Source organism: Streptomyces hygroscopicus subsp. hygroscopicus (assembly GCF_030269125.1).
GTDB lineage: Bacteria > Actinomycetota > Actinomycetes > Streptomycetales > Streptomycetaceae > Streptomyces > Streptomyces hygroscopicus_C.
This window is the reverse complement of sequence record NZ_BSSM01000011.1, coordinates 56,316-171,658: the sequence shown is the minus strand read 5'-3', so window position 1 is coordinate 171,658 and position 115,343 is coordinate 56,316. Positions and strand designations below refer to the sequence as shown.

General features: G+C 72.2%; 95 protein-coding genes, 5 tRNA genes and 5 pseudogenes (2 of these 105 cut by a window edge). 33 read left to right on the top strand and 72 right to left on the bottom strand.

Translation table 11 applies throughout. From position 1 onward, the window contains the following. Positions 1-1,056, top strand: the 3' portion of a protein-coding gene (locus tag QSK45_RS24140) for a cytosine permease (protein ID WP_285560235.1). Its footprint begins 435 nt before the window's first position; only the last 1,056 of its 1,491 coding nucleotides appear in the window; its start codon lies off the left edge, out of view; it ends in the stop codon at positions 1,054-1,056. A gap of 638 nt (positions 1,057-1,694) precedes the next feature. On the opposite strand, the pseudogene QSK45_RS24135 reads toward QSK45_RS24140, so the two are convergent. After that, positions 1,695-2,327, bottom strand: a pseudogene (locus QSK45_RS24135) (TetR/AcrR family transcriptional regulator). Between QSK45_RS24135 and QSK45_RS24130 the strand changes: the two are divergent. Then, positions 2,311-2,747, top strand: a pseudogene (locus tag QSK45_RS24130) (alpha/beta hydrolase); the annotation flags it as partial. The pseudogenes QSK45_RS24135 and QSK45_RS24130 sit on opposite strands and share 17 nt — an antisense overlap. Before the next feature lie 166 nt (positions 2,748-2,913). Here QSK45_RS24130 and QSK45_RS24125 read toward each other — a convergent pair. The 4 genes from QSK45_RS24125 to QSK45_RS24110 form a co-directional block, all read right to left on the bottom strand. After that, positions 2,914-4,332 carry a sugar porter family MFS transporter gene (locus tag QSK45_RS24125; protein WP_285560234.1) on the bottom strand — a complete coding sequence of 473 codons (1,419 nt, stop codon included), beginning with the start codon at positions 4,330-4,332 and terminating at the stop codon, positions 2,914-2,916. A 249-nt stretch (positions 4,333-4,581) separates the two neighbouring features. Beyond that, positions 4,582-8,151 carry a chromosome segregation protein SMC gene (gene smc / locus QSK45_RS24120; protein WP_285560223.1) on the bottom strand — a complete coding sequence of 1,190 codons (3,570 nt, stop codon included), beginning with the start codon at positions 8,149-8,151 and terminating at the stop codon, positions 4,582-4,584. A 246-nt stretch (positions 8,152-8,397) separates the two neighbouring features. Beyond that, a complete protein-coding gene (locus QSK45_RS24115) occupies positions 8,398-8,601 on the bottom strand; it encodes a hypothetical protein (protein ID WP_023546484.1) in 204 nt (67 codons plus the stop codon). A gap of 371 nt (positions 8,602-8,972) precedes the next feature. Beyond that, complete coding sequence (locus QSK45_RS24110) at positions 8,973-9,254, bottom strand: acylphosphatase (protein WP_285560218.1); 282 nt, start codon at positions 9,252-9,254, stop codon at positions 8,973-8,975. A gap of 156 nt (positions 9,255-9,410) precedes the next feature. Between QSK45_RS24110 and QSK45_RS24105 the strand changes: the two genes are divergently transcribed. Further along, positions 9,411-10,613 carry a CAP domain-containing protein gene (locus QSK45_RS24105; RefSeq protein WP_285560216.1) on the top strand — a complete coding sequence of 401 codons (1,203 nt, stop codon included), beginning with the start codon at positions 9,411-9,413 and terminating at the stop codon, positions 10,611-10,613. 24 nt (positions 10,614-10,637) lie between these two features. On the opposite strand, the gene QSK45_RS24100 is transcribed toward QSK45_RS24105, so the two are convergent. Further along, entirely contained in the window at positions 10,638-11,222 is a 585-nt protein-coding gene (locus QSK45_RS24100; protein ID WP_285560214.1) for a flavodoxin family protein, read from the bottom strand. Positions 11,223-11,326: 104 nt separating this feature from the next. Between QSK45_RS24100 and QSK45_RS24095 the strand changes: the two genes are divergently transcribed. Next, on the top strand, positions 11,327-11,722 hold the full coding sequence (locus QSK45_RS24095; protein WP_285560212.1) for a winged helix-turn-helix transcriptional regulator: 396 nt from the start codon (positions 11,327-11,329) through the stop codon (positions 11,720-11,722). On the opposite strand, the gene mutM is transcribed toward QSK45_RS24095, so the two are convergent. The 8 genes from mutM to recG form a co-directional block, all read right to left on the bottom strand. Beyond that, positions 11,695-12,555 carry a bifunctional DNA-formamidopyrimidine glycosylase/DNA-(apurinic or apyrimidinic site) lyase gene (gene mutM, locus QSK45_RS24090; RefSeq protein ID WP_285560210.1) on the bottom strand — a complete coding sequence of 287 codons (861 nt, stop codon included), beginning with the start codon at positions 12,553-12,555 and terminating at the stop codon, positions 11,695-11,697. The genes QSK45_RS24095 and mutM overlap by 28 nt on opposite strands. Before the next feature lie 84 nt (positions 12,556-12,639). Next, positions 12,640-13,458, bottom strand: a complete 819-nt coding sequence (gene rnc, locus QSK45_RS24085; protein WP_285560208.1) for a ribonuclease III — start codon at positions 13,456-13,458, stop codon at positions 12,640-12,642. Positions 13,459-13,477: 19 nt separating this feature from the next. Continuing rightward, positions 13,478-13,651, bottom strand: coding sequence for a 50S ribosomal protein L32 (rpmF, locus tag QSK45_RS24080; RefSeq protein ID WP_003951102.1), 174 nt, complete (start codon positions 13,649-13,651; stop codon positions 13,478-13,480). A 2-nt stretch (positions 13,652-13,653) separates the two neighbouring features. Next, entirely contained in the window at positions 13,654-14,298 is a 645-nt protein-coding gene (locus QSK45_RS24075) for a YceD family protein (RefSeq protein ID WP_285560206.1), read from the bottom strand. A gap of 153 nt (positions 14,299-14,451) precedes the next feature. Next, positions 14,452-15,567 carry a F0F1 ATP synthase subunit B gene (locus QSK45_RS24070; protein ID WP_285560204.1) on the bottom strand — a complete coding sequence of 372 codons (1,116 nt, stop codon included), beginning with the start codon at positions 15,565-15,567 and terminating at the stop codon, positions 14,452-14,454. 64 nt (positions 15,568-15,631) lie between these two features. Further along, entirely contained in the window at positions 15,632-16,111 is a 480-nt protein-coding gene (coaD, locus tag QSK45_RS24065; RefSeq protein ID WP_285560495.1) for a pantetheine-phosphate adenylyltransferase, read from the bottom strand. Between the two features lie 26 nt (positions 16,112-16,137). Then, a complete protein-coding gene (gene rsmD / locus QSK45_RS24060; protein WP_285560202.1) occupies positions 16,138-16,725 on the bottom strand; it encodes a 16S rRNA (guanine(966)-N(2))-methyltransferase RsmD in 588 nt (195 codons plus the stop codon). Positions 16,726-16,845: 120 nt separating this feature from the next. Next, on the bottom strand, positions 16,846-19,074 hold the full coding sequence (gene recG, locus QSK45_RS24055) for an ATP-dependent DNA helicase RecG (protein WP_285560200.1): 2,229 nt from the start codon (positions 19,072-19,074) through the stop codon (positions 16,846-16,848). 201 nt (positions 19,075-19,275) lie between these two features. Between recG and QSK45_RS24050 the strand changes: the two genes are divergently transcribed. Further along, on the top strand, positions 19,276-21,111 hold the full coding sequence (locus tag QSK45_RS24050; protein ID WP_285560489.1) for an HSP90 family protein: 1,836 nt from the start codon (positions 19,276-19,278) through the stop codon (positions 21,109-21,111). Next, the gene (locus QSK45_RS24045; RefSeq protein ID WP_285560198.1) at positions 21,104-23,950 is read left to right on the top strand and encodes a tetratricopeptide repeat protein; all 2,847 of its coding nucleotides are present in this window, start codon (positions 21,104-21,106) and stop codon (positions 23,948-23,950) included. Before QSK45_RS24050 ends, QSK45_RS24045 begins: the two co-directional genes overlap by 8 nt. 236 nt (positions 23,951-24,186) lie before the next feature. Here the strand turns inward: QSK45_RS24045 and QSK45_RS24040 are convergent, their stop codons facing one another. Continuing rightward, positions 24,187-25,848, bottom strand: coding sequence for a DAK2 domain-containing protein (locus tag QSK45_RS24040; protein WP_285560197.1), 1,662 nt, complete (start codon positions 25,846-25,848; stop codon positions 24,187-24,189). Positions 25,849-26,104: 256 nt separating this feature from the next. Between QSK45_RS24040 and rpmB the strand changes: the two genes are divergently transcribed. Next, a complete protein-coding gene (gene rpmB / locus QSK45_RS24035; protein ID WP_003993230.1) occupies positions 26,105-26,290 on the top strand; it encodes a 50S ribosomal protein L28 in 186 nt (61 codons plus the stop codon). A 120-nt stretch (positions 26,291-26,410) separates the two neighbouring features. Here rpmB and QSK45_RS24030 read toward each other — a convergent pair whose 3' ends face one another. After that, positions 26,411-26,887: a MarR family winged helix-turn-helix transcriptional regulator gene (locus QSK45_RS24030; RefSeq protein WP_285560194.1), complete on the bottom strand. Its 477-nt coding sequence runs from the start codon at positions 26,885-26,887 to the stop codon at positions 26,411-26,413. 40 nt (positions 26,888-26,927) lie between these two features. Between QSK45_RS24030 and QSK45_RS24025 the strand changes: the two genes are divergently transcribed. Then, a complete protein-coding gene (locus tag QSK45_RS24025) occupies positions 26,928-27,833 on the top strand; it encodes an alpha/beta hydrolase (RefSeq protein ID WP_285560192.1) in 906 nt (301 codons plus the stop codon). A 213-nt stretch (positions 27,834-28,046) separates the two neighbouring features. Here the strand turns inward: QSK45_RS24025 and thiD are convergent, their stop codons facing one another. Both thiD and QSK45_RS24015 read right to left on the bottom strand, forming a co-directional pair. Beyond that, the gene (gene thiD, locus QSK45_RS24020) at positions 28,047-28,844 is read right to left on the bottom strand and encodes a bifunctional hydroxymethylpyrimidine kinase/phosphomethylpyrimidine kinase (RefSeq protein ID WP_285560190.1); all 798 of its coding nucleotides are present in this window, start codon (positions 28,842-28,844) and stop codon (positions 28,047-28,049) included. Next, positions 28,841-29,806, bottom strand: coding sequence for a thiamine-phosphate kinase (locus QSK45_RS24015; RefSeq protein WP_285560188.1), 966 nt, complete (start codon positions 29,804-29,806; stop codon positions 28,841-28,843). The genes thiD and QSK45_RS24015 overlap by 4 nt, the downstream gene beginning before the upstream one ends. Positions 29,807-30,060: 254 nt before the next feature. Between QSK45_RS24015 and QSK45_RS24010 the strand changes: the two genes are divergently transcribed. Continuing rightward, the gene (locus QSK45_RS24010; protein WP_037654619.1) at positions 30,061-30,294 is read left to right on the top strand and encodes an Lrp/AsnC family transcriptional regulator; all 234 of its coding nucleotides are present in this window, start codon (positions 30,061-30,063) and stop codon (positions 30,292-30,294) included. Between the two features lie 20 nt (positions 30,295-30,314). Further along, complete coding sequence (locus tag QSK45_RS24005; RefSeq protein WP_285560183.1) at positions 30,315-30,845, top strand: DUF3515 domain-containing protein; 531 nt, start codon at positions 30,315-30,317, stop codon at positions 30,843-30,845. A gap of 12 nt (positions 30,846-30,857) precedes the next feature. On the opposite strand, the gene QSK45_RS24000 is transcribed toward QSK45_RS24005, so the two are convergent. The 3 genes from QSK45_RS24000 to QSK45_RS23990 form a co-directional block, all read right to left on the bottom strand. After that, complete coding sequence (locus tag QSK45_RS24000; protein WP_285560182.1) at positions 30,858-32,015, bottom strand: D-alanine--D-alanine ligase family protein; 1,158 nt, start codon at positions 32,013-32,015, stop codon at positions 30,858-30,860. A 103-nt stretch (positions 32,016-32,118) separates the two neighbouring features. After that, positions 32,119-33,129, bottom strand: coding sequence for an NAD(P)H-dependent glycerol-3-phosphate dehydrogenase (locus QSK45_RS23995; RefSeq protein WP_285560181.1), 1,011 nt, complete (start codon positions 33,127-33,129; stop codon positions 32,119-32,121). Next, positions 33,126-33,896, bottom strand: coding sequence for a lysophospholipid acyltransferase family protein (locus QSK45_RS23990; protein ID WP_285560179.1), 771 nt, complete (start codon positions 33,894-33,896; stop codon positions 33,126-33,128). The genes QSK45_RS23995 and QSK45_RS23990 overlap by 4 nt, the downstream gene beginning before the upstream one ends. Positions 33,897-34,104: 208 nt before the next feature. Between QSK45_RS23990 and cofC the strand changes: the two genes are divergently transcribed. Beyond that, entirely contained in the window at positions 34,105-34,743 is a 639-nt protein-coding gene (gene cofC / locus QSK45_RS23985) for a 2-phospho-L-lactate guanylyltransferase (RefSeq protein ID WP_285560177.1), read from the top strand. 96 nt (positions 34,744-34,839) lie between these two features. Next, entirely contained in the window at positions 34,840-35,043 is a 204-nt protein-coding gene (locus QSK45_RS23980) for a hypothetical protein (RefSeq protein ID WP_285560175.1), read from the top strand. Positions 35,044-35,116: 73 nt separating this feature from the next. On the opposite strand, the gene QSK45_RS23975 is transcribed toward QSK45_RS23980, so the two are convergent. The 4 genes from QSK45_RS23975 to leuC all read right to left on the bottom strand — a co-directional run bounded on the left by QSK45_RS23975 (position 35,117) and on the right by leuC (position 38,420). Continuing rightward, positions 35,117-35,752: an HU family DNA-binding protein gene (locus QSK45_RS23975; protein WP_285560173.1), complete on the bottom strand. Its 636-nt coding sequence runs from the start codon at positions 35,750-35,752 to the stop codon at positions 35,117-35,119. Positions 35,753-35,888: 136 nt separating this feature from the next. Beyond that, positions 35,889-36,119 (bottom strand): SCO5555 family protein, encoded by a 231-nt coding sequence (locus tag QSK45_RS23970; RefSeq protein ID WP_111585543.1) that lies wholly within the window; start codon positions 36,117-36,119, stop codon positions 35,889-35,891. A 277-nt stretch (positions 36,120-36,396) separates the two neighbouring features. Continuing rightward, positions 36,397-36,990 (bottom strand): 3-isopropylmalate dehydratase small subunit, encoded by a 594-nt coding sequence (gene leuD / locus QSK45_RS23965; RefSeq protein WP_285560167.1) that lies wholly within the window; start codon positions 36,988-36,990, stop codon positions 36,397-36,399. A gap of 5 nt (positions 36,991-36,995) precedes the next feature. Then, entirely contained in the window at positions 36,996-38,420 is a 1,425-nt protein-coding gene (gene leuC / locus QSK45_RS23960) for a 3-isopropylmalate dehydratase large subunit (RefSeq protein ID WP_285560165.1), read from the bottom strand. Positions 38,421-38,607: 187 nt separating this feature from the next. Between leuC and ndgR the strand changes: the two genes are divergently transcribed. Then, positions 38,608-39,324: an IclR family transcriptional regulator NdgR gene (ndgR, locus tag QSK45_RS23955; RefSeq protein ID WP_046427375.1), complete on the top strand. Its 717-nt coding sequence runs from the start codon at positions 38,608-38,610 to the stop codon at positions 39,322-39,324. Between the two features lie 164 nt (positions 39,325-39,488). Here ndgR and QSK45_RS23950 read toward each other — a convergent pair whose 3' ends face one another. Further along, entirely contained in the window at positions 39,489-39,983 is a 495-nt protein-coding gene (locus QSK45_RS23950; RefSeq protein WP_285560159.1) for a DUF4188 domain-containing protein, read from the bottom strand. A gap of 59 nt (positions 39,984-40,042) precedes the next feature. Between QSK45_RS23950 and QSK45_RS23945 the strand changes: the two genes are divergently transcribed. Next, on the top strand, positions 40,043-40,687 hold the full coding sequence (locus tag QSK45_RS23945) for a MerR family transcriptional regulator (protein WP_285560157.1): 645 nt from the start codon (positions 40,043-40,045) through the stop codon (positions 40,685-40,687). Positions 40,688-40,740: 53 nt separating this feature from the next. Here the strand turns inward: QSK45_RS23945 and QSK45_RS23940 are convergent. The 9 genes from QSK45_RS23940 to QSK45_RS23900 all read right to left on the bottom strand — a co-directional run bounded on the left by QSK45_RS23940 (position 40,741) and on the right by QSK45_RS23900 (position 45,037). Beyond that, a tRNA-Glu gene (locus QSK45_RS23940) sits at positions 40,741-40,813 on the bottom strand. Positions 40,814-40,841: 28 nt separating this feature from the next. Next, a tRNA-Gln gene (locus QSK45_RS23935) sits at positions 40,842-40,913 on the bottom strand. A gap of 21 nt (positions 40,914-40,934) precedes the next feature. Further along, positions 40,935-41,007: transfer RNA gene (locus QSK45_RS23930), tRNA-Glu, on the bottom strand. Positions 41,008-41,036: 29 nt separating this feature from the next. After that, positions 41,037-41,109: transfer RNA gene (locus QSK45_RS23925), tRNA-Glu, on the bottom strand. A gap of 21 nt (positions 41,110-41,130) precedes the next feature. Continuing rightward, positions 41,131-41,202: transfer RNA gene (locus QSK45_RS23920), tRNA-Gln, on the bottom strand. Between the two features lie 90 nt (positions 41,203-41,292). Beyond that, positions 41,293-42,024, bottom strand: coding sequence for an HAD family hydrolase (locus QSK45_RS23915; protein WP_285560155.1), 732 nt, complete (start codon positions 42,022-42,024; stop codon positions 41,293-41,295). A gap of 147 nt (positions 42,025-42,171) precedes the next feature. Beyond that, the gene (gltX, locus tag QSK45_RS23910) at positions 42,172-43,656 is read right to left on the bottom strand and encodes a glutamate--tRNA ligase (protein WP_285560153.1); all 1,485 of its coding nucleotides are present in this window, start codon (positions 43,654-43,656) and stop codon (positions 42,172-42,174) included. Beyond that, positions 43,649-44,434, bottom strand: coding sequence for a fumarylacetoacetate hydrolase family protein (locus QSK45_RS23905; RefSeq protein ID WP_285560151.1), 786 nt, complete (start codon positions 44,432-44,434; stop codon positions 43,649-43,651). The genes gltX and QSK45_RS23905 overlap by 8 nt, the downstream gene beginning before the upstream one ends. A gap of 408 nt (positions 44,435-44,842) precedes the next feature. Then, positions 44,843-45,037 (bottom strand): hypothetical protein, encoded by a 195-nt coding sequence (locus tag QSK45_RS23900; RefSeq protein ID WP_285560149.1) that lies wholly within the window; start codon positions 45,035-45,037, stop codon positions 44,843-44,845. 584 nt (positions 45,038-45,621) lie between these two features. On the opposite strand from QSK45_RS23900, the gene QSK45_RS23895 reads away from it, so the two are divergent. The 8 genes from QSK45_RS23895 (at position 45,622) to QSK45_RS23860 (ending at position 56,281) form a co-directional block, all read left to right on the top strand. After that, a complete protein-coding gene (locus QSK45_RS23895; protein ID WP_285560148.1) occupies positions 45,622-49,524 on the top strand; it encodes a nitrate- and nitrite sensing domain-containing protein in 3,903 nt (1,300 codons plus the stop codon). A 9-nt stretch (positions 49,525-49,533) separates the two neighbouring features. After that, a complete protein-coding gene (locus QSK45_RS23890; RefSeq protein ID WP_058928156.1) occupies positions 49,534-49,947 on the top strand; it encodes a roadblock/LC7 domain-containing protein in 414 nt (137 codons plus the stop codon). A gap of 111 nt (positions 49,948-50,058) precedes the next feature. Beyond that, complete coding sequence (locus tag QSK45_RS23885; protein WP_037654659.1) at positions 50,059-50,457, top strand: DUF742 domain-containing protein; 399 nt, start codon at positions 50,059-50,061, stop codon at positions 50,455-50,457. Beyond that, on the top strand, positions 50,438-51,013 hold the full coding sequence (locus QSK45_RS23880; RefSeq protein WP_067046109.1) for a GTP-binding protein: 576 nt from the start codon (positions 50,438-50,440) through the stop codon (positions 51,011-51,013). The genes QSK45_RS23885 and QSK45_RS23880 overlap by 20 nt, the downstream gene beginning before the upstream one ends. Before the next feature lie 393 nt (positions 51,014-51,406). Continuing rightward, the gene (locus tag QSK45_RS23875) at positions 51,407-54,622 is read left to right on the top strand and encodes a sensor histidine kinase (protein WP_285560139.1); all 3,216 of its coding nucleotides are present in this window, start codon (positions 51,407-51,409) and stop codon (positions 54,620-54,622) included. A 10-nt stretch (positions 54,623-54,632) separates the two neighbouring features. Further along, positions 54,633-55,046, top strand: a complete 414-nt coding sequence (locus tag QSK45_RS23870) for a roadblock/LC7 domain-containing protein (protein WP_004983065.1) — start codon at positions 54,633-54,635, stop codon at positions 55,044-55,046. A gap of 94 nt (positions 55,047-55,140) precedes the next feature. Continuing rightward, complete coding sequence (locus QSK45_RS23865; protein ID WP_285560137.1) at positions 55,141-55,710, top strand: DUF742 domain-containing protein; 570 nt, start codon at positions 55,141-55,143, stop codon at positions 55,708-55,710. Next, a complete protein-coding gene (locus QSK45_RS23860) occupies positions 55,691-56,281 on the top strand; it encodes a GTP-binding protein (protein WP_070022337.1) in 591 nt (196 codons plus the stop codon). The genes QSK45_RS23865 and QSK45_RS23860 overlap by 20 nt, the downstream gene beginning before the upstream one ends. 169 nt (positions 56,282-56,450) lie before the next feature. Here QSK45_RS23860 and QSK45_RS23855 read toward each other — a convergent pair whose 3' ends face one another. Both QSK45_RS23855 and QSK45_RS23850 read right to left on the bottom strand, forming a co-directional pair. Then, positions 56,451-56,642 carry an acyl-CoA carboxylase subunit epsilon gene (locus tag QSK45_RS23855; RefSeq protein ID WP_285560134.1) on the bottom strand — a complete coding sequence of 64 codons (192 nt, stop codon included), beginning with the start codon at positions 56,640-56,642 and terminating at the stop codon, positions 56,451-56,453. A 35-nt stretch (positions 56,643-56,677) separates the two neighbouring features. Then, positions 56,678-58,273, bottom strand: coding sequence for an acyl-CoA carboxylase subunit beta (locus tag QSK45_RS23850; RefSeq protein ID WP_285560133.1), 1,596 nt, complete (start codon positions 58,271-58,273; stop codon positions 56,678-56,680). A 412-nt stretch (positions 58,274-58,685) separates the two neighbouring features. On the opposite strand from QSK45_RS23850, the gene QSK45_RS23845 reads away from it, so the two are divergent. The 4 genes from QSK45_RS23845 (at position 58,686) to QSK45_RS23830 (ending at position 62,235) form a co-directional block, all read left to right on the top strand. Continuing rightward, positions 58,686-59,288 (top strand): YceI family protein, encoded by a 603-nt coding sequence (locus QSK45_RS23845; protein ID WP_285560130.1) that lies wholly within the window; start codon positions 58,686-58,688, stop codon positions 59,286-59,288. 429 nt (positions 59,289-59,717) lie between these two features. Then, positions 59,718-60,158: a MarR family winged helix-turn-helix transcriptional regulator gene (locus QSK45_RS23840; RefSeq protein WP_285560128.1), complete on the top strand. Its 441-nt coding sequence runs from the start codon at positions 59,718-59,720 to the stop codon at positions 60,156-60,158. A gap of 182 nt (positions 60,159-60,340) precedes the next feature. Next, positions 60,341-61,294: an NAD-dependent epimerase/dehydratase family protein gene (locus QSK45_RS23835; RefSeq protein ID WP_285560126.1), complete on the top strand. Its 954-nt coding sequence runs from the start codon at positions 60,341-60,343 to the stop codon at positions 61,292-61,294. 20 nt (positions 61,295-61,314) lie between these two features. After that, positions 61,315-62,235: an RNA polymerase sigma-70 factor gene (locus QSK45_RS23830; RefSeq protein WP_285560487.1), complete on the top strand. Its 921-nt coding sequence runs from the start codon at positions 61,315-61,317 to the stop codon at positions 62,233-62,235. A 313-nt stretch (positions 62,236-62,548) separates the two neighbouring features. Here the strand turns inward: QSK45_RS23830 and QSK45_RS23825 are convergent, their stop codons facing one another. Further along, a complete protein-coding gene (locus tag QSK45_RS23825) occupies positions 62,549-63,904 on the bottom strand; it encodes a hypothetical protein (RefSeq protein WP_285560124.1) in 1,356 nt (451 codons plus the stop codon). A 51-nt stretch (positions 63,905-63,955) separates the two neighbouring features. Then, complete coding sequence (locus QSK45_RS23820) at positions 63,956-66,976, bottom strand: glycoside hydrolase family 3 protein (protein ID WP_285560122.1); 3,021 nt, start codon at positions 66,974-66,976, stop codon at positions 63,956-63,958. A 147-nt stretch (positions 66,977-67,123) separates the two neighbouring features. On the opposite strand from QSK45_RS23820, the gene QSK45_RS23815 reads away from it, so the two are divergent. The 3 genes from QSK45_RS23815 (at position 67,124) to QSK45_RS23805 (ending at position 70,018) form a co-directional block, all read left to right on the top strand. Further along, positions 67,124-68,989 (top strand): ricin-type beta-trefoil lectin domain protein, encoded by a 1,866-nt coding sequence (locus tag QSK45_RS23815; RefSeq protein WP_285560120.1) that lies wholly within the window; start codon positions 67,124-67,126, stop codon positions 68,987-68,989. 112 nt (positions 68,990-69,101) lie between these two features. Then, positions 69,102-69,392 carry a muconolactone Delta-isomerase family protein gene (locus QSK45_RS23810; RefSeq protein ID WP_285560118.1) on the top strand — a complete coding sequence of 97 codons (291 nt, stop codon included), beginning with the start codon at positions 69,102-69,104 and terminating at the stop codon, positions 69,390-69,392. Positions 69,393-69,415: 23 nt separating this feature from the next. After that, positions 69,416-70,018 carry a GOLPH3/VPS74 family protein gene (locus QSK45_RS23805; protein ID WP_285560117.1) on the top strand — a complete coding sequence of 201 codons (603 nt, stop codon included), beginning with the start codon at positions 69,416-69,418 and terminating at the stop codon, positions 70,016-70,018. A 45-nt stretch (positions 70,019-70,063) separates the two neighbouring features. Here the strand turns inward: QSK45_RS23805 and cimA are convergent, their stop codons facing one another. The 13 genes from cimA to QSK45_RS23740 all read right to left on the bottom strand — a co-directional run bounded on the left by cimA (position 70,064) and on the right by QSK45_RS23740 (position 84,603). Further along, positions 70,064-71,674: a citramalate synthase gene (gene cimA, locus QSK45_RS23800; protein ID WP_285560115.1), complete on the bottom strand. Its 1,611-nt coding sequence runs from the start codon at positions 71,672-71,674 to the stop codon at positions 70,064-70,066. A 284-nt stretch (positions 71,675-71,958) separates the two neighbouring features. Further along, positions 71,959-73,269 carry an MFS transporter gene (locus tag QSK45_RS23795; RefSeq protein WP_285560113.1) on the bottom strand — a complete coding sequence of 437 codons (1,311 nt, stop codon included), beginning with the start codon at positions 73,267-73,269 and terminating at the stop codon, positions 71,959-71,961. Positions 73,270-73,307: 38 nt separating this feature from the next. Next, the gene (locus QSK45_RS23790; protein WP_285560112.1) at positions 73,308-73,916 is read right to left on the bottom strand and encodes a TetR/AcrR family transcriptional regulator; all 609 of its coding nucleotides are present in this window, start codon (positions 73,914-73,916) and stop codon (positions 73,308-73,310) included. Then, complete coding sequence (locus QSK45_RS23785) at positions 73,913-74,407, bottom strand: hypothetical protein (RefSeq protein ID WP_285560111.1); 495 nt, start codon at positions 74,405-74,407, stop codon at positions 73,913-73,915. The genes QSK45_RS23790 and QSK45_RS23785 overlap by 4 nt, the downstream gene beginning before the upstream one ends. Before the next feature lie 9 nt (positions 74,408-74,416). Continuing rightward, entirely contained in the window at positions 74,417-74,872 is a 456-nt protein-coding gene (locus QSK45_RS23780) for a nuclear transport factor 2 family protein (protein WP_285560109.1), read from the bottom strand. A gap of 33 nt (positions 74,873-74,905) precedes the next feature. Further along, entirely contained in the window at positions 74,906-75,955 is a 1,050-nt protein-coding gene (locus QSK45_RS23775) for an agmatine deiminase family protein (protein ID WP_285560107.1), read from the bottom strand. 32 nt (positions 75,956-75,987) lie between these two features. Beyond that, positions 75,988-77,712 (bottom strand): urease subunit alpha, encoded by a 1,725-nt coding sequence (locus tag QSK45_RS23770; RefSeq protein WP_285560105.1) that lies wholly within the window; start codon positions 77,710-77,712, stop codon positions 75,988-75,990. Then, entirely contained in the window at positions 77,709-78,413 is a 705-nt protein-coding gene (ureA, locus tag QSK45_RS23765) for an urease subunit gamma (protein WP_285560103.1), read from the bottom strand. Before ureA ends, QSK45_RS23770 begins: the two co-directional genes overlap by 4 nt. 182 nt (positions 78,414-78,595) lie before the next feature. Then, complete coding sequence (locus QSK45_RS23760; protein ID WP_285560101.1) at positions 78,596-79,684, bottom strand: branched-chain amino acid aminotransferase; 1,089 nt, start codon at positions 79,682-79,684, stop codon at positions 78,596-78,598. A 265-nt stretch (positions 79,685-79,949) separates the two neighbouring features. Next, complete coding sequence (locus QSK45_RS23755) at positions 79,950-80,993, bottom strand: 3-isopropylmalate dehydrogenase (RefSeq protein WP_285560099.1); 1,044 nt, start codon at positions 80,991-80,993, stop codon at positions 79,950-79,952. An 88-nt stretch (positions 80,994-81,081) separates the two neighbouring features. Continuing rightward, a complete protein-coding gene (locus QSK45_RS23750) occupies positions 81,082-81,213 on the bottom strand; it encodes a hypothetical protein (RefSeq protein WP_285560097.1) in 132 nt (43 codons plus the stop codon). Between the two features lie 793 nt (positions 81,214-82,006). Continuing rightward, a complete protein-coding gene (gene pruA / locus QSK45_RS23745) occupies positions 82,007-83,638 on the bottom strand; it encodes an L-glutamate gamma-semialdehyde dehydrogenase (RefSeq protein ID WP_285560095.1) in 1,632 nt (543 codons plus the stop codon). A 38-nt stretch (positions 83,639-83,676) separates the two neighbouring features. Further along, positions 83,677-84,603 (bottom strand): proline dehydrogenase family protein, encoded by a 927-nt coding sequence (locus QSK45_RS23740; protein WP_285560093.1) that lies wholly within the window; start codon positions 84,601-84,603, stop codon positions 83,677-83,679. A gap of 163 nt (positions 84,604-84,766) precedes the next feature. On the opposite strand from QSK45_RS23740, the gene QSK45_RS23735 reads away from it, so the two are divergent. Next, positions 84,767-86,119, top strand: coding sequence for a PucR family transcriptional regulator (locus QSK45_RS23735; protein ID WP_285560091.1), 1,353 nt, complete (start codon positions 84,767-84,769; stop codon positions 86,117-86,119). A 385-nt stretch (positions 86,120-86,504) separates the two neighbouring features. On the opposite strand, the gene serA is transcribed toward QSK45_RS23735, so the two are convergent. The 6 genes from serA to QSK45_RS23705 form a co-directional block, all read right to left on the bottom strand. After that, the gene (gene serA, locus QSK45_RS23730; RefSeq protein ID WP_285560089.1) at positions 86,505-88,094 is read right to left on the bottom strand and encodes a phosphoglycerate dehydrogenase; all 1,590 of its coding nucleotides are present in this window, start codon (positions 88,092-88,094) and stop codon (positions 86,505-86,507) included. Between the two features lie 249 nt (positions 88,095-88,343). Beyond that, complete coding sequence (ilvC, locus tag QSK45_RS23725) at positions 88,344-89,342, bottom strand: ketol-acid reductoisomerase (RefSeq protein WP_285560087.1); 999 nt, start codon at positions 89,340-89,342, stop codon at positions 88,344-88,346. A gap of 130 nt (positions 89,343-89,472) precedes the next feature. Continuing rightward, positions 89,473-89,997, bottom strand: coding sequence for an acetolactate synthase small subunit (ilvN, locus tag QSK45_RS23720; RefSeq protein ID WP_285560083.1), 525 nt, complete (start codon positions 89,995-89,997; stop codon positions 89,473-89,475). A 22-nt stretch (positions 89,998-90,019) separates the two neighbouring features. Beyond that, positions 90,020-91,870, bottom strand: a complete 1,851-nt coding sequence (locus QSK45_RS23715; protein ID WP_285560081.1) for an acetolactate synthase large subunit — start codon at positions 91,868-91,870, stop codon at positions 90,020-90,022. A 265-nt stretch (positions 91,871-92,135) separates the two neighbouring features. Then, complete coding sequence (locus QSK45_RS23710; protein ID WP_285560079.1) at positions 92,136-95,399, bottom strand: putative bifunctional diguanylate cyclase/phosphodiesterase; 3,264 nt, start codon at positions 95,397-95,399, stop codon at positions 92,136-92,138. Between the two features lie 383 nt (positions 95,400-95,782). Then, entirely contained in the window at positions 95,783-96,823 is a 1,041-nt protein-coding gene (locus QSK45_RS23705) for a 2-hydroxyacid dehydrogenase (protein WP_285560078.1), read from the bottom strand. 75 nt (positions 96,824-96,898) lie between these two features. On the opposite strand from QSK45_RS23705, the gene QSK45_RS23700 reads away from it, so the two are divergent. Beyond that, complete coding sequence (locus QSK45_RS23700) at positions 96,899-97,897, top strand: aldo/keto reductase (protein ID WP_285560075.1); 999 nt, start codon at positions 96,899-96,901, stop codon at positions 97,895-97,897. Between the two features lie 79 nt (positions 97,898-97,976). Next, entirely contained in the window at positions 97,977-99,140 is a 1,164-nt protein-coding gene (locus QSK45_RS23695; protein ID WP_285560074.1) for a PQQ-dependent sugar dehydrogenase, read from the top strand. 9 nt (positions 99,141-99,149) lie between these two features. Here the strand turns inward: QSK45_RS23695 and QSK45_RS23690 are convergent, their stop codons facing one another. The 11 genes and pseudogenes from QSK45_RS23690 to QSK45_RS23640 all read right to left on the bottom strand — a co-directional run. Then, on the bottom strand, positions 99,150-99,413 hold the full coding sequence (locus tag QSK45_RS23690; RefSeq protein WP_285560073.1) for a DUF6191 domain-containing protein: 264 nt from the start codon (positions 99,411-99,413) through the stop codon (positions 99,150-99,152). Positions 99,414-99,446: 33 nt separating this feature from the next. Further along, positions 99,447-100,529 (bottom strand): annotated as a pseudogene (locus QSK45_RS23685) (helix-turn-helix transcriptional regulator); the annotation flags it as partial. A 745-nt stretch (positions 100,530-101,274) separates the two neighbouring features. After that, positions 101,275-101,910: a hypothetical protein gene (locus QSK45_RS23680; RefSeq protein WP_285560072.1), complete on the bottom strand. Its 636-nt coding sequence runs from the start codon at positions 101,908-101,910 to the stop codon at positions 101,275-101,277. Positions 101,911-101,955: 45 nt separating this feature from the next. Then, positions 101,956-102,531 (bottom strand): GNAT family N-acetyltransferase, encoded by a 576-nt coding sequence (locus tag QSK45_RS23675; RefSeq protein WP_285560071.1) that lies wholly within the window; start codon positions 102,529-102,531, stop codon positions 101,956-101,958. Beyond that, positions 102,509-104,764, bottom strand: a complete 2,256-nt coding sequence (locus QSK45_RS23670; protein ID WP_285560068.1) for an MMPL family transporter — start codon at positions 104,762-104,764, stop codon at positions 102,509-102,511. The genes QSK45_RS23675 and QSK45_RS23670 overlap by 23 nt, the downstream gene beginning before the upstream one ends. A 224-nt stretch (positions 104,765-104,988) precedes the next feature. Continuing rightward, positions 104,989-106,503: an Asp-tRNA(Asn)/Glu-tRNA(Gln) amidotransferase subunit GatB gene (gatB, locus tag QSK45_RS23665; protein WP_285560066.1), complete on the bottom strand. Its 1,515-nt coding sequence runs from the start codon at positions 106,501-106,503 to the stop codon at positions 104,989-104,991. A 16-nt stretch (positions 106,504-106,519) separates the two neighbouring features. Continuing rightward, complete coding sequence (locus QSK45_RS23660) at positions 106,520-106,759, bottom strand: hypothetical protein (RefSeq protein WP_053662973.1); 240 nt, start codon at positions 106,757-106,759, stop codon at positions 106,520-106,522. Continuing rightward, the gene (gene gatA / locus QSK45_RS23655) at positions 106,756-108,252 is read right to left on the bottom strand and encodes an Asp-tRNA(Asn)/Glu-tRNA(Gln) amidotransferase subunit GatA (protein ID WP_285560058.1); all 1,497 of its coding nucleotides are present in this window, start codon (positions 108,250-108,252) and stop codon (positions 106,756-106,758) included. The genes QSK45_RS23660 and gatA overlap by 4 nt, the downstream gene beginning before the upstream one ends. A gap of 5 nt (positions 108,253-108,257) precedes the next feature. Then, on the bottom strand, positions 108,258-108,554 hold the full coding sequence (gatC, locus tag QSK45_RS23650; RefSeq protein WP_006130840.1) for an Asp-tRNA(Asn)/Glu-tRNA(Gln) amidotransferase subunit GatC: 297 nt from the start codon (positions 108,552-108,554) through the stop codon (positions 108,258-108,260). 96 nt (positions 108,555-108,650) lie between these two features. Then, positions 108,651-109,145, bottom strand: coding sequence for a cupin domain-containing protein (locus tag QSK45_RS23645; RefSeq protein ID WP_285560056.1), 495 nt, complete (start codon positions 109,143-109,145; stop codon positions 108,651-108,653). Positions 109,146-109,171: 26 nt separating this feature from the next. Next, positions 109,172-109,492, bottom strand: a pseudogene (locus QSK45_RS23640) (DUF4267 domain-containing protein); the annotation flags it as partial. An 8-nt stretch (positions 109,493-109,500) separates the two neighbouring features. On the opposite strand from QSK45_RS23640, the pseudogene QSK45_RS23635 reads away from it, so the two are divergent. Then, positions 109,501-110,071: pseudogene (locus QSK45_RS23635) on the top strand (TetR/AcrR family transcriptional regulator). A gap of 17 nt (positions 110,072-110,088) precedes the next feature. Here the strand turns inward: QSK45_RS23635 and QSK45_RS23630 are convergent. The 3 genes from QSK45_RS23630 to QSK45_RS23620 form a co-directional block, all read right to left on the bottom strand. Beyond that, positions 110,089-112,176 (bottom strand): putative bifunctional diguanylate cyclase/phosphodiesterase, encoded by a 2,088-nt coding sequence (locus tag QSK45_RS23630; protein WP_490993612.1) that lies wholly within the window; start codon positions 112,174-112,176, stop codon positions 110,089-110,091. A 471-nt stretch (positions 112,177-112,647) separates the two neighbouring features. Further along, positions 112,648-114,846, bottom strand: coding sequence for an NAD-dependent DNA ligase LigA (gene ligA / locus QSK45_RS23625; RefSeq protein ID WP_285560052.1), 2,199 nt, complete (start codon positions 114,844-114,846; stop codon positions 112,648-112,650). A gap of 15 nt (positions 114,847-114,861) precedes the next feature. Further along, positions 114,862-115,343, bottom strand: the 3' end of a protein-coding gene (locus QSK45_RS23620; protein ID WP_285560050.1) for a methionine synthase. Its footprint extends 526 nt past the window's final position; only the last 482 of its 1,008 coding nucleotides appear in the window; the start codon falls outside the window, past its right edge — the gene reads right to left on this strand; its stop codon occupies positions 114,862-114,864.

Here is a 115,343-nt window from a genome sequence, read left to right as displayed (position 1 = left end):
CTGGACATGGCGACGCTGCTGGTGTTCGTCGTGGCGACGTTCGCGATCTCCGGACTCGGCATCAACGCCGTGCGGACGTGCAACAAGTACGCCACCTACTTCTTCGGCGTCTTCTCGGTCCTGGTCCTCGTGTATCTGGCGGTGAGGACGGACTGGGCGCGGGTGACGCACCACGGCGCCGGCTCCACGGCCGCGGTGATCACCGGCATCGGCATGATCGCGGCCGGCGGTGTCAGCTGGATCCCGACGGCGCCCGACTTCACGCGCTACCTGCCGCGCACGGCCTCCTCGAAGGCGATCGTGGGGACGGCGGTCGGCGGCGCCGGTGTGGTCGTGCTGCCGATGGTCCTGATGGGCGCGGTGATGGCGGTGTCCACACCGGACCTGGCCTCGGCGACCGATCCGGTGTCCTTCCTCGGCGAGATCCTGCCGACGTGGATCGCGGTGCCGTACCTGTTCATCGCGCTGGTCGGCATGCTGCTGATCAACTCGATGTCGATGTACTCGGCGGGCTTCACCGCGCAGACGCTCGGCTTCCGGGTGCCCCGGCACTGGGCGGTCTCGGTCAACGCCGTGATCTCGCTGGTCTTCGGCGGGGTGCTGATGCTGGTGGCGACGAGCTTCATGGGCTCCTTCATCGCCTTCCTGTCCCTGCTGGCGGTCGCGTTCTCCGCGTGGGTGGGCGTGTTCGGCGCGGACCTGCTGCGCCGCACCGAGTACGACGGCCGGGCCATGGCCGACACCACGCGCACCAGCGCCTACTGGTACAAGGGCGGCTTCTCCCCCGCCGCCGTGGCCGCATGGGCGATCGGCCTGTTCTCGGGCCTGCTGTTCACCACCTCCGACTGGTTCACCGGCCCGCTGGCCCGGAACAACCTCGTCGGCGAGTACGGCCTCGGGTGGGTGGCGACGATCGTGATCTCGGGCGTGCTGTACGGGGTCCTGCCGAAGCCGGGGACCGGGGCCCCGGCGGGTGAGGGCGAGGCCGCGGAGGCCACCGGGCCCGCCGGGTCCGCCTCCGGCCTTGCCGGCGAGCAGGCGACCGCCGCCGTCTGACCAGGGACTCGGCGGCCAACCCGGCGCGGGCGGCACCGCACCGGCACGGAAGCGGAGCGGGCCATGGCGGTCCCGGGTCCTCCCGTCCGGCGTCGTCCGGGCGGTGGCAGCGCCGGGCGGGCCCGCGCGCGTCCCCGGCCAGGGACTCGGCGGCCGGTCCGGCGCGGGCGGCACCGGCGCGCAAGCGGAGCGGGCCATGGCGGTCCCGGGTCCTCCCGTCCGGCGTCGTCCGGGCGGTGGCACCGCCGGGCGGGCCCGCGCGCGTCCCCGGCCAGGGATTCGGCGGCCGGTCCGGCGCGGGCGGCACCGGCGCGCAAGCGGAGCGGGCCATGGCGGTCCCTGGTCCTCCCGTCCGGCGTCGTCCGGGCGGTGGCACCGCCGGGCGGGCCCGCGCGCGTCCCCGGCCAGGGATTCGGCGGCCGGTCCGGCGCGGGCGACACCGGCGCGCAAGCGGAGCGGGCCATGGCGGTCCCTGGTCCTCCCGTCCGGCGTCGTCCGGGCGGTGGCACCGCCGGGCGGGCCCGCGCGCGTCCCCGGGGCCGGGCCGGGAGCCGACGCGCCCCGGTCGGCCCCGGCCACCGGGTCCGGTGTTCAGGCGGTCGTTCCCGGGCCCGGCTCCGCGCCGACCGGTGCCACGGTCACTCCCCGTCCCCCTCCCGCGCAGCGCGCCGAAGGGGGATTCGGCGTGTGCCGATCCGGTCGAGCTGGGCGGCGGGGATCTCCTCGAACGCGGCGCGGCGGTCGACGCCGAGGGGGCGGACGTCCCGGGCGAAGCGGGCGAGGGCGGGGAAGCGCTCGGGGTCGGCGCCGAGGACGGCGACCCGGAAGTGTTCCATGCCCTGCTCGTGCTCCTGCGGCGGGACGGCGTTCCTCCCGGCCCTCGGAGGAGATCTGCGCGGCGAGGTCGACGACGACGCGGTGACAGCGGGCCGGGATCTCCTCGTCGGGCGGGCCCGAGGCGGGGAGCGCCTGGAGGATCTCCTCCATGGCCAGCCGGGAGCCGGCGCCGCTGGACGCGTGACGCTCCCAAGTCGTGGCCGGTCGGGGCTGCCGGCCGAACGCCCCGCGCGGGCGCAGCGCCAGGGCGGTGATGCGCTGATGCGCTGCCTCCAGTCGCCCTCGGGTCGGTGGCCCTCCATGGCGGCCGGCAGGATGCGGTCGGCGACTTCGCGCAGCAGTTCCGTCTTGTCGCGGAAGTGCCGGTAGAGGCAGGAGGAGTCGGTGCCGAGCACCGCGGCGAGACCCCGCACGCCGTGCGACTGGGTCACCAGCCATCCCGCCGCCCGGCTGCCCGCCGTCGGCGTCTCGGTGGAGCACCGGCTGCTCGCCCCGGGCACCCCGCTGCCGGCCGCCGCCGACGGCGTCTGGGACATACTGCGGCACGTCGTGGGCCACGCCGCGCGATGGGGCGTCGACCCGGCCCGGACGGCGGTGTCCGGCGAGAGCTGCGGCGCGCTGGTCTGCGCCCTCGCGGCGCTCCGGGCCAGGGGGGCCGGCCTGGACCTCAGGACGCAGGTGCTGGTCAACCCGGCCACCGACGTGACCGGCTCCATGCTCGAAAACCCTCGGTCGGCGAGTACGGGCAGGGCCCGGCCCTCTCCGTCCCCCTGCTGCGCCTCTTCCGGCGCCTCGCCCTCCCCCCCCCCCCCCCCCCCCCGGGGACCGATGCCCGCGCCCTCTCCCCCCTCTACCCCTGGAGTTCCTGCGCGCCGCGTTCGCCGCGTGAGGCGGGCCGGGAAGGCCCTCGCCCCCGGTCCGGGCAGTGGCCGGGCCGGGGGCGAGGGGAGGTGCGAGGAGAGGGGCAGCGGGGTCTGAAGGCCCTTCTCCTCGGGTTCGGGGTGCCTCGGGGTACGAGGCTCAGCCCATCTCCTCCAGCGTCTTGCCCTTCGTCTCCTTGACGAACTTCAGGACGAACGGGATGGAGAGGGCGGCGAACACCGTGTAGATGACGTACGTGCCGGAGAGGTTCCAGTCGGCCAGCGACGGGAAGCTCGCGGTGATCGCCCAGTTGGCGATCCACTGCGCGGCGGCCGCCACACCCAGCGCGGCGGCGCGGATCTTGTTCGGGAACATCTCGCCGAGCATGACCCAGACGACCACGCCCCACGACAGGGCGAAGAAGAGGACGAAGATGTGCGCCGCGATCAGGGCGACCCAGCCCTGCGTGGCGGGCAGTTTGCCGTCGACCAGGTGGTACGAGAACGCCCAGGCCTCCAGCGCCAGGCCGACGGCCATACCGATCGAACCGATGAGCGCGAGCGGCTTGCGGCCGATGCGGTCCACGAAGATCATCGCGATCACGGTGCCGACGATGTTGATGATGGACGTGGTGAAGGAGTAGAAGAACGAGTCCGTCGGGTCGACACCGACCGACTGCCACAGCGTCGAGGAGTAGTAGAACGCGACGTTGATGCCGACGAACTGCTGGAAGACCGACAGGCCGATGCCCACCCACACGATCGGCTTGAAGAAGAAGCCGCCGCCCAGCAGGTCCTTGAAGCTGGAGCGGTGCTCGCTCCTCATCGCGTGCTCGATGTCGGCGACGCGCTTGTCCAGGTCGGTGCCCTTGCCCTCGACCTCGGCCAGGATCTCCTTGGCGCGCTCACGCTTGCCGACGGACAGCAGGAAGCGCGGGGACTCCGGGATGGCGAAGGACAGCATGCCGTAGAGGACGGCCGGGACCACCATGACGCCGAGCATGACCTGCCAGGCCTCCAGGCCCATCAGGTGACCGCGCTGGTTGCCGCCGGCGGCATTCAGCAGGCCCCAGTTGACCAGCTGGGAGATGGCGATGCCGACGACGATCGCGGCCTGCTGGAAGGAGCCGAGCCGGCCCCGGTAGGCGGGCGGGGCGACCTCGGCGATGTAGGCGGGGCCGATCACCGAGGCCATGCCGATGGCGAAGCCGCCGACGATGCGCCAGAAGGCGAGGTCCCACAGCGCGAAGGGCAGCGCGGAACCGACGGCGCTGATGGTGAACAGCACGGCCGCGATCTGCATACAACGGATACGGCCGATCCGGTCGGCTATCCGGCCCGCGGTGGCGGCACCGATGGCACAGCCGATCAGGGCGACGGCGATGACCTGCGCGAGCCCGGCGGAGCCGATGTCGTAGCGGTCGCGGATGGCCTCGACGGCGCCGTTGATGACGGAGCTGTCGTAACCGAAGAGGAAGCCGCCCATGGCGGCGGCAGCGGCGATGAAGATGACATGCCCGAGATGTTCGGGATGAGCCGTGCCGGCTCCTGACTGAGGTGCCTGCGCTGTGCTGGTCACGTGAAACTCCTCGGGCCACGGCAACGCTGCCGGGTGGGGGGACGAGCCCTTCCAGGTCTCCAGTGGCGCATAGGTTTGCACCGCTTACACCTGAAGGTAAAAGCAACGTTGCAGAGACTATGCCTTCAAGTTTCGAAGTCAATAGCTTGAATGATGTGAGTTAGAAGATACGGCTGTTCGCTCTGTGTTCAAGAAGTGAACAGCGAGTGAGGCACCTCGATCGACCGGCTCAATGGATCTTGGAACAGGTCACCGCAGGCGCTGCGAGATGACCTTCGACACGCCGTCACCCTGCATCGAGACGCCGTACAACGCGTCGGCGACCTCCATCGTGCGCTTCTGGTGCGTGATCACGATCAGCTGCGAGGACTCCTGGAGCTCCTGCATGATCCGGATCAGCCGCTGGAGGTTGGTGTCGTCCAGGGCCGCCTCGACCTCGTCCATGACGTAGAAGGGACTCGGCCGGGCCTTGAAGATCGACACCAGCAGCGCGACGGCCGTGAGCGACCGTTCGCCGCCCGAGAGCAGGGACAGCCGCTTGACCTTCTTGCCCGGCGGCCGCGCCTCGACGTCGACGCCCGTGGTGAGCATGTGGTCGGGGTCGGTGAGCACGAGCCGGCCCTCGCCGCCCGGGAACAGCCGGCCGAAGACACCCTCGAACTCGCGCGCCGTGTCCCGGTACGCCTCGGTGAAGACCTGCTCGACCCGCTCGTCGACCTCCTTCACCACCTGGAGCAGATCGGCGCGGGTCTTCTTCAGGTCCTCCAGCTGCTCGCCGAGGAACTTGTGCCGCTCCTCCAGCGCCGCGAACTCCTCCAGGGCCAGCGGGTTGACCTTGCCGAGCTGCTGGTACGCCCGCTCGGCCGCCTTGAGCCGCTTCTCCTGCTCGGCCCGCACGAAGGGCCGCGGCTGGTTACGGGGGTGATCCGGGTCCTCCGGCAGCGTCTCGCCGTCGGCGGGGGGCGAGGGCGGCACGGGCTGATGCGGCCCGTACTCCCTTTCGAGGCCCGCCGGTTCGACACCCAGCTCCTCCAGCGCCCTGGTCTCCAGCTGCTCGATCCGCAGCCGCTTCTCCGCGCCGAGTACCTCGCCGCGGTGCACCGAATCCGTCAACTTGTCGAGTTCCGACTTCAGTTCACGTCCGGTGGTACGGGCGGCGGCCAGCTCCTGTTCGCGCCGCGCCTTGGCGGCCTCGGCGGCGGCGCGCTCCTGGTCGGCACGGGTGAGGGAGACCTCCACGTGCGCGAGCAGCTGGCGGGCGCCGTCGGCCACGGCCCGCGCGACGGCCGCCTCGTGCCGCAGCCGGGCCCGGCGCTGCTCGGCGCGCGCCCGCGCCTCGCGCTCCGCGCGGGCGGCCCGGTCCAGGGAGTCGGCCCGCCCCGCGAGTCCCTTGACCCGCTCCTCGTGGGTACGGACCTGGAGGCGGGCCTCCATCTCGGTCTGGCGCGCGTTGGCGCCGTCGGCGGAGAGCCGGTCGCGCACCGAGGTGTCCGGCTCCTCCTCCACCGGCGTCTCCTCGGCGACCGCGAGCCGCTCCGCGAGTTCCTCGGCCTCCCGCACAGCCTTGTCCAGCGCGTCCTGCGCCCGCGCCGCCGCCGCGGCGGACCGCTCGGCCTCACCGGCCGCGCCGCGCGCCTGGCCGGCGAGGCGGCCGAGTTGCTGGGCGACGGAGGACTTCTCCCTGTCGCAGGCCCGGCGCCGCTCCCCGATCTCCTCCACGAGGGCGGCGGCCTCGGCACGGCGTTCGGCCGCGGCGTGCTGCCGCGCGGCCAGCTCCGTACAGCGGACCGAAAGCTCCTCCAGCTCCGCGGCGGCCTCGTCCACGGCGGCCCGCGCCTCCAGCAGGCTGGGGGCGCCGGCCGAGCCGCCGTGGGCGAAGTGGGCGCCCAGGAGGTCGCCTTCCGCGGTGACGGCGGTGAGGTCCGGGTGGGCGTGGACCAGGTCTTCGGCGGCTTCCAGGGTGTCCACCACGACGATGCCGTGCAGGAGCCTGCGGATGGCGGGCATCAGGTCGGCCGGGGCCCGCACCAGGGTCTCGGCGAGGAGATGGCGTTCGGCGGGTGCGGGTGCTTCCGGAGCGGCCGCGAGGATCGTCTCCGGGGCCCCGGTGAGGATCAGGGCCGCCCTGCCCCCGTCCTGCTTGCGCAGGAGGCGGAGGGCTTCCGCGGCCGAGGCGGGGGTCGTCACGGCGACGGCGTCGGCGGCGGCTCCGAAGGCGGCGGCCAGGGGGACCTCGTAGCCCGGGGTGATGGTGAGGAGCTCGGCCACCGGACCCAGCAGGCCGGTGAGGTGGGCCTTGGAGTCGAGCAGTATGCCGGTGCCGTCCTTGCGGCGCAGGCCCAGGGCCAGTGCCTCGTGGCGGGCCTGGGTGGCGGCGCGGCGGCGCTCGGCGGTGGTGGCGGCCTCGCGGGCCTCGCTCAGGTCGGCCTCGGCGTCGGCCAGCCGCCGTCTCGCGGCCTCGTGGCGCTCGGCCAGGTCGGCGTCGCCGGCGTCGAGTCCGTCGACCTCGGTCTTGAGTGCCTCGTACTCCTCCTGGGCGCGCACCGCGCGTTCCTGTGCCTCGTCGCGGGCCGCGGCCAGCCGGTCGATCTCGGCCTGGGCCGCGGCGGCGCGCGAACGAGCCGCGCCCACCTGGCCGTTCAGCCGGGCCAGGCCCTCGCGGCGGTCGGCGATGGCGCGGGCCACGTCCTTGAGTCGGCGCTCCTCGACGGCCAGTTCCCGCTCCAGTTCGGCGCGGTGGGCGACCGTGTCGTCCAAGGCGTGCCGGGCCGCTTCCAGGGCGGCCTCCAGCTCGGCCTCCTGCTCGCGGACGCGGGCGGCCTCGCGCTCCAGGTCCTCGGGGTCGCGTCCCCGGCGCTCCTCGGGCGGCGCGGAGGTGGCGCTCTTGACCCGGGCGTCGGCCAGCGAGACGGTGCCGCGCACCCGCTCGGCCAGCTGGGACAGCTCGTACCAGGTCTGCTGGGCGCGCTGGAGGCGGGGCGTGAGCTGCCGGACCTCGTCCTCCAGGAGGGACTCGCGGTGCAGGGCCTTCCTCAGCTCCTGCTCGGCGGTCTCCTTGCGTTCCTTGAGGGCGGCCTCGTCGGCGATCTCGGCGCTGAGCGCCCGGCGCAGCCGTACGAGGTCGTCGGCGAGCAGCCTGAGACGGGCGTCGCGCAGGTCGGCCTGGATGACGGCGGCCCGGCGCGCGACCGCGGCCTGGCGGCCCAGCGGTTTGAGCTGGCGGCGCAGTTCGTCGGTGAGGTCCTGGACGCGGGCGAGGTTGGCCTGCATCGCGTCCAGTTTGCGCAGCGCCTTCTCCTTGCGCCTGCGGTGCTTGAGGACGCCGGCCGCCTCCTCGATGAAGGCGCGGCGGCCCATGGGGTCGGCGTGCAGCACCGAGTCGAGCTGGCCCTGGCCGACGATGACGTGCATCTCGCGGCCGATGCCGGAGTCGGAGAGCAGTTCCTGGATGTCGAGGAGGCGGCAGGTGTCACCGTTGATCTGGTACTCGCTGCCGCCGTTGCGGAACATGATCCGCGTGATGGTGACCTCGGCGTACTCGATGGGCAGCGCGCCGTCGGAGTTGTCGATGGTCAGGGACACCTCGGCGCGGCCCAGCGGGGGGCGCCCGGTGGTGCCGGCGAAGATGACGTCCTCCATCTTGCCGCCGCGCAGCGACTTGGCTCCCTGCTCGCCCATGACCCAGCTCAGCGCGTCCACCACATTGGACTTGCCCGAGCCGTTCGGTCCGACGACGCACGTGATCCCGGGTTCGAACCGGAGCGTGGTCGCCGAGGCGAACGACTTGAAGCCGCGCAGGGTCAGGGCCTTGAGGTGCACGCCGCCGGACTTTACCGGCCGCCGCTATCTCACTCCATGAACCCTCGCAACCGCGCGGTTTCACCGGTCGACATCCAGGGCACACCAGATGTTGAAGAAGGTGAAAGGATGCGGGGGGAAGAAAGAAGGGACGCCGAAGCGTCCCTTGCCATTCTGGTGGACGACCTCGGATGCCGGTCGTCCGAACTGCTGAGCGGTTGATACGGGCTGCCCAACCACTGCTGCTGTCGTGGAGCGATGCAGCGATCAGGTGAGCGCAGGCTCCGCCTGGTGTGCGTCGATGCTCTCCATGATCCTGTCCTGAGACGCGGCAGCCGTCAGCGCGTCGTTCTCCGCCTGGATCCTGACCAGCTCGGACTCCAGGTCCTGGACGCGCTGCTGCAGCCGTCGCATCTCGGCGAGGAGTCGAGGGTCGGAGCCGCCGACGTAACCGAGAAGCGCCTTTGCCATGATGGATGGTCCTCCACACTGAGTGACCGACCGATGCGGTGTGGGTCGTGAGGGATTCGCACCCGCGGTGCTTGGCACATCCGAGTGTTGCTCTGCTGTTGCTCCATGCCAAACAGCTAAGGTGCGCGGGGCTTTCAGCGTCTCACCAAAAAGTTTGACGGTCAACACGATCACACCCCGTATTGGCGGGCGGACCGGGGCGCGCGGCCGGGAACGCGGCGGCGCAGCGAGTCGTCCGGGCCCTGGGGGCGCAGCGATCAGCTGTACTTGCGGAGCCTGCCATGCCGCGCCCTCCTTGGCAACCACCAGGCGATTTCCGCTCCGGACCCCCGTGACGCGGGGTGCGGGGACCCCGGCGCGGCGGCTCCGGCTCAGCGGACCGCGAAGCCGTCGTAGCCGCCGCGAGGTGTGTCCCAGATCTCGGTGACGCCGTCCACGCGGCCGGGCGTGTCGCCGCCCGTGAGCCAGTCCAGCAGCCCCTCGCAGCCCTCCCGCGCGCCCTCGGCGACGACCTGGACCCGGCCGTCCGCCAAATTGAGAGCAAAACCACTCAGGCCGCCGATCTCCAGCGCCTTGGCACGGGTGAACCAGCGGAATCCCACGCCCTGTACGTGTCCACGCACCCAGGCGATCAGTCGCACATCCTCGCTCATGGGTGCAACCTAACCGGCCCGTGTCGTCCGGGACACATCGCCTCCGAACGGCATGAGGTACCGTCCGCACGCGGGCACCTTCCAGACAAAACCACTCGATCGAGTGGTTCGGGTTGGCCAGAAGCACCAAGAAAGTACGAGGAAGAGGGCAAGGGCATGGGACGCCACCGACGCTCGGACGCCGGCCGCGCCGCGGACGGCGACGACCCGCGCGCCTCCGCCGCCGGGAGCGACGGTTCGCCGTCCGCGTCCACGGCGCCGATACCGATGGGCACGGCGCCCTATCTGAACCCGGAGGCGTACGCGGCGGCGAAGGCCAGGGCGGACGCGTACCTCTTCGCGGCCGAGCCGGGGGAGCCGGGGGAAGCGTTCTCGGCGGACGCGGCGGACGCGGGCGCGGGCCCCGGTCCCGACGCCCCCGGGTACCCGGACGAGGCCCCCTCCCGCGGCCTGGGGCAGAAGCAGGCCGGGCGGGCGGTGAGCATGACGCTGCTCGGGCTGTCCGTGGCCGTCGCCCTGGGCACCGCCGCGGTGGCCGCGGGCGTCGTCCCGGGTTTCCAGGGCTACCGGCTCGGTGGCGGCACCCACGCGACCGGCGACGACCGGGTCCGGGCGGCGGGCTCCCCCAGCAACACGGACGACGCCCAGGGCGGCACGTCGGGCAGCGCCGGCGACGGCATCGGCGGCACGGCTCCGGGAGGGGGCGCCGTACGGCCCTCCTCCCCCGCCACCCCGACGGCGTCCTCCTCGCCGACGCCCGCGAAGTCCCCCTCGGTCTCCGCTTCGCCGACTCCCCCGAAGAAGCCGACCGCGCCGGCCTCGCACCCGAAACCCACCGCCGGCGGGAGCGCCCCGGCAGCCCCGGCCACCGCGAAGCCCGAGCCCTCGCCCACCGGGGCGAAGCCCGGCCCGGCCCCTCGTACGAGTCCCACGGCGACCAAGGCGCCCGCCCCGACCGCCCCGGCCGTGACGGTCTCCGCGCAGGCCGCCGCCGAGGCGCAGGTGCTGAAGCTGGTCAACGACGAGCGGGCCAAGGTGGGCTGCAGCGCGCTGTCGGCGAACTCCGCGCTGACGAACCTGGCCGAGTCGTTCAGCGACGCCATGGCGGCGCGGGGCTTCTTCTCGGACACCGATCCGGACGGCAGGTCGCCGTGGGACCGGGCGAGGGCGGCCGGTGTCACCGGACTCGGCGCGGAGAACATCGCCCGCGGGCCGGCCGACCCGGCGGCCGTGGTGAAGGCATGGATGGACAGCCCCGAGCACCGCGCCAACATCCTGAACTGCGGTTTCAACACGCTCGGCGTCGGTGTCCACTTCGGCGCGGGCGGGCCGTGGTGGACCGAGGAGTTCGGCTCCTGAGCCGACCCCCGCCACCCGGCGGTGTCACGCGGCGGCACGCCCCCGCGCGAAGGTCCGCGCCGTCTGGGTCACCCGGCGCCCGAGGTGCTCGGCCGTGGCGACGTCCGCCTTGTGCACACCCTCCGGGCCCCGGTCGGTGTCGGTCTGGGCGGCGGCGCCGGCGAAGAAACCGAGCCGGTTGAGGTCGTTCTCGGAGGCGGTGCTGCTGTTCCAGCCCGGGAGCAGGCCGAGGTTGACCCAGTGCATGCCGTGCTGGGCGGCGAGCGTCTGGAAGAACTGGAGCGTGTGCAGCTTGTCGCCGCTCTTGGAGCCCGAGTTGGTGAAGCCGGCGGCCAGCTTGTCCTGCCAGTCCTGGCCGGCCCAGCGCGAGGACGTCGCCTCGCCGAACACGTGGAAGGCGCCGGAGGCGGTGCCCATGTAGGTGGGCGAGCCGAAGACGATCGCGTCCGAGCGGTCCAGTATCCGCCACTGCTCCTCGGTGATCTCGTCGACCTTGATCAGGTGCACCTCCGCACCCGCCTCGACGGCACCGGCGCGGACGGCCTCGGCGAGGACGGCGGTGTGGCCGTAGCCGGAGTGGTAGGCGATGGAAAGGACAGGGGTGGTCATGACTCTCCTCGAAAGGGCAGCTCAAAAGCAGTGACGAAAGGAAAGCACTAACTTGAAGTTAGTGCAACCTGCCAGTAAGCGCTGCCTGGGCGTACCCTTGTCGCATGACCGCCTGTCCCCAGGAGCCCGACGAGCTCGCGTACAACGTCTTCGCCAAGGCATGCCCCTCCCGCGGCACGCTCGAGCACGTCACGGGCCGCTGGGGCGCGCTGACCCTCGGCGCGCTGTCCGAGGGCTCACTGCGCTTCAACGAGCTGCGCCGCCGCGTCGACGGGGTGAGCGAGAAGATGCTCTCCCAGACCCTGCACGCGCTGGAGCGGGACGGCCTGGTGCACCGCGAGGCCCAGCCGACCAATCCGCCGCGCGTCGACTACGAGCTGACCCCGCTCGGCCACGACGTCGCCGGACGCCTCCTCGCACTCATCCAGTGCGTGGAGGGCGCCATGGACGAGGTGCTGGCCGCCCGCGAGCGTTACGACGAGACGCGCGGCGCCCGCTGACACTTCGGGCAGAAGTAGCTGGAACGGTTCATCCACGGGCGGCGCCGGATGGGGGTGCCGCAGCGGCGACAGGGTTCGCCCTCGCGGCCGTAGGCGTCCAGCGAACGGTCGAAGTAGCCCGACTCCCCGTTGACGTTGACGTAGAGGCTGTCGAAGCTGGTGCCGCCGACGGCGAGGGCCGCGTTCATCACATCCCGGATGTGGCCGAGGAGTTCGGCGGTGACCGGGCGGGTGAAGTTCGCGGTCGGGCGCTCGTAGTGGACGCGGGCCCGCCAAAGGGCCTCGTCGGCGTAGATGTTGCCGACGCCGCTGATCAACGACTGGTCCAGCAGGGCCCGTTTGACGGTCGTGCGCTTGCGGCGCAGCGCCTGGTGGAAGGCGTCGTCGTCGAACAGCTCGTCGAGGGGGTCGCGGGCGATGTGCGCGATGACGTCCGGCAGGCCGTCGGGCGTGTTGTCGTGCAACGACAGCCCGCCGAAGGTGCGTTGGTCGACGAACCGCAGCTCGGTGCCGAGCGAGTCGGCGAACCGGATCCGGATGCGCAGGTGCTTCTCGTCCGCCGCCTCACTCGGCTGCACCAGCAGCTGTCCGCTCATCCCGAGGTGGGCGAGCACCGACTGGTTGGTCTCCTCCAGCGGCAGCCACAGGTACTTGCCGCGCCGGCTGGGGTCGCCGATGTGATGCCCCTTGAGCCGGTGCGCGAAGTCCTCGCCCCCGGCCACGTGCCGGCGTACGGCGCGCGGGTGCAGCACCTCGGTCTCCGCGACGGTGCGATGGGCCACCCACCGCGCCAACCCCCGCCGGACGACCTCGACCTCGGGCAACTCGGGCATCTGGACCCCCGTGAAAAGGCGCTGGATGAAGCGAGCGCCCGCCCCCGTCCGAAACGGTGGGGCGGGCGCTCGGTGAAACTGTCGTCAGGCGGTGGCGGACGACGTGTCGTCGTCCCTGAAGGCTTGCGCGACGGCCTGCTTGGCCTCCGCCGCCGCCTTCACGCGCTCGTCCGCGGCGGCCTTGATGGCACGCCACGCGGACTCGGCGGCCTGTTGCTCCGCCTCCTTCTTGCTGCGGCCGGTGCCGGTGCCGTACGAGACGCCTCCGACGCGGGCGGCAGCAGTGAAGGTCTTCTCGTGGTCGGGGCCGGTCTCCGTGACCAGGTACTCGGGCACGCCGAGCCCCTCGATCGCGGTCAGCTCCTGGAGCGACGTCTTCCAGTCCAGGCCGGCGCCCAGGTTGGAGGACTTCTCGATCAGCGGGTCGAAGAGCCGGTGCACCAGCTCGGACGCCGCGTCGAGGCCCTGGTCGAGATAGACCGCGCCGATCACCGCTTCAAGGGTGTCGGCGAGGATGGACGCCTTGTCCCGGCCACCCGTGCCCTCTTCACCCCGGCCGAGCCGGATGAAGGCGCCGAGGTCGAGGCCGCGCCCCACCTCCGCCAGCGCACGCGAGTTGACCACCGCGGCCCGCAGCTTGGCCAGTTGGCCCTCGGGCAGGTCGGGGTGGGTGCGGTACAGCGTGTCCGTGACGACGAGGCCGAGCACGGAGTCCCCGAGGAACTCCAGCCGCTCGTTCGTCGGCAGACCGCCGTTCTCGTACGCGTAGGAACGGTGGGTGAGCGCACGCACCAGAAGGGCGGACTCGACCTGGTAGCCGAGCCGCCCTTCCAGAACCGTGTGGGACGAGGCCTGCGGACTACCCCCGCGCTGGCGGGGACTAGCGGCTTTCGCGTCTGTCATCGGGCCTCTCACCAACCGCTCAGACTTCGAGGACCTGGCGCTTGTTGTAGGTGCCGCAAGACGGGCACGCGATGTGCTGCTGCTTGGGCTCGTGGCAGCGCTCGCACGCAACCAGGGTGGGGACCGCAGCCTTCCACTGCGACCGGCGGTGGCGCGTGTTGCTGCGCGACATCTTCCGCTTCGGAACAGCCACGGCTACTTCTCCTGCTTCTCGTCGACGCCCGCTTCGGCGCCGCTCATCTCGTCCTTCTCGCCGTCCGACATGGTGCCGGCGAGTCCCTGCAAAGCCGCCCAACGGATGTCGACGGCGTCATGGTGGTGGTCCGGGTCGTCCGCGAGCCGGGCTCCGCACTCGGAGCACAGACCCGGGCAGTCTTCCTGGCACACCGGCTGCATCGGCAGTGCGAGCACCACCGCATCGCGCAGCACAGGTTCGAGGTCGATCAGACCGTCCTCGATGAAGAGCCTGTCCTCGTCGTCCTCGGCGTCGTCGCCCGGTTCCGCGATCACACGGCCCCGGTCGTCGGCGTCAGGGTACGAGAACAGCTCCTGGAAGTCCGCTTCGAGCTCCAGCTCGACCGGCTCCAGACACCTTACGCACTCCCCCTTGGCCGTTGCACGGGCGGTGCCTGTGACGAGCACCCCTTCCATGACCGACTCAAGCCGGAGTCCGAGTTCCATCGGGGCGCCTTCCGGCACCTCGACGACTCCCTGGATACCGAGATCCCCGGGGGCGTCGATCTCGCGGGTCAGGCGCTGCAGCGCACCAGGACGCCGACCCAGCTCGTGAGTGTCGAACACGAGGGGGTTGCGGTGGTCGAGGCGGGCGTTGGAAGCCATTCCTGCTTTCGATCTACGAACTCGAAGGGACACCGCCCGACGGTGTTTCCGGACGGCGGCGATCGCGGACGGCTCCGTACTCAAGCGTCAGGGCACGCGCGACCGAAGAGCCAGGATACTGGACCTTGCGCTCAGGTCCCAATCCGGGTCGGTTCAGCGGGAACCGCGGCCCTGCTCGTAGGCCCGCAGCTGCTCCGCGCTGATCATGCTGGTGTCGAAGAGGCTGGTCTCGTCCAGCGCGTAGTCCTGCTGCGACTGGGGCTGCTGCGGCGGCTGGGCCGGCTGTTGCTGGGGGTCGTAGGCGGGCTGCTGGGGGTAGCCGCCCTGGTAGCCGTAGGAATCGGTCTGCTGGTACCCGTAGGCGTCCTGCCGGCCGTAGGCGGGCTGCTGCGGGAAGCCGGTGTAGGCGGCCTGCTGCTGGTCGTAGGCCCCGTAGGCGGGCTGCGGCTCGTACGCGGGCTGCTCGGGCCGCGGGTCGTACGTCGGCTGCTCGGGCCGGGACTCGTACGCCGGCGGCTCCGTCCGCCGGCGCTGGGGCTCGGCCGGGGCGTCCGCGAGGGCGGCCAGGTCGGCGAGGTAGTCGGCGTCGCTGGAGTGCTGGAAGGTCGTGGTGTCGTCGGCGAGGGCGCCGAGGTCGTCGGTGGCGATCCGGCCGTGCAGCTTCTGGCGGCCGCGGCCGACCGCCTCCAGGGTCTTGGCGAGCACCGCCTCGAAGGCGCCCAGCTTGGTGTCCACGTACGTGTCGGCGTCGCGCCGCAGGGTCTCGGGGTCCAGGCTGCGCTCGGGGGCGTCCTCGTCCTCGTAACCGTTCTCGTCCAGGCCGGGGCCGGTGCCGAGGAGCTTCTCGCGGCCGCGGCCCACCGAGCCGAGGGTCTTGGTGAGGACGACCTCGAAGTTGGCCAGCTTGGAGTCGACGTAGTCGTCGGCCTCGGCGCGGACCTCCTCGGCCTCCTGGCGGGCCTCGGCGAGGATCCGGTCGGCCTCGGCCTGGGAGCGGCGGGCGATCTCGGTTCCGGAGACCAGCGAGCCCCGCTCGGCGTGCGCGCTCTCGATGATCCGCTCGGCCTCCTGGCGGGCCTGCTCGACCATCTGCTCACGGTCGCCGATCAGCTCCTGCGCCTGCGCGAGGGAGCCGGGCAGCGCCTGGCGCACCTCTTCCAGCATCGCGAGCAGCTCGGCGCGGTTGATCACGCAGGACGCCGACATGGGCATGGCCCGTGCGCCGGCGACCGCCGAGACGATCTCGTCGAGCTTCTTCTGCACGTCCACCTGTGCTCGCCACTTCCTACAGCCGGATCGGAGACGGACGGGACGACTGTAGTCCCAAGTCCCATCAGTCCTTGCGCAGCCGCCTCTTGAGGGCGGCGAGGACCTGCGGCGGCACCAGGTGGGAGACGTCGCCGCCCCACGCCGCGACCTCCTTGACGAGCGAGGAGGACAGGAAGCTGTAGGTGGGGTTGGTCGGCACGAACAGCGTCTCGACGCCGGTGAGGCCGTTGTTCATCTGGGCCATCTGCAGCTCGTAGTCGAAGTCGCTGACGGCGCGCAGGCCCTTGACGATGGCCGGGATGTCGCGCTGCTTGCAGAAGTCCACGAGGAGGCCGTGGTGGGACTCCACCCGTACGTTGGCGTACTCGGAGGTGACGTCGCGGATCAGCTCGATCCGCTCCTCGACCTCGAACAGGCTCTTCTTGGACTGGTTGATCATCACCGCGACGTAGACCTCGTCGTACAGCCGGGAGGCTCGGGCGATGATGTCGAGATGTCCGTTGGTGATGGGGTCGAACGACCCGGGACAGACGGCGCGGCGCACTTGAGATCCCTCGCTCTCCGGTCCGGTCATCGTGCGTCTTCGCACGTAGAGGCGGCGCGACCGTACCAAAACGTTCCCTCGCCGTAGCGACGGGACCGGATCGGTTCGAAACCGTCCGGCCACCGGAATTCGCCGCCTCTGGTGCTGCGCTCCACGGTGACCAGCGCGTCCTGCGTGAGCCACCCCTCCGAGCGGAGTGTGAGGAGAATCTCGCGAAGATCGTCGTCCGTGACCGCGTAGGGCGGATCGAGGAAGACCAGGTCGTACGGGGCGGCGGGGGGCGCGGTCCTGATGACTTGTTCGGCTTTGCCCGATCTGACCTCGGCGCCGGGGAGGCCCAGGTTCCGCACGTTCTCGCGGACCGTCCTCGCGGCGCGGGGGTCGGCTTCGACCAGGAGGGTGTGACTCGCGCCGCGGGAGAGGGCTTCGAGGCCGACGGCGCCGGAGCCGGCGTAGAGGTCGAGGACGCGTTCGCCCTCCAGGGGGCCGCCGAGGAGGGACTGCCAGGTGGAGAAGAGACCTTCGCGTGCGCGGTCCGAGGTCGGCCGGGTTCCTGTGCCGGGCGGTACGGAGAGGCGCCGTCCGCCTGCCTTGCCGGCGATCACGCGGGTCATCTTCGTTCCTTGTTCGGGGGCGGTTGCCGATCCAGTCTGGCAGGCCGCGCCCCGTGGTCGCTCGCGCCCGCGCGGCGGCGGCCGCATGTCACATACTGCCCCGCTCCCCCGCGGGGCGCCTCAGCCCTTTTCCAGGTACTGCTCCCTCTCCTCGTCCAGCAGCGCGTCCAACGCTGTCCTGAGGCCCGGCAGATGCTCCATGTCCGGGTCCGCCGCGACCACCGCCGTCGCCTCCTGCCGCGCCTGCGCGATGACCTCCTCGTCCTCGATGACCGCGAGGACGCGGAGGCTGGAGCGGGCGCCGGACTGGGCCTGGCCGAGGACGTCGCCCTCGCGGCGTTGTTCGAGGTCGATGCGGGAGAGTTCGAAGCCGTCGAGGGTGGAGGCGACCGCGTTCAGCCGCTGGCGGGCGGCGCTGGCCTCGGGCATCTCGGTGACCAGGAGGCACAGGCCGGGTGCCGAGCCGCGGCCGACGCGCCCGCGCAGCTGGTGGAGCTGGGAGACGCCGAAGCGGTCGGCGTCCATGATGACCATCGCGGTGGCGTTCGGGACGTTCACGCCCACCTCGATGACCGTGGTGGCGACCAGGACGTCGGTCTCGCCGGCGGCGAAGCGGCGCATCACCGCGTCCTTGTCGTCGGGGTGCATCCTGCCGTGCAGCACCTCGACCCGCAGCCCCTGGAGGGGGCCCTTCGCCAGTTGTCCGGCCACGTCGAGGACGGCCAGCGGGGGGCGCTTCTCGGCCTCGTCCTCGGGGGACTTCTTCTCGCCCGCCTTCTTCGGGCCGGCCGCTTCGTCGATGTCGTCACCGATGCGGGGGCACACGACGTACGCCTGGTGGCCGTTCGCCACCTCCTCGCGCACCCGCTCCCAGGCGCGGGCCAGGAAGTGCGGCTTGTCGGCGGCCGGGACGACATGGCTGGCGATCGGGGAGCGGCCCGCCGGGAGCTGGTCGAGGACGGAGGTCTCCAGGTCGCCGAAGACGGTCATGGCGACGGTGCGCGGGATCGGGGTGGCCGTCATGACGAGGAGGTGCGGGGGCTGTTTGCCCTTGCCGCGCAGGGCGTCGCGCTGCTCCACGCCGAAGCGGTGCTGTTCGTCCACGACGACCAGGCCGAGGTCGTGGAACTGGACCTTGTCCTCGATCAGGGCGTGGGTGCCGATGACGATCCCGGCCTCGCCGGTGGCCAGGTCGAGCAGGGCCCTGCGGCGGGCCGCGGCGCCCATGGAACCGGTGAGCAGCACCACCCTGGTGGCGTTCTCGGTGCCGCCCAGCATGCCCCCCTCGGCCAGGTCGCCCATCATCTCCGTGACCGACCGGTGGTGCTGCTGGGCCAGCACCTCGGTGGGCGCGAGCATCGCGGCCTGCCCGCCCGCGTCGACCACGGCGAGCATGGCGCGCAGGGCGACCAGCGTCTTGCCGCTGCCCACCTCGCCCTGGAGCAGCCGGTGCATGGGGTGTTCGGTGGCCAGGTCGGCGAAGATCTCACGGGAGACCTTCTGCTGGCCCTCGGTGAGGGTGAAGGGAAGCCGGTCGTCGAAGGCGGTGAGGAGGCCGTCGGCCCCGGGGCGGCGGGGGACGGCCGGGAGCAGGGCGTCGGCGTGCCTGCGGCGGGCCAGGGCGACCTGGAGGACGAATGCCTCGTCCCACTTCAGGCGGGCGCGGGCGTCGGCGATGTCGGCCTTGGTGTGCGGGCGGTGGATCCTGAGCAGGGCCTCGGGGAGCGGGAGCAGGCCGCGGCCCTCGCGCAGGGCGGGCGGCAGCGGGTCGACGGCGTCCTGGGCGGCGGGCAGGACGGTCTGCACCGCCTTGCCGATCTTCCAGGACTCCAGTTTGGCGGTCGCCGGGTAGATCGGGATCAGGGCGCCCGCCCAGGCCTCGACGGTCTCCTCGCCGTCGCCGCGCAGCAACTCGTAGGCCGGGTGGGCGAGCTGGAGGCGGCGGTTGAAGACGGAGACCTTGCCGGCGAACATCGCGCGGGTGCCCGGCAGCAGGTCCTTGTGGGGCTTGTGCACGCCGTTGCCGAAGAAGACCAGCTGGAGGCGGCCGCTGCCGTCGGTGATCGTGACCTCCAGGCGCTGGCCCTTGCCGCGGGGCGCCCGGGAGGAGGCGAAGGTGTGCAGGCGGGCGTCGGCGACCTGGGCGACCACGGTGACGTGCTCGTCCATCGGGAGGTCGGCGAGGTGGGTGAGCTGGCCGCGCTCCTCGTACCTGCGCGGGTAGTGGTGCAGGAGGTCGCCGACGGTGTGCAGGCCGAGGTGCTCGGCCATCACCTTCGCGGTGGCGGGGCCGAGCACTGACCTCAGGGGCTGTCTCAGTGGTTCTTCCAGTGCGGGCACGGCATCCATTGCACACCACCGCACCGACATTGCCGTAGAGCGGTGCCCCGGGGATTCGTCCCGAGATGCCGTACAGGTCCTGGAAACCCCTGGTCAGGCTCCCGGATTCGGCCCTAGGATGGCGCGCTCCGGCCATCCTTCGCGGTCACCGCCCTGGCAGCGGGACCGCCCGACCCCGCGCCGAAACGCGTCCCCTCCGGCGCAGTGACGATGGACTCCCAGACCTCACAGTCATCCCAGACGCCCCATCCGCCTCTTCCCCCTCACAGCTTCCAGGTCGACCTGCGCGGCCTGGTCGACCTGCTCTCCCATCACCTCTACTCCAGTCCGAAGGTCTACCTGCGCGAGCTGCTCCAGAACGCCGTGGACGCCGTCACCGCCCGGCGGGCCGAACAGCCCGACGCGCCGGCGCTGGTCCGGCTGCGCACGGCGGACGGCGTCCTGTGCGTGGAGGACAGCGGCATCGGGCTCACCGAGTCGGACGTGCACGAACTGCTGGCCACCATCGGGCGCAGCTCCAAGCGCGCCGAGGGCCTCCAGGAGGCCCGCTCCGGCTTCCTCGGGCAGTTCGGCATCGGTCTGCTCGCCGCCTTCGTGGTCGCCGAGCGGATCCGGGTGGTCAGCCGCAGCGCCCGTACGCCGGACGCTCCGCCGGTGGAATGGACGGCGCGCGACGACGGCTCGTACACCGTGCGGACGCTCCCCGACGCGGCGCGGCCCGAGCCCGGTACGACAGTGCGGCTGACGGCGCGGCCCGGGGCAGCCGAGTGGCTCGCGCCCGAGCGGGTCCGCGCGCTGGCCCGGGACTTCGGCGCGCTGCTGCCGTACGACGTCCGGGTGGACGAGGAGCCGATAGGCGAGCTGCCCGCGCCGTGGGACCGGCCGTATCCGAGCCCCGGCGCCCGCCGGGTGGCGCTCGCCCGGCACTGCCACGAGCAGTTCGGGTTCACCCCGCTGGACTCGATCGACCTGGACGTACCGCTGGCCGGGGTCCGCGGGGTGGCCTATGTGCTGCCGTCGGCGGTGAGCCCGGCTCAGCGGGCGACGCACCGGGTGCATCTGAAGGGCATGCTGCTGACCGAGCGGGCCGAACAGCTGCTGCCCGACTGGGCGTTCTTCGTGCGCTGCGTGCTGGACACCGACAGTCTGCGGCCCACGGCCTCGCGCGAGTCGCTGTACGAGGACGAGACCCTGGCCGCCGTGCGGGACGCGCTCGGTGAGCGGATCCGGGCCTGGCTGACCGGGCTCGCGGCCGGTGATCCGGAGCGGCTGGCCGCGTTCCTCGCGGTGCACCACCTGGGCGTGAAGTCGCTGGCGCGGCACGACCGCGGGATGCTGCGCACGATGCTGCCGTGGCTGCCGTTCGAGACGACCGACGGACGGCTGTCGCTGGAGGAGTTCGCGCGCCGGCACCCGGTGGTGCACTTCACGCGCAGCGTCGAGGAGTTCCGGCAGGTCGCGCCGATCGCCTCGGCACAGGGCGTGGGCGTGGTCAACGGCGGTTACACGTACGACAGCGAGCTGATCGAGGCGCTGCCGTCGGTGCGGCCGGGGACGGTGGTCGCCGAGCTGGACGCGGACACCGTGACCGCGCATCTGGACGGGGTCGACCCGGGCGTGGAGCTGGCGCTCACCGGGTTCCTGGCGGCCGCGCGGGCGAGGCTGGACCCGCTGGGCTGCGATGTCGTGCTGCGCGCCTTCCATCCGCTGTCGGTGCCCGCGCTGCACCTGGACGACCGGTCGGCGCGGCACGAGCAGGCGCGTGCGGCCGCCGAGGAGCGGGCCGACGACCTGTGGGCGGGCATCCTGGGCTCCCTGCGCGGCAGCGCGCCCCGGGCCCGGCTGGTGCTCAACCACCTCAATCCGCTGATCCGCAGGATCGGTTCGCTGGACGACCCGGAACTGATCGGCACCGCGGTCGAGTCGCTGTACGGGCAGGCGCTGCTGATGGCGCAGCGGCCCCTGCGGCCCGCGGACTCCGCGCTGCTCAACCGGGCGTTCGGCGATCTGCTGGAGTGGGCGACGCGAGGGGGAACGGATGGCTGAGATCAGGGACCTGGCGGAGCTGCGCCGGGCGATGGCGGAGAACGCCGAGCAGCCGGAGGGCCCGGCCCGCAACGCCCGCGCGGAGCAACTGCTCACGGCGGCCGAGGGGTTGGACGTCCCGCTGGCCGTGATCGAGGCGCTCGGGCACCAGCTGAACGTCTACAACTACAGCTCCGAGAAGGACAAGATGTTCGTCCCCTTCGCGCGGCTGCTGCGGATGTGGGACGAGCGGCCCGAGGACTTCGACGCGTACGAGACGCACTCGCTGCACTGGTTCTTCAAGTGGATGTCGGCGGGCATGCTGGACCAGCCGCACGTCCCGCTCGCCTCGATCGAGAAGTGGCTGGGCGAGATGGAGCACCGCTACCGGCTCGCCGGGCACTCCGAACGGGCCGTGCGCAGCGCCGAGTTCAGTGTGGCCGCGCACATCGGGGACCTGGCGCGGGCGGAGCGGGCGTACGCGGCGTGGCTGGCCGCGGACCGGGACGAGATGGCCGACTGCCATGCCTGCGAGCTGCTCGGGCAGGGCCTGTGGCAGGTGGAGACCGGCCGGGACGCCGAGGCGCTGGAGCTGTGGCGGCCGGTGCTGGAGGGCGAGTTCACCTGTGCGCACGAGCCGCACGCGGTGCTCGCCGCCTCGCTGGCCCCGCTGCTGCGGCTCGGCCGGACGGAGGAGGCCCGCGCGCACCATCTGCGGGGGCTCAGGCTGGTGCGGCCCATGGAAAGCATGCGGGGCGCGTACGCCGAGCACGTGGAGTTCTGCGCGCTGACCGGCAACGAGGCTCGCGGTCTCGAACTGCTGGCCGAGCGGCCCGCGTACTTCACGGACACCGGGCATCCGCGCAGCCGACTGGACTTCCTGGCCGTGGTGACCCTGCTGACCGAACGCCTGACCGAACTGGGCCTCGGTCACGAGCGGGTGCCGGGCCCGGCCGGGCGCGCCTGGACGGCCCGGGACCTCGCGGCCCACGCCCGCACGGAGGCGCTGGCCCTGGCGGAGCGCTTCGACGCGCGCAACGGCACGTCGTACGTCGGTGACCGGGCACGGGCGCGGATGGCCGGGCGGCCGCTGGTGGAGCGCCTTTCGCTGGGCGTGCGCACCCCCCGCCCGGTCCCGCCGCCCGCTCCCCCGGCGCCGGCCACCGCCGCCGCACCCGACCTGCCCGCGCTCCTCGCCGAGGCGCACCGGCTGGCGGACGGCCTGCGCCCAAACGCGCTGGAGGCATGGGCCGCGGTGGCGCGCGCCGCGGGCGACACCGAGCTGGCGCCGCGCGACCGTGCGGAACTCGCCGACCACGAGGCCATGGCCCGGGGCCCCGAGGGCGCCGAGCTGTTCGAACGGGCGGCCGAGCTGTACGTGGCGGCGGGCGATCCCGGCGAGGCCCTGGCCGCACGGGCCAGGGGCGCCTACTTCCGGGCGCTGCGGGGCGAGGCGGACGCGGCCCTGACCGCCGTAACCGGCCTGTACGACGAGGTCCGCGCGATGCACGCCGCCGAGGCGACCGGGGTACGGCAGACCGCGGCCGTGCTGATGAGCAGGGCGCGGATCCTGATGCACCGGGCGCGCGCCGGGGGTTCTCCCGAGGACGCGGGCGCCGCCGTGCGCGAGGTGCTGGCCCTGGTCGAGGGGCACGGCACGCGGGACGTGCGGTTGGCGGCTCGGGCCGGCGAGGCCTGGGGCATGCTGGCCGAGCTGGCCGGGACGGCCGGGGACGGCGCGCGGGCGACGGAGCTGCTCCGGCGGGCCGCCGAGGAGTACGTGCGCGCCGGACTGCCGTGGTGCGCGGTGGAGTACGAGGTACGGCTCGCGGCGCTGGCCGAGGAGGCCGGTGACCGGGACGGGGCCGAGCGGGCGCTGCGGGCGGCGCTGGAGCACGGCGGGCCGTACGTGGAACCGGCCGGTCGTGCCCAACTGCACCTGCGGATAGCCGAGTCGGCGGCCGCGCGCGATGACGCCGCGGAGGCCGGGGCGCATGCGCTGGAGGCCACGCACTGGGCCGACGAGGCCGGGGAGTCCGGCACGCTCGGGGCCTGGGCGCGGCAGCGGCTGGGCGGTCACCTGCTGCGGCAGGGGCGGTGCGCGGAGGCGGCCGAGGTGCTGGAGTCGGCGCTGGCCGACCTGCGCGCCGAGACGCACGGCGAGGAGGCCGTCGTCCAGGCCCGCTGGTGGCTCGGGGACTGCCTGGAGGAGCTGGGCGAGCACCGGGCGGCGGCGGAGCAGCGGCTGCTGGCCGCCGACATCGCCCGGCACTGGTCCGACCAGCGGGACCACGCCACGCTCGCCCACCTCGCCGCCGACGCCCTCGGCAACGCGGGCCTGGTGGCGGAGGCCGACCAGGCGTACGCCCGCGCGGGCGAGCTGTGGCGCTCCCTCGGCAGACCGCACCTCCTCGTCCGCTCCCTGCGGGCCCGCGCGTGGCTGGCGCTGAGCGAGGACGCCACGGCGGCCGCGGGGTTGATGACCGAGGCCGTGGAGGCGTGCGAGCGCGCGCGGGAGGCCGCGGCGGACCCCGCGACCCGGAACGAGCTGACGGCCGAACTGGCCCACACCCACCGCCAGTTCGGCGATCTCCTCACTCAGGGCGCGAACCCCGGCGACGCGCCGGCCCACCTCGAACGGGCCGTCGCCCTGTTCGGCTCGCTGGGCGCGGACGGGCTGCACGACCGCACCGGCGCCGAACTCACGGCGGGCCGGCTCGCCGCCGAACTGGGACGCCCCGAGGAAGCGGCGGCCCGTGCCCGCGCCGTCCTCGCGGCCTACGCGGACACGGGTGACGACGACGAGACGGTCCGCGCACGCCGCGCGGAGGCCACCCGGCTGCTCGCCACGGAGGAGTGACCCGGGACCGCCGCGCGCACGCCGCCCCGGCGAGCGCCGCGCCTCCCGCGGCCGCGTCCCACCGCACGCAGGCCGGCCACCACCCCGGTCCGAACCGACGCCCGCCCCACGCGCTCACCGTGCGGCGGCGCGCGGCACCCCCCGTACCCGGGTCTCCGGACGGCCGAGGCGCCCCGGACGCCCCGCCACCGCGCCCGGACGGACCGGCAGCCCGGACCGACGAGCCGGCCCCGCGCTCATTCCACCCCGATGAGCAGCAGCGCCCCCTGGCCGCCGCCCCGGTACACCGCCGTGTCCACGGCCAGGTAGGACTCCCGTACCCGGGTCTCCAGGCGGCCGGCGACGGTTTCGGGGGCCTCGTCGCCGACGACGAGGGTGACGAGTTCGCCGCCGGCCTGGAGCATGCGGTCCAGGACGGTCTCGGCGGTGGTGGCGACGTCCGTGCCGATCACCGCCACGTCGCCGTCGATCAGGCCGAGGACGTCCCCGGCCTGGCAGATGCCGGCCGTCGTCCAGGACTGGCGTTCGGCGACGACGACCTCGCCGTAGCGGGTGGCGCCCGCGGCGGAGGTCATCTGGACGACGTCCTCGTCGAACCGGCGGCCGGGCTCGTGCACCGCGAGCGCCGCGATGCCCTGGACCGCCGAGCGGGTCGGGATCAGCGCCACCCGGACGCCCTCGGTACGGGCCTGCTCGGCCGCCGCGGCCGCGGTGTCGCGCAGCTCGGCGTCGTTGGGCAGCAGCACGACCTCGCGCGCGTGGGCCCGCCGTACCGCCGCCAGCAGCTCCCCGCTCGCGGGCGGCTCCCCGGGGCGCGCGAGCACCGTGGTCGCGCCGGCCTCCGCGTACAGCCCGGCCAGGCCCTGTCCCGGAACGACGGCCACGACGGCCCGCTGGGCCCGCTCGCGCGGGGGGCGCGGGCCACCGGTGTGCACGTCCCCCGCCCCGAAGTGCGTGATCCGGATCCGGTAGGGCCGCCCGGCCTCCACCCCCGCCTCCACGGCGGCGCCCGCGTCGTCCACGTGCACATGGACGTTCCACAGCCCGTCGCCGCCGACGACCACCAGGGAGTCGCCGAGGGAGTCCAGGCGGGCGCGGAGCCGGGTCACGGCCACGTCGTCGGCCTCCAGGAGGTAGATCACCTCGAAGGCGGGACCGCCGTCCTCGGCCGCTTCGGCGCAGGCTGCGGCGTCGGGCAGGGCTCGCGGGGCCTGGGCGGTGGTCTCGCGCACGGCCTCTCCGGGCCCCTCCCCCGTACACGCCTCCACCAGCGCGCCCAGCACCGCCACCAGCCCGCTGCCCCCCGCGTCGACCACTCCGGCCCGCGCCAGGACGGACAGCTGGGCCGGGGTCGCCGCCAGGGCGGTGCGGGCGCCCTCGTAGGCGGCTCGGGCCACCGTCCCGCAGTCGCCGTCCGCGCGCTCGGCGGCGTCGGCGGCGGCCGAGGCGACCGTCAGCACCGTGCCCTCGACGGGATGGGCCACGGCCTGCCGGGCGGAATCGGCGGCCCGGCGCAGCGCGAGCCGCAGCGCGGGCCCGTCGCAGCGCGGCTCCGCGCCGTCCCCCGCGAGCACCTGGGCCATGCCGCGCAGCAGCTGGGCGAGGATCGTGCCGGAGTTGCCCCGGGCACCGATGAGCGCACCGTGGGCCATCGCGCGCACCGCGTCCTGGAGGGACGGCTCGGCGGGCTCCGTCTCGTACCCCGCGAACACGGCCTCCACGGCCGTCGCGGCGGACTCCAGGGTCAGATAGAGATTGGTCCCGGTGTCGCCGTCGGCCACCGGATAGACGTTGATCGCGTCGATCTCCTCGCGCGCCCGCCCCAGGGCGCGCAGGGCCAGACCGCACCAGGTGCGCACCCCGAGACCATCGAGAAATGTCCCCGGCACCTGCGCCACCTGCGCCTCCCTGAGCTGGCTTGACGTGGTCGCAGCGTAGACCCCGGGACGGTGCCCGCCGGAAGTGGGCCGGGGGCGGGGACCCCCGCGGTCATGGTAGTTTCGCTCTACCGACGCAGGCTTGCTATGCTGCTCCGGTTGCCCGATCTGATCGGGCTTTTCCCCTGGCAACGCCACTCAGATCTCAGGTCGTACGATCTCGATCCCGGCAAGCCGGGATTATCCGTAAGTGCATCTGAAGTCTTTGGAGTGACCCGTGGCTGCCAACTGCGACGTCTGCGGCAAGGGGCCGGGCTTCGGCAACAACATCTCGCACTCGCACCGCCGTACGTCCCGCCGCTGGAACCCGAACATCCAGCGTGTGCGTACCGTGGTGGGCGGGACGCCGAAGCGCGTGAACGCTTGCACCTCGTGCATCAAGGCCGGCAAGGTCTCGCGCTGACGCTACAGCTGAGCGCGCGGCCACTGCCTGGTTCGCTGCACTGAGCCGGTCCACCTCAGGGTGGACCGGCTTTTTGCCGTACCCGGAAACGGGCGCCCCTCCCGGTGACACTCCCCGCCCTCAGCCCGTCGGCATGCCGATCCCCCTGCCCTCAAGGGCGGAACGCAGCGCGGCGAGGGCGTGCGCGGCCGCTGCCACCGACGAGGCGTCGAGCGCCCCTCCCACCAGCTCGGCCAGCCCCGCGCCGAACGTCTCCTCCGCCGCTTCGACGAGCCGGACGCCTTCATCGGTCAGGGCCAGCAGCGAGGAACGGCGGTCGGCCGGATTCGGGGCCCGGACCGCCCAGCCCAGCCTCTCCAGCCGGTCGACGCTCTTGCTCGTCGCCCCGATGCCGATGGCGAACTCGGCCGCGAGATCCGCCACCCGCGCCCGCGGATGGTCGCGCAGGTAGCGCAGGACCTCGAACTGGGAGGTCACGATCCCGTGCCGGGCGCGCAGCAGGTCGTTCAGGGCGTTGTACAGCCGCGTCTCGCAGCGCACCAGGTCGGAGAAGAGATCCGGGAGGACGGAGGCGTCGCCTGTCGTTTTATATTCCACGGCATATAGTGTAGAGGCAGCTATCAGGAGGGGGAACATCATGAGCGAGGAACAGCGCGCCCGGATCGACGCGCTGCTGCGCCGGCCGCGTCCGCAGGGCCCTGGGACGATCGAGGAGATCCGGGCCGGATTCGAGGCGCTGATGAGCACGATGCCCGTGCCCGAGGGCCTCCGCACGACCCTGACCACGCTCGGCGACCGGCCCGCACTGCGCGTGGACCCGGAGGGCGACCCGCGCGCCGGGACGATCCTGTACTTCCACGGCGGCGGCTGGGTGAGCGGCTCACCCGAGACGGCCCTGTCGCTGACGGGCCACCTGGTGACCCGGACCGGCCGCGCGGCGTACTCGCTGGACTACCGGCTGGCTCCCGAGCACCCGTTCCCGGCCGCGATCGAGGACACACTCGCCGCGTACCGCGCCCTGCTCGACGGGGGCACGGCCCCCTCGGCCGTCGTCCTCGCCGGGGACTCCGCGGGCGGCGGGCTCGCCGTCACCACCTGCCTGGCCGCCCGGGACGCGGGGCTGCCGCTGCCCGCCGCGCTCCTGGCGTTCTCCCCGGGCCTCGACGCGACGCGGACCGGCGCGAGCATGGAAACCAAGGCGGGCATCGACCCGATCTTCACGCGCGCGGCCGTCGAGCACACCGGGAGGATGTACCTCGCCGGCGCCGATCCCAGCGCTCCGCTGCTCAGCCCGGCCGTCTGCGCCGACCTGACCGGCCTGCCGCCGATGCTGCTCCAGGTGGGCACGAACGAGATCCTGCTGGACGACTCCACGCGCCTCGCCGAGCGCGCGAGGGCGGCCGGGGTGGATGTGATCCTGGACGTCACGGCCGACGTGCCGCATGTCTTCCAGTCGTTCGCCGGCGCCCTGGACGAGGCGGACGAGGCGCTGGACCGCGCGGCCCTCTTCCTGGACCAGCACCTGCGCGCGTCCCCGGAGTAGACCCCGACCGAGGCCCGCTCGCGTCCACGACCCAGCCCCGGCTCCGGGCACGAGCCCGTGAGCCTGTGTGGGGGGAGTCGGGCCCGCCCCCGTGGGTGTGCGCGCCCCACCTCGTACCCACGCACGCCCACAGCCGGCGCGACCCGGCTCAGCGCACGCCCGCGAACGGCACAGACCGGCGGGCGCCGAGCGCGTCCGCCGGGCGGATCCGGGTCACGCCCTGGAGCGCCACCCGTGATCCACCGGGCCGATGCCCGCGCCCAGCGGGAAGCCCGCCGCGATCGCCCCGGTGACGTACTCCTTGGCCGCCGCCACCGCCGCCGGGACCGCGAGGCCCCTCGCCAGCCCCGAGGCGATCGCCGAGGCCAGCGTGCAGCCGGTGCCGTGGGTGTGCCGGTTGTCATGGCGGGGCGCGCGCAGCCAGTGCTCCTGCCCGGTCGAGCCGTCGGTGAGCAGATCCACCGCGTCACCGGCCAGATGCCCGCCCTTGATCAGCACCCAGCGGGGCCCGTACGCCAGCACCGCCTCCGCGGCCCGTCGTAGATCGTCCTCCGACTCCACCCGGACCCCGGTGAGTTGGCGCACCTCGTCCAGGTTCGGGGTCGCCACGGTCGCGGCCGGGAGCAGCCGCGTGCGTACGGCGTCCAGGGCGGAGGCGGCGAGCAGCGCGTCGCCGTGCTTGGAGACGCCCACCGGGTCGACCACCGCCGGCGCGTCCGTGCCGGAGATCAACTCGGCGACGGTCCCGACCAGTTCGGCCGAGCCCAGCATGCCGGTCTTCACGGCCTGTACGCCGATGTCGTCCACGACGGCGCGGTACTGGGCCCGCACCGCCTCGGCCGGGAGTTCCCAGACACCCCGCACGCCGAGGGAGTTCTGTGCGGTCACCGCGGTGAGCACGCTCATCCCGTGCACACCGAGCGCGAGCATCGTCTTGAGGTCGGCCTGGATGCCGGCGCCGCCGCCGGAGTCGGAGCCGGCCACCGTGAGCACCCTGGGCGGGGCGCTCACGACTCTATGTCCCCGAAGTGGTCCCAGCCGCCTCTGTTGGTCCAGGGCGCCCCGTCGACCGTGACCTGCGGCAGCGCGGAGGGGTTCAGGACCTCGCCGATGACCTTCCAGCGGGCCGGGAGCTTGGTGTCCGGCGGGAAGGTCGCCACGATCGCGTGGTCCTCTCCCCCGGTCAGCACCCACTGCAACGGGTCCACCCCGACGGCCTGCCCGATGTCGTTCATCTGCGTGGGCACGTCGATCGCGCCGGAGCGGATGTCGATGCGGACCTTGCTGGCCTCGGCGATGTGACCGAGGTCCGCGATCAGTCCGTCGCTCACGTCGCACATCGCGGTCGCGCCGAGCGAGGCGGCGGCCGGGCCCGCGTGGTACGGCGGCTCGGGGCGCCGGTGGGCCTCCACGAAGGCGCGCGGCGAGCGGAAACCGCGCGACAGCACCGCGTAACCGGCCGCGGACCAGCCCAGCCAGCCCGTGACGGCCACCAGGTCGCCGGGCTGGGCGCCGGCCCGGGTCACCGGTTCCTGGTTGCGCAGATCGCCGAGCGCGGTGATCGACACGGTGATGGTGTCGCCGCGTACGACGTCCCCGCCGACCACGGCGGCGCCCGCGACCTGGCACTCGTCGCGCAGCCCGTCCATCAGCTCGGTGGGCCAGCTGACCGGGAGTTCGGCCGGCACGACCAGGCCGAGCAGCAGGGCGGTCGGCACGGCGCCCATCGCGGCGATGTCCGCGAGGTTCTGCGCGGCCGCCTTGCGCCCCACGTCGTAGGCCGTGGACCAGTCGCGGCGGAAGTGCCGCCCCTCCAGCAGGACGTCGGTGCTGGCCACCACCCGCCGGTCGGGCGCGGCCACCACGGCGGCGTCGTCCCCCGGGCCGATCCGGACCGCCGGGGTAGTGGTGAGACGGGAGGTGAGCTCCCTGATGAGCCCGAATTCCCCGAGCTCACCAACCGTGCCCTTCATGTCCCTGACTCCCCTTCTCTGCCTCTGCCTGACCGTGCTGACTCGCGCCTCATCAGTGTCCCCGATACCGTCGAGATGACCCCGACGCGGTCGGGAACGGCCGCCGGTCCGGTCCCGGACGACCGTCAACTTCCGTCGTGCCCGCACCCTGGCGCGCAAGCCCGGTTCCCGCAGGTCTCCCCGCGGGGAGCGGCGACGCGATACCGTGGCGTTCCTTTTCCCCACATGATCCTCGTGGCCGCCCTGGAGGTTCCGTGGTACAGGCGTACATCCTGATCCAGACGGAGGTCGGCAAGGCGTCGACCGTAGCCGAGACCATCAGCAAGATCCCTGGAGTGATCCAGGCCGAGGACGTCACGGGTCCGTACGACGTCATCGTGCGCGCCCAGTCCGAGACCGTCGACGAACTCGGACGCATGGTGGTCGCCAAGGTCCAGCAAGTGGACGGCATCACCCGCACCCTGACCTGTCCGGTCGTGCATCTGTAGCCCCCGTCTACGCTTGGCCGGTGAACTCCTTCGGTCACCGGCCCCCCGCCCTGCTCGCCGCCCTGGTCGCGCCGGTCCTGCTGCTCGCGGTCGCGGGCTGCTCCTCGGACGACAGCGCCACGGTCGCGGCTCCCCGTCCCGACGCGAAGACCGCACCGCTGTGCCGGAGTCTGCACGAGGTGCTGCCCACCGAGGTGGACGGGCAGCGTCGCGCCGATCCCGAACCCCGGTCCGTCTACACGGCGGGCTGGGGAAACCCGGCGATCATACTGCGCTGCGGGATCGTCCGGCCGCCGAAGATGATCGATCCCAAGGTGGCCCAGGGCGAGGATCCCGACGCGATCGCGGGCGGGGTCAACGGCGTGGACTGGCTGATGGAGAAGGAGGGCGACGGCACCTGGCACTTCACGACAGCGGGCCGCAAGGCGTACGTCCAGGTGACCCTGCCGAAGAAGCTGTCGGGACCGGACGACAGCACACAGGTGCTGGAGGACCTGGCCCCGGCCGTGAAGAAGGCCATCCCCACGGGGATGGCCTCCATGCGCGGCTAGCGGGTCGCCTGCTCAGCGCAGCCCGGTGGAGCGGCGCAGCGCGGCCTGGATCAGCAGGTCGATCAGCTCGGAGTAGCCGACCCCGGTCGCCTGCCACATCTGCGGGTACATCGAGATCGGCGTGAAGCCCGGCAGGGTGTTGATCTCGTTGATGACGAACTCCCCGTCCCGCGTGAGGAAGAAGTCCGCCCGCACCAGCCCCTCGCAGGACGCCGCCTCGAACGCCTCCACCGCGAGCCGCCGCACCTCGGCGGTCTCCTCCTCGGTGAGCGGCGCCGGCACCAGTCCGGGCGTGGAGTCGATGTACTTGGCCTCGAAGTCGTAGTACGCGTGCGTGTCCGGCGGCGGGATCTCCGCCGGGACCGAGGCCCGCGGCCCGTCCTCGAACTCGAGGACACCGCACTCGATCTCGCGGCCGACGACGGCGGCCTCGACCAGGATCTTCGGGTCGTGCGACTGCGCCTCGGCGATCGCCTCGTCCAGGCCGGACAGGTCGTCGACCTTGGTGATGCCGATGGAGGAGCCGGCCCGCGCCGGCTTCACGAACAGCGGCCAGCCGTGCTCGCCGGCGAAGTCCACGATCTTCTTGCGCGCCGCGGCCTCGTCCCGCTGCCACTCGCGGGGCCGGATCACCACGTACGGGCCGACCTTGAGCCCGAAGGAGGTGAAGACCCGCTTCATGTACTCCTTGTCCTGGCCGACGGCCGAGGCGAGCACACCCGCGCCCACGTACGGCACTCCGGACAGCTCCAGGAGGCCCTGCAAGGTGCCGTCCTCGCCGTAGGGGCCGTGCAGCACCGGGAAGACGACGTCGACCTCGCCGAGCGCCTTGGGCACGGAGCCGGGCTCGCTGTAGACGACCTCCCGGTTGGCGGGGGCCACGGGGAGCACCACGTCGCCCTCGTGCGACTCCGCCAGTTCCTCGACGGCGGGCAGGGAGCGGTCGGTGATGGCCATCCGCTCCGGCTCGTCGGCCGTCAGCGCCCAGCGGCCCTCGCGGGTGATGCCGATCGGCAGGACGTCGTACTTCGTCCGGTCGATGGCCTTGAGGACGGCGCCCGCGGTGACCACGGAGATCCCGTGTTCGGAGCTACGGCCACCGAACACGACGGCCACGCGGGGCTTGCGCGACGGCTGCTCAGGGCTCTGGGGAAGGTTCTCGGTGCTCATATCGCGTTGAGAGTACCCGTTGGTAGAGCCCGGATACAGCGTCGGCTCCGCCCCGGAACGCACAAAAACGGGCGGATTGCGCGCAGGGTCCCCGCGGTTTCGCTCAGCGTCGTTCGGGCTTCGCGCTGCGCGACATCAGCTCCTTGAGGGCGACCACCGGCGGCTTGCCCTCGTGCACGATGCCGACGACCGTCTCCGCGATGGGCATGTCGACCCCGTGCCTGCGGGCCAGATCCAGCACGGACTCACAGGACTTGACGCCCTCGGCGGTCTGCCTGGTGACCGCGATGGTCTCCTCCAGGGTCATGCCCTTGCCCAGGTTGGTGCCGAAGGTGTGGTTGCGCGACAGCGGCGAGGAGCAGGTGGCCACCAGGTCGCCGAGACCGGCCAGTCCGGAGAAGGTCAGCGGGTCGGCGCCGAGCGCGACGCCGAGCCGCGCGGTCTCGGCGAGACCCCGGGTGATCAGCGAGCCCTTGGCGTTGTCGCCGAGCCCCATGCCGTCCGCGATGCCGACGGCGAGCCCGATGACGTTCTTCACCGCGCCGCCCAGCTCGCAGCCGACCACGTCGGTCTCGGTGTACGGCCGGAAGTACGGCGTGTGGCAGGCCGCCTGCAGCCGCCGGGCCACCGCCTCGTCGGCGCAGGCCACGACCGCGGCGGCGGGCATCCGGGCGGCGACCTCGCGGGCCAGGTTGGGTCCGGTGACGACGGCGACGCGCTCCGGTCCGACCTTGGCGACGTCCTCGATGACCTCGCTCATCCGCATGGCGGAGCCGAGTTCCACGCCCTTCATCAGGGAGACGAGCACGGTGTCCGGGGCGAGCAGCGGAAGCCACTCGGCGAGGTTGTGGCGCAGGGTCTGGGAGGGGACGGCGAGGACGGTGAACTCCGCGTCGCGCAGCGCCTCGGCGGCGTCCGCGGTGGCGCGCAGGTTCTCGGGGAGTTCCACGCCGGGCAGGTAGTCGGGATTGATCCGGGTGGAGTTGACCGTCTCGGCCAGCTCGGGCCGGCGGGCCCACAGGGTCACGTCGCAGCCGGCGTCGGCGAGCACCATGCCGAAGGCGGTGCCCCAGGAGCCGGTGCCCATGACGGCCACCCGCACAGGCGTGCTCACTTGCTCTGCTCCTCTTCCTGCCTGCCCTTGTTCTGCTCCCGCGTGCGGCGGCGCTGCTCGATCCGCTCGCGGCGCGGGTCGTACGGCGTCTCGGGCGCCTTCTCGCCGCGGATCTCCTCCAGGAGGCGGGTGATCGCCGCCATGATGACCTCGGTGGCCTCCTTCTGGAGTTCCGGGGTCATCTCCTTGTCGTAGAAGCGCGAGAGGTCCACGGGCGGGCCCGCCAGCACGTGGTGGGTCTTGCGCGGGAAGAGGTTCGGCTTCTTCGCGTACGGCGGCAGCAGTTCGTTGGCGCCCCACTGGGCGACCGGGATCACCGGGCACCTGGTCTGCAGGGCCACCCGGGCGGCGCCGGTCTTGCCGGTCATGGGCCAGCCGTCGGGGTCGCGGGTCAGGGTGCCCTCGGGGTAGAAGGCGACGCACTCACCGCGCTCCACGGCGTCGATCGCGGCGCGGAAGGCGCTCAGGGCGTCCGTGGACTCGCGGTAGACGGGAATCTGTCCGGTGCCGCGCATGGCGGCGCCCACGATTCCCTTCCGGAAAAGGCCGCTCTTCGCCAGGAATCGCGGAACCCGTCCGGTGTTGTACTGATAGTGCGCGTATGCGAAGGGGTCCACGTGGGAATTGTGGTTCACCACGGTGATAAATCCGCCCTCGGCCGGAATGTGCTCCATTCCACGCCAGTCCCGCTTGATCAGAACCACCAGCGGCGGTTTGCAGATCACCGCGGCGAAGCGGTACCAGAAGCCGATTCTGCGGCGGGGCACAAGGACACCTTCCTCTAGGGACCCACGGGGAACTGACCCCGGCGGGGGCCGCACAAGTGTCGCCCCGCAGCGCCGGTCTGTCGAGAACACCGTACGCCCGCCCGTCGCCCGCCCCCGCCCTTGCGAGGAGCTCCGCGCGCCTCCTGATACACCGTGGCCGAGCGGCCGCGGGTGACAATGATCGCGACGAGAGAGGGACGGTACGCCGGTGCAGTGGACGTTGGTCATCCCCCTGAAGCCTTTGTCGCGGGCCAAGAGCAGGCTCGCGGACACCGCGGCGGACGGGGTCCGCCCGGGGCTGGTCCTCGCGTTCGCCCAGGACACGGTCGCCGCGGGGCTGGCGTGTCCTGGAGTTTCGGATGTGGTGGTCGTCACGGACGATCAACGGGCCGGGCGTGAGCTGTCCGCACTGGGCGCGCGCATCGTGCCGGACGCGCCGGCGCGGGGCCTGAACGCGGCGCTGGCGCACGGGGCGTCGGCGGTGCGGCTGGCGCGTCCGCGGGCCGCCGTGGCCGCGCTGAACGCCGATCTGCCGGCGCTGCGGGCGGTCGAGCTGTCGCGGGTGCTTTCCGCCGCCGCGGAATTCCCCCGCGCTTTTCTCGCGGACGCGGCGGGAATCGGTACGACATTGCTGGCGGCGGGGGCGGAACAGGAATTGGCCCCGGTCTTCGGCCCCGACTCGCGGGCGCGGCACCGGGAGTCGGGGGCGGTGGAGCTCCTGCCGGAGGACGTGGACTCGGTACGGCAGGACGTGGACACCGGGGACGATCTGCGAGCGGCGCTGGCCCTGGGCGTCGGACCGTATACGGCGACCGCCTGCGCGGACCTGCGCCTGTGCGCCCCGTGAAGGCGCGGGACCGTGGCGAGGCGCGGGTCCGCCGGCACGGACCGGACCAGCCACGACGCGCCCGCACGGGAACGGGCACGCATTACCCTGAATCCCATGCAGGCGACCGCGTACACCTACGACACCGAGACCCGTTGCGGGCAGGTGCTGCTCGACGACGGCACCCCCGTGGCCTTCGATGCGGAGGCGTTCGACCGGGGCGGCCTGCGATTGTTGCGGCCGGGGCAGCGTGTGCGGATCGAGACGGAGCGGGACGGGGACGGCCTGCGGATCACGCTCGTCACGCTGCAGACGCTGTAACTCCCCTCGCACACGCCGCGGGCCGGACTCCGAGGGGAGTCCGGCCCGGCGCGTGAGTGCCCTGGTCGACGACCTACGCCTTGCGCGCGGTGGTCTTCTTCGCGGTGGTCTTGCGGGCCGTCGACTTCCTGGCCGGCGCCTTCTTCGCGGTGACCTTCTTCGCCGGGGCCTTCTTCGCGGTGGCCTTCTTGGCGGTGGTCTTCTTCGCCGCCGTGGTCTTGGCGGTCGCCGTGGTCTTCTTGGCGGTCGTCTTCTTCGCGGTGGTCTTCTTCGCGGCGGCGGCCGTGGTCTTCTTGGCCGTCGTCTTCTTGGCCGCGGCCTTCTTCGCCGTGGTCTTCTTCGCGGCGGCCTTCTTCACCGTCGCCGCGGCGCCCCCGGTCAGGCTGCCCTTGGGCGCCTTCTTCACCGAGACCTCGCCGCCGCGCGGGAGCTTCTTCGAGCCGCTCACCAGGTCCTTGAAGCCCTGACCGGCACGGAAGCGCGGCACGGAGGTCTTCTTGACCCGAACCCGCTCGCCCGTCTGGGGGTTGCGGGCGTAACGGGCGGGGCGGTCCACCTTCTCGAAGGACCCGAAGCCGGTGACCGAGACCCGCTCGCCCGCGACGACCGCGCGGACGATGGCGTCCAGGACATGATCGACGGCTTCGGCGGCCTGCTGGCGGCCGCCAACCTTGTCGGCAATCGCTTCTACGAGCTGCGCCTTGTTCACGTCTTCCCCTTCGGAGACATTGCCAGAACGAATGTGTTCAAGCTTTTTCGCACGTTAGGCAGATATATACCGCAAATCAAACACGAAACGGGCTAATCACCCTTGTGCCGCAACGCACTCGGCGCTCTCGGGCTGTTCAGCGGTCCTCGTCGGGGATCCGACCCTCGTCGAGGTCCGCGGTGAACCGCTCAAGCCGCCTTGCCGCACCGGCGAGATCGTGCTTGGCCGCGGCCGTAATGACCAGCAGCTTCCGGGTCAGCGCCATCCGTACGCCCTCCGGGACTTGCAGTGCGCGCACTCTTGCGTGCGCTTCCTTGAGTTGGTTCGCGACCGCCGTATAGAGCTGGAGTTGGCCGTCGTGTTCCATGCACAGATTGTGCCATCTGGGGCGAGTTGTCGCCTGCCCAGGGGGCAACTCCCGCCACAAATGGCCTTCCAGGCACTTGCGGAAGGCGCGATCCTCTGCCTCATCTACCCTGCCAACGGCCTTCGTAACACGGGAAGTTGAGAGAAACCCCAGCGCTCGGGGAGTCCGTCCGGGCCCCGACATGCCTGTACCCCCGATCGGGGCGATCGGGGGTACAGGCGGGTTTGTTGGGTGGCCGAAACCCGACCCTCAGGGGGGTCCGGGACAGGCTACCTGCTCAGCCCCGGAGGGTCTGCGGCTTGTAGGCGGGCCGCTTCTCCTCGTAGGCGGCGATGTCGGCCTCGTTCCGGAGGGTGAGGGAGATGTCGTCCAGGCCGTTCAGCAGCCGCCAGCGGGAGTTCTCGTCCAGCTCGAAGGAGGCGGTCACGCCCTCGGCGCGCACCTCGCGGGCCTGGAGGTCCACCGTGATCTCGGCGGTCGGGTCGGCCTCGGTCAGCTTCCACAGCTCGTCCACGATCTTCTGCTCCAGGACGACGGTGAGCAGGCCGTTCTTCAGCGAGTTGCCCCGGAAGATGTCCGCGAAGCGGGCGGAGATCACGGTCTTGAAGCCGTAGTTCTGCAGCGCCCAGACCGCGTGCTCACGGGAGGAGCCGGTGCCGAAGTCGGGGCCGGCCACCAGCACGGTGGCGCCCTGCCGCTCGGGGCGGTTGAGGACGAACTCGGGGTCCTTGCGCCAGGCCTCGAAGAGCCCGTCCTCGAACCCGTCCCGGGTCACCTTCTTGAGCCAGTGGGCGGGGATGATCTGGTCGGTGTCGACGTTGCTGCGGCGCAGCGGGACGGCCCGGCCGGTGTGGGTGGTGAAGGCTTCCATCGTTCTCAGACTCCAGCGGGCGTACGGTCGTCGGTCAGGTCGGCCGGGGAGGCCAGGTGGCCCAGGACGGCGGTCGCCGCCGCGACCTGCGGCGACACCAGGTGGGTACGACCGCCCTTGCCCTGCCGGCCCTCGAAGTTCCGGTTGGAGGTGGAGGCGGAGCGCTCGCCCGGGGCCAGCTGGTCCGGGTTCATGCCCAGGCACATCGAGCAGCCCGCGTACCGCCACTCGGCGCCGGCCTCCTTGAAGACCACGTCGAGGCCCTCGGAAGCGGCCTGGAGGCCGACCCGCGCGGAGCCCGGCACGACCAGCATCCGTACGCCGTCGGCGACTTTGCGGTCCTTCAGGATCGCGGCGGCGGCGCGCAGGTCCTCGATCCGGCCGTTGGTGCACGAGCCTACGAAGACGGTGTCCACCTTGATGGACCGCAGCGGCGCTCCAGCCTCCAACCCCATGTATTCCAGGGCCTTTTCGGCGGCCAGGCGCTCCGATGCGTCTTCGTACGAAGCCGGGTCGGGGACGGATGCCGAAAGCGGCGCGCCCTGGCCGGGGTTGGTGCCCCAGGTGACGAACGGGGACAGCGCGGTGGCGTCGATGACGACCTCGGCGTCGAATTCCGCGTCGTCGTCCGTGCGCAGCGTCTTCCAGTACGCGACGGCCGCGTCCCAGTCGGCGCCCTCGGGGGCGTGCGGGCGGCCCTTGAGGTACTCGAAGGTGGTCTCGTCGGGGGCGATCATGCCCGCGCGGGCACCGGCCTCGATCGACATGTTGCAGATGGTCATCCGGGCCTCCATCGAGAGCTTCTCGATGGCGGGGCCGCGGTACTCCAGGATGTAGCCCTGGCCGCCGCCCGTACCGATCCTGGCGATGATCGCGAGGATCAGGTCCTTGGCGGTGACGCCCTCGGGCAGTTCGCCGTCGACGGTGATCGCCATGGTCTTCGGGCGGGCCATCGGCAGCGTCTGGGTGGCCAGCACGTGCTCCACCTGGGAGGTGCCGATGCCGAACGCCAGCGCGCCGAAGGCGCCGTGCGTGGAGGTGTGCGAGTCGCCGCAGACCACGGTGGTGCCGGGCTGGGTCAGGCCCAGCTGCGGGCCGACCACGTGCACGACGCCCTGCTCGACGTCGCCCAGCGGGTGCAGCCGCACCCCGAACTCGGCGCAGTTCTTGCGCAGCGTCTCCAGCTGGGCGCGGGAGACCGGGTCGGCGATCGGCTTGTCGATGTCGAGGGTCGGGGTGTTGTGGTCCTCGGTGGCGATGGTGAGGTCGAGGCGGCGCACCCGGCGGCCGTTCTGGCGCAGCCCGTCGAAGGCCTGCGGGCTGGTCACCTCGTGCAGCAGGTGCAGATCGATGTAGAGGAGGTCGGGCTCGCCCTCGGCGCGCCGGACGACGTGGTCGTCCCAGACCTTTTCCGCGAGTGTCCTACCCATCGCTTTCCCTCCGGCCGGCATGCGTGCGCCGGCCCAACTAGAGATCTTGAGGACGGCGCCCGCACCCCTGATTCCGGGCGTCCGCCGTCGGGCCCATCGATGGACGGGCCGCCGTGTGAATCCAGAGTGGCGCGTTCCGCAGAAAATTGAACTTGCGTTTCACAGAGTGAGACGCGAGTATCGTTGCATGGACAACAGTAGCGGCGTCGGCGTTCTGGACAAGGCGGCCCTCGTCCTGAGCGCTCTGGAGTCCGGTCCGGCCACCCTCGCGGGTCTGGTCGGGGCCACCGGACTGGCACGACCCACGGCCCACCGCCTGGCCGTGGCCCTGGAACACCACCGCATGGTGGCACGCGACATGCAGGGCCGGTTCATCCTCGGCCCGCGCCTCGCGGAGCTCGCGGCGGCGGCGGGCGAGGACCGCCTGCTCGCCACGGCGGGCCCCGTGCTCACCCACCTCCGCGACGTCACCGGCGAGAGCGCGCAGCTCTACCGGCGCCAGGGCGACATGCGGATCTGCGTGGCCGCGGCGGAACGCCTGTCCGGCCTGCGGGACACCGTCCCGGTCGGCTCCACGCTCACGATGAAGGCCGGCTCCTCGGCGCAGATCCTGCTCGCCTGGGAGGAGCCCGAGCGCCTGCACCGCGGCCTCCAGGGCGCCCGCTTCACGGCGACGGCCCTGTCGGGCGTGCGGCGCCGCGGCTGGGCCCAGTCCATCGGCGAGCGCGAGCCGGGCGTCGCGTCCGTCTCCGCGCCCGTGCGCGGCCCCTCCAACCGCGTCGTCGCCGCCGTCTCCGTCTCGGGCCCCATCGAGCGCCTGACCCGCCACCCGGGCCGCATGCACGCCCAGGCCGTCATCGACGCCGCGACCCGCCTCTCGGAGGCCCTGCGCCGCACCGGCTGACGACGACGGCAACGGCTCCCGCCGGCAGAAGGTCGCCTCAACGCCGCGGCACCTTCCGCCGGCGGGAGCCGCGGAAACCCGGGGTCGGGGTGCCGGCCGGTCAGCCGCGTGACGCGGCAGGCCGCACCCGACCCGCCCCGCACCCCCTGATCACGCCCCGGCGCTCAGGCGCTCTTCTCCTGCGAGCGGTAGGCGAACCGGTCCCTGGCGTAACGCCCGCGCGCGGCGAGCGGAACCTGCCCGTGCGCCGCCGCCAGCCCGAACGCCGGCATGTCGGCGTAGATCGCCTCGTACGACCCCTCGGGCACGACGTACGCCTCGTGCCAGATGCCCACCTGCCCCCGCAGCTTCCCCGCCCGCTCCTTGCGGTTCAGCTGCGCCCAGACCTTGTGGTGGAAGGCGTCCGGCGCCGTGGCGTAGGCGTACAGCTTCTCCTTGGACTCCCAGTACTGCACGACGTAGTACGTGCGCGGCGACGCCGTGAGCAGCACCCTCTCCCGCAGTCCGCGCCCGGGATCCTTGGCCAGCTCCCGCAGCATGCGGAGCATCGCGAGCATCACCGGTACCCACAGGTGCACCGCCCAGAAACGGTTGATGCGCATGCCGATCAACAGGACGACGACGTCGCCCTTCGCGTCGGCGGTCGTACGGGCCACCATGGCTTCCCCCTTCTCCCACGTGTTTGGATAGTGCTCTTATCCAAGGAGGTACGCAAGACATGCGGCTGGCCGAACTGAGCAGACGCAGCGGTGTCTCCACCGCGACGATCAAGTACTACCTGCGCGAGGGCCTGTTGCGGCCGGGCCGGCAGATCAACGCGACGACGGCGGAGTACGACGAGGAGCATCTGCGCCGGCTGCGGCTGGTGCGGGCGATGGTGCAGGTCGGCCAGCTGCCCGTGGCGAAGGTGCGCGAGGTGCTCGGGCACGTGGACGACGAGTCGCTGGGCCGCACGATCCGGCTGGGCGCGGCGCTGTGGGCGCTGCCGCAGGTCCCGGAGCCGGACGAGGAGGACGCGTACGTACAGGCCGCGCACGAGGAGGTCGCGGCGCTGCTCGACCGGCTGGGCTGGGAGAACGCGCGGCAGCTCGCGACCCTCTCGCCCGCGTACCGCTCGCTGGTGGTGGCGGTGGCCGCGTTCCGCCGGCTCGGCTACGGCTGGGGCGCCGAACAGCTCGCGCCGTACGCGGAGTTGATGTACCGGACGGCCGTGCTCGACCTGGACAACATGGAGACGCATCCGCCGGGGGCGGAGCGGATCGAGTTCGCGGTCCTCGGGGCGATCCTCAACGAGCCGGTGCTGCGGGCGCTGCACCGGCTGGCCCAGGAGGAGGAGACGGCCCGGCGGTACGGCTTCGAGTGACGCCGCCGGACAACGGCGAAGGCCCTCCGCCGAAGCGGAGGGCCTTCGATCTGTACCCCCGACCGGATTCGAACCGGCGCTACCGCCTTGAGAGGGCGGCGTGCTAGGCCGCTACACAACGGGGGCCTGGACACTGCGTTTCCGCAGGTCCGAGCTGGTCTACCTGGACTCGAACCAAGACTAACTGAACCAGAATCAGTCGTGCTGCCAATTACACCATAGACCAATGATGGTTTAGACCAGTCAGTACCCCCGACCGGATTCGAACCGGCGCTACCGCCTTGAGAGGGCGGCGTGCTAGGCCGCTACACAACGGGGGCCCTAGCGATCCCGACAAGATCAGGATCAGTACCCCCGACCGGATTCGAACCGGCGCTACTGCCTTGAGAGGGCAGCGTGCTAGGCCGCTACACAACGGGGGCTTTGCAGATAAGCTCTGCGAGCTGGCCTACCTGGACTCGAACCAAGACTAACTGAACCAGAATCAGTCGTGCTGCCAATTACACCATAGGCCACTGGAACTCAAGCCCCTGGGGGGTTCTTGTTCTAGTTCGCTCCTCCGGGTCCCGGCCTTTCGGCCCGTTCCCCTCGGCGCAGGAAGAACATTACCCGAAGGTGGACGGGGCTCCAAAACGAGTATCCGAGCGGAGCAGCGCCGGGAGTTCGGACAGGCTGGCGATGCGGTGCACGACGACGTCCCCGGCGGCCCCCGCGGGCACCGTCCCGCGGTCGATCCACACCGACAGCAGCCCGGCCTCGGCGGCGCCCCGCCCGTCGATCTCCGGGTGGTCGCCGACGTACGCCACCTCGTGCGGAGCCAGGCCGAGCGCCTCGCAGGCGGCCAGGAAGGCGCCGGGCCGGGGCTTGGAGACGCCCAGCTCGGCGGCGCACAGCACGGCCTCGAAGCGGTCCAGGAGGCCGAGCGCGCGCAGCTTGCGCTCCTGGACGGTGATGCTGGAGTTCGACAGCACCGCGTGCCGGTGCGTGCCCGCGAGCGCCTCCAGTGCGGGCAGCACGTCCGGGAAGAGCCCCCAGGCGGCCTCGTAGTGCCCCACGTACCGCTCGAACCAGGCCTCCGCCTCGGCGTCGTCCATCTCGGCGTCGAGGAACGCGCGCACGCGGTCGCACCGCTGCTGCCGGAAGTCGCACTCCCCCGCCGCGTACCGCGCCCACTGCCGGTCGGTGATCTCCCGCCACCGGCCCAGCGCGTCCTCCACCGCGCCGTAGCGCCCGAGCAGCCCCTCGGCGGCGAGGTGCGCCCGCATCCCGCTCCGGTCGGCGCTGGTGTAGTCGAAGAGCGTGTCGTCCACGTCCCAGACCACGGCTTCGATGCTCACGCCTCCGACCGTAACGCCGGAGGTCGGGGCGCGTCCGGGGAACGGCGGGCGCACCCCGGCCCGGAGCGGTGAGCGTCGTCACACCAGGGGGTACGCCGAGGGGCGGCACCCGGTCTCCCGGGGGCCGCCCCTGTCGTGCGGTGATGCTCAGGCCGCGAGCTTCGCCAGGGCCGCGTCGATGCGGGCCAGGGTCGTCTCCTTGCCCAGGACCTCAAGGGACTCGAAGAGCGGCAGGCCGACGGTGCGGCCGGTGACGGCGACGCGGACCGGGGCCTGGGCCTTGCCGAGCTTGAGGCCGTGGGCCTCGCCGGCGGCCAGGACGGCCTCCTTGAGGGACTCCGCCGACGTCCAGTCCGCGGACTCCAGCTTCTCGCGGGCCGTGCGGAGGAGGGCGTCGCTGCCCTCCTTCATCGCCTTGGTCCAGGACGCCTCGTCGAGGACCGGCTCCGGCAGGAACAGGAAGTCGACGTTCTCGGTGATCTCCGAGAGCACCTTCAGACGGGTCTGGGCGTGCGGGGCGATGGCCTCCCACTTGGCCTCGTCGAACGCCTCCGGCGGCCAGGGGGCGAAGGGGGCCTTCAGCCAGGTGCGGCAGCGCTCGGTGAACTCCTTCACGTCCAGCATGCGGATGTGGTCGGCGTTGATCGCCTCGCACTTCTTCAGGTCGAAGCGCGCCGGGTTGGGGTTCACGTCGGAGATCTCGAAGGCCGCGACCATCTCCTCGATCGTGAAGATGTCCTTGTCCGCCGAGAGCGACCAGCCCAGCAGGGACAGGTAGTTGAGCAGGCCCTCGGGCAGGAAGCCGCGCTCGCGGTAGAGGTTCAGCGAGGACTGCGGGTCGCGCTTGGACAGCTTCTTGTTGCCCTCGCCCATCACGTAGGGCAGGTGCCCGAAGGCCGGGATCTGCTTGGCGATGCCCAGCTCCATCAGCGCCTTGTACAGCGCGATCTGGCGCGGGGTGGAGGAGAGCAGGTCCTCGCCCCGCAGCACGTGCGTGATCTCCATCAGCGCGTCGTCGACGGGGTTGACCAGCGTGTACAGCGGGGCGCCGTTGGCACGGACGATGCCGTAGTCCGGCACGTTCTCCGGGGTGAAGGTCAGCTCGCCGCGCACCAGGTCGTCGAAGGTGATCGTCTCGTCGGGCATCCGGAACCGGACGATCGGCGCCCGGCCCTCGGCCTGGTACTGCTCGACCTGCTCGGCGGACAGGTCGCGGCAGTGGCCGTCGTAGCCGGAGGGCCTGCCGGCGGCGCGGGCGGCCTCGCGGCGCGTGTCCAGCTCCTCCTGGGAGCAGTAGCAGCGGTAGGCGTACCCGCCGTCGAGGAGCTTCTGCGCGACGTCGGCGTAGATGTCCATGCGCTGCGACTGCCGGTACGGCGTGTGCGGCCCGCCGACCTCGGGGCCCTCGTCCCAGTCGAAGCCGAGCCAGCGCATCGCGTCGAGCAGCTGGTTGTACGACTCCTCGGAGTCGCGGGCCGCGTCGGTGTCCTCGATGCGGAAGACCAGGGTGCCCTGGTGGTGCCGGGCGAACGCCCAGTTGAACAGGGCGGTGCGGACCAGGCCCACGTGGGGGTTACCGGTGGGCGAGGGGCAGAAACGGACGCGGACGGGTGAGGCGGGTGCGCTAGCCACGCTTGACAACCTTGTTGGTGAGAGTGCCGATGCCTTCGATGGTGACGGCGACGTCGTCGCCGACGTTCAGGGGGCCGACCCCTGCCGGGGTGCCGGTGAGGATGACGTCGCCGGGCAGCAGCGTCATGGCCTCGGTGATGTTGACGATCAGGTCCTCGATGGGGTGGATCATCTCGCTGGTGCTGCCCAGCTGGCGTTGTTCGCCGTTGACCGTGAGCTGCACGGTGAGGTCGCCCGCCCGCGCGAGGTCCAGATCGGTCTCCACCCAGGGGCCGAGCGGGCAGGAGGTGTCGAAGCCCTTGGCCCTGGCCCACTGCTTCTCGCGGCGCTGGACGTCGCGGGCGGTGACGTCGTTGGCGCAGGTGTAGCCGAAGATCACGTCCTTGACGCGCTCGCGGGGCACCTCGCGGCACATGCGGCCGATGACGACGGCCAGCTCGGCCTCGTGGTGCAGTTCCTCGGAGAACGGGGGGTACTGGATCTCGTCCCCGGGCCCGATGACCGAAGTGGACGGCTTGAAGAAGGCGAACGGTGCCTCGGGCACCTCGTTGCCCAGCTCACGGGCGTGCTCGGCGTAGTTGCGGCCGAACGCCACGACCTTGTTGGGGAGGACCGGCGGGAGCAGCCTGACCTTGCTCAGCGGCACCTTCGTCCCGGACAGCTCGTGGTCGGCGAAGGGGATGCCCTTGATGATGTCGAGGACGAGTTCGTCCTGCTTGTCGCCCTCGACCGCGCCGAAGGCTACGTTCCCGTCGATGGAGAACCTGGCGATGCGCACGGGTGCTTGCGCCCCTCACTGAGAACCGGCGTACTGACGCCCAAGGTTAACCGGTCGGGCGGCCGGGCGTTCGTCCGGGAGCGCGGGGCGAAGGGTTTTTCGGGGGCCGTAAAGCGCTTAAGGGGAATTCCCGTTTCCGGCGTATTCGGGGGCGGCGACATGCCGGAACCCGGCACCTGTCACGCCTCTGACCTGCACTGATGGCGCCCTTTCGGGATCGGCTCCGGGAGCCGGGAACACTGCGGCGCCCACCGTCGTCGTACCCGATAAACACGGCGGCGCGAATGCGGGGGAAAACATGTGCGGCCCGCCGTCCGGGTCACCGAAAAGACGAGCGCGGCCCGGAAGATCACCACCGTCGGGTGATCTCCCGGGCCGCGCCCCGGGGTCCTGCGGGCGATCCGGCGGTCACTCGCCGGGGGTGGCCGCCGCGGCCTCGGGGAGCTCCATCAGGATGGTGCGCCGGGGGTTGGCCGTCTGGGCGGGGAGTTCGACGGATTGCTCCGGCAGCGCGGGCGTCTGCAGCTCGCCGGCGTCCTCGAGGTGCGCCAGGGTCGTGCGTCGCGGGTTGGCTATCTTGCGGAACATCATCGTCGTCTTCACGGTTGTACGCGTCCTAGTCCTGTGTCGGCGGGTGACAGTGCGGGGTGACAGATACGTCCCTCATGTAAAGCGTCAGGCTAAACATCCGATTCCCTGACCAACTCGCCAACCAGCCCAGATGGTTGTGTGATTTTGCTCACCAGCTCGGGGGCAAACCGGTCAATTCCGGCTGACAATCCGCCCTACCGAAACGGACATTGACGCTCGGAAGCCATCATTCCGCTGCCGATCATGGCGACTGGGACACGTGCCACCGCGCGGCGACTCGCAGGGATACGCCCGTTATGGATGAGATCGACTTCCACGACTTGTGACCCGACATGCACACCCTGTCACCGTTGTCACGGCTCGACCCACGGCCCTTGTTGGAGATCCGCCACTGTGCTGGAATTCCACGGACCGCCGCGGGATCGAGCCGGCGCGCAGGGGGCGCAACGCAGCGCCGAGTGGCGGCGAGACAAGGGGGAAACCAGCGCCGGTCACTCAAGACCACCGGGGGGCGTTTTCAGGGCGCCTTCCACGACGCCGACACCGTGTTCCTCCGTTCGCGCGGAGGGGCGCCTGGTCCAGAGGTTGCGACGCTAGTGCAGGGACGTTTCAAGAGGGATGGCAGCGCTTCGGCGGAGCCGGAGCACGACGGGACTGGCCCCATGAAGGGCAGCGCCTCTCCCCAGCACGCCCAGAACCCGGGTCCGACCCCGCCCGGTGAAGGCTCCGAGCGCGCACGCCCCGGCGCGTCGGCCCCCTCCTCCGCCAAGGGCTCCCCCAAGCCCGCCGGCTCCGCGCCGGCCGCCAAGTCCGCCGCGAGCCCCCCCGGTTCCGGCTCGCGCATGGCCCTGCGCAACTGGCGCATCTCGACCCGTCTGGTCTCGCTGCTCGCGCTCCCCGTGGTCGCGGCGACCTCGCTGGGCGCCCTGCGCATCAACGAGAACCTGAACGACATCCAGCAGCTCGACAACATGAAGCTGCTGACGGACATGACCAAGCAGGCCACCGAGCTGGCCGCCGCGCTCCAGGAGGAGCGCGACCAGTCCGCCGGTCCCCTGTCTCACGGGCTCAGCGCGAACGACTACACGGTCAAGGGCTACCAGCAGAAGACCGACCGGGCCCGCGCCAACTTCCTCGACGCCTCCGAGCAGATCGACGAGGCGAGCAAGGACGGCCAGCTCCAGGGTGTGCGCGACGCGCTCGTCGGCCTCGCCAACCAGCTGGACGACCTGGCCAAGATCCGCCGGTCCGCCTATGAGTCCAAGGACAACTCGACCCAGACCATCGAGTCGTACCACCGGCTGATCACCCAGCTGATCGACCTGTCCCAGGACATGGCCGAGGCGTCCAGCAACCCGGAGATGATCTCGCGCACCCGCGCCCTGGCGGCCTTCTCCACCGCCAAGGAGTACGCGTCCGTGCAGCGCGCGACCATCGCGGCGGCGCTGCCCTCGACCACCTCGAGCAAGGCCAGCCTCTCCGAGAACGACCGCCTGTACGGCGAGTCGGCGTACGAGAGCGAGAACTCCGAGCTGGCGATCTTCCGCAAGATCTACGCGAGCCAGAACGCGGAGGAACTGCTCAAGCCGATCGACGGCGGCAACAACCCGACGATCGAGTCCGCGGACACCTACGCCAAGCGCGCCTTCGCGCAGCGCGGCGGCCTGGCCGACCTGCCCGCGCGCTCGTACCGCGACTGGGTGGACGACAGCTCGACCAAGATCGAGCAGATGAAGAAGATCGAGCACACGCTGCTCGAGGACATGGAGCAGAAGGCGCGCGAGCTGAAGAGCGCCACCCAGCGCGACGCCATCATCTCCGGTGTGCTGATCCTGCTGGTGCTCGGCGTCTCGCTGGTCGGCGCGTTCGTCGTGGCCCGCTCCATGATCCGCTCGCTGCGCCGGCTCCAGGAGACCGCGACCAAGGTCGCCCAGGAACGCCTGCCCGAGCTGGTCAAGCACCTGTCGGAGTCCGACCCGCAGGACGTGGACACGTCCGTGGAGTCGGTCGGTGTGCACTCCCGGGACGAGATCGGCCAGGTGGCCGCGGCCTTCGACGACGTGCACCGCGAGGCGGTCCGCCTCGCCGCCGAGCAGGCCCTCCTGCGGGGCAACGTCAACGCGATGTTCACCAACCTCTCGCGCCGCTCCCAGGGTCTGATCCAGCGCCAGCTGTCGCTCATCTCCGAACTGGAGTCCCGCGAGGCCGACCCCGACCAGCTGTCCTCGCTGTTCAAGCTGGACCACCTCGCCACCCGTATGCGCCGTAACGGCGAGAACCTCCTCGTCCTCGCCGGTGAGGAGCCGGGCCGCCGCTGGACCCGTCCCGTGCCGCTGGTCGACGTGCTCCGCGCCGCCGCGTCCGAGGTGGAGCAGTACGAGCGCATCGAACTGGCCGCCGTACCGACGACGGAGGTCGCGGGCCGGGTCGTCAACGACCTCGTGCACCTGCTCGCCGAGCTGCTGGAGAACGCCACCTCGTTCTCCTCCCCGCAGACCAAGGTCAAGGTCACCGGTCACGCGCTGCCCGACGGGCGCGTGCTGATCGAGATCCACGACACCGGTATCGGCCTGTCCCCCGAGGACCTCGCGGCGATCAACGAGCGGCTGGCCTCGCCGCCCACCGTGGACGTCTCCGTCTCCCGCCGCATGGGTCTGTTCGTGGTCGGCCGGCTGTCGCAGCGGCACGGCATCCGCATCCAGCTGCGCCCGTCCGACTCCGGTGGTACGACCGCGCTGGTCATGCTGCCGGTGGACGTCGCCCAGGGCGGCAAGAAGGCTCCCGCCAAGTCCGGCGGTCCCGGCGCGGGCGGCGGCCCGGCCGCGGCGCAGGCGGCCGCCGGTGCGGCCGCGGCCCGCCGCGGCGGCGGCGGCGGCGGCGGGGCCGGTGGTCCCGGCGGTGGCCTGCTCGGTTCCGGCGGTGGCTCGCGCGGGCAGGTCGGGACCGGCCAGGGTGCACGGGCCGCGCTGCCCGGCACGGGCCAGGACGGCGGCCGTCCCGGCGCGCCCGGTGACGCGCGTGGTCCGCAGCGGGGTGCCCCGGGCGGCTTCGGCGCGCAGGCGCCGAACGCGCCGCAGGGCCTCCAGGCCGCGAACCCGGCCGGACCCCAGCAGGACCTCTTCGGCGGCGGCCGTGGCGGCCGGCGCGGCGCCGGCGCTCCCGCCGACCAGGGCCACCAGCCCCAGCTGCCGCCGCGCGGCGGCCCGCGGGCCGAACTGCCCGGCGGCGGTGACGCCCGGCGCCAGGACTGGAACGACGGGCGGGCCTCGCTGGACATCCCGCGCGGCCATGACGAGCGGGACCCCTCGCAGACCGCGTCGATGCCGCCGATCGACGACCGGCAGGGGCCGGGCTCGACCGCGGAGATGCCGCGGATCGATCCGCACGGTCCCGCTCCCACGGGCGAGTTCTCGCGCCCCGAGCTGCCCGGTTCGCAGGGCGCAGGTCAGTACGGCCGCCCCGAACTCCCGCAGCAGACGGGCCAGTTCGCCCGCCCCGACACCACGGGGCAGTACCAGCGGCCGGACCTCGGCCAGCAGACGGGCCAGTTCGCCCGCCCCGAGTCCCCGCAGGACACCGGCCAGTTCGCGCGGCCCGACGCGACGCAGCAGACGGGCCAGTTCCAGCGGCCGGACGCGGGCCGGCACACCGGTCAGTTCCAGCGGCCGGACGCCGCGCAGCACACCGGTCAGTTCCCGCAGGCCGAACTCCCCCAGCAGACCGGCCAGTTCCAGCGGCCGGACCCGGCGCAGGCGCCGGGGCGGTACGACGCTCCGGCGGGGCAGCAGGACAACGGCTCGTTCGTGCGCTCCGACATCTTCGGCACCCCCGCGCGCCATGGCGAGCCCGCCCAGGACCCCGGCCGGTACGCGGCCCCGCAGGGCTACGACAACGGCGGCACCGGACAGCACGCGCTGCCCGGTCGTCCCGACCCGGCGCACACCGGCCAGTTCGAGCGCCCGCAGCCGCCCGCCCGCGACGACTTCGGCGCCCCGCGCCCGCCGGCCCCGCAGCAGGCCCCGGCCCACCAGGAGCGCCCGGCGCGCGAGCCGGAGGCGCTGCCGCCGGCCACCGGCCCCGGTGACGGCCGTACCCCGCTGTTCGACACGCTGGAGACCAACTGGTTCCACGGCGCCGGGCAGCAGCAGAACGCGCCCGCGGAGCAGCAGCCGCAGCCCGCGCAGCGCGACGCGGCGGCCGCCACCGGCTCGTGGCGCGCGTCGCCGAACGACGAACTCGTGCGACAGGCCGAGCGGGTGCGCCAGCCCGCCGCGGGTGGCATCACCACCTCCGGTCTGCCGCGCCGGGTGCCCCGGGCGAACCTCGTGCCGGGCACGGCTCAGCAACAGCAGCACCAGGCTGGTCCGCAGGTCTCCCGTGCGCCCGACGACGTACGCGGCCGGCTGACCAATCTCCGTCGGGGCATCGCACAGGGCCGGCAGGCCGGCAGCGGCCAGACCGGCAGCTACCCGAGCCCCACTCACCAGCAGGAGCGTTAGTTGAGTCCGATGAGCCAGGCGGCACAGAACCTGAACTGGTTGATCACCAACTTCGTGGACAACACCCCCGGGGTGTCCCACACGGTGGTGGTCTCCGCCGACGGCCTGCTGCTGGCGATGTCCGAGGGCTTCCCGCGGGACCGCGCCGACCAGCTGGCGGCCGTCGCCTCCGGTCTGACGTCGCTGACCGCCGGGGCCTCCCGGATCTTCGAGGGCGGCGCCGTGGCCCAGACGGTCGTGGAGATGGAGCGGGGGTTCCTCTTCCTGATGTCCGTCTCGGACGGGTCTTCCCTCGCGGTTCTGGCCCACCCGGAGTGCGACATCGGCCTCGTCGGCTACGAGATGGCACTGCTCGTCGACCGCGCGGGGGCGGTACTCACCCCGGACCTGCGCGCCGAACTGCAGGGCAGTCTGCTTCACTGACCGGCCCCGGCACCACCCACCTCACCAAAACACCGTCCGGCCGCCACAAACCCCCCACCGGCCCCGTCAGACGGCTTGACTGACCGACTTGCTGTCCCGCCCGGAGGATCCATGACCCCGCCCACCGCCCATCACGATCCGTACGCGGAACCGTACGGGGACGAGGGCGACCAGCCGCTGGTGCGGCCGTACGCCATGACCGGCGGCCGGACCCGGCCGCGCTACCAGCTCGCCATCGAGGCGCTGATCAGCACCACGGCCGACCCCGCGGCGCTCATGGGGCTGCTCCCCGAGCACCAGCGCATCTGCCATCTGTGCCGTGAGGTCAAGTCGGTGGCGGAGGTGTCCGCCCTGCTGAACATGCCGCTGGGCGTGGCCCGGATCCTGGTCGCCGACCTGGCCGAAGCGGGCCTGGTCGCGATTCACCAGCCGGGTGGGGACGAGAACAACGGCGGCGCTCCGGACGTGACGCTGCTCGAAAGGGTGCTCAGTGGACTTCGCAAGCTCTGACGCGGGACGGGCCACCACCTCGGCGAAGATCGTGGTGGCGGGCGGCTTCGGCGTGGGCAAGACCACGTTCGTCGGCGCCGTCTCGGAGATCAACCCGCTGCGCACAGAGGCCGTCATGACCTCGGCGTCGGCCGGTATCGACGACCTGACCCACACCGGGGACAAGACCACCACCACGGTGGCCATGGACTTCGGCCGCATCACCCTGGACCAGGACCTCATCCTGTACCTCTTCGGTACCCCGGGTCAGGACCGCTTCTGGTTCATGTGGGACGACCTCGTCCGCGGCGCCATCGGCGCCGTCGTCCTGGTCGACACCCGCAGGCTCGCCGACTGCTTCCCGGCCGTCGACTACTTCGAGAACAGCGGCCTGCCGTTCGTCATCGCCCTCAACGGCTTCGACGGACACCAGCCCTACACCCCGGACGAGGTGCGCGAGGCACTGCAGATCGGTCCGGACGCTCCGATCATCACGACCGACGCCCGGCACCGCGCCGACGCGAAGAGCGCGTTGATCACGCTGGTGGAGCACGCGCTGATGGCGCGGTTGCGGTAATAACGCCCAAGTGCGACGCCCCGTACGGCAGTTGCCGTACGGGCGCGCGCGGCGCCCGGCAGCGCCGACTGTGGCCTTTGACACGGTGCGCCGCGGTGTTCATAACAGTTCGGCAGAGGAATCACCCAGGTTCACCACGCGACGCGGTCACCCGATGCCGCTACGCGCACGATCGCCCCGCCTTTTGGCGGGGCTCGCTCTTTATGACCGTTTTATCTGCCGTCGGCGGCCGAGTCGGCACAGGCTTTCCACTGTTTGGAAGTGCGCTGGTCCACGTGCTGGAATGCCTGAACTGCCCCATGGTCAATGACGTACTGCGTCGTCGTTGGCGAACCGGGCTCTGAGAGACTGCGGCACGACGTAGGTGCCGACCGCCGAGAGGTTGTTGGTCGAGTGAGGCGAAGCAAGAACGGTCCCGAGCCGTCGGCGCGGGGCAACTTCACCCCGCCGCCGCGCGCCGCGGCGCCCGCCCCGGTGTCCGGTGCGGAGCCGGCGGACACTCCCACGCCGAGCGGCGGCCGTTTCTCCCCGCGCAACTGGCGGGTGCCCACCAGACTGAACGCGATCCTGCTGATACCCGCGGCGGTCGGCCTCGTCATGGGCGGCTTCCAGGTGAACAACTCCATCGACACCTGGCAGCAGGCCCGTGACGCCGAGAGCACCGCCCGGCTGGTGCGCGCCGCCCTCGTCTACGCGGACGCGGTGGAGAACGAGCGCGACATCACCGCCGAGCCGCTCCTTCTGAACAAGAAGGACAGCAAGAGCAAGGCGACGATCGAGGACGCGCGCAAGGCCACCGACGAGGCCGCGGCCGGCTTCGACGAGGCGGCGAAGAGCATGCCGCACACGCCCGGTCTGGAGCGCCGGCTGAAGCTCTTCCGCAAGGCCGAGCCCAAGATCCAGGAACTGCGCAAGACCGCCTACACCTCCAGGCTCACCGGCGTGCAGACGGAGGAGTCCTACGTCGAGGTCGCCCACCCGCTGATGGAGTTCGCCAACGAACTCGGGCTGGGCACCGGCAACATCACCTCCTACGGCCGTACCGTCTACGCCATGTCGCTGACCAAGGCGGCGCTGTCGCTGGAGCGTTCCATCGGCACGCACCTGCTGGTCAAGCCGGGCCCGGACGCGCCGAACCTCTCCACCCAGCGGGTCTCCCTCGCCTCGTACGCCTACCTCGAGCGCATCGCGATCGAGGAGTACCAGGGCGGTGGCACCGCACAGGACTCGCAGGTACTGGCCGACGCGCAGAAGAAGGTCCTGGCGGACGCCAAGGCCGAGGCCGCGCAGGCCAAGCAGAGCGAGCCGAACTACGTGCCGCCGCCGAGCAACCCGAACACCATGGTCTCGGCACTGGCCACCATGCGGGACACCAGCCAGACCACCCGTGACGCGCTCGCCGCGAACGGGGTCACCGCCCAGAACTGGTTCGCGGTCAACACGCTGAAGTACAAGGCGTACCGCACGATCGAGTCGGACATGGCCGACAAGGCCGTGAACGAGGCGTCCGGCATCGCCGACGACGCCCGCACCTCCGCGATCATCACCGGCACCATCGTGGTCGTCGCCCTGCTGCTCGCCTTCCTCCTGGCCGGTGCGGTCGCCCGCCAGATGAGCCGCTCGATGCGCCAGCTGCGCAACGCCGCGTTCGGTATCGCCGAGCAGCGCCTGCCGATGCTGGTCGACCAGTTGTCCCGCACCGACCCGGGCCGGGTCGACACCCGGGTGCCCCCGATCCCGATCCACACCAAGGACGAGATCGGCGAGGTCGCCCGCGCCTTCGACCAGGTGCACCGCGAGGCGGTCCGGCTCGCCTCCGAGCAGGCCCTGCTGCGGGGCAACATCAACGCGATCTTCACCAACCTCTCGCGCCGCAACCAGTCGCTGATCGAGGGCCAGTTGACCCTGATCACCGACCTGGAGAACAACGAGGCCGACCCGGACCAGCTGGAGAACCTCTTCAAGCTGGACCACCTGGCCACCCGTATGCGCCGCAACGGCGAGAACCTCCTCGTCCTCGCCGGCGAGGAGCCGGGCCGCCGCTGGGACCAGCCGGTCCCGCTGGTCGACGTGCTGCGTGCCGCCTCCTCCGAGGTGGAGCAGTACGAGCGCATCGAGCTGTCCGGTGTCCCCGACGCCGAGATCCACGGCCGCGCCGTCACCGACCTCGTGCACCTGCTGGCCGAGCTGCTGGAGAACGCCACCACGTTCTCCTCGCCGCAGACCAAGGTCAAGGTCACCGCGACCCGGCTGCCCGACGGCCGCGTCATGGTCGAGATCCACGACAAGGGCATCGGCCTGACCGCCGAGGACTTCGCGGACATCAACCACAAGCTGGCCAACCCGCCGACCGTGGACGCCGCGATCTCCCAGCGCATGGGCCTGTTCGTGGTCGGCCGGCTGTCCGACCGGCACGGCATCCGGGTCCAGCTGCGCCCCTCGGGCGAGCAGGCCGGCACCACCTCCCTGGTCATGCTGCCGGACGCGATCACGCACGGCGGTGGCGGCGACGCCTCGCTGGAGCGCGAGGAGTTCACGGTCTCGCAGATCATCCCGGAGCAGCAGTTCCAGGCCGAGCGCCCGGACGCGCAGCCGCTGCGCACCGCCGCCGAACTCGGCTTCGACGACAGCCGGTACACCGAGGTCCCCGACGACATCCGCGAACTGGACCCGGTCGGCCGCTCCCTGCTCCGCGAGGGGCGCCGCGCCGCCCTGGAGGCGCAGACCCACGGTCAGCAGCAGCCGGCCGAGCCGCAGCACGACACCGCGGAGACGTACGCGGAACCGTTCTTCGACGGCCAGGGCACCGGCTACCACGAGCAGCCCGAGCAGCCGTACGAGGAGACCGCGTACGAGGAGAGCGCCTACCAGGAGCCGGCGTACCAGGAGCCGTACCAGGAGACGCCGTCCGCCTCCTACGAGCGGCCGTACGACGGGCAGTTCTACCCCCAGAGCGGTGAACCGGCCGGCGCCGAGGGCTACCCGGCGGCCGGCGGTTACCCCGCGACCGGCTATGCGGAGCCCGCCTACCAGGGCGACTGGCAGCAGCAGGACGGCTACCAGAACGGCTACCCGGCCCATTACGCTCCGGAAACGGAATCCGCGCCGGCCGACGCGAGCGAGCAGAACCGCGTAGGCTTCGACAGTCCCGCGGCGGCTTCTCCCGCCGGGCACGCGCTGACCGACGCCGGGCTGCCCCGCCGGGGCTCCGTGGCGAACGGTTCCGACGGCGCGGGGCCCGCGCAGCAGGAGGCGCCCGCTCCCGCACCGGGGAACAACGGTGACGGCGACTGGCGTTCACCCGGCGACGGTGACGACGACTGGCGTTCGGCGAACGACGAGCGCTGGCAGCAGGCTTCCCAGCTGCGGAAGCCGAAGGCAGGCGGGGTCACCGCCTCGGGTCTGCCGCGGCGGGTGCCCAAGGCCAACCTGGTCGAGGGCAGCGCCGAAACCACCCCCCAGGGAGGCCCCCAGGTCTCCCGCGCCCCGGAGGACGTCCGGGGCAGGCTGAGCAATCTGCGCAGGGGCGTCCAGCGCGGACGCAGCGCAGGCAGTGAAACGAACGGCCAGGGCCTCGGTCCTGACAGCACCTACAACCAGGAGCGTTAGTGTGAGCCCGATGAGCCAGGCGGCACAGAACCTGAACTGGTTGATCACCAACTTCGTGGACAACACCCCGGGGGTGTCCCACACGGTGGTGGTCTCCGCCGACGGACTCCTTCTGGCGATGTCCGAAGGCTTCCCCCGTGACCGCGCCGACCAGCTCGCCGCCGTCGCCTCCGGTCTGACCTCGCTGACCGCCGGTGCCTCGCGCATCTTCGAGGGTGGCAGCGTGAACCAGACGGTTGTGGAGATGGAGCGGGGATTCCTCTTCATCATGTCCATCTCGGACGGATCGTCCCTCGCGGTCCTGGCCCACCCGGAAGCGGACATCGGCCTCATCGGGTACGAGATGGCCCTGCTGGTGGACCGCGCGGGCACGGTCCTCACCCCGGATCTCCGCGCGGAGCTCCAGGGAAGCCTTCTCAACTAGTAAACGGACGGTGCGTATACGTGTCCCGGGGCCTTAAGGTTTCGGGACGCGGCTCCACACGGATGGGTGCCCGACGCAGTCGGAGGAGGAGAAAGTGGCAACACCCCCAGGAGGTTCGTCCTCGGGCAACTGGTCGTACGGTCCCGCCCAGGGCCACGGCGACGGCCCGGCGAACCCGTACGACTTTCCCTCCGCGCCCCACCACCGGCAGCCGTACGCCCCGCAGGGCCCCGGCCCCTCCCCGTACGACCAGCCACCGGCCCCGCGTATCCAGCCGGTCCAGCCGCAGCACCGCCCCGAGCCGGCGCCCGCGGCCGCTTCGAACAACCCCCTGGTGCGTCCGTACGCCATGACCGGCGGCCGGACCCGCCCGCGCTACCAGCTCGCCATCGAGGCACTGGTGCACACCACCGCTGCTCCGCACCAGATGCAGGGTCAACTGCCCGAGCATCAGCGGATCTGCAATCTCTGTCGGGAGATCAAGTCGGTGGCCGAGATCTCGGCCCTGCTGACGATCCCCCTCGGCGTGGCCAGGATCCTCGTCGCCGACTTGGCGGAGGCGGGCCTGGTCGCCATCCATCAGCCCGGCGGCGACGAGAACGCCGGTGGCCAGCCAGACGTGACACTGCTCGAAAGGGTGCTCAGTGGACTTCGCAAGCTCTAGCGGAGGGCCGGTTTCTCAGAGTCGCTCCACCACCTCCGCGAAGATCGTGGTGGCGGGCGGCTTCGGCGTGGGCAAGACCACGTTCGTCGGCGCCGTCTCGGAGATCAACCCGCTGCGCACAGAGGCCGTCATGACGTCCGCGTCGGCCGGCATCGACGACCTCACCCACACCGGGGACAAGACCACCACCACGGTGGCCATGGACTTCGGCCGCATCACCCTGGACCAGGACCTCATCCTGTACCTCTTCGGTACCCCGGGTCAGGACCGCTTCTGGTTCATGTGGGACGACCTCGTCCGCGGCGCCATCGGCGCCGTCGTCCTGGTCGACACCCGCAGGCTCGCCGACTGCTTCCCGGCCGTCGACTACTTCGAGAACAGCGGCCTGCCGTTCGTCATCGCCCTCAACGGCTTCGACGGGAACCAGCCCTACAGCCCGGACGAGGTGCGCGAGGCACTGCAGATCGGCCCGGACACGCCGATCATCACCACCGACGCCCGGCACCGCGCCGACGCCAAGTCGACGCTCATCACGCTGGTCGAGCACGCGCTGATGGCTCGTCTGCGGTAAGCGGGATCGAGGTTCCCGGGCTGCCCGTCGCGGTCGTAGGCCGCGGCGGGCAGTTCGTCGTCACTCGCCGCCCATCCGGCGCGGCCGCATGTCGGTACAACCCCGCGTCCCCGCGGGCACAGCGAGCAGGGCCCCTCCGAAGAGGGGCCCTGCTCGCATGTCTTGTGCCTCAGCCGTGCCAGCTGTGCGGGGCGCGGAAGCCCGGTTCGCGGTCCAGTCGGCGCCAGCCGGCCTTGGGGTGGGGTCGGTGGTGGGTGGGCTCGGGGCGGGCGGCGGCACGGGCGAGGAGGACGGCCGTGATGGCGGCGACCTCCTCGGGGTCGGCGTGGCCCTTCTCGACGCGGATGTCGGGAGTGCTCATGGGTGTCAGTCTCCGTAAGAGAGATGTCCGCTGGGTTACTGCGGGGGGTTGCCGTGCTTCCGGGACGGGAGGTCGGCGTGCTTGGTGCGCAGCATCGCCAGCGACCTCACCAGCACCTCGCGGGTCTCGGCCGGGTCGATCACGTCGTCGACCAGACCGCGCTCGGCGGCGTAGTACGGGTGCATCAGCTCGGACTTGTACTCCTTGACCATCCGCGCCCGCATGGCCTCGGGGTCCTCCGCCTCGGCGATCTGGCGGCGGAAGATGACGTTGGCCGCGCCTTCCGCGCCCATCACGGCGATCTCGTTCGTGGGCCAGGCGTAGGTGAGGTCGGCGCCGATCGACTGGGAGTCCATGACGATGTAGGCACCTCCGTACGCCTTGCGCAGGATGAGCGAGATCCGCGGCACCGTCGCGTTGCAGTAGGCGTACAGCAGCTTCGCGCCGTGCCGGATGATCCCGCCGTGCTCCTGGTCGACGCCGGGGAGGAACCCGGGAACGTCCAGGAAGGTCACGATCGGGATATTGAAAGCGTCACACATCTGGACAAAGCGCGCAGCTTTTTCGCTCGCCTCGATGTCCAGGACGCCCGCGAGGACCTGCGGCTGGTTGGCGATGATGCCGACCACCTGGCCGTCGAGGCGGGCGAGGGCGCAGATGATGTTGCGGGCCCAGCGCTCGTGGACCTCCAGGTACTCGCCGTCGTCGACGATCTCCTCGATGACCTTGGCCATGTCGTACGGCCGGTTGCCGTCGGCCGGGACCAGGTCGAGCAGGACGTCCGAGCGGCGGTCCACCGGGTCGGCGGACTCCACCCGCGGCGGGTTCTCGCGGTTGTTCTGCGGCAGCAGCGACAGGAGGTACCGCACCTCGGCGATGCAGGTCTCCTCGTCGTCGTAGGCGAAGTGGCAGACGCCGCTCGTCTCGGCGTGCACGTCCGCGCCGCCCAGGCCGTTCTGGGTGATCTCCTCGCCCGTCACCGCCTTGACCACGTCCGGGCCGGTGATGAACATCTGGGAGGTCTCGCGGACCATGAAGACGAAGTCGGTCAGCGCGGGCGAGTACGCCGCCCCGCCCGCGCACGGGCCCAGCATCACGGAGATCTGCGGGATGACGCCCGACGCCTTCGTGTTGCGCTGGAAGATGCCGCCGTACCCGGCGAGCGCGCTGACACCCTCCTGGATGCGGGCGCCCGCGCCGTCGTTCAGCGACACGAGCGGCGCGCCCGCCGCGATAGCCATGTCCATGATCTTGTGGATCTTGGTGGCGTGGGCCTCGCCCAGGGCGCCGCCGAAGATCCGGAAGTCGTGCGCGTAGACGAAGACCGTTCGGCCCTCCACCGTGCCCCAGCCGGTGATCACACCGTCGGAGTACGGCTTCTTCGCCTCCAGGCCGAATCCGGTCGCCCGGTGCCGGCGCAGCTGCTCGACCTCCTGGAAGGAACCCGGGTCCAGGAGCAGCTCGATCCGCTCCCGTGCCGTCAGCTTGCCCTTGGCGTGCTGCGCCGCGGTCGCCTTCTCGCTGGGGCCGGCCACGGCCCGCGCACGGATGTCGTGCAGTTCGGCGACCCGTCCGCGCGCGTCCGTCGGCTCGCCGGTCGGCTCACCCGTCGTCTCTTCCAAAACGGTCATGTAGCGACCTTACGAAGGACACCAAGGAAAGCGAGCCGTCGACTCCGTACAGTCTCAGGCCCGTTTTCCTGGTGCCAGTGAACAGAACCATGGCGGCGTGCAGCCGTTCCGACTGCTCAGAGGCCGCTTGCGTTGTAGGGGTGCCACAAAGGCGATACCGGAGATCCGGCCCCCATTAGTGGACCACGCATGCCATCCCTGGAGTGACGCGGCCCCTCGGACGGCCCTCCGCCAGACTCCGCCCCCACGGTATGCCCGATCGCCGGGGGCGCCCACCACGGGGCTGAGTGCGGTGACTGTTCGCCATCGGGTCATCACGTTGCGCATGATGTTGAAAACTAAACGGAATGGGTCTAACGTCTGAGTCGTTGGGTTCATTGAACGTTAAACAAGTGACTCCTGGGAGGACGTCATGGGCTTCTTCAGCCGCAAGGACAACGCGACCGCCACCCCCGCGCAGGCCGCCGGCCCCGACCTGACCGCACTGACCGGTGACTACACCATCGACCCGGCGCACACCACGATCGAGTTCGTGGCCCGCCACGCGATGGTCACCAACGTGCGGGGCGGCTTCCAGGACTTCACCGGCAGCCTGCACCTCGACGGCCAGGACCCGACCAGGTCCACGGCCACGCTCGACATCAAGATGGACAGCATCGACACCGGCAACGCCGACCGCGACGGCCACCTGAAGTCGGCCGACTTCTTCAAGATCGACGAGTTCCCGACCATGACCTTCCGCTCCACCAAGGCGGAGTCCCTGGGCGGCGAGGACTACCGCATCACCGGCGACCTCTCCCTGCTCGGCGTCACCCGGCCGATCACCATCGACCTGGAGTTCAACGGCCTCGCCAAGGACCCGTTCGGCAACGAGCGCGCCGGCTTCGAGGGCAAGGCCGAACTGCTGCGCTCCGAGTGGGGCCTGACCTGGAACGCCGCGCTGGAGACGGGCGGTGTCCTGGTCTCCGACAAGATCAAGCTCCGCTTCGACGTCTCCGCGATCAGGAACGCGTGACCCGCCGGCGGCACGGCCTGCCTGCTCCGAGCGTGCCCGGCGCCCCGTGACGGGGGGTCGCCGGGCACGCTCGACTGCTGTGCGGACGGGGGCCGGGGCGCGCCCGGCCCGTCATGGGCGGCGGGCAGACGGACGGGCCCGCGCGGAGGACAGCGGACCGGGGGCGGCGCGACGAGCGCTCGATTCCGGCCATGCCGATCGGTGGTGCGCGCCTCCCGGCCGGGATCAGGGTGGAGGCGACCACGAGGACGAGCGAGTCCGTGTACGGCCCGGCCGCGCCCTCCGGCCACAGGGCGGCCGCCCAGGGCAGCGGGACGACCCTCAGACCCTCGCTGCTTCATAAGCGTTGCGTATCAGTCTTTCCCTCACTGTCCGAGAACAGAGCCTGCGAGTCGGTCATTTGATAAGCATCTGCGTACGATGCCGCGCATGGATCATCTCGCCGATGCCGCCGCTCTCCGTCGTGCCGTCGTCCGGATCAACCGGCGGCTGCGGCAGGAGCGCGGGGAGGGGGGCCTCAGCCCCAATCAGCTCGCGGTACTGGGGTACCTGCACGCGCACGGCTCGGCCACGCCGGGGCGGATCGCGGCCGAGGAGCGGCAGCGGCCGCAGTCGCTGACGCGGGTGTTCGCGGAACTCGACGCGGAGGGTCTGATCGTCCGGGAGCCGGACGCGGGCGACCGCCGGCAGTCCCTGCTGACGCTCACCGAACCGGGGCGGCGGGCGCTGGAGCGGGACATGGCCGAGCGGGACCTCTGGCTCGCCGCGGCCCTGAGCACGCTCGGCGAGACGGAGCGGGCGGTGCTGACGCTGGCGGCGGCGCTGCTGGAACGGGTCGGCGCGATGGAGATACCCGGCACGGAGGGCTGAGCGCCGGCGTGCGTACCGGTGCGCGAGGGACGGCCTCCTGACACCGCTCGGCGGGAAAGGCCGCCCGGTCCGCCCGGCCGCGCCCAAAAGCCGTACCCGTCCCCGTGTCACACCCGGCCGCCCCGTCTCGTCCCAAGGTCGCGACGACAGCGTCGGACGGTGTCCGCGATACGGGGAGGGTGATGGTCATGCGGGTGTTCGTGGCGGGCGGGAGCGGGGTGCTGGGGCGGCGGCTGGTGCCGCGGCTGGTGGCCCGGGGGCATCAGGTCACGGCGACGACGACGAGCGCGGCCAAGCTGGGCCTGCTCCAACGGCTCGGCGCGGACGGGGTGGTGATGGACGGTCTGGACGCGGCCTCGGTCGGGGAGGCGGTGGGCGGGGCGCGGCCGGACGCGATCGTGCACCAGATGACGGCGATATCCATGGCCCACGCGGGCAAACCCGACCTCAAGCACCCGGACCGGTGGTTCGCGCTCACCAACCGGCTGCGCACGGAGGGTACGGAGCACCTGGTGGCCGCCGCCGACGCGACTGGTGTCCCGCACATCGTCACGCAGAGCTACGCGAGCTGGAACGGCGTCCGTACGGGCGGCTGGGTGAAGACCGAGGACGACCCGCTGGACCTGCTGGAGGGGACGCCCGCGCACGTGGGGATGCTGGCGCTGCGCCGGGGCGAGGAGGCGGTGCTCGGGTACGGCGGCGCGGCCCTGCGGTACGGCGCCTTCTACGGCCCAGGGGCGATCGACGACCAGGTGGTGCTCCTGCGCAAGCGGCAGTACCCACTGGTGGGGCGCGCCACCGGGTACAGCTCGTGGGTGCATCTGGACGACGCGGCGAGCGCCACCGTGCTGGCGGTGGAGCAGCGGGCGAAGGGCGTGTTCAACATCGTGGACGACGAGCCGGCCCCGGCCGCCGAATGGCTGCCGCATCTGGCCGCGTGCGCGGGGGCCAAGCCGCCGATGCGGGTGCCGAAGTGGCTGGCGCGGCTGCTGGCCGGGGAGCAGGCGGTGGTGATGATGACCGAGGGCCGCGGCTTCTCGAACGAGAAGGCCAAGCGGGAGCTGGGCTGGGAGCTGCGCTATCCGTCCTGGCGGCAGGGGTTTTGCGAGGAGCTGGCCGGGGAGGAGCCGGCGTGACCACCGCGACCGGGTCCGGGGTGCGGCGGGCGGAGGAGTTCGAGGCGCTGCGGCCACTGCTGTTCTCGATCGCCTACCGCGTCCTCGGCAGTGTGAGCGAGGCGGAGGACGCGGTACAGGAGACGTGGCTGCGCTACCAGCGGTCGGCGACGGACCCCGCGTCCACCAAGGCGTTCCTGTCCGCCGTCGTCACCCGGGTCTCGATCGACGTGCTGCGTTCGGCGCGGGTACGGCGGGAGGCGTACGTCGGTCCGTGGTTCCCCGAGCCGCTGCTCGACGACCCCTACGAGGACCCGGAGCGCTCGGCCGAGCTGGCCGACTCGGTGTCCACGGCGGCCCTGCTGCTGCTGGAGCGGCTCAGCCCTCTGGAGCGTGCGGTGTTCGTGCTGCGGGAGGTGTTCGGCTTCGGCTTCGCGGACGTCGCGTCGGCGGTGGGCCGCTCGCCGGCGGCGTGCCGCCAGCTCGCGCTGCGGGCACGCCGCCACATGGACGCGGGCCGTACCCGCTTCACGGCCGACCTGCGGGAACGCGAGGAACTCGCCGGGCGCTTCTTCGACGCCTTCCGTGAGGGCGATGTGGACGGGCTGCGGGAGTTGCTCGCCGCCGACGCCCGGGTCCTCGGCGACAGCGGCGGCAAGGCTCCCCGCTGGGGCGCGGGCGTCTCGGGCGCCGACCGGGTGGCCCGGCTGCTCGCGGCGCTCCGGCCGCCGTTCACCAGGATCGGCGGCATCGTGGAGCCACGCCGTCTCAACGGACAGCCGGGCGCGGTCTTCCGGGACCGGGAGGGCCGGGTCGTCAACACGTGGACCCTGGACGTCCACGGCGGCCGGATCCAGACCATCCGCACCGTCATCAACCCCGACAAGCTGGCGCATGTGGGACCGGTGGCGGACGCGTGGGCGGTCCTGCGAGAGGCAGGGCTGACGCGGCGGCCGGGCTGAACGGGGTGGATGTGCCGGACGGCGAGTGCGAGGCGGGGGCGGGCCGGGCGGGAAGCGGGGCGGTGCCGGGGACCCGGCTCCGATGGTCGCGGGTACTGCCCGCTTCCCGGCCCCGACGGTCCCCCCGGCAGCATCCGGCCTCCTGGCCTCGATGGCCCGGGTGCCGTCACACGCCAGGTGGTCAGGGCCACCGAAGAGCCGGGACCGAGCGGGCCGGACGGGTGGGACCCGACAGCGACATCGGCGCGGGAGCCCGGCGCGGCGTGGCCGGCGGGCACGGTGGTTCCGCGGCCGGGGGGTCCGCACGGGTGGGTCAGTCGCCGAAGCCGCCGCCGAAGCCGTCTCCCCCGCCGAAGTCGCCGCCGTCACCGAAGCCGCCGCCGAAGTCGCCGGGGTCGAAGTCGGTGCCGGAGACGTCGCCGCCCTGGTAGTCGGTGCCGCCGAAGTCGCCGTAGCCGGCGCCGTAGTCGGCGGCGTAGGAGGGGGTGGACATCATGTTGCCCAGCAGGGTGCCGAAGAGGAGGCCGGGGAGGATGCCGCCGCCGAAGTAGCCGCCCGCCCAGGGGCCGTAGGCGGGGCCGGCGTCCCAGTAGGGGCGGCGGCCGTACTCCGTGTCGACCTCGCGGACCACGGGGTCGCGGCCGTCGGCGAGACGGGTGGCGTCGGCGGCGCAGACCGGCACCTCGCGCGGGGCACCGCCGGGCGGGGTCCAGGTGGCGTCGGTGACCGAGGGGCCGTGGCGGGGGTCGAAGAAGCACGGCGGACGGCGCTCGGGCAGCGGGCGGCGCTCACGCCGGGCCGCCAGCTGGGCGAGGGAGAACCGGCCGTCCTCCAGCGCCTCGGTGACCGGGCAGACGTCCTCCGGCCTGACCGCCTCGGCCATCCGCCGCTTGGCCGTCTCGTAGGCGTCCAGCGCGCGCTCGTAGTCGCCGCGCATCGCGTCGTCCGCGCCGGGTTCCGCCGGGTGGAAGTCGAGCCGGTCGAGTTCCTCGCCGAAGGCGGTGATGTCCTCGTCCACCACCACCCGCAGCCGGTCCAGCGCGGCCCGCTGCTCCTCCGCACGCCGTCGCCGGCCCCGCCGCACGAGCGCGTACGCGCCCGCGCCGCCCGCCAGCAGCACCGCGGCGACCGCGATCAGACCCGCGGCGGACCCGCCCCCGCCGCCCCCGCCGCCTCCGCCGTGCCAGCTGCGCGGGGCGTGGCCGCCCATGTTGGCCAGGGCGCGGTCGGTGAAGTCGGTGAGCTGCGCCTTGGTGTCCTCGCCGCGGACGCTGCCGACCAGGTTCTGCCGGGCGGTCGGCGACATGACGGACGCGTCGGCGCGGGCGTCGAAGCGGTCGCCGAGCCGGATGCCGTACAGGCCGGTGATGCCGGTGGCGGCGCGCAGGTCGCGGAAGAGGTTCGCGGTGGGGTAGCCCGCCGGGAGGACGGCGACGAACAGCGGTTTGTCCGCGTCCTTGATCCGTTTCGCGAGCGCGTCGGCGTCCGCCCGCGACAGTTGGCCGGCCGCGGCCGGGTCGACGTAGACCGGGCCGGAGCGCAGGGCGCGGGCGATCGTGGAGATGCCGGTGTCCGCGCTCGCCGCGGGGGCGAACAGGGTCGCCAGGACCAGGACGAGCACGGCCGGCAGCAGGACGGGGAGGCTTCGGCTCCGCGGGACGGCCTTCATGTCTCGACGCTACCCGAAGCCTCCCCCGAGGGGTGATCCGGGACGGTCCGGTCAGGCCGCCCGGTACGCCTGCGCCAGCTTCTCCACCGCCTTACCGTAGTGGCCGGTCAGCAGCAGATGGTCCGCGTCGGCGAACGGCTTCGCGACGGCCGCCGTCATCCGCTGACCCGCCTTCTGCTGGACGAGCAGCCGGGCCTGGGTGACCAGGTCCCGCCCGGTCCGCTGATCCCCGCGCCGCTCGGCCGCCGCCGCCCGCGCGGCCAGCGACTTCAGGGTGCCCGCGCCGCCGTGCGGGACGGCGGTGCGGGTGGTCAGGCCCCACCCGTAGGGGAACTGGGGGTCGTAGGACGCGTCGCCCACGTTGATCGGGAGCTGCGCCTCGGACTTCGGCCAGGTGACCGGGAGCTGCCCGGTGAAGGGCCGGGCGCCGTAGAGGACGTCGGCGACGCCCTCGCCCTCGGTGCCGGGCAGCCAGGAGGCCACCAGGGAGTCGATCTCGCCGAGCCGGTCGCCGATGAGCTGGGGCCGGCCGGAGACGATCAGCACCACGCACTTCATCGCGCCGCACACCTTGTCCACGGCCGCCTGGTCGGCCGCCGAAAGGGACAGGGAGTGCCCGTTGCCGACGTCGCCGACGCCCTCGGCGTACGGGGTCTCGCCGACGACGACCACGCCGACGTCGTACCCGCCGGTCGGCGCGGAGGCGTCCTTGGAGTACGTGACGTCGCCGCCCGCCTCGCGCATGCCCTGGAGGACGGTGGTGCCGGGCTCGGTGTCGCCCGAGGCGCCCTGCCAGGTGAGGGTCCAGCCGCCGGTCTGGTTGCCGATGTCGTCGGCGTTGGACCCGGCCACGTACACCTTCTCGCTCTTCTTCAGCGGCAGCAGCCCGCCGCTGTTCTTCAGCAGCACCTGCGACTCGGCGGCCGCCTCGCGGGCGACGGCGCGGTGGGCCGGGGAGCCGATGGCCGCGGCGCCGCTGGTGTCGGCGTAGGGGTGCTCGAACAGGCCCAGCTCGAACTTCTCCTTGAGGATGCGGGAGACGGCGTCGTCGATCCGCGCCTCGCTGACCCGGCCCGCCTTCACGTCGTCGACGAGCGTGCCGCTGAAGTCCTTGTAGGAGTACGGCACCATCATCATGTCGACGCCCGCGTTCACGGCCGTGCTGACGTGGTCGGCGTAGTCGCCGGGGAGCTGGTCGATGGCGTTCCAGTCGCTGATGACGAAGCCGTCGAAGCCCATCCGTCCCTTCAGCTCGCCGTTGATCATGTCGCCGCGGGCGTGCATCCTGACCGCGCCCTTGCCGTCGCCGGTGATGTCGAGCGAGGAGAACGACGGCATGACCGTGCCGATGCCGCGCCGCACGGCGGTCTTGTACGGCGCCAGGTGGATGTCCTCCAGCTGCTGCCGGGTGACGGTGGTGACGCCCTGGTCGATGGTGTAGCCGCCGGTGGTGGAGGAGCCGTAGGCCGTGCCGCCGTCGCCGACGAAGTGCTTGGCGGTGGCGAGGACCTTGTCGTCGCGGCTCAGCTGCCTGCCGTCCGCGCTTCCCTGGAGGCCCTGGATCACCGTCTCCATGGACTCCACGAGGGCGGGGTCCTCGCCGAAGGACTCGTAGGCGCGGCCCCAGCGTTCGTCACGGCTCACGCACAGGCAGGGCGCGAAGTCCCAGGGGACGCCGGTCGCGCGCACCTCGGCCGCGGTCACGGCGGCGGTCCGCTCGGCGAGCCGGGGGTTCCTGGTCGCGCCGATGCCGATGTTGTGCGGCATGACCGTGGCACCGTAGAGGTTGTTGTGGCCGTGCACCGCGTCCACGCCGTAGATCAGCGGGATCTGGAACCTCGTCGCCTGTGCCTGGAGCTGGAAGCCGTCGATCATCCGCGCCCAGCCCTCGGGGGTGTTGGGCGTGGGCGTGGAGCCGCCGCCGGACAGCAGCGAGCCGAGGTCGTACGAGGCGATGTCGCCCGGCGTGGTCAGGCCCGCGCGCTCGGCCTGGGTCATCTGCCCGGCCTTCTCCGCGAGGGACATCCGGGACAGCAGGTCGGCGACCCGCTTCTGCACCGGCAGCTTCGGGTTCAGGTACGGCAGTCCGTGCGCGTCGATGACGATCTGCGGGGTCTGGTCCGGTGCCTTGGCGCCGTCGACCGTGAGCCGGAGCGGGACGGTCTCGGCGGACTCGGCGGCCCTGTCCTCGCGGGTGGGCACGCTGACGGTCCGCGTGCTGCCGGACGGCGTGCCCGCCGGGAAGGTGAGGGTGCCGGAGACCGGGGTGTAGTCCTGGCCCGCGGTGGCGGTGCCGCCGGCGGTGGTGTAGGTGACGGTCACCGGTTCGTCCACGGGCTGTTCGCCGGTGGTGGCCAGGGTGACCCGGACCTTGGCGGTGGCTCCCTCGGTCACCGGGTAGACGGGCGCGTCGGTGGTGACGGAGGCGCGCAGCGTCTGGTCGGCCTTGCCGTACAACTCCACGTCGTCCATGGCGAATTCGCCCTTGAGGCCGGCCGGGAGCGTGACGGAGTAGCCCCACATGCGGGTGAGGCCGAGGACGTGGTCGATGCCGCCGACGGGCTGGTAGTCGGTGCGGTAGGTGAAGTCGCGGAAGGGGATCTCGATCTGCTTCCAGCCGGTGAAGTCGTCGGTGAAGGAGGTCGTCCACAGCTCGGACGCCTCGCCGTTGGCACCGCCGTCCTTGATCTCGAAGGCGACCTTCCCGCCGTTGTCGTGCCCCTCCCACCAGAAGCGGATGCCCTGGTGGGCCGACCAGTCGTGGGCGGGCTGGTCGGCGGCGAAGTCATGGGTGAATCCGCCGTAGCCGCTGATGTCGTAGGTGCCGCTGAGCACCTTGGCGCCCTCGGGGGCGTCGGCGCGGTCGGCGAGGCGCAGCGTGGGCGGGTCGTCGGTGTCGCCGCCCCACGTGAAGATGCCGTCGGCGGGCTGGGACGCGAACGGCACCTCGCCCTCGAAGCGGTCGACGGGTACCGGTGGTGGATCGTCGGCGGCGTGCGCCGCGGCGGACAACGGCAGCAGGGCGGCGAGCAGGGCCCCGGGGACGAGCAGGGCGGTTCTTGGCCTTGGCATGGACCTTCCCTCGGCTCTCATGGTTCACTCATGGCTTAGCTCACGGCGTGAGTTAACTGACGGCACACCAACTCGTCAAGACCGCACGTCAGTTGCACCCTCCCCGCACACGCCCGCTTGGTCGACCCGAGAGGAAGGGCGACGCACATGAGGAGAACCCCCCGCGCACTCCGGCTGCTGCTGGCCGGGCTGCTCTCCGCCGCCGGCTTCACCGCGGCCGTACCCCCCGCGCACGCCGCCGGTGAGCAGGTCACGGCCTGGCTCACCACCACCGACGACTCCGCCGGACGCCATGTCGTGCGCGGTCTGGAGGCACAGGCGCCGTTCGCCTTCCAGTCCGGTACGGGAGGCGGCGGCACCGAGATCACCGTGGACGAGAACACCCGCTACCAGACCTTCACCGGGGGCGGCGCCTCGTTCACCGACACCGCGGCCTGGCTGCTGAACAGCAGCGGCGCGCTGTCCCAGGCGACCCGGGACGCGACGATGCGCAAGCTGTTCTCACCGACCGACGGCATCGGCCTGTCGTTCCTGCGCAACCCGATGGGCGCCTCGGACCTCGCGCGGTACGGCTACACGTACGACGACGTGCCGTCCGGGCAGAGCGACCCGGAGCTGAGCCGGTTCTCGATCTCCCACGACCTCGCGGACGTCGTGCCGCTCACCCGGCAGGCGCTCCAGCTGAATCCGTCGCTGACCGTGATGGCCTCGCCCTGGACCGCCCCGGCCTGGATGAAGGACAGCGGCTCGCTCAACGGCGGCTGGCTGAAGGCGGAGGACTACGGCGCCTACGCCTCGTACTTCGTCAAGTACCTCCGGGCGTACCGTGACCAGGGCGTCGACGTCTCGTACGTGACCCCGCAGAACGAACCCACCTGCTGCTCCGGTTACCCGTCGATGAGCTGGAACGCGAGCGGGCTCGCCTACTTCCTCAGGAACGACCTGCTGCCGCAGCTCCGGTCGGCCGGCCTGAGCACCAAGGTCCTGGCCCACGACTGGAACTGGGACAGCTACGACGCCTACGCCGCCGAGTCCGTGGACGACCCCGCGATCCGCGACCACCCCAACTTCGGCGGCATCGCCTGGCACGGCTACGGCGGCGACGTCTCCGAGCAGACGACGGTCCACGCCGAGTACCCGTCCCTGGACGCCTTCGGCACCGAGCACTCCGGCGGCACCTGGATCGCCGACCAGCAGCACGAGGACATGGCGAACATCATCGACTACACCCGCAACTGGGCGAAGTCGGTGACCAAGTGGTCGCTGGCCGTGGACCAGGACATGGGCCCGCACAACGGCGGTTGCGGCACCTGCACCGGTCTGGTCACCGTGCACGACGGGGACGCGAGGAGCGGGAGCGTGGACTACACCGTCGAGTACTACGACATGGGCCAGCTGACCAGGTTCGTCCGGCCCGGCGCCCAGCGGATCGCCTCCACCGCGTCCACGACCGTGCCCAACGTGGCCTGGCGCAACCCGGACGGCAGCAAGGCGCTGATCGCCTACAACGGCTCCGCCTCCGCCCGGACCGTCACCCTCGACTGGGGCTCGGAACACGCCACTTACTCGCTGCCCGGCAAGACCTCCGCCACCTTCACCTGGTCCGGCACCCAGTCCGGCGGCGGAGCCACCAGCGGCGCCTTCGTGGGCCTGGCCGGCAAGTGCCTGGACGTGGCCGGCGCGTCGAGCGCGAACGGCACCGCCGTACAGCTCTACGACTGCAACGGCACCGCCGCCCAGCAGTGGACCGTCCGGCCCGACGGCTCCGTCGAGGCGCTCGGCAAATGCCTGGACGTCACCTCCGGCTCGACGGCCGACGGCGCCAAGGTGCAGCTCTACGACTGCAACGGCACCGGCGCCCAGCAGTGGTCGTACGACGCCACCACCCATGACGTGGTGAACCTCGCCGCGAACAAGTGCCTGGACGTCACGGACGGCTCCTCGGCCAACGGGGCCCGCGCCCAGATCTGGTCCTGCACGGGAGCCGCCAACCAGAAGTGGCAGCTGCGGTGACGAGCGGCCCAGGGTCGGCCGGGGGACGATGAAGGGGCCCGGCGTCCCCCAGCCGGTTCGTCCCCAGCCGGCTCGCACCCAGCCGGTTCATCGCTCGCCGAGGGAGCGGATCATGCGCGAGTTCCTGGTCGAGATCACCACCTCCGTGCCCGAGGGCACCACGCAGGAGCAGGTCGCCGAGCGGCGGGCCGCCGAGGCGGTACGTGCCCGGGAGCTGGCGGCCACCGGTCATCTCGTCCGGCTGTGGCGCCCGGTCGGCGAGACGCGCAGCATCGGGGTGTGGCGTGCGGCCGACGAGGCCGAGCTGGATGAGAAGGTGCTCGGTACGCTTCCGCTGCGGCCCTGGATGAGCCTCACCGTCACCCCGCTGGAGTCCCATCCGAACGACCCGGGCCGCGTCTGACGCCCCGGCGACCTGGAGCCCCCATGACCACACCGCAGGACCTGTTCCTCGTCAGCGTGGACGTCCCCGGCGAGCGCCCCGTGGAGCAGGGCGATCTGTCGCTGGCCCTCGCGGGGGCCGAGCTGGTCGACCTGCTCGGGACGCGGGCGCTCACCCTGGACGGCGAGCGCATCGTGCCCGGTCCGGTGCTGACCACCGGTGACCGGATGCTGGACGAGGCGGGCGCGGCACTCGTCCGGCAGGAGCCGTACGAGACGGTCGAGGACTGGTTGTGGCGGCGGGGGCGCGGGCTCGCCGCGGCCTATCACGACGCGCTGGACACCGCGGGACAGCTCACCGGCGAGCGGCGGCGCTGGCTGCCCCGGCGCGGCGGGGACGAGGTCCGGGCCGACACGCCCGCTCGGCGGCACGCGGCCGACCGCTGGTGGTCCCACGAGCCCGTGCTGACCGCCCTCGCCGTGCCGCTGGGCATCGGCGAGGACCGTACGGACGGCAACGAGAACACCGACGACGCGGTCCTCACCGTGCTGGCCGCCGTCGGCGACGCGGTCACCGAGCTGACGGCCGTGCGGGAACGGCGGCGGATCGAGAACGTCGCCTTCGACAACATCTGGCGGGCGCCCTGAGCGTCGTGGGACCGGGCGCCGCACCGCCGTACCGTCTGACCCGCCCTACTCGGCCGGTTCCACGCCCGCCCGCAGCAGGCCGTACGTGTACGCGTCCTCCAGCGCCTGCCACGACGCGGCGATGACGTTGTCCGCGACACCCACCGTGGACCACTCGCCGGAGCCGTCGGAGGTGGAGATGAGGACCCGGGTGGTGGAGGACGTGCCGTGGCGTCCCTCCAGGATGCGGACGCGGTAGTCGACCAGTTCCAGGCCCGCGAGCTGCGGGTAGATCTTCTCCAGGGCGACGCGCAGGGCGCGGTCGAGGGCGTTGACCGGGCCGTTGCCCTCGGCGGTGGCGACGATGCGCTCGCTCTTGGCCCACAGCTTGACGGTGGCCTCGTTGGCGTGGCTGCCGTCGGGGCGGTCCTCGACGATCGCCCGCCAGGACTCCACGTCGAAGTACTTCAGCGCCCTGCCCTCGACCTCGCCGCGCAGCAGCAGCTCGAAGGAGGCGTCGGCGGCCTCGTAGGTATAGCCCTTCAGCTCGCGCTCCTTGACGCGGGCCACCACCCGGCCGATCAGCTCGCGGTCGCCGCCGAGGTCGACGCCGAGTTCCTTGCCCTTGAGCTCGACGGAGGCGCGGCCCGCCATGTCGGAGACCAGCATCCGCATGGTGTTGCCGACCAGCGCGGGGTCGATGTGCTGGTACAGGTCCGGGTCGACCTTGATCGCGGAGGCGTGCAGCCCGGCCTTGTGCGCGAAGGCGGACACACCCACGTACGGCTGGTGAGTGGAGGGCGTGAGGTTGACGACCTCGGCGATGGCGTGCGAGATGCGGGTCATCTCGCGCAGCCGGCCCTCGGGAAGCACCTTCCGGCCGTACTTCAGCTCCATGGCGGCGACCACGGGGAACAGGTTGGCGTTGCCGACGCGCTCGCCGTACCCGTTGGCCGTGCACTGCACGTGGGTGGCGCCGCCGTCGACGGCGGCCAGCGTGTTGGCGACCGCGCAGCCGGTGTCGTCCTGGGCGTGGATGCCGAGCCGGGCGCCGGTGTCGGCGAGCACCGTGGCGACGATCGCGTGCACCTGGGCGGGCAGCATGCCGCCGTTGGTGTCGCACAGCACGACCACGTCGGCGCCGGCCTCCGCGGCGGCGCGTACGACGGCCTTGGCGTACTCGGGGTTCGCGCGGTAGCCGTCGAAGAAGTGCTCGCAGTCCACGAAGACCCGGCGGCCCTGCTCCCGCAGGTAGGACACGGTGTCGCGGACCATCTCCAGGTTCTCGTCCAGCGTGGTGCGCAGCGCCATCTCGACATGGCGGTCGTGCGACTTGGCGACCAGCGTGATCACGGGCGCGCCGGACGCGAGCAGCGCCCTGACCTGGGGGTCGTCGGCTGCCTTGGCACCCGCGCGGCGGGTGGCGCCGAAGGCGACCAGCTGGGCGTGCCGGAAGTCGATCTCGTTCTTGGCACGGGCGAAGAACTCGGTGTCGCGCGGGTTGGCGCCGGGCCAGCCGCCCTCGATGAAGCCGACGCCGAAGTCGTCCAGGTGCCGGGCGATGGCGAGCTTGTCCGCGACGGTGAGGTTGATGCCCTCGCGCTGCGCGCCGTCACGCAGCGTGGTGTCGAAGACGTGGAACGAGTCGTCGAGCTCGCTGGTTGCCGTCTCGGTCATGGTCTCAAGCTCCTGTTGTGGATCTTCGGTCTTACCGGAATGACCGGCTCCACCGTCCCCCCAATACTCCCCCGCGCTCGGTTCACGGCTGAAGGTGGGCCGTAAAACGAAAAAACCCCTCGCGGATGCGAGAGGTCTGCGCGCGGGTCGAGGACGACGGTGGCCACCCGCACCTGTTCGTACGAGATGGTCACTGCGGACCGGCGCGCCTGCTGCCAATAATCGTGGCGAACGTAAGCACGGGGGCAGTCTCGCACAGCGACGCCCCCGGCTCACCGTCCGTCTCAGGATGCGGTCGTCACGCTGGACTCCCCCGCACCGATCGACCCCCGTGTTCCGGCCAGATCCAGGTCCTTCGTCTCCCGCATGGTGACGTACACCACGAGCGACACGGCGGCACATCCCGCGACGTACCAGAAGAATCCGGACTCGACCCCGGCGTTCTTGAACCACAGGGCGACGTATTCGGCGGTGCCGCCGAAGAGGGCGTTGGCGAGGGCGTAGGGCAGGGCGACGCCCAAGGCGCGGACACTCGTCGGGAACAGTTCCGCCTTCACGCAGGCGTTGATCGAGGTGTAACCGGTGACGATCACCAGGGCGAGCAGGGAGAGGCCGAGCGCGGGCCAGTAACCGCCGGCGTGCCGCAGGAGCTTCATGATCGGCACGGTCAGGACGGTGGAGCCGACGGCGAAGGTGATCAGCAGCGGCCGCCGGCCGATCCGGTCCGACAGGGCACCGGCGAGCGGCTGGAGCCCGGCGAAGACGATCAGCGCGGTGAAGGAGACGAGGGTGGCGGTGTCCTTGGACAGACCCGCCGAGTTGGAGAGGTACTTGGTCAGATAGGTGGTGTACGTGTAGTACGCCACCGTGCCGCCCATGGTGAGCGCGACGACGAGGAACGCCTCGCGCCGGTGCCGCCACAGGGCGCGCAGCGTGCCGCGCTCCTCGGCGGCCGAGGCGTCCTCGTCGTACACCTCGCTCTCCAGCATGTTCCGGCGCAGGTAGAAGACGACGGCCGCGCCGAGGGCGCCGACGACGAACGGGATGCGCCAGCCGTAGCTGTGCAGGGCCGTGTCGGACATGGTGCGCTGGAGGACGATCTGGAGGCCGAGGCCGATGATCTGGCCGACGGTCATGGACACGTACTGGAAGCTGGAGGCGAAGCCGCGCCGCTTCGGGTCGGTGGCCTCGGTGAGGTAGGTGGCGCTGGCCGCGTACTCGCCGCCCACCGACAGGCCCTGGAGGAGGCGGGCGACGAGCAGTACGAGGGCGCCGCCGTACCCCGCGACCGCGTACGTGGGCGCGACGGCGATCAGCACCGCCGAGGCCGACATCAGCGTGACGGTCAGCGTCAGCGCCGCCTTGCGGCCCCGGCGGTCACCCACCCGGCCCAGCAGCCATCCCCCGACGGGCCGCATGAAGAACCCGACGGCGAAGATCCCGGCGGTGTTCATCAACTGCGCGGTGGGGTTCCCACTCGGGAAGAACACCCCGGCGAAGTAGGTGGCGAAGCTGGCGTACACGAACCAGTCGAACCACTCGACCATGTTCCCCGCCGAGCCGACCCAGATCTTCTTCCAGTGTTGGAGTCCCATGGCCGGTTACCTGCCCGGTGCCGGAGTGGACGATTCCTTCACACCGCCAGGCCCTCGTCGAGGAACTCCCTTACATGGGCGATCACTTGCTCCCGGTCGGCCCCCCGCAGCCCGATGGCGACGTGGATCGAGAACCCGTCGAGCAGCGCGCGCGTCCGCGTGGCGAAGCGGTCCGCGTCGACCCCCCGGAACTCGCCCCGCGAGATCCCCTCGGCGATCAGCGCGACGAGGTCCCGGTGCCAGGCCCCCTCGATCGCGGCCTGGCGGGCCCGCGCGTCCTCGTCGGCGTTCTGCGAGCGGTTCCAGACCTCCAGCCACAGGGTCCAGTGCGGATCGCGGTGGCCCTCGGGCACGTACAGGTCGACGTACGCCTCAAGCCGTTCCCGCGCCGAGCCCGCGCCCGCGAGCAGCCGGCCGCGCGAGGCCCCGAGCCGGCCCTCGCTCCACTCCAGGGTCTGGAGCAGCAGCTCGTCCTTGGAGCGGAAGTAGTAGAGGAGGTGCCCGCTGCTCATCCCGACCTCGCGGCCGAGCGCCGCCATCGTGAGCTTCTCCAGGCCGCGCTCGGCGATCATGCCCATGGCCGTGGCGAGCAGGTCCTCCCGGGGCGGGGCGGGGGTGCGCCGGCGCGGCGCGGAACCCTCGCTCATGCGGGCACCATCCGTACGGCGTCGGGCAGGAAGTGCGTCTCGTACGGCCCGTTGCACTCGGCGAACAGCGTCGCCACCGGCGCCCCGCACCCGGGGCACAGGAAGTTGGGCCCCTGCCGGCCGGTGGGCCCGCAGCACCCGGAGTCCTGGCAGTCGTCGTCGCCCACCAGGTGGCCGCGGGTGTCCTCGGGGTGGACCACCAGGGTGTCCCGGGGCCCGGCCGACATGAGGAAGCCCGGCCCGTCGGGGTCCGCGACGGCGACGCCGGGCACCGCGGCCCCGGCCCACTCCGGGTCCGGGTGCGGCACGAACGGCGCCCCCGACGGCTCGGGGTCCACCGCGCAGGTCCCGCGCGGCACGGTGGAGGGCGCCTGCCGGGACCCGTCGGCGTTCCTGCGGCCGCTGGACTCGGGGCGCTCGGGCAACTGGGGCAACAACCGGACCGGCTCGGAGAGACGACGGCCGCAGCCCGCACAGACCAGGACGTTCACCCGTATGTTCTACCCGACCCGGGACCCGGACGGCTGCCGGGCCGCCGATTCCCCGGCGCCCGGGGGCCGCCCCCGCGTCCAGATCACCCGGACGGCCATCCGGTCGAACCGCCAGCCGTCGCCCGTGCGCGCGAGTCCGGCCTCGAAGAGACCGCCCACCCGGAACAGCGTGCCGTCGTGGTGGACGTGGACCATCAGGGCGTTCCAGGAGGCCCGTGCCGCCGTGGCGCCCGCCTCGGCGACGATGCCGGAGGCGAGGTGCTGCGTACGGTCGTACCGTCCGAGCGCCTCCTCGGTGGCCCGGACGGCCGCCGCGCCCTCGGACGTCCCCAGCGGGGTCTCCATCCGCGCGTCTTCGGTGAGCAGGCCGTCCGTCCAGCCGGGTGTGAACTCCCGCGCGTCCAGGGCCCGGAAGAACCGGTGGACGAGCCCCTCGATCTCTGTCTGATCCGTCTGCGTGGTCATGGCGTCAGCCTCCGCCCTCAAGCGGACTCGAGGTCAAGCCCGGCGCGACCGCGGCTGCTGCTGCGTGATGCAGTGGATGCCCCCGCCGGCCGCGAAGATCCGCCGGGCGTCGACCGGCGTGACGGTGCGGTCGGGGAAGAGGCGGCCGAAGATGCCGGCGGCGGTCTCGTCGCGGGGGTCGTCGAAGGCGCACAGGACGACGCCGTCGTTGCACAGGTAGTGGTTGATGTAGGAGTAGTCGACCCAGTGGCCGTCGGCCTCCAGGACGGTCGGCGCGGGCACCTCCACGACCTCCAGGGCACGGCCGCGGGCGTCGGTCGCCGACCGGAGCAGGCCGATGACCTCCCGGGTGACCTCGTGGTCGGGGTGGGCCGGGTCCGGCTGGGAGTGGGCGACGACGACGCCGGGGCGGGCGAAGGCGGCGACGATGTCGACGTGGCCGAGGGTGCCGTAGCCGAAGGGCGGGTAGTCCGCGGTCAGGCCGCGCGGCAGCCAGATCGCCTTGCTGGTGCCGAGGTGGGCGTGGATCTCCGCCTCGACCCGTTCCTTCGTCCAGTGCGGGTTGCGCTCGGGGCCGAGCTGCACGCTCTCGGTGAGCAGCACGGTCCCCTCGCCGTCGACGTGGATCCCGCCGCCCTCGTTGACCAGCCGCGAGGTGTACGTCTTCGCGCCCGCGAGGTCGGACACGTACGCGCCGATCTTCGCGTCGTGCTCCCAGCGGGCCCAGTCCTGGGCGCCCCAGCCGTTGAACGTCCAGTCCACGGCGGCGAGTCCACCCCGGTCGTCGGTGAGGAAGGTGGGGCCGATGTCGCGCATCCAGGCGTCGTCGAGGTCGCGCTCCACGGTGTCGATCCCGGGGCCGAGCAGCGCCCGCGCCTCGGCCGACCGGCCGGGACCGCAGACCACCGTGACCGGTTCGAAGCGGCGGATCGCGCGGGCGACCGAGGCCCAGGCGCGCCGGGAGGCGGCCAGGCCGTCGCCGTCGTCGAAGGTGGGGTTGGGTCCCGGCCACGCCATCCAGGTGCGCTCGTGCGGGGTCCACTCGGCGGGCATGCGGAAGCCGTCGGCGGCGGGAGTGGTCATCGTCGCGGGTCCTTGTCCTTGGATAGCCAACGTCACAGGAAATAGAGGCGGTTGAGGGAGACCGAGTCGGCGGGCGCCGAGCGCAGCGGGTCGCCGTCGAGGGTGACCAGGCCGGTGCGCCGGTCGACGTCGACCGCTCCGGTACGGGTGTTCAGCCGCAGGTCGGCGGGGCCGATGCCCCGGGTGCCCCGCACGGCGACCCGGCGGCGGCGCGTCGGCATGGTGTCGTCGCCCTGGTCCACGGCCGCCCGAGCGACGAAGGCGACGGAGAGGTCGGCCGCCGTCGCGCCGTACGCCCCGAACTGCGGGCCGAGGACGAGGGGTTCGCAGGTGTCGGTGGCCGCGTTGGGGTCGCCGACGACACCGTACGCCGGGAAGCCGGCCTTGAGGACGAGCTGCGGTTTGGCGCCGAAGTACTCGGGGCGCCAGAGCACGATGTCGGCGAGCTTGCCGACCTCGATGGAGCCGACCTCGTGCGACAGGCCGTGCGCGATGGCGGGGTTGATGGTCAGCTTGGCGAGGTAGCGCAGCACGCGGGCGTTGTCGTCGCCCTCGCCGTCGCCCTCCAGCGGGCCCAGCTCGGCCTTCATCTTCCCGGCCATGGCGAACGTGCGCCGCACCGTCTCCCCCGCGCGGCCCATGCCCTGGGCGTCGGAGGAGGTGATGCCGATCGCGCCCAGGTCGTGCAGCACGTCCTCGGCGCCCATGGTGCCGGCCCGGATGCGGTCGCGGGCCATGGCGGCGTCGCCGGGCAGGTCGGGCTTGAGGTCGTGGACGGAGACGATCATGCCGTAGTGCTCGGCGACCGCGTCCCGGCCGAACGGCAGGGTGGGGTTGGTGGAGGAGCCGATGACGTTCGGGACGCCCGCCATCTTCAGCACGTTGGGGACGTGTCCGCCGCCGCAGCCCTCGATGTGGAAGGCGTGGATGGTGCGCCCCTCCAGCACCCTCAGGGTGTCCTCGACCGACAGGCACTCGTTCAACCCGTCGCTGTGCAGGGCGACCTGGACGTCGTGCTCCTCGGCGACCCGCAGCGCGGTGTCCAGGGCGCGGGTGTGGGCGCCCATATCCTCGTGCACCTTGAAGCCGCTCGCCCCGCCCTCGGCCAGCGCCTCGATCAGCGGCGCCTCGTGCGAGGACGAACCCCGGCCGAGGAAGCCGATGTTGACCGGCCAGGCGTCGAAGGCGCGGAAGGCGTGGCGCAGTGCCCAGGGGGAGTTGACGCCGACGCCCCACACCGGGCCGAACTCCTGCCCGATGACCGTGGTCACGCCGGAGGCGAGCGATGCCTCCATGATGCGCGGCGACAGCAGGTGGACGTGGGTGTCGACGGCGCCCGCGGTGGCGATCAGGCCCTCACCGGAGACGATCGAGGTGCCGGTGCCGACGACGACGTCCACCCCGTCGAGGGTGTCCGGGTTGCCCGCCCGGCCGATCGCGCTGACGCGGCCCTCGCGGATGCCGATGGACACCTTGCGGATGCCCTGCACCGCGTCGATCACGACGACGTTGCTGATCACCACGTCACAGGTCGCGCGCACGCCGGCGGCCTTCAGGTGCAGTCCGTCGCGGGCCGTCTTGCCGAACCCCGCGAGGAACTCGTCGCCGTACCGCTGGGCGTCGGACTCGACGCGGATGGTCAGGCCCGAGTCGCCGAGGCGTACGCGGTCGCCCGCGCGGGGGCCGTGGGTGGCGGCGTAGGCACGCGGGTCCACGTGGATCGCCCGGCTGACCTCGCGTCCCTTGGAACGGCTCATCGCTCCCGCCCCTTCTCCTCGTCGCCCGCGACCCCCAGGTATCCGCAGGCCGCGGCCCTGCGCAGGGCCTCCTCCCGCGCGCCCGGCGCGTCCAGCGGCCCGTCCACCAGCCCGGCGAAGCCGATGGCGACACGCCCGCCGCCGATCGGCACCAGACCGACCTCCTCGCTGTCCCCGGGCCCGAAGCGCACGGAGGAGCCGGCGGGCACGGCCAGCCGCATGCCGTAGGCGGCCGCGCGGTCGAAGGACAGGCGCGGGTTGGCCTCGAAGAAGTGGAAGTGGGAGGTGACGGAGACCGGGACGGTCGCGGTGTTGGTGACGGTGAGCCGGAGCACCGGCTCGGGGTCGGTGTGCCCGGGGCCGGGCAGCAGCGCGCCGGGGGCGTCCGCGCCCAGTCCGCCGCCGATGGGGTCGGCGACCACCGCGAGCCGGGAACCGTCGTCGAAGACGGCCTCGACCATCACCTCGGTCACCACGTCGGCGACGCCCGGCAGCACGTCCTCGGGACCGAGCACGCCGCGGGCCGCCTCGATCGCCTCCGCGAGCCGTCTGCCGTCCCGGGCGGCCTCGCAGACGGTGTCCGCGATGAGCGCGGTCGCCTCCGGCACGTTCAGCCTCAGACCGCGGGCGCGGCGGGCACGGGCCAGCTCGGCGGCACCGAAGAGCAGCAGCCGGTCACGTTCCGTGGGGGTCAGTCGCACGGCCCGGCACCTCCTTACCTGATCGCACTTTAGAGCAGCACTCTAAACGTGGAGACCGGATAAGAGAAGGGCTCAACGATCTATCGGGACGTGACGGATGGAACACCGCTCCAAAAAGCGGAGGGCCGTCGCGGACTCCCGGGAGGGAGTCCGCGACGGCCCTGTGCGATGCCGCCCGGCCGTCAGCCGACCTTGTGCATCCAGCCGTGCTTGTCCTCGGTCATGCCCCGCTGGACGCTGAGCAGGGCCTCGCGCAGGCGCATGGTGACCTCGCCGGGGGTGCCGTCGCCGTGGGTCCACTCGTCGGTCTTGGTCTTGACGTGGCCGACCGGGGTGACGACGGCCGCGGTGCCGCAGGCGAAGACCTCGGTGAGGGCGCCGGAGGCGGCGTCCGCGCGCCACTGCTCCAGGGTGACCACGCCCTCCTCGGCCTGGTAGCCGAGGTCACGGGCGACCTGGAGGAGGGAGTCGCGGGTGATGCCCTCCAGGATGGAGCCGGTCAGCGCGGGGGTGACGATCTTGTCGCCGTAGACGAAGGCGACGTTCATGCTGCCGCTCTCCTCGACCCTGGTGCGGGTGACCGCGTCGAGGTAGACGACCTGGTCGCAGCCGTGCGCGGCGGCCTCGGCCTGCGGGAGCAGGGAGGCGGCGTAGTTGCCGCCGGTCTTGGCGTCGCCGGTGCCGCCGGGGACGGCGCGGACGTGGTCCTCGGCGACCCAGATGGTGACGGGCTGGACGCCGCCGGAGAAGTAGGCGCCGGACGGGGAGGCGATCAGCAGGAACATGTACTCGTTGGCCGGGTGCACGCCGAGCGCGGCCTCGGTGGCGATCATGAAGGGGCGCAGGTAGAGGGCAGCCTCGCCGCCGTGCGGCGGGACCCAGTCGGCGTCCTGGACGAGCAGCGCGTCCAGGGCCGCGATGAACAGGTCCTCGGGCAGCTCGGCCATGGCCATGCGGCGGGCGGAGTTGCGGAAGCGGCGGGCGTTCGCCTCGGGGCGGAACAGCGCGATCGAGCCGTCGGGCTGGCGGTAGGCCTTCAGTCCCTCGAAGATCTCCTGGCCGTAGTGCAGCACCTGGGTGGAGGGGTCGAGGGAGATCGGGCCGTACGGCACGAGCTGGGCATCGTGCCAGCCGCGGCCCTCGGTCCACCGGATCGTCACCATGTGGTCGGTGAAGTGGCGGCCGAACCCTGGGTTGGCCAGGATCGCCTCGCGCTCGGCGGCGGCGAGGGGGGTGGCAGAGGGCTTGAGCTCGATCGTGGGCGTCGTCATGAGTGATTGTCCTTCACCGGTTGTTTGTGACGGGCCGCGCTCACGCCTGACACCGGCTGGCGGCCGGTGCTCGGACGTCCGAGCTTTCCCTCATACCGCGGCTCCGCGTTCGATTATCGCGCGCGGGCCCCGGCGGACGGAATCGGGTGGCGACGGCCCAGGGGTCGTGGGGGCGGCCCGGGGCGATGTTTTCACCCGGCGGAGACATGCGGAAGCCGCCGGGCGGTCATGCGACCCGGCGGCTTCTTTCGGATGGAGCGCCGGGTCAGCCGGCTACTCGGGAGGCGAGCGCGTCGCCGATCTCGGAGGTGCTCCGGGCGGGCTTGTCCGCGCGCTCGGTGAGGTCGGCGGTGACCGCCGCGTCGATGCGGTCGGCCTCGGCGTCGTAACCGAGGTGACGCAGCAGCAGGGCGACGGAGAGGACGGTGGCCGTGGGGTCGGCCTTGCCCTGTCCGGCGATGTCCGGGGCCGAGCCGTGCACCGGCTCGAACATGGACGGGAACTCGCGGCCGGGGTTGATGTTGCCGGAGGCGGCCACGCCGATGCCGCCGGAGACGGCCGCGGCGAGGTCGGTGATGATGTCGCCGAACAGGTTGTCGGTGACGATCACGTCGAAGCGCTCGGGCTGGGTGACCAGGAAGATGGTCGCCGCGTCGACGTGCAGGTAGTCGGTGCTGACCTCGGGGTACTCCTGGGCGACCTTGTTGAAGATGTCGGTCCACAGGTGGCCGGCGAAGGTCAGCACGTTGTTCTTGTGGACCAGCGTCAGCTTCTTGCGCGGGCGGGCCTGGGCGCGGGCGAAGGCGTCCCGGACGACGCGCTCGACGCCGTACGCCGTGTTGACGGACACCTCGGTGGCGACCTCGTGAGCGGTGCCCTTGCGGATGGTGCCGCCGTTGCCGGTGTACGGGCCTTCCGTGCCCTCGCGGACGACGACGAAGTCGATCTCCGGCTGCCCGGCGAGCGGGGTGGCCACGCCCGGGAGGAGCTTGCTGGGCCGGAGGTTGACGTGGTGGTCGAAGGCGAAGCGGAGCTTGAGCAGGAAGCCGCGCTCCAGGACCCCGGAGGGCACCGACGGGTCGCCGATGGCGCCGAGCAGGATGGCGTCGTGCCGCTTCAGCTGCGCGAGGTCCGCGTCGGTGAGGGTCTCACCGGTGGCGTGGTAGCGCTTGGCACCGAAGTCGTACTCCTGGGTCTCCAGCTTCACATCCTGCGGAAGGACGGCGGAGAGGACCTTCAGACCCTCGGCCACGACCTCCTGGCCGATGCCGTCACCGGGGATCACTGCGAGATTGATGCTGCGAGACATGCGGGCACCCTACTCCTCGTCCCAGGTGATGACACGGGCCGTCCAGAATCCGGACGGCCGTGTCGCTGCGAGCGGCTCGGCGGACTGTTCAGTGGCCGGTCTGTCCGCCGTTGTCCCGGCGGTCGAGGGCGCGCTGGAGGGCGGCGGCGGCGTTCTTGCGGTCGGACTCGCTGGTGCTGGGCACGTGGCGGACGCGGCGGCGGACGGTCGTCTCGGCCATGGAAATCGACTCCTCGGACATGAAGGGAGTACGGAGCTGAGGGGGTGTTCGAGACGCCGGAAGAGGCGGGGAGCGCTGGCCGCAGGGGTTGCCTGCACGGGGCCCGGCTCACGACCGCCATTCGCTGGATCGAGCGAGACGTTCGGCTCCTTCCAAGCTAAGGGAGCCGCCCGCGTCTGTCTGCACCATTACTCGGACTTCCTACTATCTGAGACGGCGAACCCTCGCGCACCCCTCTGAGCTGGTCTTACGCGCCTTCGCGCCGATGACCGCCGGGGTCGCGCACGTCACTCCGACCCGGCTCGTCCGGCCGCGCGGCCGAGGACGCCTTCGTGTCCGGCGCGCCGGTCGGCGTCGGCACGGCGGCCGGCCGCTTCGCGGGCTCTTCGGCGCGGCCGCCCGATCGGCGGCGCGGTCACCCCGGGGAAGGCCGGGCTCCTGACGGAGAGGGTGGGTGACGACGCCGCGTTCGACCACCGCGACCGGCCGGCCGCCGGCGGCCTCCTCAGGCATCGACGTCTGCGTTGGACGACGTCGGCGGCGGGCGACTCCGGGCCGCCGCCGGTGCGCCCCGCGCGCGGTCCCGGGGGGTGCGGGCCGGTGCGGGCCGGCACCGTCAGCCGGTGCGACACGCCCGACGCGCCCCCTCGTCCTCGACCGCACCGCCGTGGGGGAGAACCGCACGCGCGGACCCGGGCACGGCCGCCCAGCGGCCGCGGGGAAGTGGAAACGGGCCGGGAAGCCTGTTCGGGGGGTCAGGCTTCCCGGCCCGTGGCTCGGGTCAGGCTGGAGGTCAGCCCATGTGCGGGTACGTGTAGTCGGTCGGGGCGACCAGGGCCTCCTTGATGGCGCGGGTCAGCGTCCAGCGCAGGAGGTTCTGGGGGGCACCGGCCTTGTCGTTGGTGCCGGAGGCGCGGCCGCCGCCGAAGGGCTGCTGGCCGACCACGGCGCCGGTCGACTTGTCGTTGATGTAGAAGTTGCCCGCGGCGAAGCGGAGCTTCTCCATCGTGTAGGCCGCCGCCGCACGGTCGTTGGAGATGACCGAGCCGGTGAGCGCGTAGTCCGAGACCGACTCCATCTGGGTCAGCATCTCGTCGTACTTGTCGTCCTCGTAGACGTGGACGGCGAGGATCGGGCCGAAGTACTCGGTCGTGAAGACCTCGTTCTCCGGGTCGGAGCACTCGATGACGGTCGGGCGGACGAAGTAGCCGACCGAGTCGTCGTACGTGCCGCCCGCGACGATCGTGCAGGTCGGGTCGGCCTGGGCACGGTCGATCGCGGCCTTGTTCTTGGCGAAGGCACGCTCGTCGATGACGGCGCCGATGAAGTTGGACAGGTCCGTCACGTCGCCCATGGTGAGGTGGTCGACCTCGGCGGCGAACTCCTCCTTGAAGCCCGAGTTCCAGATGGAGGCCGGGATGTAGGCACGGGAGGTGGCGCTGCACTTCTGGCCCTGGTACTCGAAGGCACCGCGGGTCAGGGCGGTCTTCAGCACGGCGCGGTCGGCGCTCGGGTGGGCGACGACGAAGTCCTTGCCGCCGGTCTCGCCGACCAGACGCGGGTAGGAGCGGTACTTCTCGATGTTGTTGCCGACCGTCTTCCACAGGTACTGGAAGGTCTTGGTCGAGCCGGTGAAGTGGATGCCCGCGAGGTCGCGGTGCTCCAGGGCGACCTTGGAGACCTCGATGCCGTCGCCGGTGACGAGGTTGATGACGCCCTTGGGCAGACCGGCCTCCTCCAGCAGCCGCATGAGCAGAACGGCGGCGTGCGTCTGGGTCGGGGACGGCTTCCAGACCACCACGTTGCCCATCAGGGCCGGGGCGGTGGGCAGGTTCGCCGCGATCGCCGAGAAGTTGAACGGCGTGATCGCGTAGACGAAGCCCTCCAGCGGGCGGTGGTCCAGCCGGTTCCACACGCCCGGGGAGTTCGCCGGGGGCTGCTCGGCGAGGATCTGGCGGGCGTAGTGCACGTTGAAGCGCCAGAAGTCGACCAGCTCGCACGGGCTGTCGATCTCCGCCTGCTGGGCCGTCTTGGACTGGCCGAGCATGGTGGAGGCGGCGATCGTCTCGCGCCACGGGCCGGCCAGCAGCTCGGCGGCGCGCAGGATGATCGCGGCGCGGTCGTCGAAGGACATCGCGCGCCAGGCCGGGGCGGCGGCCAGGGCCGCGTCGATGGCGTCCCGGGCGTCCTGCTGGGTGGCGTGGCGGCCGGTGCCGAGGACGGCCTTGTGGTTGTGCGGCTGCACGACCTCGAACGGCTCGCCGCCGCCCAGCCGCTTCTCGCCGCCGATGGTCATCGGCAGCTCGACCGGGTTCTCGGCCAGCTCCTTGAGCTTGGCCTCCAGGCGGGCACGCTCGGGCGAGCCGGGGGCGTAGCCGTGCACCGGCTCGTTGACGGGGGTGGGGACCTGGGTCACAGCGTCCATGAGATCCGAACTCCTTGTACGTGAGCGGGTGTTGGGGCTCAGCCCTTGCTGACCATGCTGCGGAGGAAGAAGCGCAGGTTCGCCGGCTTCTCCGCCAGACGACGCATGAAGTAGCCGTACCAGTCCGTGCCGTACGCCGTGTAGACGCGCATGCGGTGGCCCTCGGCGGCCAGCCGCAGGTGCTCGTCGCCGCGGATGCCGTACAGCATCTGGAACTCGTACTCGTCGAGCTTACGGCCGGCCTTGTGGGCGAGCTCCTGGGCGATGGAGATCAGGCGCGGGTCGTGGGACCCGATCATCGGGTAGCCCTCGCCCTCCATCAGCGTCTTCAGGACGCGCACGTAGGCCTTGTCGATCTCGTGCTTCTGCTGGTAGGCGACCTCGGCGGGCTCCTTGTAGGCGCCCTTGACCAGACGGACCCGGCTGCCGGCCTCGGCGAGCCGCTTGGCGTCGGCCTCGGTGCGGAAGAGGTACGCCTGGATGACGCAGCCGGTCCCCGGGAAGTCCTTCCGCAGCTCCTCGTGGATGGCGAACATCGAGTCGAGGGTGGTGTGGTCCTCGGCGTCCAGCGTGACGGTCGTACCGATGGCGGCGGCGGCCTCGACGACCGGGCGGACGTTGGCGAGCGCCAGCTCATGGCCGTTCTCGAGCGCCTGGCCGAACATCGACAGCTTCACGGACATCTCGACCTTCTCGCCGAGCTCCAGCTCCTTGAGGTGGTCGATCAGCGCGAGGTAGGCGTCGCGGGCGATGGTGGCCTGCTCGGGGGTGGTGATGTCCTCGCCGACGACGTCCATCGTCAGCTGGAGGCCCTTGCCCGTCAGGTCCTTGATGATCGGGACGATGTCGTCCACCGTCTCACCCGGGATGAAGCGGTCGACGACCTGCTTGGTCACCGGGGCCGCCGAGATCAGGCGTCGCATCCGGTCGCTGCGCGACGCGGCGAGAATCACGGGACCCAGCACGGGGCACCTCCACAGACAAGCACCAAAAGGCCTGTACCCGACGTTTCGGGTACGGCACGGAGAACCACCGTGAAACCTACGGACCGCTTTGATCGTCGGCCATCGACAGCTGTCACGCATCCGTGCCCGGGATCTCAGACATCTGTATGAAAGTGGCCGGAAAATGGGGGAGAATGCCCGGGTGGCGGCGGATTACAAGGGTGACTACCAGGAACTGGTGGACGAGATCTCGGAGCTGCTGGGCGCCCCCGCGACGCTCGAGAACCGCGACTTCGAGCTGCTCGCCTTCGGCGCGTACGACAGCGACGACGAGCTGGACGCCTCCGCGCTGGACCCGGTGCGCACCCGCTCGATCCTGACCCGGCGTTCCACGGCGGGCGTGCGCGCCTGGTTCGAGGGCTTCGGCATCACCCGCGCGACCGGCCCGGTCCGCATCCCGCCGAGCCCCGAGGCCGGCGTCTACCGCGGCCGGATCTGCCTCCCCGTGCGCCACCGGGGCGTCGTCCTCGGCTACGTCTGGCTCCTGGAGGGCGACCCCGGCCCGACGGACGCCCAGTTGACCGCGGCCATGCAGGTGGCCGGCCGGATCGGCGCCCTCCTCGCGGACGAGGCGGAGGCCGGGGCGGGCCTGAGCCGCGAGCTGCGGGCGGTCCTCACGGCGGAGGGCGGCTGGCAGCAGGACATGGCGGTGGCCGACCTGCGCACGGCACTCGGCCCGCGCGCGGACGGCCCCCACACGCTGGTGTGTGTCGCCCCCTGGCCCTCCCCCGACCCGGACGACGCGCCCTCCGCACGCTCCGTTCCCCATGCGGCGGCCCTGTGCACGATCCCCTGGGGCGTGGCGGGTCAGAGCCTCGCGGTGCTGGTCCGGCTCCGCTCGACGACGGCGGGGGCGCCGGCGTTGGCGGCGGCGGGGAGGGTGCTGGAGGAGGCGGAGGGGATGCGGGGCGGCGGCCCGCGATCGGCAGCACGTCCGGGCGCGGGTGGCGGTACGAAGGGCACGGCGCCGGGGCCGGTGGGGCGCGGGGCCGGGGCCGTGGTGGCGGCGGCGGTCGCTGCCGGGGTCGCCGGAGCGGGCGGGTTCGCCCGTGGTCCCGGGGCCGCCGGACCCGCCGCCGGGGTCGGCGAACCCCGCAGCGGACTGGCCGAGCTGGGCGCGGTGTGGCAGGAGGCGCGCGCGGCGGCGCGGGCGGCACTGGCCGAACCCCGCCTCGGTCCGGTCGCCGAGTGGCGCGGCATCGGCCCCTACCGCCTGCTGACCGCGCTCCCGCCGGAGTCCGCGCAGGACCCGGCCGCCGGCCCCCTGCTCTCCCCCGCCCACCGCGAGTTGGCCCGCACCGCCGAGGTCTACCTCGACTGCGCCGGCCAGGCGGGGCGCGCGGCCTCGGAGCTGGGCATCCACCGCCAGACCCTCTACTACCGCCTCAACCGCGTGGAGCAGCTGACGGGCCTCGACCTGGACGACGGGGAGGACCGGCTGCTGCTGCACATGGAGTTGAAGAGGGCGCGGCTGTAGCGGGATCCACGCGCGGGATCCACGCGCGGGAGCCCCATGGCGGTGATCCGGTACGGCGGCGCCGGTGTCCGGCACGCCTGCGCCGTCCGGGCACGGCCGGGAACGGACCGCCGGGGCCCCGTTCCGGGTCGGGTGCCCACGGCCCGCCGCGTGGTGCCGAACCCGCGTCGCGGTGAAGTGCCCGCCGACCGGGGCATCCTGCGCGCCGTGGCCTGTGAGCACCGGATTCCGGTTCTCGGCCCCGGCCGGTTGTCCTGCGTCGGCGTGCACCCGGACGTCCCGGGGCCCGGCACCGTCCGGATCGGTGATGCGGTGGCCCTGAGCGGGGTGGAGGACGCCGGACGGGCCGAGGGAGATCCTCGGCCCGTCCGGTGTTCGAGCTCTGTCAGACCAGGTTCACCGAGCGCGCCGACGCCGCGCCGATTTCCGAGGCGACCTCGGCCAGGACGTTCGGGGTCACCGTGTCGTCCACCGTCAGGACGGCCAGGGCCTCGCCGCCGACCGTCGCACGGGCGACCTGCATGCCGGCGATGTTGAGGCCGGCCTCGCCGAGGATGCGGCCGACGGTGCCGACGACGCCGGGGCGGTCCTCGTAGCGCAGGACGAGCATGTGGTCGGCGAGGGCGAGGTCGACGTCGTACTCACCGACCGCGACGATCTTCTGGACGTGCTTGGGGCCGGCCAGGGTGCCGGAGACCGAGATCTCCTCGCCGGTGCCGAGCGTGCCGCGCACGGTCACGACGTTGCGGTGCTCGGTGGCCTCGGAGCTGGTGGTGAGGCGGACCTCGACGCCACGCTCCTGGGCGAACAGCGGCGCGTTGACGTACGACACCGTCTCGTCGACGACGTCCTCGAACACGCCCTTGAGCGCGGAGAGTTCGAGCACCTTGACGTCGTGCTGGGTGATCTCGCCGTAGACCTCGACGTCCAGGCGCACCGCCACCTCGCCGGCGAGCGCGGTGAAGATGCGGCCGAGGCGCTCGGCGAGCGGCAGGCCCGGCTTGACGTCCTCGGCGATGACGCCACCCTGCACGTTCACCGCGTCGGGGACCAGCTCGCCGGCGAGGGCGAGGCGGACCGACCTGGCGACCGCGATGCCCGCCTTCTCCTGGGCCTCGTCGGTGGAGGCGCCCAGGTGCGGGGTGCACACGACCTGGTCCAGCTCGAAGAGCGGGGAGTCGGTGCACGGCTCCTTGGCGTACACATCGAGGCCGGCGCCGGCGACGCGGCCCTCCTTCAGCGCCGCGTACAGCGCCGCCTCGTCCACGATGCCGCCGCGCGCGGCGTTGACGATGCGCACGCTCGGCTTGACCTTGCGCAGCGCCTCGTCACCGATGAGGCCGAGGGTCTCGGGGGTCTTCGGCAGGTGGACGGTGATGAAGTCGGAGACCTCGAGCAGCTCGTCCAGGGAAAGGACCTTCACGCCCATCTGGGCGGCGCGCGCCGGCTGCACGTACGGGTCGTACGCGACGACCTTCATGCCGAAGGCGGACATGCGCTGCGCGACCAGGGCGCCGATGCGGCCGAGGCCGACGACGCCGAGGGTCTTCTCGGCGAGCTCGACGCCCGTGTACTTGCTGCGCTTCCACTCGCCGTTCTTCAGCGCGGCGTTCGCCTGCGGGATGTTGCGGGCGGTGGACAGCAGCAGGCCGCAGGCCAGCTCGGCCGCGGTCACGATGTTCGAGGTCGGGGCGTTGACGACCATCACGCCGGCCTTGGTGGCGGCGGAGACGTCCACGTTGTCCAGGCCGACGCCCGCGCGGGCGACGACCTTGAGCTTCTTGGCCGCGGCGACGGCCTCGGCGTCGACCTTGGTGGCCGAACGGATCAGGATCGCGTCGACGTCGGCGATGGCCGGAAGCAGCTCCGCCCGGTCGGCTCCGTTGCAGTGCCGGATCTCGAAGTCCGGGCCGAGGGCGTCGACGGTCGCGGGCGAAAGCTCTTCGGCGATGAGTACGACGGGTTTCGAGCTCACGTGGGTCCTCACAAGTCCAATGCGGACGGCCGTCCCGACGGCCGCTGGCGGAGGGGTGCTAGCCGCGTGGAAGACGCACGACGCTGTGGGCCTGACGCGTTTGTTGTGCAGCAGTCTAGTGGCGCCGCGGTCGTCGTTTTGCGCCGCTGCGGAAGTATCACCCGGACGTGGAACTCCATTTTGTAGCCCTTCCCGGGTGCATGGCGAACGGGGGCCGGAGCAGCATGCCCCGGCCCCCTGACGTGAGGCTTACGCCTCCTCGTTCACCCAGCTCATCAGCCGGCGCAGCTGCTTGCCGGTGGTCTCCAGCAGGTGCTCGGAGTCCTGCTTCTTGTACTCGTTGTACTTCTTCAGGCCGCCGTGGTACTCGTCCATCCAGTTCTTGGCGAAGGTGCCGTCCTGGATCTCGGCGAGGACCTTCTTCATCTCGGCCTTGGTGGCGTCGGTGATGATGCGCGGACCGGTGACGTAGTCGCCCCACTCGGCGGTCTCCGAGATGGACCAGCGCATCTTCTCCAGGCCGCCCTCGTACATGAGGTCCACGATCAGCTTCAGCTCGTGCAGGCACTCGAAGTACGCGATCTCCGGCTGGTAGCCGGCCTCGGTCAGGGTCTCGAAGCCCGCCTTGACCAGGGCGGCCGTGCCACCGCACAGGACGGCCTGCTCGCCGAAGAGGTCGGTCTCGGTCTCCTCGGTGAAGGTGGTCTTGATGACGCCGGCGCGGGTGCCGCCGATGCCCTTCGCGTACGACAGGGCCAGCGCGAAGGCGTTGCCGGAGGCGTCCTGCTCGACGGCGGCGATGCAGGGCACGCCGCGCCCCTCCTCGTACTGGCGGCGCACCAGGTGGCCCGGACCCTTGGGGGCGACCATGCAGACGTCCACGCCGGCCGGGGGCTTGATCAGGCCGAAGCGGATGTTGAAGCCGTGGCCGAAGAACAGCGCGTCGCCGTCCTTCAGGTGGGCGGCGATGGACTCCTCGTAGACCTGGGCCTGGATCGGGTCCGGGACGAGGATCATGATGACGTCGGCCTCGGCCGCGGCTTCCGCGGGGGTGACGACACGCAGGCCCTCCTCCTCGGCCTTGACCTTGGACTTCGAGCCCTCGTGCAGACCGACACGCACGTCGACACCGGAGTCGCGCAGCGACAGGGCGTGCGCGTGACCCTGGCTGCCGTAGCCGATGACCGCGACCTTGCGGTTCTGGATGATGGACAGGTCGGCGTCAGCGTCGTAGAACAGCTCGGCCACTTTGGGTTCTCTCCCTATGTGTGCAGGTGGTGCGTCCCACCGTATGCCGGTGAGCGGTGAGGAAGTTCGGGGGTCTCGGCATACGGGCGGCGGATGATCGCCGGCCGCCCGTACGCGTCCGTGGTGGGTGTTACGCCGATCGGTCCAGAGCGCGCAGCGAGCGGTCCGTGATCGAACGGGCGCCGCGACCGATCGCGATGGTGCCGGACTGGACCAGCTCCTTGATGCCGAACGGCTCCAGCATCTTGAGCATGGCGGACAGCTTCTCGCCGGAGCCGGTGGCCTCGACGGTCACGGCCTCCGGGGAGACGTCCACGGTCTTGGCGCGGAACAGCTGGACGATCTCCACGATCTGGGAACGCGTCTCGTTGTCCGCGCGGACCTTCACCAGAACGAGTTCGCGCTGAACCGCCTGGGTGGGCTCCAGCTCGACGATCTTCAGCACGTTGACGAGCTTGTTGAGCTGCTTGGTCACCTGCTCCAGCGGCAGTTCCTCGACGCCGACCACGATGGTGATGCGGGAGATGTCGGGGTGTTCGGTGACGCCCACCGCGAGCGAGTCGATGTTGAAGCCGCGGCGGGAGAACAGGGCGGCGATCCGGGCGAGGATGCCCGGCGTGTTCTCCACCAGGACGGAGAGCGTGTGCTTGGACATGGTCTTTTTACGTCTCTCTCGCTCAGTCGTCTTCGTTGTCGCCGAAGTCGGGGCGGACGTCCCGGGCGGCCATGATCTCGTCGTTCGAGGTGCCGGCGGCGACCATCGGCCACACCATGGCGTCCTGGTGGACGATGAAGTCCACGACCACCGGACGGTCGTTGATGGAGTTGGCCTCCTCGATGACCTTGTCCAGGTCCTCGGGGCGCTCGCAGCGCAGGCCCACGCAGCCCATCGCCTCGGCCAGCTTCACGAAGTCCGGCACCCGCGTGCCCCGGGCGTCGGGGTTGACGTCGTCGGGACCGCTGTGCAGGACGGTGTTGGAGTAACGCTGGTTGTAGAACAGAGTCTGCCACTGGCGGACCATCCCGAGCGCGCCGTTGTTGATGACGGCGACCTTGATCGGGATGTTGTTCAGGGCGCAGGTGGTCAGTTCCTGGTTGGTCATCTGGAAGCAGCCGTCGCCGTCGATCGCCCAGACCGTCCGGTCGGGCCGGCCGGCCTTGGCGCCCATGGCGGCCGGGACCGAGTAGCCCATGGTTCCGGCGCCACCGGAGTTCAGCCAGGTGGCGGGGCGGTCGTACTGGATGAAGTGCGCGGCCCACATCTGGTGCTGGCCGACGCCCGCCGCGAAGATGGTGCCCTCGGGGGCGAGCTGCCCGATGCGCTCGATGACGCCCTGCGGGGACAGCGAGCCGTTCTCCGGCCGGTCGTAGCCGAGCGGGTAGGTCTCGCGCCACCGGTTGAGGTCGCTCCACCAGGCGCTGTAGTCGCCCCGGTGGCCCTCGCTGTGCTCCTTCTGCACGGCCTGGACCAGGTCGGCGATGACCTCGCGGGCGTCGCCCACGATCGGCACGTCGGCCTCGCGGTTCTTGCCGATCTCGGCCGGGTCGATGTCGGCGTGGACGATCTTGGCGTACGGCGCGAAGCTGTCCAGCTTGCCGGTGACGCGGTCGTCGAAGCGGGCTCCGAGGGCGACGATCAGGTCGGCCTTCTGCAGCGCGGTGACGGCGGTGACCGCACCGTGCATGCCCGGCATTCCCACGTGCAGCGGGTGGCTGTCGGGGAACGCGCCGAGCGCCATCAGGGTGGTGGTGACGGGCGCTCCGGTGAGTTCGGCGAGGACCTTCAGCTCGGCGGTGGCCCCGGCCTTCAGGACGCCGCCGCCGACGTAGAGGACGGGCCGCTTGGCGGCGGTGATCAGCTTGGCGGCCTCGCGGATCTGCTTGGCGTGCGGCTTGGTGACCGGGCGGTAGCCGGGCAGGTCCATGACCGGCGGCCAGGAGAAGGTGGTCCTCGCCTGGAGGGCGTCCTTGGCGATGTCGACCAGGACCGGGCCCGGACGCCCGGTGGAGGCGATGTGGAAGGCCTGCGCGATGATCCGCGGGATGTCCTCGGCCTTGGTCACCAGGAAGTTGTGCTTGGTGATCGGCATGGTGATGCCGACGATGTCCGCCTCCTGGAAGGCGTCCGTGCCGATCGCCTTGGACGACACCTGGCCGGTGATCGCGACCATCGGCACCGAGTCCATGTGGGCGTCGGCGATCGGGGTGACCAGGTTGGTGGCGCCCGGTCCGCTGGTCGCCATGCAGACGCCGACCTTGCCGGTGGCCTGGGCGTACCCCTCGGCCGCGTGGCCGGCGCCCTGCTCGTGGCGCACCAGGACGTGGCGCACCCGGGTGGAGTCCATCAGCGGGTCGTACGCCGGCAGGATCGCGCCGCCGGGAATGCCGAATACCGTGTCAGCGCCGACCTCCTCGAGGGAGCGAATGAGGGACTGCGCGCCCGTGACGTGCTCGACGGGGGCGGAGTGCTGTCCTCCGGATCGGGGCCGGGGCTGCGGGTGATGGGCCCCGGTGGCCTGCTCGGTCATCGGCTTCTCTTCTCGATGCTGAGGGTTTTTGCGAGGTTCGGGCGGAGTTCGGGTGTCGCACGAGGGTCACTCGTGCAACAAAAAACCCCTCGTGCCGTAAGGCAAGCGAGGGGAGCGCGCCGGTGAGGGTCGCTGGGGATTCCGGATCGCGTTCCGGTGGGTCCCAGCTCAGCCGACGCGCTGTCCAAGTACGAGAATTCGGGTGCGCATGGCACTGACCCTCCCCCCGGGGCGCACCACGTGTCAAGTGGGTGGGACGGGCGTCTCAGAATGTGAACGAAGGGCACTGCCGCCTCCGAGAACAGCGGGTACTCCTCCGGTGTACACCCCCGCGGCGCCCCTTCACGCCCACATGGCCCTGCGAGTCTCTCGCCCGGCCCGCGAAGGCCGGTTCGGCGGACGCGTGCGCGCCGGTCGGCGTGTGCGCTCCGGCCTGCACGTGCGGTCCGGCGTGTACGTGCGGTCCGGTCGATGTGTGCGGCACCGCGCACGCCCCGGCCCCGAGGGCCCGGCGCAGCCGGTACTCGTCCAGCGGGCCGGAGAAGGCCGCACCGGTGCCATGGGTGCAGCCCATCGCGCGCAGCGCCACCGCCTGCTCGGGCAGGTCCACGCCCTCCGCGACGGACTGGAGCCCGAGATCGCCGGCGATCCGCAGCAGACCACTGGTGATCTTGTGCAGCCGCGCGGAGTCGGCCACGCCCTCGACCAGGCCCCGGTCGAGCTTGAGGATGTCCACGGGCAGTCTTCTCAGCGCCGTGATCGCCGCGTGGCCGCTGCCGAACCCGTCCAGCGCGATGCGCACCCCGAGCCGGCTCAGCGCGGTCAGCCTCCGCTCCAGCTCGTCCAGGCCGAGCCCGGGATCGGTGTCGGCCAGCTCGATGACCAGCGCCCCGGGCGGCAGCCCGAACCGGGTCAGCAGCGCCTCCACCGAGCCGGGCGGCAGCGAGCGGTCCAGCAGCCGCCGGGCGCTCATCCGCACCGCCACCGGTACGACGAGCCCGGCGGCCGCCCGCTCGGCGGCCTGCGCCACGGATTCCTGGAGGATCCAGCGGTCCAGCTCGGCCGTCTTGTCACCGTCCTCGGCCACCCGCAGGAACTCGGCCGGGGTGAACAGCACCCCCTGCGAGGAGCGCCAGCGGGCCTGCGCCGAGACCGCCGTGATCCGGCCGTCGTCCAGGCACACCACGGGCTGGTGCAGCAGCGCGAACTCCCCGTCGTGCAGCGCGGCACGCAGCCGGGTGGCCAGCTCCGCCCTGCGCACGACGTCCTGCTGCATCTGCGGCCGGTACAGCTCGACGCGGCCCTTTCCGGCCGATTTCGCGCGGTACATCGCGAGGTCGGCATTGCGCAGCAACTCCCCCGCGCCGAGGCCGGCTTCGGCGAAGGCGACGCCGATGGAGGCGTTGACCCGGACGTCGTTGCCGTCGATCGCGTACGGCTGGGAGAGGGTCATCCTGAGGCGGTCGGCGAGCTCCAGGATGTCGCGCTCCCGGGCGGCGCGGTCATGGGTGCCGTCCCCGACGATCAGGGCCGCGAACTCGTCGCCGCCCAGCCGGGAGGCGGTGTCGCCCTGGCGGACCGCGTCCTGGAGTCTTCGGGCCGCCTGGACGAGGAGTTCGTCGCCGGCCTGGTGCCCGATGGTGTCGTTGACGGCCTTGAAGCCGTCGAGGTCGATGAAGAGCACCGCGGTGCCGCGCAGCGCGGCGCCCCGGTCGGTGGCCCGGCGGCCGGACAGCGCCTGCTGGGCGCGCCGGGTGAACAGCGCGCGGTTGGGCAGGTCGGTCAGCGGGTCGTGCTCCGCGTTGTGCTGCAACTGCGCCTGGAGCCGCACGCGTTCGGTCACGTCCCGGCTGTTGAAGATCAGGCCGCCGTGGTGGCGGTTGACCGTGGACTCGACGTTCAGCCATCCGCCGTCGCCGGAGCGGAAGCGGCACTCGATGCGGGTGGTGGGCTCGGCCTGCGGGCTCGCCGCGAGGAAGCGGCGCACCTCGTGCACCACCCCGCCCAGGTCCTCGGGGTGGATGAGGCCGGCCAGCTCGGTGCCGACCAGGTCCTCGGCGGGGCGGCCGTAGACCCCGGCGGCGGCCGGGGAGACGTAGCGCAGGATGCCGTTGGGCGCGGCGATCATGATGACGTCGCTGGAGCCCTGCACCAGGGAGCGGAAGTGGTTCTCCTTCTGCGCCAGTTCCTGGGTGAGGGTGATGTTGTCCAGCAGCATGATGCCCTGGCGGATCACGAGGGCGAGCACGACGCAGCCCGCGGTGATCAGCACCACGTGGTCGGGCCTGCGGCCGTTGAGGACGTTGTACAGGATGCCGAGGGTGCACACGGCGGCGGCGAGGTACGGGGTGAGCGCCGCGAGCGAGCCGGTGGTCGGGCGGCCGGCGGGGTAGCGGGCGTGGTCGGCACCGGGGTGGTGGACCGGCTCGGCGCCCGGGTGGGGGCCGGGCCCGGCGGCCGGGAACAGGCCGGGCCCGGCGTCCGGGTGGCGGCTCGGCTCGGGGACCGCGGCCGAGCCGTGCTCGGCGCCCGCGTACGCGCCGCACTCGCCGTCGGTGTCCCGGCTGTGCTCGGCGGACGGGCCGGGCGCGGGCTGGGGCGACCGGGGGCCCGCGGCGCGGGGTGCGGGCACCCGCTCGGCCGCGGGGGCGTGCCCGTCCGCCGGCCGCGGCCGGGGCGCGCCGCCGTGCCGGGGCGTGGCCCAGGGGGCGTAGGCGAGCAGCAGCGAGCCGGCGAACCAGCCCGCGTCCAGCAGCTGCCCCGAGCGGTAGCTGCTGTGCAGCAGCGGGGAGGTGAACAGCGCGTCGCACATCACGGTCAGGGCGAGCGCGCCGATCGCCGTGTTCACGGCGGTGCGGTTGCCCGGGGCACGCCGGAAGTGCAGGGCGAGGACCATGCTGACCAGGGCGATGTCCAGCAGCGGATACGCCAGCGACAGCGCGGTGTGCGCCACGCTCGGCCCGTCGAACCGGGCGGCCTGGGCGAGCGCGAGGCTCCACGACAGGGTGAGCAGGGAGCCGCCGATCAGCCAGGCGTCCAGGCCCAGGCAGATCCAGCCCGCCCTGGTCACCGGACGACTGGCGAGCACCAGCAGGCCCACGATCGCGGGCGGCGCGAAGCACAGGAAGAACAGATCGGCGTACGACGGGCTGGGCACGGGCCGGCCGAGGACGACCTCGTACCAGCCCCAGACCGCGTTGCCCAGGGCCGCCATGGTCGAGGACAGGCCGAACAGCAGCCACGCGGGCCGGTAGCGCACCCGGGGTCCGCGGGCGTACAGGAAGCAGGAGACGGCGGCGACGCCAGCCGCGGCACTGAGCCCGAAGTCGCCCATGACCAGCGCGAGTTCGTCCGTGCCCCAGTCGAACGCGGCGCCGACGGCGTACGCCGCGCAGACGAGGGCGAGGACGAGCTGTTCGGAGGCGCGGGTGCGCCTGACGCGGATCCGCCCGCGCGCCGGCGGGTCCTGGTGCGGGTGCGGTGCGCGCACCGCTTCGGCGGTGGTGGTCACCGGGGTGGGCGCGTTCACCGGGGCCTCCCGGAAAGCGAGGCGCCCGCGTCCCGCCGGTCCCGGTGCGCCGGGTGCGCGTGCCTGCGGTGGCCGGCCGGCCGGCGCGGCGGGTGGGTGTGGTGGCCGGTGTGGTGTCCGCGTCTGCGCGCCGCGGTGCGCCAGGGCCGCCGTCGGCGGCTCCACCGCGTCGGATCGTTCGTCCATAGACCGTGCATCGCCCGTCGCCCCCCTCGCAAGATCTGCAATGTCATCCCCGGCGCCGGTGTTGGCGGCGCTGCCCCTGTCGGGACGATACACCAGTATCGTCACTCAGGGACATAGCTTCTCTACGCTCCGTGACGACCAGCGGCGATGTGGGCACGGGCCGCGTCCGAGAGGTCGCGGAGGGTGCCGGAAACGCCCTAACGCCCGTTCGTTCCCGGGGTGTCCGAGCCCTCCGGATCTGTCCCCGGCGGATCTTCGGGGGCGGTTCCCACCGGGTCCTTCGCGTCCGGTCCCGTCGTCAGGATCACGTTCCGCAGCGGCTCGTGGTTCACGAACCGGGTCAGCTGGTCGACCAGCAGCCGCTTGGCGCGCGGCAGGAAGGCCGAGGAGGGGCCGCCCATGTGCGGGGTGATGAGTACGCCGGGTGCCTTCCAGAGCGGGTGGCCCGGGGGCAGCGGCTCGGGGTCGGTGACGTCCAGGGCGGCGCTGATCCGGCCCCGCTCCACCTCCGCGAGCAGCGCGTTCGTGTCCACGACCGGTCCGCGCGCGACGTTCACCAGGAGGGCGCCGTCCTTCATCCGCGCGAGGAACTCGGAGTCCACCAGACCCCGGGTGGCGTCCGTGAGGGGGGTGGACAGGATCACGACATCGGCTTCCGGAAGCAGAGAGAGCACATCGGCGATCGGATGCACGGGACCGCGCGCCGTGGTGCGCGGGGAGCGCGCGACGCGCGCCACCCGCGCAAGCTCGAAGGGCGTGAGCCGGTCCTCGATGGCGGCGCCGATCGAGCCGTAGCCGACGATGAGCACGTTCTTGTCGGCGAGCGCGGGCCGGAACCCGCTCTGCCAGCGCTCCTGCTGCTGGGCGCGCACGAAGTCCGGGATGCCCCGCAGCGCGGCGAGGGTCAGGGTGAGCGCCAGTTCGGCGGTGCTCGCCTCGTGCACCCCGCGCGCGTTGCACAGCCGGGCGCCGGGCGCGACGGCCGAAAGCCGCGCGGTGATGTCGTCGACGCCGGCCGTGAGCGTCTGGACGACCCGGACCTGGGTCAGGTACTCCAGCGGGCGCACCTTGACCGGCCATCGCTTCATGTACGGCACCACGTACACCACGCACCGCGCGGGGTCGCCCGGAAAGTCCTCGTCGCCACTCTCGCCGCCGTCCCAGAACAGGTACCGGAGCCCCTCGGGCAGCCCCTCGATCTCCTCGGGCGGAAGCGGAAGCCATACGTCTGCGGTCATGGTCAGGAGGCTATGTCAGGTACGCGCGGGCGCAGAGGTTAGGTTGGGGGCCGGCTAAGGGAGGTTCCGGAGCAGGTGGAACGCAGGACGATCGGCGCGGGGGCGCTCGCGGTGGGGGCCGTCGGACTCGGGTGCATGCCGATGAACTGGGCGTACAGCACCTCGCGGCAACGGGGCGACGAATCGGTGAGATGCGTGCACCGGGCGCTGGACCTGGGGTCGGGCCTGCTGGACACCGCGGACATGTACGGCCCCTTCACCAACGAGCTGCTGCTCGGGCGGGTGCTCAGGGAGCGGCGCGCGGAGGCGTTCGTCTCCACGAAGGTCGGACTGCTGGTGGGCGAGCAGCACATCGTGGCCAACGGACGCCCCGGATACGTGAGGCGGGCCTGCGATGCCTCGCTGCGCCGGCTCCAGACCGACGTGATCGACCTCTACCAGCTGCACCGGCCCGACCCCGAGGTGCCCATCGAGGAGACCTGGGGGGCGATGGCCGAGCTGGTGCGCGCCGGGAAGGTGCGCTCGCTGGGCCTGTGCGCCCTGGGGGCGCGCGGCGGCCGGCGCTCCGGCGCGGGGTTGTACGACGGCACGCTGCGCCAGTTGCAGCGGGTGCAGCAGGTATTCCCGGTGGCCGCGGTCCAGGCGGAGCTTTCGGTGTGGTCGCCGGAGGCGCTGCGCACGCTGCTGCCGTGGTGCGAGGCGCGGGGCGTGGGCTTCCTGGCGGCGATGCCGCTGGGCAACGGCTTCCTGACCGGCACGCTCACCCCGGGCGAGGGATTCGAACCGGACGACGTGCGTGCCCGGCACCCCCGCTTCACCGCCGAGATGATGGCGGCCAACCAGCCCATCGTGGCCGGCCTGCGCCGCGTCGCCCGGCGGCACGGTCCGGAGGTCACCCCGGCGCAGGTGGCGCTGGCCTGGGTGCTGTCGCGGGGGCGCCATGTGATCGCGCTGCCGGGCACGAAGCGGGAGCGCTGGGCGGCGGAGAACGCGGCGGCGGCCGATCTGCGGCTGACACCGGCGGACCTGGCGGAGATCGCCCGGCTGCCCGCCGCGCAGGGGTCGTGGGACTGAGGGAGCCTGGAGGGGTCCTGGGACTGGGGGACGCCGGGGAGGGGAAGATCTTCCGTTGGTACACCGCTCCGGAGGGAACATGATCGTGCGACGTCGAGCTGTGTCGGCCGTGGTGGCCGCGGGCGCCCTCCTGCTCACGGCGGGGTGCTCGTCCGGCTCCTCGGGAGTGGGCTTCCCGGGCGAGGGCCCCCGTACGGCGCCCCCGAGCACCGCGCCCGCCGCCCGGACCGGCGAGTCGGCGGCACCGGCCAAGGGCTCGGTGCGGGTGCTGCGCACGGTGGCCGAGGGCCTGAAGTCACCGTGGGGCCTGGCCGTGCTGCCGGGCGGCGATCTGCTGGTCTCCTCGCGCGACGAGGGGACGATCACCCGCGTCGACCCGGACACGGGCCACAAGACCGAACTGGGCACGGTCTCCGGGGTCTCCCCGGCGGGCGAGGGCGGCCTGCTGGGCATCGCGCTGTCCCCGCACTACGCCTCGGACCACATGATCTACGCCTACTTCACCTCCGCCTCGGACAACCGCATCGTCCGCGTGCTGTACGACGACCGGAAACCGGCCGGTGAGCAACTGGGCGCCCCCGACACGGTGTTCAAGGGCATCCCCAAGGGCCTCATCCACAACGGCGGCCGGATCGCCTTCGGCCCCGACGGCATGCTGTACGCGGGCACCGGCGAGAGCGGCCGGCGGAAGCTCGCGCAGAACCGGGACTCCCTCGGCGGCAAGATCCTCCGGCTGACCCCGGACGGCGAACCCGCCCCCGGCAACCCCTTCCCCGACTCACCCGTCTACTCCTACGGCCACCGCAACGTCCAGGGCCTCGCCTGGGACGACCGCCAGCGCCTGTTCGCCTCCGAGTTCGGCCAGGACACCTGGGACGAGCTGAACGCCGTCAAACCCGGCGGCAACTACGGCTGGCCCTCCGTCGAGGGCAGATCCAGCGACCCGCGCTTCCAGAACCCCCTCGCGCAGTGGCACACCGACGACGCCTCCCCCAGCGGCATCGCCTATGTCCACGGCGTCATCTGGATGGCCGCCCTCAAGGGCGAGCGCCTCTGGCGCATCCCGCTCCACGGCACCCGGGCCGCGGCCGCGCCCCAGTCCTTCCTGACGGGTCGGTACGGCCGCCTGCGCACGGTGGCCCCGGCCGGCGACGGCAGACTCTGGCTGATCACGAACAACACGGACGGCCGGGGACATCCGAAGAAGGGGGACGACAGGATCCTGGAGTTGCAGGTGAGCTAGGACCCGCGCCTACGCGCCCCGAGGACCCGCCCCCTCCGCCCCCGTTTCCCCCTCCGGGTCCGGCTCCGGCTCGGCTGGGGCCGGGGCGGCCGGTTCCGGCGTGGACGGTTCCGCGGTGGGCAGGCGTATGACCGCCTTGCCGGAGGTCAGGTCTATCGGACCCCGGCCGGGGTCGCTGTCGCCGACTTGTTCCCGGGTCAGTTCCAGGCGGTTCTGCTCGTCGCGGGTATGTTTGCGGCCAGGTGTGAACAGTTCGCCGAAGGCGTCGAACACGGCTTCTCCCCCTTGCCGGTTGTCCCGGGGCCATTATCCCGCCGCCAGGCGGTCCTGGGCCGTGAACAGGCCGAGCCGGTGGGCCAGGGCGGCCGCCTCACCGCGGCCGGACACCCCGAGCTTGGCCAGGATGTTGGAGACGTGGACGCTCACGGTCTTCGGTGAGATGAACAGTTCCTCGGCTATCCGGCGGTTGGTACGGCCGGCCGCCATCAGGCGCAGGACCTCCCGTTCCCTGGCGGTCAGGCCGAGGGCCGCGGCCGGGTCGCAGGGGGCGGCGGCGCCCTTCGCGGCACCGGGGGTCAGGGCCAGGCGGGCCCGGCGGGCGAGGCGGGTGACGGTGGCCGTGAGGGGGCGGGCGCCTATGTGGGCGGCGACGGCGAAGGACAGGCGGAGGAGTTCCAGCGCGCGGTCGCGGTCCTCCGTGCCGCCCCCCGTCAGCAGCGCCCCCGCCAGGCGGAGGCGGACCCGGGCGAGGTCGTAGGGGCGGTCCAGGCCCTCGAAGGCGGTGACCACCGGGGCCCAGGTGTCCGCGGTGTCCCGGCCGTCCGCTCGGCGCAGTTCCGCCCGGGTCCACTGGTCGTAGGCGTCCCACAGGGGCGCCCCGGTGGTCAGGGTGCGCGCGGTCTCGGCGAGCCGGGCGAGGATCTCGGCCCGGCCCGACCGGGCGGTGGGCAGGGTGCGGGTGTCGGCTTCGGCGGTGGCGGCGGCGCGGAGCAGCGGCCAGCCGTGGCGGTGCGCGCCGGTGGGGAGGCCGCGGTCCAGGGCCCGGCGCAGTTCGGCGCGGGCGTCGGCGAGGCGGCCCTGTCCCGCGGCGACCCCGAGGGCGACACGGGCCAGCGGCAGGGACTGGTGGGGCATGCGGCCGTGGGAGTCGACGTGGGCGCGCGCGGTGGCCAGTCGCCGGGCCGCCTCGGCGAGGTCTCCGTGGGCCAGGGCGAGGTGGGCCAGCTTCAGGGCGCCCGCGGCACGGGGCTCGGCGCCCTGGCCGAGCCGGGTGGCGTGCCCGGCGGCCTCGGCGGCGCCCGGCCACTGCCCGAGTGCGTACAGCGTCTCGGCCAGCCCGGCCCACATCCATGCCTCCGGCTCCGGCAGTCCGTGCCCGGGGGTGAGCGCGTCGTGCAGCACGGCCAGCTCCGCGGCGCGGCCGGCGAACACGGGACTGACGGATCCGATCTCCACGCCGCCGAGCATCGCACGGGGCGCGGAGACCGGGTCGCCGGTTTTCCACAGGCTCGGTGTGATCGTCGTATCGGCCACATGGCAACTCGTACCGGCCACGGAAGCGCTCGGACCGGCGGCGAGACCGCTCGGACCCGACGCACGAGGAGTCGTGCCGACGGCGCGAGACGCCGTGCCCACGGCGGGAAGTGTCGTACCCATGGCGCACTCACCCGGTGCGCGGCGGCCGGTGCCACCGGGGCGGGGTCCCGTGCGGTCCGCCGCCCCTGTCCGATCCACCGGGGCCCCACGCCCGTGCCGTGCGGCGGGCGAGGTGGCGGGTCCGGGCCACCTCGCGGCACGGGCGGTGGGGGACGGCCGCCGGCAGCGACCGGTCGGCGGGCGCCGGGGCCCGGTCCGAGGAATCGGTCACGACGGTCCCTTCGCGGAAAGGCGGTGCGGGGTCTCGCTCGCCGCGAGGCCCCGCGTGACCCCTCCACCTTCCGCTCCGGGCCGGGCGCGCCGCATCGGGAAGGTTCCGCATCTTCGGGCGTCCGACGGGCCGCGACGCCCGCGTAAGGAGCCTCAGAAACCGTGCCTGGCACGTGTGAGGGACCTCAGGGAACCCATGGCATGTGCACGGATTCGCTGAGGTCCCTGGGCGCTCTGAGGTCCCTGGACGCCGGGGCCTCCTGTCGGTTCAGCCCGTCGAGGGCAGCGCCAGCAGCGCGTCCGAGTACTTCAGGATGGCCAGCAGCAGCCCGATGACGCCGAGCGAGACGCCCGCCCAGGCCACCGACTTGATCCAGGACGCCTGCGGGCGGCCGGGGGTGCCGAAGGCGGGGCGGGCGAGGACGACCACGCCGGTGACCAGCGCCACCAGGGCGAAGAAGCCGGCCCACAGCGCGGTGGTGTGCCAGGCGTCGCCGTAGACCGCCTTGATCTGCGTGCCGACACCCGCCGTGGAGGACGTCCGCAGCTGGCCGATGAGCTGCTGGCGGGCGCCCGCGACGGAGCCGACCCACCCACCGCTGAGCGAGACGAGGCCCAGCGCGGCGGAGACGACGGCGCCGGCGCCCTGGCCGACCCCGGAGGGCGTCCCGGCGCCCTCGGTACCGCCCTCCGGACCGTCCGCCGCCTCTTCGGCGACCGCGCCGTCGGCCGCCTCCTCAGCACCCCCGGCGACCGCGCCCCCGGCCGCCACGCCTCCGGCCGGGGCCTCCGCCTTCCCCGGGGCCTCCGCCTTCCCCGCGGTCCCGGCCCCCTCCGTCGTCTCGTCGTCGTGCCGCGCCGCCGTGGTGTCGGCCGCGGTGTCTTCCGATGTCTTCGTTGCCATGGCGGCAACCGTACGGACACCGTCTGAGAGGGCGCTTAATGATCGTCAGCGGGCGTGTTGCCCGTCACCCGAACGGGCCGTACGCCATTCGGGTGCCAGCACCGACCAGATCTCGGTGCTGGTGCGCTCGCCGTGGCGCGGGTAGTTCTCGCGCAGGACACCCTCGCGGGTCATGCCGAGCCGCCGGGCCACGTTGATGCTGGGCTGGTTGGCGGTGGACACCCGCCACTCGACGCGGTGCATACCGCGCTCCTCGAACGCCCAGTCGAGCAGGACCCGCATGCCCCGGGTGACCAGCCCGCGCCCGGCCGCCGCGGGCTCCAGCCAGCAGCCGGCCTCGCACACCCCGCTCGGGGTGTCCCAGTCGCGGAAGAGCAGCGCCCCGACGAGCTTGCCGTCCAGCCAGATGCCGTGCAGCGCGCCGCCGTCGACGGCGCGCCGGTCGGCGTAGCCCTTCACCCAGGCGCGGGCGCTGTCCAGGTCGGTCACCAGATCCGCCAGCCCGACGTGCCGGCCGATGAACTCGCGTCCGCGGTCGACGGACGCGAGTACCTCCTCGGCGTGCCAGACCTCCAGCGGGCGCAGTTCGGCGCCGTCGTCACCCAGGGATATCGCGTACATCGCGCTGTGCTTCCTTCTCCGGTTCGTGCGTCCGGTCCCGGTCGGGTCGGGCGGCCGGGACTCGTCCGAGCCTCTCATGCGCGGCGCGGCACTCCGGCGGCTCGATGCTGATGCGCGGCAGGCGGCGTTCCAGCCAGCCGGGCAGCCACCAGTTGGCGGCGCCGAGCAGATGCATCAGGGCGGGCACCAGGAGGGTGCGCAGCACGAAGGCGTCCAGGGCGACGGCGGCGGCGAGCGCGATGCCGAACATGGCGATCACGCGGTCGCCGCTGAGCACGAAGGCGAGGAACACCGAAATCATGATCACGGCCGCGGAGTTGATCACGCGGCTGGTCTCGGCGAGGCCCACACGGACGGCGCGCCGGTTGTCGCCGGTCGCCAGCCACTCCTCGTACATCCGGCTGACCAGGAAGACCTGGTAGTCCATGGACAGCCCGAAGAGCACCGAGACCATGATCACGGGCAGGAAGGGCTCGATGGGGCCCGCGCGGCCGAGGCCGAGGAGTTCGCTGCCCCAGCCCCACTGGAAGATCACGACGACGACGCCGAACGCGGCGGCCACGGCGGCGACGTTCATCACGGCGGCCTTGATCGGTATGCCGAGCGACCGGAAGGCGACGAGCAGCAGCAGACAGCCGAGTCCGATGACGGTGCCGACGAACAAAGGCAGTTTGCCGACGATCACATCGGAGAAGTCGTCGTACCCGGCGGTCACCCCGCCGACCTGGATGTCGAGGGAGGTGCCGTGTTCCGCGCGGGGCAGCACGCTCCCGCGCAGCCGGTCCACCAGGGCGCTGGTGGCCTGCGACTGGGGCGCCGAGTCGGGGACGACGGTGAGGTAGGCGGTCTCGCCGCCGGTGGCGTAGGCGGCCGGGGTGACGGAGGCGACGCCGGGAGTGGCGCGCAGGGTGGCGTCGAGGTTGTCGAGGGCGAGCCGGTCGGCGGCGTCGCCCACCTGGGCGACCAGGGTCAGCGGGCCGTTGACGCCTGGTCCGAAGCCGTCGGCGAGCAGGTCGTATGCCTTGCGGGTGGTGGAGGTGCGGGGGTCGTTGCCCTGGTCGGAGGTGCCGAGGTGGAGCGAGAGGGTGGGCAGGGCGAGCAGCGCGATCACGGCGACGGCGAGCGAGCCGAGCAGTTTGGGGCGCCGCTCCAGGAGCGCGGACCAGCGGGCGGCGAGGCCGGTGGGCACCTCGGGGTGCGGGCCCTGCTCGGCGAGCCGGCGGCGTTCGCGGCGGCTGAGGGCGCGCGGGCCGATGTACGACAGCAGGGCGGGCAGCAGGGTGACGGAGGCGGCGACGGTGAGGACGACGGTCAGAGCGGCGGCCACGGCCACGCCGTTGAGGAAGCTCAGTCTGAGGATCAGCATCCCGAGCAGGGCGATGCACACCGTCGCGCCCGCGAAGACGACGGCGCGTCCGGTGGTCGTCACGGCGCTCACGGCGGCCTCGGTGACGGCCAGGCCGCGCTTCAGTCCCCGCCGGTGCCTGGTGACGATGAACAGCGCGTAGTCGATGCCGACGCCGAGGCCGATGAGCATGCCGAGCATGGGCGCGAAGTCGGCGACCGTCATGGCGTGGCCGAGCAGTCCGATGCCGGCGTGCGCGGTGCCGACGCCGATCAGGGCCGTGGCGATGGGCAGCAGGGAGGCGGCGAGGGAGCCGAAGGCGAGGAAGAGGACGACGGCGGCGACGAGGACGCCGACCACCTCGGCGGTGTGGTCGCTCGGCGCCTCGGTGATCCCGATCGCGCTGCCGCCCAGTTCCACCTGGAGCCCGTCGCCCTCCGCGGCCTTCGCGGCGCCCACGACGGCCTCGGCCTCGCTCTTGCCGATGTCCTCGGCATGCTGCCGGAAGGTGACGGTGGCGTAGGCGGTGTGGCCGTCGGCGCTGATCTGCCGGGCGCCCTGGCCGCCGTAGGGGCCGTCCACGGAGGCGACCCCGGGCAGGGCCGCGATCCGGTCGAGTGCGCCGGTCATGCTCTGTTCGACGTCGGCGGCGCGCACGGTGCCCTTGGTGGTGTGCCAGACGACGGTGTCGCTGTCGCCGGCGAGCCCCGGGAAGCCCGCCTGGAGCAGCTGGGCGGCGCGACCGGACTCGGTGCCGGGGACCGAGTAGTCGTTCGAGTACGACGTGCCGGCGACGGAGGCGGCCGCGGTGACCCCGCCGAAGGCACACAGCCACAGCAGGACGACGACCAGTCGGTTCCGGACGCACCAGCGCGCGAGTGCTGCCACGGACGTGCTCCCAAGGACGATTTGTGGATCTTTGACAGGGATCGATCGTCCATGAACGGAACAGCCCGCAAAGAACGCATGAGTAATCCCTGGACACTCTTGCAGGCAAAAGAGATCCTTTGCCGCGTTCGTGGGCTTACTCACAACAGGAGGGGAGAACGCCGTGGGGGGACGCGCCGGTGCGGCGCGTCCCCCCACGGGTCGACGGTGGCTCAGCCCTCGTCTCAGCCCTCGCTGACGCCGAGCTTCTCCAGGATCAGCTCCTTGACGCGGGCCGCGTCGGCCTGGCCGCGGGTGGCCTTCATCACCGCGCCGACCAGGGCACCGGCCGCGGCCACCTTGCCACCGCGGATCTTGTCCGCGATGCCGGGGTTGCCGGCGATGGCCTCGTCCACGGCCGTGCCGAGCGCCGAGTCGTCGGAGACGACCTTCAGGCCGCGCTTGTCGACGACCTCGTCCGGGGTGCCCTCGCCCGCGAGGACGCCCTCGATGACCTGGCGGGCCAGCTTGTCGTTCAGATCGCCCTTCGCGACCAGCTCGGCGACCCGGGCCACCTGCTGCGGGGTGATCGCCAGCTCGTCCAGGGACGTGCCGGACTCGTTGGCGCTGCGCGCCAGTTCGCCCATCCACCACTTGCGGGCGGAGGCCGCGTCGGCCCCGGCCTCGATGGTGGCCACGATCGGGTCCAGCGCACCGGCGTTCAGGATCGCCTGCATCTCGGTGGCGGAGATGCCCCACTCGGCGAGCAGCCGGGTACGGCGCACCAGCGGCAGCTCGGGCAGCGCGGCGCGGATCTCCTCGACCCACTCGCGCGAGGGCGCGACGGGGACCAGGTCGGGCTCCGGGAAGTACCGGTAGTCCTCGGCCTCCTCCTTCACGCGGCCCGAGGTCGTGGACCCCGTGTCCTCGTGGAAGTGGCGGGTCTCCTGGACGATGGTGCCGCCCGAGGACAGCACGGCCGCGTGCCGCATGATCTCGAAGCGGGCCGCGCGCTCCACCGAGCGCAGGGAGTTGACGTTCTTCGTCTCCGAGCGCGTACCGAACTTGTCGGCGCCCTTGGGCATCAGCGACAGGTTCACGTCGCAGCGCATCTGCCCCATCTCCATGCGGGCCTCGGACACGCCGAGGGCACGGATGACCTCGCGCAGCTCACGGACGTACGCCTTGGCCACCTCGGGGGCGCGCTCGCCCGCGCCCACGATCGGCTTGGTGACGATCTCGATGAGCGGGATGCCGGCGCGGTTGTAGTCCAGCAGGGAGTGGGACGCGCCGTGGATACGGCCGGTGGCGCCGCCGACGTGCGTCGACTTGCCGGTGTCCTCCTCCATGTGGGCGCGCTCGATCTCCACGCGGAAGGTCTCGCCGTCCTCCAGCTGCACGTCGAGGTAGCCGTCGAAGGCGATCGGCTCGTCGTACTGGGAGGTCTGGAAGTTCTTCGGCATGTCCGGATAGAAGTAGTTCTTCCGGGCGAAGCGGCACCATTCGGCGATCGAGCAGTTCAGCGCGAGGCCGATCTTGACGGCGGACTCGACGCCGGTCGCGTTGACGACCGGGAGCGCGCCGGGCAGGCCGAGGCAGACGGGGCAGGTCTGCGCGTTGGGCTCGCCGCCCAGCTCCGTGGAGCAGCCGCAGAACATCTTGGTCTTGGTGCCGAGTTCGACATGGACCTCAAGGCCCATGACGGGGTCGTACGACGCCAGCGCGTCCTCGTACGACACCAGGTCGGTCGTGGTGGTCACGGTGAAAACTTCCCTCTCAGCCCAGCAGGACGTCGTCGTCGCCCAGCCGCTTCAGCTCGCGGTAGAGGATCGCGAGGCCGGTCACGATCGCGACGGCGGAGACCGTGGCGTCGATCAGCCGGAGCGTGTCGTGCTCGGCGCGGGCCTTCTTGATCTGCTTGGTGACACCGATCGCGCCGAACGCGGTGGTGGCCATGGACAGGTACGTACCGGACTTGGACTTCTTGAAGTCCTTGGCCTTGGACAGCTTGCTCACAGCGACGGAGCCTCCTCCAGCAGCGGGTGCCCCCACTTTTCCACGAAGGCGGCCTCGACCGCGGCACCCACCTTGTACAGGCGGTCGTCCTGCATCGCCGGGGCGATGATCTGCAGGCCCACCGGCAGGTTGTCCTCAGGGGCGAGGCCGCAGGGCAGCGACATGGCCGCGTTGCCCGCCAGGTTGGTCGGAATGGTGCACAGGTCCGCGAGGTACATCGCCATCGGGTCGTCGGCGCGCTCGCCGATCGCGAAGGCGGTGGTCGGGGTCGTCGGGGAGACGATCACGTCCACCTGCTCGAACGCCTTCTCGAAGTCGCGCGTGATGAGGGTGCGGACCTTCTGCGCCGAGCCGTAGTAGGCGTCGTAGTAGCCGCTCGACAGGGCGTACGTGCCGAGCATGATGCGGCGCTTGACCTCCGGGCCGAAGCCGGCCTCGCGGGTCAGGGAGGTGACCTCCTCGGCCGAGTGCGAGCCGTCGTCGCCCGTACGCAGGCCGTAGCGCAGGCCGTCGAAGCGGGCGAGGTTGGAGGAGCACTCGGAGGGGGCGATCAGGTAGTACGCCGACAGCGCGAGGTCGAAGGACGGGCAGTCCAGCTCGACGATCTCGGCGCCCAGCTCCTTCAGCAGCTCGACGGACTCGTCGAAGCGCTGGATGACGCCGGCCTGGTAGCCCTCGCCGCGGAACTGCTTGACGACGCCCACGCGCATGCCCTGGACGCTGCCGTTGCGGGCGGCCTCGACCACCGGCGGGACCGGGGCGTCGATGGAGGTGGAGTCCATCGGGTCGTGGCCGGCGATGACCTCGTGCAGCAGGGCCGCGTCCAGGACCGTGCGGGCGCAGGGGCCGCCCTGGTCGAGGGAGGAGGAGAAGGCGACCATGCCGAAGCGGGAGACCGCGCCGTACGTCGGCTTCACACCCACGGTGCCGGTGACGGCGGCCGGCTGGCGGATGGAGCCGCCGGTGTCGGTGCCGATGGCGAGCGGCGCCTGGAAGGAGGCGAGCGCGGCGGAGGAACCGCCGCCGGAGCCGCCGGGGATCTTGGTGAGGTCCCAGGGGTTGCCGGTCGGGCCGTAGGCGCTGTTCTCGGTGGAGGACCCCATGGCGAACTCGTCCATGTTGGTCTTGCCGAGGATGACGACATCGGCGGCCTTGAGGCGCTTGGTGAGCGTCGCGTCGTACGGCGGGATCCAGCCTTCGAGGATCTTCGAGCCGACGGTCGTGGGCACGCCCTCGGTGGTGAAGATGTCCTTGAGCGCGAGCGGGACGCCGGCCAGCGGGCCGAGCTTCTCGCCGCGGGCCCGCTTCTCGTCCACGGCGCGGGCCTGGGCGAGGGCGCCCTCGCGGTCGACGTACAGGAAGGCGTGCACCTTCTCGTCGACGGCCTCGATGCGGGCGAGGTGGGCCTCGGTGACCTCGACGGCCGTCAGCTCGCCCGAGGCGATCTTCTCGGCGGTCTGCGCGGCCGTGAGCTTGATGATGTTGTCCGTCATGGTGGTCACTCCTCCCCCAGGATCTGCGGCACCTTGAAACGCTGCTGCTCCTGGGCGGGGGCGCCGGAGAGCGCCTGCTCGGGGGTGAGCGAGGGACGGACCTCGTCCGCCCGCATGACGTTCGTCAGCGGGAGCGGGTGCGAGGTCGGCGGTACGTCTTGGTCGGCGACCTCGCTGACGCGGGCGACCGCGCCGATGATGTCGTCGAGCTGGCCCGCGAAGTGGTCGAGTTCTTCGGGCTTCAGCTCCAGACGCGCCAGCCGGGCGAGGTGGGCGACCTCCTCGCGCGTGATGCCAGGCATGCAGCGATCCTCTGGGGTGAGTGTGTGTGGTTTGGAGCCAATCCTATGGGTCGGGGCGGGGTGGCCGTTAAACGGTTTCTCTCCGGGGGCGCGCGCTCAGCGGTGCCGGGCGTCCCAGACGGCACTCTGCAGGAAGTGATTGTCGTACCGCTCCTGCACCTCCAGCAGACTCTCGGGGGTGAGCTCGCCGAGGCGGATGCGCTGGAGATGGCGGAAGTACTCGAAGCGCTCGACGCCCGGGACGATGACGACCAGGAGGTCCGCGGTGGCGCCGGGGACGGCGGCGAAGGCGTGCGGGCGATCCGGCGGCACGACGATCAGGTCGCCGCGCTCGGCGGTGACCACGTCGTCGCCGGAGAGCACCTCGGCGGCGCCGTCCAGCAGGTAGAACATCTCGGCGGAACGGTGGTGCACGTGCGGGCGGGCGCCGTCGGCACCCGCCGCGAGGGTGATGCGCACGCTGGACAGGGCACCGCCGGTGGCGCTGCTGTCCGCCAGCAGCCGCACGGCGACGGGGTCCCCGCCGACCACCTCGGCCCCGGCCTCCCGCACCAGCGCGGTGTCCTCGAACCTCGGCACGAACAGCGACATCTGCGTCTCCTTACGGTGCGGTGCGGTCAGGCCGCGAAGAGCAGCGCGGCGCTGACGAGGACAACGCCCGCGGTGGCGAGGTGAATTCCGAACGCGACGGCCCTCGGCCCGCCGTGGCGCGGGACTACCAGGGTGTCGAGGAGCGGGACGAGGGCCACGCAGGCCATGAACCACGCCTCGGCCCGCGCGCCGACGAGCGCGAGCAGGACGCGGCCGAGGACGCCGAAGGTGCCGTCCCTGAGGCCCTTGACCGACAGGTGGGCGCCGGCGTCGCCGCCGGGGTCGGCGGGGACGCCGTAGCCGGCGGCGGCCGGGGCGGGCTGGAACCGGAAGCGGTGGGCGAGGAATCCGGGGCATGACGATCCGGACGCGCCGGGGGCGCGAACGAGCCGAGCGCGGGGGGCTGATCGTGACGGCCGCTCGGGAGCCGGCCGAGGCGGAGGGCCGGGACGCGGTGACCACGCGCCGGCCGGCCGCCGAGATCGAGTACAGCCAGCCGGTCCTCCACAGCCACTTCAAGGGCAAGGACGCGATCATGGCGGCGGTCGCGGTCGACGGCTGCGCGGACAGGGCGCGGGAGCTACGGCAGGCCCGCGCGAGCGCGCGGGGCACGCGTGAGTCCCTCCTGGCGGTCGCCCGGACCCACACCTCGTTCGCCCGGCGCCGCCCGGCCCTCTACGACGCGATGTTCACCCATCCGGTGGACCTCCCCTTCGCCACCCCGCAGGCCCCGCCCCCGCTCCAGGAGGCATTCGGCGAACTGCCGGCGGTGGTCGCGCCGACCACGACGGCTGACGGGGACCTTCCGGGCGGCCCTGCACGGCCTGGCGACGCCGATGCGCAGCGGACGGCTGCCGGAGGGGGCTCACGAGAGGCGCCCCGGGCTGCTGGTGGACCGGTTCGCGGGGACGCGGGGCGCGGCCTGAGCCGGTGCGGGGCGTCCCTACGGCTGCCCGCGGTCGCCGACGGCGGTCACCTCTCCGTCGGCGGTCGCGGGCGAGCGCGTGGGCGCCCCCGGGCCGCCCCGGCGGAAGCGGAGCCACGACGTCGTCTCCTCCGCCGGCATCGCCGCCGCGACCAGCCAGCCCTGCACCGCGTCACAGCCGAGGTCCCGCAGCCGCTCCCAGGTCTCGTCGTCCTCCACGCCCTCCGCGACGACCAGCAGCCCCAGCGAGTGCGCGAGGTCGACGGTGCAGCGCACGATCTCCGCGTCCTCCGCGTCCACGGCCAGCCGGGCCACGAACGACCGGTCGATCTTCAGCTCGCTGACCGGCAGCCGCCGCAGGTGCACCAGGGAGGAGTAGCCGGTGCCGAAGTCGTCCAGGGACATCTTCACGCCGTGCCCGGTCAACGCCGCGAGCGTGTCCGCGGCCCGCTGCGGGTCCTCCAGCAGCACGTGCTCGGTGATCTCCAGTTGCAGCGCGCCCGCCGGCACCCCGTGCCGCGCCAGCCGTGCCGCGACCGACCCCGCGAAGCCCGGGGTGTGCACATCGCGCGGCGAGACGTTGACCGCGACCGGTACCCGGATGCCCTGGGACCGCCACCGCGCGACCTGTTCGAGCGCGGTCTCCAGTACGTACTCGGTGAGGTGGGGCATCAGCCCGGAGGACTCGGCGATCGCGATGAACTCGTCCGGCGGCACCTTCCCGCGCTCGGGATGCACCCACCGCACCAGCGCCTCGAGACCGGCCACCTGACCGTCGAAGCGCACCTTGGGCTGGTAGTGCAACTGCACCTCGTGCGCGTCCAGCGCCCGGCGCAGATCACCGAGCAGCCCGAGCCGGTCCGGGGTGTTGGAGTCCCGCTTGGACTCGTACACCTCGACGCCCGTACGGTCCCGCTTCGCCTGGTACATGGCCACGTCGGCGCGCCGCAGGAGCCCCTCCGCGTCCTTCGCGTGGTCCGGGAAGACGGCGACCCCGGCGCTGGCCTCCAGCACGAGGGTGAGGCCGTCGAGGTCGAGGGGGGAACTCAGCGCGGTGACGAGACCGCGCGCGACCCGCATCGCCGACGTGGTGGAGTCGACGACGGGCAGTAAGACCGCGAACTCGTCGCCGCCGAGCCGGGCCGCCTCCGCGCCGCGCGGCAGGGCGAGCCGCAGCCGCTCGGCGATCTGCAGCAGCAGCCGGTCACCGGCGAGATGACCGAGGGTGTCGTTGACCGACCGGAAGCGGTCGAGGTCGATCAGCATCAGCGCGGAACGGGCCTCGATGCGATCGGCCTCGTCCAGCGCGGTCCAGATCCGCTCCTGGAGCCACTGCCGGTTGGGCAGCCCGGTCAGCGGGTCCCGCAGCTGCTCCTCGGCGCGGGCGCGGGCCATCCACAGGGCGGAGTCGAGGGCGATGAGAGGGATGGCGAACAGCGGCAGCAGGACCGGCCGGACGTCCGCGACCACGCACAGCAGCGGCGCGATGCCGAGCAGCGCCACGGCCACCAGGCCCTGTCTGACCAGGGCGGGGCGCGGGACGGCGGGCAGTCCGTGCTCGCGCGGCGCGTTCAGGTACCAGAGCAGGCCGCGGCTGACGGCGAGATAGGCGACGGCGGCGAGCACCACCTCGGGCACGGCGGCGAGGCTCCAGCCGTGCGTCCGCCAGGGCTGCTCCACGCTGGGCACCCGGCCGAGGGCGCCGAGCAGCAGGGCGGCCACCGCGATGCCGAGGATGTCCGCCGCGCCGTGCAGCACGCCCTGGCGCCGGCGGTGCCGGCGGGCGATGCCGACCAGGACGACGACGGTGAGGCTGACCAGGCCGGCGGGCACCCAGCCGTAGAGCAGCAGCACGGCGAGGGTGAGCGCGGCGCCCGAGCCGGTGCCGCCCCACCAGCGGGCGCGGCCCAGCATGACGAGGTGGCCGACGATGATCCCGGTCAGCAGGGCCAGGGACCAGCCGACGGTGCCGTACGGGAAGAGGGCGTGCCCGCCGCCGAAGGCGCGGAGGAAGCCGGCGCCCAGGACGAGCGCGGCGGCCGCGGTGACGGCCGTGGGCAGCGCGGGCCAGGGCAGCCGCCGACCGGGCTCCGGATCACCGCCGATGCCGACGCCCGCGCCGACGAGGCCGGGCGCGGGCTCGATGGCGAGCGGAACACGGGTGTGCGGCGGGGCCGCGGGGCCGGCCGCGGCCGGGCGGCCGCGCGGTCGGGTACGACCGCCCTCGCGTACCGGCCTCAGGTTCTCCCGCCAGGCGAGCGCGCGGCGGCGCAGGCGCAGCCGTGAGTCCGGGGCGACGCTCTCGGTCGGTTCCATTCCCGTCCCTCTCACAGCCGGCGGTGCCCACGCCCACGCGGCCCGATGTCCGACACCATCGACGGCTTCGCGCTGAAGAAACCCCTGCCGCGCCCACGGCGGGCAGGGGAATGCCCCCGACCGCCGCCGGGCGCGGCAGGTGCACTACTCAACACTAGGCCGCGCGGGGCTTCCACGGGCACCGGTCGTCGGCGGTTGCCCGAATGCGCCCGGGGCCACCCGTATGCAACTGGTATGCGCCGAACGGGTGGCCTTCAACCGCTACTCCTCGGTCGGAAGCGCGACTTCGGCCGCGGCGTCCGGGCCCTGCTCCAGGAGGACGCCGAATCCGTCCTCGTCGAGCACCGGAACCTTCAATTGCACGGCCTTGTCGTACTTCGATCCCGGGTTGTCGCCCACGACCACGAACGAGGTCTTCTTCGACACCGAACCGGTCACCTTGGCGCCGCGGCTCTGCAACGCCTCCTTGGCGCCGTCCCGGGTGAAGTCCTCCAGCGTGCCGGTGACCACGACGGTGAGCCCCTCCAGCGGACGCGGACCCTCCGCCTCCCCGCTGACCTGGTCCTCCAGCGGGACCCCGGCGGCCTTCCACTTGCGGATGATCTCGCGGTGCCACTCCTCGGTGAACCACTCCTTGACCGCTGCGGCGATGATGGGGCCGACGCCGTCGACGGCCGCCAGTTCCTCCTCCGTGGCCTGTTCGATGCGGTCGACGGAGCGGAACTCGCGGGCGAGGGCCTGGGCGGCGACCGGACCGACGTGCCGGATGGACAGGCCGTTCAGGAAACGGGCGAGCGGACGGGACTTGGCCGCCTCGATGTTCTCCAGCAGCGCGAGAGTGTTCTTCTTCGGCTCGCCCTTCTGGTTGGCGAAGACCGTGACGACCTTCTCCTCGCCGGTCTTGGGGTCGTGCTTGGGCAGACCGCTGTCCGGGTCGAGGACGTAGGCCTTGATGGGCAGCAGCTTCTCCACCGTCAGGTCGAACAGGTCGCCCTCGTCCACCAGCGGCGGGTCGGCCGGCTCCAGGGGGCGGGTGAGCGCGGCGGCGGCCACCTCGCCGAAGTTCTCGATGTCCAGGCACGCGCGGCCCGCGAGGTAGGAGACGCGCTCGCGCAACTGGGCCGGGCAGGTACGGGCGTTGGGGCAGCGGAGGTCGATGTCGCCCTCCTTCATGGGCCGCAGCGGGGTGCCGCACTCGGGGCACTCGCCGGGCATCACGAACTCGCGCTCGGTGCCGTCGCGCAGGTCGACCACCGGGCCGAGGATCTCCGGGATGACGTCGCCGGCCTTGCGGATGACGACCGTGTCGCCGATCAGCACCCCCTTGGCCTTGACGACCTCCTGGTTGTGCAGGGTGGCGAACTCGACCTCGCTGCCCGCGACCGTGACCGGTTCGACCTGGGCGTACGGCGTGACGCGGCCGGTGCGGCCGACGCCCACCTTGATGTCGATGAGCTTGGTGTTGACCTCCTCCGGCGCGTACTTGTAGGCGATGGCCCAGCGCGGGGCGCGCGCGGTGGAGCCGAGGCGGCCCTGGAGGCGGATCTCGTCCAGCTTGATGACGGCGCCGTCGATCTCGTGTTCCACCGAGTGGCGGTTCTCGCCGTCGTAGTGCGCGATGAACCGCCGTACGCCGTCGAGGTCGTCGACCACCCGGTTGTGCGAGGAGGTGGGCAGGCCCCAGGTCTTGAGGAGGTCGTACGCCTGGGAGAGGCGGGTCAGGCCGCTGAAGCCCTCCAGGGCGCCGATGCCGTGCACCACCATGTGCAGGGGGCGGGTGGCGGTGACGCGGGGGTCCTTCTGGCGCAGTGAACCGGCGGCGGCGTTGCGGGGGTTGGCGAAGGGTTTGTCGCCGGCCGCGACGAGGCGTTCGTTCAGTTCGAGGAACTTCTCCATCGGGAAGTAGACCTCGCCGCGGATCTCCACCAGATCGGGGACCTCGTCACCGTGCAGCCGGTCGGGGATGTCGGCGATCGTCCGGACGTTGGGCGTGATGTCCTCGCCGGTGCGGCCGTCGCCGCGGGTCGCGGCACGGGTGAGGCGGCCGTGCTCGTACGTGAGGTTGACGGCGAGGCCGTCGACCTTCAGCTCGCACAGGAAGTGGTACTCCTGGTCGCCGAGTTCGCGGGCGACGCGGTCGGCCCAGGCGGCCAGTTCGTCGTCGTTGAAGGTGTTGTCGAGGGAGAGCATGCGCTGGCGGTGCTCGACCGCGGTGAACTCCGTCTCGTACGACCCCGCCACCTTCTGGGTGGGCGAGTCGGGGGTGCGCAGCTCGGGATACTGCTCCTCCAGGGCCTCCAGGGACTTCAGGAGCTGGTCGAACTCCGCGTCGCTGATGACGGGAGCGTCCTTCACGTAGTACCGGAAGCGGTGCTCCTCGATCTGCTCCGCCAGCTGCGCGTGCCTGTCGCGGGCCTCGGCGGGCACCGCCGTGGTCTCCGCCTGCTTGTCGCCGGCCACCGTGTTGTCCTCCCGTTACTCTGGGTTGTCCGCGAGGGATCTCGCCGCCCGGACGCAGTGGGCGAGCGCCCGGCGCGCGTAGGCGGGGGAAGCGCCCGCGAGGCCGCACGCCGGGGTGAGGGTGACCGCCTCGGCGAGCAGGCCCGGGTTCAGCCCCAGCCTGCGCCACAACGTCCTGACACCCATGACGCTACCGGCAGGGTCTGACAATGGGCCGTCCGTGCCCGGCACGACACCCGTGAACAGGCGGGTGCCGGCCTCGACGGCCTCGCCGATCGCGTCGTCGTCACGCTCGGTGAGGAGCGCGAAGTCGAAGGACACGGCGGCGACACCCGCCCGGCGCAGCAGGGCGAAGGGGACGTCGGGGGCGCAGGAGTGGACGGCGACGGGACCGTCTCCGTGGGCCGCGACCACCTCGCGCAGGGTGTGTTCCACGAGCTGGCGGTCCACGGCGCGGTGGGTGCGGTAGCCGCTGGCGGTACGGACCTGGCCGCGCA

Excerpts from the sequence above, each read along its gene's own strand:
- QSK45_RS24000 (WP_285560182.1), bottom strand. The coding sequence starts at position 32,015 with ATGAGCACCGAGAACCTTCCCCAGAGCCCTGAGCAGCCGTCGCGCAAG.
- QSK45_RS24100 (WP_285560214.1), bottom strand. The coding sequence starts at position 11,222 with ATGACCACCCCTGTCCTTTCCATCGCCTACCACTCCGGCTACGGCCAC.
- QSK45_RS24095 (WP_285560212.1), top strand. The coding sequence starts at position 11,327 with ATGACCGCCTGTCCCCAGGAGCCCGACGAGCTCGCGTACAACGTCTTC.
- QSK45_RS23760 (WP_285560101.1), bottom strand. The coding sequence starts at position 79,684 with ATGACGACGCCCACGATCGAGCTCAAGCCCTCTGCCACCCCCCTCGCC.
- QSK45_RS23815 (WP_285560120.1), top strand. The coding sequence starts at position 67,124 with ATGAGGAGAACCCCCCGCGCACTCCGGCTGCTGCTGGCCGGGCTGCTC.
- QSK45_RS23750 (WP_285560097.1), bottom strand. The coding sequence starts at position 81,213 with ATGGCCGAGACGACCGTCCGCCGCCGCGTCCGCCACGTGCCCAGCACC.
- QSK45_RS23735 (WP_285560091.1), top strand. The coding sequence starts at position 84,767 with ATGGGGGAGAATGCCCGGGTGGCGGCGGATTACAAGGGTGACTACCAG.
- QSK45_RS23645 (WP_285560056.1), bottom strand. The coding sequence starts at position 109,145 with ATGTCGCTGTTCGTGCCGAGGTTCGAGGACACCGCGCTGGTGCGGGAG.
- QSK45_RS23855 (WP_285560134.1), bottom strand. The coding sequence starts at position 56,642 with ATGAGCACTCCCGACATCCGCGTCGAGAAGGGCCACGCCGACCCCGAG.
- QSK45_RS23810 (WP_285560118.1), top strand. The coding sequence starts at position 69,102 with ATGCGCGAGTTCCTGGTCGAGATCACCACCTCCGTGCCCGAGGGCACC.
- QSK45_RS23890 (WP_058928156.1), top strand. The coding sequence starts at position 49,534 with ATGAGCCAGGCGGCACAGAACCTGAACTGGTTGATCACCAACTTCGTG.
- QSK45_RS23835 (WP_285560126.1), top strand. The coding sequence starts at position 60,341 with ATGGTCATGCGGGTGTTCGTGGCGGGCGGGAGCGGGGTGCTGGGGCGG.
- QSK45_RS24115 (WP_023546484.1), bottom strand. The coding sequence starts at position 8,601 with ATGGCAAAGGCGCTTCTCGGTTACGTCGGCGGCTCCGACCCTCGACTC.
- gatA (WP_285560058.1), bottom strand. The coding sequence starts at position 108,252 with ATGACGGACAACATCATCAAGCTCACGGCCGCGCAGACCGCCGAGAAG.
- QSK45_RS23780 (WP_285560109.1), bottom strand. The coding sequence starts at position 74,872 with ATGACCACGCAGACGGATCAGACAGAGATCGAGGGGCTCGTCCACCGG.
- QSK45_RS24015 (WP_285560188.1), bottom strand. The coding sequence starts at position 29,806 with ATGAAGGGCACGGTTGGTGAGCTCGGGGAATTCGGGCTCATCAGGGAG.
- gatC (WP_006130840.1), bottom strand. The coding sequence starts at position 108,554 with ATGCCTGGCATCACGCGCGAGGAGGTCGCCCACCTCGCCCGGCTGGCG.
- QSK45_RS23715 (WP_285560081.1), bottom strand. The coding sequence starts at position 91,870 with ATGACCGAGCAGGCCACCGGGGCCCATCACCCGCAGCCCCGGCCCCGA.
- QSK45_RS23705 (WP_285560078.1), bottom strand. The coding sequence starts at position 96,823 with ATGACCGCAGACGTATGGCTTCCGCTTCCGCCCGAGGAGATCGAGGGG.
- QSK45_RS23755 (WP_285560099.1), bottom strand. The coding sequence starts at position 80,993 with ATGTCTCGCAGCATCAATCTCGCAGTGATCCCCGGTGACGGCATCGGC.
- QSK45_RS23950 (WP_285560159.1), bottom strand. The coding sequence starts at position 39,983 with ATGGTGGCCCGTACGACCGCCGACGCGAAGGGCGACGTCGTCGTCCTG.
- QSK45_RS23870 (WP_004983065.1), top strand. The coding sequence starts at position 54,633 with ATGAGCCAGGCGGCACAGAACCTGAACTGGTTGATCACCAACTTCGTG.
- QSK45_RS24050 (WP_285560489.1), top strand. The coding sequence starts at position 19,276 with ATGGACTCCCAGACCTCACAGTCATCCCAGACGCCCCATCCGCCTCTT.
- mutM (WP_285560210.1), bottom strand. The coding sequence starts at position 12,555 with ATGCCCGAGTTGCCCGAGGTCGAGGTCGTCCGGCGGGGGTTGGCGCGG.
- QSK45_RS23805 (WP_285560117.1), top strand. The coding sequence starts at position 69,416 with ATGACCACACCGCAGGACCTGTTCCTCGTCAGCGTGGACGTCCCCGGC.
- QSK45_RS23825 (WP_285560124.1), bottom strand. The coding sequence starts at position 63,904 with ATGAAGGCCGTCCCGCGGAGCCGAAGCCTCCCCGTCCTGCTGCCGGCC.
- leuC (WP_285560165.1), bottom strand. The coding sequence starts at position 38,420 with ATGGGTAGGACACTCGCGGAAAAGGTCTGGGACGACCACGTCGTCCGG.
- QSK45_RS23790 (WP_285560112.1), bottom strand. The coding sequence starts at position 73,916 with ATGAGCGAGGGTTCCGCGCCGCGCCGGCGCACCCCCGCCCCGCCCCGG.
- cimA (WP_285560115.1), bottom strand. The coding sequence starts at position 71,674 with ATGACCGAGACGGCAACCAGCGAGCTCGACGACTCGTTCCACGTCTTC.
- QSK45_RS24045 (WP_285560198.1), top strand. The coding sequence starts at position 21,104 with ATGGCTGAGATCAGGGACCTGGCGGAGCTGCGCCGGGCGATGGCGGAG.
- recG (WP_285560200.1), bottom strand. The coding sequence starts at position 19,074 with ATGGATGCCGTGCCCGCACTGGAAGAACCACTGAGACAGCCCCTGAGG.
- QSK45_RS23845 (WP_285560130.1), top strand. The coding sequence starts at position 58,686 with ATGGGCTTCTTCAGCCGCAAGGACAACGCGACCGCCACCCCCGCGCAG.
- QSK45_RS24105 (WP_285560216.1), top strand. The coding sequence starts at position 9,411 with ATGGGACGCCACCGACGCTCGGACGCCGGCCGCGCCGCGGACGGCGAC.
- QSK45_RS23675 (WP_285560071.1), bottom strand. The coding sequence starts at position 102,531 with ATGTACGCGATATCCCTGGGTGACGACGGCGCCGAACTGCGCCCGCTG.
- QSK45_RS23980 (WP_285560175.1), top strand. The coding sequence starts at position 34,840 with ATGCAGGCGACCGCGTACACCTACGACACCGAGACCCGTTGCGGGCAG.
- QSK45_RS23840 (WP_285560128.1), top strand. The coding sequence starts at position 59,718 with ATGGATCATCTCGCCGATGCCGCCGCTCTCCGTCGTGCCGTCGTCCGG.
- QSK45_RS23680 (WP_285560072.1), bottom strand. The coding sequence starts at position 101,910 with ATGGCAACGAAGACATCGGAAGACACCGCGGCCGACACCACGGCGGCG.
- rsmD (WP_285560202.1), bottom strand. The coding sequence starts at position 16,725 with ATGACCCGCGTGATCGCCGGCAAGGCAGGCGGACGGCGCCTCTCCGTA.
- ndgR (WP_046427375.1), top strand. The coding sequence starts at position 38,608 with ATGGACAACAGTAGCGGCGTCGGCGTTCTGGACAAGGCGGCCCTCGTC.
- QSK45_RS23795 (WP_285560113.1), bottom strand. The coding sequence starts at position 73,269 with ATGGGACTCCAACACTGGAAGAAGATCTGGGTCGGCTCGGCGGGGAAC.
- QSK45_RS23850 (WP_285560133.1), bottom strand. The coding sequence starts at position 58,273 with ATGACCGTTTTGGAAGAGACGACGGGTGAGCCGACCGGCGAGCCGACG.
- QSK45_RS23970 (WP_111585543.1), bottom strand. The coding sequence starts at position 36,119 with ATGGAACACGACGGCCAACTCCAGCTCTATACGGCGGTCGCGAACCAA.
- QSK45_RS23945 (WP_285560157.1), top strand. The coding sequence starts at position 40,043 with ATGCGGCTGGCCGAACTGAGCAGACGCAGCGGTGTCTCCACCGCGACG.
- QSK45_RS24025 (WP_285560192.1), top strand. The coding sequence starts at position 26,928 with ATGAGCGAGGAACAGCGCGCCCGGATCGACGCGCTGCTGCGCCGGCCG.
- QSK45_RS23695 (WP_285560074.1), top strand. The coding sequence starts at position 97,977 with ATGATCGTGCGACGTCGAGCTGTGTCGGCCGTGGTGGCCGCGGGCGCC.
- QSK45_RS23820 (WP_285560122.1), bottom strand. The coding sequence starts at position 66,976 with ATGCCAAGGCCAAGAACCGCCCTGCTCGTCCCCGGGGCCCTGCTCGCC.
- QSK45_RS24075 (WP_285560206.1), bottom strand. The coding sequence starts at position 14,298 with ATGGCTTCCAACGCCCGCCTCGACCACCGCAACCCCCTCGTGTTCGAC.
- QSK45_RS23775 (WP_285560107.1), bottom strand. The coding sequence starts at position 75,955 with ATGACCACTCCCGCCGCCGACGGCTTCCGCATGCCCGCCGAGTGGACC.
- rnc (WP_285560208.1), bottom strand. The coding sequence starts at position 13,458 with ATGACAGACGCGAAAGCCGCTAGTCCCCGCCAGCGCGGGGGTAGTCCG.
- QSK45_RS23770 (WP_285560105.1), bottom strand. The coding sequence starts at position 77,712 with ATGAGCCGTTCCAAGGGACGCGAGGTCAGCCGGGCGATCCACGTGGAC.
- ilvN (WP_285560083.1), bottom strand. The coding sequence starts at position 89,997 with ATGTCCAAGCACACGCTCTCCGTCCTGGTGGAGAACACGCCGGGCATC.
- QSK45_RS24110 (WP_285560218.1), bottom strand. The coding sequence starts at position 9,254 with ATGAGCGAGGATGTGCGACTGATCGCCTGGGTGCGTGGACACGTACAG.
- pruA (WP_285560095.1), bottom strand. The coding sequence starts at position 83,638 with ATGGACGCTGTGACCCAGGTCCCCACCCCCGTCAACGAGCCGGTGCAC.
- leuD (WP_285560167.1), bottom strand. The coding sequence starts at position 36,990 with ATGGAAGCCTTCACCACCCACACCGGCCGGGCCGTCCCGCTGCGCCGC.
- QSK45_RS23885 (WP_037654659.1), top strand. The coding sequence starts at position 50,059 with ATGACCCCGCCCACCGCCCATCACGATCCGTACGCGGAACCGTACGGG.